Origin of the sequence: Pseudomonas alliivorans, assembly GCF_017826695.1 — a bacterium.
GTDB classification, from domain to species: domain Bacteria; phylum Pseudomonadota; class Gammaproteobacteria; order Pseudomonadales; family Pseudomonadaceae; genus Aquipseudomonas; species Aquipseudomonas alliivorans.
In genome coordinates this window covers 287,595-373,963 of the sequence record NZ_JAFFZW010000006.1, presented here as the reverse complement: position 1 = coordinate 373,963, position 86,369 = coordinate 287,595, and the positions used below count along the sequence as shown (strand labels likewise).

Here is an 86,369-nt window from a genome sequence, read left to right as displayed (position 1 = left end):
ATCAGCTGTCACCGGTAGAGTTTGAAAAACGTTACGCAATGAGCTTGCAAGGTGTCTAGAGAATCCGGGGCGATTCACGATATCGGTTACGACGAGGCTGCCGAGTTGGGTGCGGTGATTCGCGATTGCTGGGGCGCGAAGCTCAACCGGCAGTTTCCGGATTCGGGTTTTGAGGCGCGGCTTTTGCTTGATGATGAACTGGATGAGGTCTGGGTGAGATTGTGCAGCTTGTGATTTTTGATCTGGCGTATACGCGTATCGCTGACGTGTGAGGGATAATGACTGTCATACGAGGTTTACTGGCATCCCTCTCAACCATGACCCTCTGCATCCTGATCACACTATTCATCATGGGGCACTGCTGGCCCGAGATGCCTTACGAGCAAGCGCTGGGTTATCTGTCGGGCGCCGGGCTGGCGGGGATGGTGGCGGGAGCATTGATTTTTTCGACTGTTCGGAAGTCGAGGCTTCGGCGTTTTTGCTGAAGAGGCATCAGGAGGGCTTCGGTGTGCGACGGGCCCCTGATTCTCATCAGGCGCCCGGCACCACGACTGGTTTCACGCGTTGAAACGACGGACCAAAGCGCTGAGGTTGTCAGCCAGACGTGACAGTTCCAGACTGGCCGAGTGTGTCTGTTCTGCCCCGGCACGGATGACTTGAATGAAAATGTGACCCATATCCGCTGCCACCTCCACATTCCGGGTTTACCCGTACCGCTCGCCGTCACATAATCGCGCTGAATCCCTTCCAGGAGACGGCCTTGCCGAGCGCAGCCCCTTCATCGTCAGTTTTGCTGGTCCAGCTATCCGACAGTCATCTGTTTGCCGAGGCGGACGGCACGTTGCTGGGCATGAATACCCGTGACAGCCTGGAAAAGGTGGTCGAGCGGGTGCTGGCCGAGCAGTCGGATATCGATGCGGTGATTGCCAGTGGGGATATTTCCCAGGATGGCAGCGTGGAGTCGTATGAGGCGTTTCGTCGGCTCAGCGGACAGATTGCAGCACCTGCGCGCTGGTTTGCCGGCAATCATGATGAGCTGCCGCAAATGGAGCAGGTGGCGCAGGGCGTCGGGTTGCTGGAGCCGGTGCTGGATATCGGCCAATGGCGGGTGACGTTGCTGGATTCTGCGGTGCCAGGTTCTGTGCCGGGGTTTCTGGCTGAATCGCAATTGCGGTTGCTGGCGCAGTCCTTGAGCGAGGCGCCCGACCGGCATCATCTGGTTTGTCTGCATCATCATCCGGTGACCATCGGTTGTGAATGGATGGCGCCGATCGGTTTGCGCAACGCCGAGGCGTTTTTTGCGGTTTTGGATCGATTTCCGCAGGTTCGTGCCGTGCTCTGGGGGCATGTGCATCAGGAATTCGACCAGATGCGACAGAACGTGCGGTTGCTGGCCTCGCCTTCGACCTGTATCCAGTTCGCACCGGGCAGTGAGGACTTCAAGCTGGACACCCTCGCGCCAGGCTACCGATGGCTGCGTTTGCACGATGACGGACAGCTTGAAACGGGCGTTTCCCGCGTGGTCGGCATGGTGTTCGAGGCCGATTACGGCGGCACCGGCTACTGAATCGTCTTACGTAACTATTTCCAGTAAGGTTTTGTCGCGTTAGTCCCTGTAAACTGCGCGGCTTTGCTTTGCACCCAGGAGCGGCAGCGTGACCAGTGAAACCCCCTCATTGCTGTACATCCATGGCCTGAACAGCTCGGCTCTGTCGAAAAAGGCCTGCCAGTTGCTCGCGCTGATGAAGACGCTGGGTCTTGCCGAACAGCTTCAAGTCCCTGAACTGCATCATCATCCGCGTCAGGCCATGGTTCAGCTTGAGTCGGCCATTGCTGCGCTGGGTCGGCCTCTGCTGGTCGGCAGCTCGCTCGGCGGCTACTATGCGACTCATTTGGCGCAGCGCCACGGTCTAAAGGCCGTGCTGATCAACCCGGCTGTCAATCCGCATCAGTTGTTCGACGGGTTTCTCGGCACGCAGCAGAATCTGTACACCGGTGAGCAGTGGCAACTGACACAAGACCATATCGACGCGCTGGCGGAACTGGAAGTGCCCGCCCCTCAGGATCCGCAGCAGATTCAGGTCTGGCTGCAGACGGGTGATGAGACGCTGGATTACCGCCGCGCCCAGGCGTTCTATCGTGCCTGCGCATTGCGCATACAGCCCGGTGGCGATCACAGCTATCAGGGATTTGCCGAGCAACTGCCAGCGCTGCTGAGTTTTGCCGGGTTTGCCCCGAGCCTGTTGCAGGGGATTGATCTGTCAGCGCTGTAAATGACTGCCGGTCAAGGCATAAAAGAACTTTCAACTCCCGAAATTTAATGAACGATTGATAACGAGAACCCATGGCCAATCCCAGCGCTAGCTCTTATAACGCAGACGCCATCGAAGTCCTCTCGGGCCTCGATCCGGTTCGCAAACGTCCGGGCATGTACACCGACACCTCGCGGCCCAACCACTTGGCGCAGGAAGTCATCGACAACAGTGTCGACGAGGCCCTGGCCGGTCACGCGAAGTCGGTGCAGGTCATTCTGCATGCCGACAACTCCCTTGAAGTGTCCGATGATGGTCGCGGCATGCCGGTGGACATTCACCCGGAAGAGGGCGTGTCTGGCGTCGAGCTGATCCTTACCAAGCTCCATGCAGGCGGCAAGTTTTCCAACAAGAACTATCAATTTTCCGGCGGCTTGCACGGCGTAGGGATTTCGGTGGTCAACGCGCTTTCCACTCAGGTCCGGGTGCGGGTCAAGCGTGACGGCAACGAATACGAAATGACCTTTGCCGATGGCTTCAAGGCCACCGAGTTGGCGGTCATCGGTACGGTTGGCAAACGCAACACCGGCACCAGCGTGTATTTCGCGCCCGACCCCAAGTATTTCGACACGCCGAAGTTTTCCGTCAGCCGCCTCAAGCATGTGCTCAAGGCCAAGGCCGTTCTGTGCCCGGGCCTGCTGGTCAGCTTCGAAGACAAATCCACCGGCGAGAAAGTCGAGTGGCATTACGAAGACGGCCTGCGCTCCTACCTGCAGGATTCTGTCACCGAGTTCCTGCGCCTGCCGGATGAGCCGTTCTGCGGCAGTTTTGCGGGCAACAAGGAGGCCGTCGACTGGGCCTTGCTCTGGTTGCCGGAAGGCGGCGACAGCGTTCAGGAAAGCTACGTCAACCTGATCCCTACCGCGCAGGGCGGTACGCACGTCAACGGTCTGCGTCAGGGCCTGCTGGATGCGATGCGCGAGTTCTGCGAGTTCCGCAATCTGCTGCCGCGTGGCGTGAAGCTTGCGCCGGAAGATGTGTGGGAGCGCATCGCGTTCGTGCTGTCGATGAAAATGCAGGAACCGCAGTTCTCTGGTCAGACCAAAGAGCGCCTGTCGTCCCGCGAAGCGGCGGCGTTTGTCTCTGGCGTGGTCAAGGATGCGTTCAGCCTGTGGCTCAACACCCACTCCGAACTGGGCCTGCAACTGGCGGATCTGGCGATCAACAACGCCGGTCGCCGCCTGAAGGCCAGCAAGAAGGTCGAGCGCAAGCGCATCACGCAAGGTCCTGCCTTGCCCGGCAAGCTGGCCGATTGCGCTGGGCAGGATCCGGCGCGCTCGGAGCTGTTTCTGGTCGAGGGTGATTCTGCGGGAGGTTCGGCCAAGCAGGCACGCGACAAGGAATTTCAGGCGATCCTGCCGCTGCGCGGCAAGATTCTGAATACCTGGGAAGTGGATGGCGGCGAAGTGCTTGCCAGTCAGGAAGTGCACAACATTGCAGTCGCCATCGGTGTCGATCCGGGCGCAACGGACATCAGCCAATTGCGCTACGGCAAGATCTGCATCCTGGCCGACGCCGACTCGGACGGGCTGCACATCGCAACGCTGCTGTGTGCGCTGTTCGTTCAGCACTTCCGTCCATTGGTCGACGCAGGTCATGTATACGTGGCCATGCCACCGCTGTATCGCATCGACCTGGGCAAGGAAATCTACTACGCGCTCGACGAAAGCGAGCGCGACGGGATTCTTGATCGTCTGGTGGCCGAGAAGAAGCGCGGCAAGCCGCAGGTCACCCGATTCAAGGGGCTGGGCGAAATGAACCCGCCACAGCTGCGTGAAACCACCATGGACCCCAACACCAGGCGCCTGGTGCAGCTTACGCTGGATGATTACGCGGCAACCTCGGAAATAATGGACATGCTGCTGGCCAAGAAGCGCGCCGGTGATCGCAAAAGCTGGCTCGAATCGAAAGGCAACCTCGCCGAGGTCATGATTTGATACGAGCCTGGCTCGCCGCCCTGTCCCTTGTGGTCGCGCCGGTTTTTGCGGCCCCGCTCGAGGCCCTGAAACTGCAGTCCGAGCATCCGGTAGACGGCATGGTTGGCGGCAATCTGTCGGGTCTGGCCTCGTGTCACGGTCGGCTGTGGACGGTTTCCGACCGGGACGACAACCTGCTTTACAGTCTTGATGTGTCAGATCGCGTCTGGAAGGCCGAGCCTCATGCTATCGACATGCCGAAGCCTGAGAGCTATCTGCCGTTGAACCTGCGCTCGCTGGCGAACCTGTCATCGATAGTGCGCGGTGGCAGCATGGATTTCGAAGGCATCAGCTGCGATGCGGCGGGCAATCGTTATCTGGTCAGCGAGGCCTACGGCACGGTGCTGAAAGTGCCGTTGGAAGGTGCACCGGTCTGGCTGCCATTGCCTGCGGCGATGGTTGAACAGGCTCGGGCCAACGGCATGTTGCAGCACTTCAATGCGATCTTTGAAGGCATTGCGGTGAACGCCGCAGGCGACCGGATCTGGCTGGCGGCCGAACGCGAAAAGCGCGGGCTGCTGGTGGTGCAGCGTGACAAGGATCAGTGGACCTGTGGACAAAGCTGCGTACTGCTGGCCGAAGCAGGCAAAGATACGCTGCCGCCGCAGCAGAAGCGCAAAAAGGTCTCAACGGATTTTTCTGATATCTCGCTGTACAACGGCAAGCTGTTCACCCTGGAGCGCTCGGTGTATCGCATCTGTCGTCGGGAGCTTGAAACCGGGCAGATCGAGCGTTGCTGGTCATTTTCCAGGGAGGCCATGCTGCCTTCGCGTCGCTATGATCAGCCCTACGGCCTGACCGAGGCGCTGGTGGTGGATGATACCGGTGCCTGGATCGGCATCGACAACAATTCCGGTGCCCGCGCCGATGGCGAAGAACGCCCGATTGTGTGGCGCTTCGCTGCACCTGCCGCGGGCTGGAGTGACGGCCAATGAACCAGGTGGTTCCCGGCAGGCGCGCTGGCAAGGTCCTGATGATTCTGGCCTGGGCGGCCGGTATCTTTCTGGCTACGCGTTTTTTCGGCGACTGGGAAGACAAGCAGCAGAACCCCAATACCGTGGTCTCCTCGCAGCACGGCGATGGTTATATTGAAGTGCAGCTTGCGGGCAACCGTCAGGGGCATTTCGTCAGTACCGGCCAGATCAATGGCCGGACGGTAGAATTCATGATCGACACCGGGGCGACGGACGTTGCCATCCCCGGTGACATGGCCGACAGCCTGGGCCTGAAGCGCGGTCTGCCGGTAACCGTCAGCACGGCCAACGGCAACAGCCAGGGTTTCCGGACTTCGCTCGACCGGCTGCAACTGGGCGACATTGTCCTGACCAACGTGCGCGCCCTGGTCGCGCCGGGTCTGGAAGGCGATCAGGTGCTGCTGGGCATGAGCGCAATGAAACAACTCGAATTCACACAGCGCGGCGGCAACTTGCTGCTGCGCCAGTCAACACAATGATGAGGCCCGCATGAGCGACTCCCTTGACCTCAGCCTGGATGGCGTAGAACGCCGCTCGCTGGCTGACTTCACCGAACAGGCCTACCTCACCTATTCCATGTACGTGATCATGGACCGTGCCCTGCCGCATATCGGCGACGGCCTGAAGCCCGTACAGCGCCGTATCATCTACGCCATGAGCGAGCTGGGCCTGGGCGCGGATGCCAAGCACAAGAAATCGGCGCGTACCGTCGGTGACGTGCTCGGTAAATTCCACCCTCACGGCGATTCGGCCTGCTACGAGGCCATGGTGCTGATGGCCCAGCCGTTCAGCTATCGCTACACGCTGGTGGACGGCCAGGGAAACTGGGGTGCGCCGGACGATCCCAAGTCCTTCGCGGCCATGCGTTACACCGAGGCGCGCCTGTCACGCTATTCCGAGGTGCTGCTCAGCGAATTGGGTCAGGGCACGGCGGACTGGGTGCCGAACTTTGACGGCACGCTGGACGAACCGGCTGTCTTGCCTGCGCGTTTGCCGAACATCCTGCTCAACGGCACCACGGGTATTGCCGTGGGCATGGCGACCGACGTACCGCCGCATAACCTGCGCGAAGTCGCGAGTGCCTGCGTTCGCTTGCTGGACGAGCCGAAAGCGACCATTCAAGAGTTGTGCGAACACATTCTGGGGCCGGATTACCCGACTGAAGCGGAAATCATCACGCCTCGCGCCGACCTGCTGAAAATCTACGAAACCGGTCGCGGTTCGGTACGGATGCGTGCGGTGTATCGCATCGAAGACGGCGACATCGTGGTCACCTCGCTGCCGCATCAGGTCTCCGGTGCCAAGGTGCTGGAGCAGATCGCTGCCCAGATGCAGGCCAAGAAACTGCCGATGGTGGCCGACCTGCGTGACGAGTCGGACCACGAGAACCCGTGCCGCATCGTGATCATTCCGCGCTCCAACCGCGTCGAACTCGACGAGTTGATGCAGCATCTGTTCGCGACCACCGAGCTGGAATCCAGCTACCGGGTCAACATCAACATCATCGGTCTGGACGGCAAACCGCAGCTCAAGAACCTCAAGTCCCTGCTCAGCGAGTGGCTGACCTTCCGTATCGGAACGGTGCGCCGTCGTCTGCAGTTCCGTCTGGACAAGGTCGAGCATCGCCTGCACCTGTTGGATGGTTTGCTGACGGCTTACCTGAACCTGGATGAAGTGATTCACATCATCCGTACGGCCGAGCACCCGAAGGCCGAGCTGATCGCTCGCTTTGACCTGTCGGAAATCCAGGCCGATTACATCCTCGATACCCGTTTGCGCCAATTGGCGCGTCTGGAAGAGATGAAGCTGCGCAGCGAACAGGATGCACTGCGTAAGGAACAGGCCAAGCTTCAGGCGCTGCTGGGCAGCGAGTCCAAACTGCGCAAGCTGGTGCGTGCCGAGCTGATCGCCGATGCCGAAACCTACGGCGATGACCGTCGCTCGCCTATTGTGGCGCGTGCCGAAGCCAAGGCGCTGTCTGAAAACGAACTGATGCCGACCGAACCGGTCACCGTGGTGCTGTCCGAAAAAGGCTGGGTGCGCTGCGCCAAGGGGCATGACATCGACGCGACCGGGCTTTCCTATAAGGCAGGCGATGGCTTCAAGACGTCAGCCATCGGGCGCTCCAACCAGTTTGCGGTCTTCATCGACTCGACCGGGCGCAGCTATTCGGTTGCCGCGCATACCTTGCCGTCCGCGCGCGGGCAGGGCGAGCCGTTGACCGGCAAGCTGCAGCCTCCGCCGGGTGCGACGTTCGAATGCGTACTGCTGCCTGACGATGAGTCGCTGTATGTGATCGCCTCCGACGCCGGTTACGGGTTCGTCGTGAAGGGTGAAGATCTGCAGGCCAAGAACAAGGCGGGCAAAGCCTTGCTGAGTCTGCCGAATGGCGCGAAGGTCATCCTGCCGCGGCCGGTGACCGATCGCGAGCAGAACTGGCTGGCGGCAGTGACGACAGAAGGCCGTCTGCTGGTGTTCAAGATCAGCGACCTGCCACAACTGGGCAAGGGCAAGGGCAACAAGATCATCGGTATTCCCGGCGAGCGGGTTGCGAGTCGTGAGGAATACGTGACCGATCTTGCGGTCATCGCACAGGGCGCTACGCTGGTGCTTCAGGCAGGTAAACGCACGCTTTCGCTCAAGCCCGAGGATCTGGAACATTACAAGGGCGAACGCGGCCGTCGCGGCAATAAGCTCCCGCGTGGCTTCCAGCGAGTCGACGCCTTGTTGGTGGAAAATGGCTGAAAACATTGATCTGGCGCGGGTGTTCTTCGTTTTGCCATGAAGTACGATGCATAATCGCTGGAGTCATGGCGAATATTCACGGATGATATGAGGTCTTGGGGCGCAAGCGTGGCGCAGTGCCTGCATGGGTCTGGAAAGTATTTATACTGTGGCTTCCCTTGGGGCAGCCACCTGGATGGGATGATGAATTTTCTACGCCTTCCCTTTGTCCTGTTGATGACCGGCGTCCTGGGTCTGGCTGGCTGCAGCGTGCACCAGCCGACCGCGCTTTATCAACTCGACAGCGGTGAGCCTGGTCAGCCGAAACAGAGTAGTGGTCTGGCAGTCTTGCTGGGCCCTGTTTCGGTGGCCGACTACCTGCAACGCGAAACCCTTCTGCAACGACAGCCTGACGGCACCCTGACCGCTTCGCCCGATGGGCGCTGGGCGGGAAATCTGTCGTCGGATATCGATCAATTATTGCTGCGTCAACTGGCCTGGAAGCTTGATAGCCAACGGGTCGTGCTGGCGCCAGCGGTTGCCAACTTCTCGCCTGATGTCCAGGTGGTGTTGTCGATCACTCGCCTTGATTCCGGTGCAAAGCAGCCCGCTGTTCTGGATGCGCAATGGCGCTTGCTGGACCGCAAGGGGCACGTGCGCGACAGTCGACTGGTGCATCTCGAGCAGGTCCATGCGGGCAGCTCGGCCGATCAGGTCAAGGCCCAGGGCATGTTGCTGCAGCGCCTGGCCGATCAGGTCAGCACGGCCATCAAGCCTATCTCCTGGCAGCCACTTGAAGAGCCGAAGAAAGCCCCGGTGGCCCGCGCCAAAGAAGCCGACAAACCTCGAATTCCGATGGCTTCACCGATACGCACCGACCTTGAAGTGTTCCGCTTCTAAGGCTTGGAAAAACAAAAAGCCCGCAGCGATGCGGGCTTTTTATTGGGCGATATTCCGAGGGTGATCAGCGCCTGCAGGATGTGACGTGGAGCGTCGTGGGATGCCTGCCCACGCGAAGCATGGTGACGTCTTTCAAGACGGCCCGCGCCCAGTGTGACGCATGCGCGTCACGGGCGGAGGCGAGCGTTTGTCAGGCCTTGTGCGTTTCGTGCATTCGCGCCAGTTGGCGCTCCAGCATGGACGGGTAGGGCTCCATCAAGCGCTCCACACAACAGGCGCCTTCCGGGCTTGCAATGGGGCGGATTCGGGCACGTTGACGGATCAGAGGGTCGTCGTTGATCCTGCGCTCCACCAGCAGCAGGTTGCGGCTGTGTTGCGACAGCGCCAGTGCGTCCTGCGCGGTTTCGGTCAGCAACAGGTCGATCTGACTCAGGCCGCCGAGGCCTTCACCCAGCGTCAGACCCAGTTGCAGTTGCAAGGTAATGCCGCTGTCAGCGACCTCGATCTGCAAGGCATGGCTCAGCGCACGCAGGAGTTCGCCGCAGCAGATGGCGTTGGTCAGGTAGTCGTCGCCGCTTTCCTGACTGTGGAACAGCATCAGCGTGCTGCCATCGTTCAGAGTATGAAGCTCACTTTCGTACAGCGACGCAGCCTGATCGAGGCAGTCGCGGTAGCGCTGCAACAATTCGGTCAGGCGGGCACGGGGCAGGCGGCGCAGTTGGTCCTGTGCGCCCAGTTGTACTGCCAGAACGGCGCTGTGCCGAGGCTCGCTCGATACCACCGGAGCAGCAACCGGGCGGGCGGTGGGCGCCGGGCCGGCGCTGTCGGACGTGTCGCGCAACTCGGCAAATGGATCATCGCCGTCGTCCTCTTCATCTTCCTCGGCAACGATACGACGTTGAACCGGTGGCGCAGGCAGTCGAGGCTTGGCCAGCGATACAGGATCTCGCGCGGAAAATGACGGCGCCGGTTTTTCGTCCGGCTCAAGATAAGGGTCGTCGCCTTCGTCTTCTTCTTCGTACTCGGGTTCCGGCACGGGTTCAGGCTCTGGAACAGGCGGGGCGAAGGATGTACGCAACTGACGCGCCAGATCACCGATTTCATCCTGGCGATCGGTTGCCGGCGTGTAGGGGTCGATATCGCGCAGCCAGATGCGCATCTGCATCAATGGTGTCGAGATGTGGCGACCCAGACGCAGACTCAGGGCCAGCGCCAGCGCCAGCAGAATGCCCGCCAATATGCCCATGCTTTGCAGGCTGATGGTCATCGGCTGCTGGAATTGCGACATGTCGAGGCTGATGCGCAGATGACCCGCCATCACGTCCTGGAACGTTATCTTGATTTCGTACAAGCCCTGGGCTTCACCCAAAAGCCCGTTTTTCGGGCGCTGGCCGGCTTCGGCAAGGATGCGGTTGTCCACGCTGTAGATCGCGGCATGCGCCACCAGCGGGTTCTTGACCAGATTGCCCAGCAGCACGTTGAGGCTGAGGATGTCGTTGGACACCAACAGCTCGGTGGCCGAGGTGGCGGTCTGGGTCGTCAGGGCCTGCCCCAGTGCGTCAGCCTGTTCATGCATGGCCTGCTTGAACTGCAGGCCCATGACACCGGCGTAGATCACCAACGCCAACGCGACCAGGATCACGTTATGGCTGGCAATGCGCAAAGCGATCGGTACACGGCGATGACGCAGGGCACGAAAGATGAGCAGGAAGAAATTATCGGTTTTAACGGGCGTGTGCCGGTTCACAGAGCACGGCTCTTTCGGTGAAGTTGCCGGGCAGTATAACGATCGACCTTGTAGCGGCAAAGCGCTGCCTGTGCCCGGTGGTCACTGAAAGTGGTTAGAATGCGGTTTTTTTCCACTGCGGGGGTGCGCCTTGCGCGAAATCGTCCTGATTAACATCACCGGTGTAGACCGTCCCGGTCTCACTGCGGCCATCACCGGCGTCCTCGCCCAGGGTGGCGTGAACATTCTCGATATTGGTCAGGCGGTGATCCACGACACGCTGTCGTTCGGCATGCTGGTTGAAATTCCGGGAACCGAACAGGGTTCTTCCGTGCTCAAGGACATCCTGTTCACCGCCTACAAGCTGGATCAGCAAGTGCGCTTCACGGCGGTGTCCGAAGAGGATTATCAACACTGGGTCGAAGGTCAGGGCAAGGCGCGTCATATCGTGACACTGCTGACGCGCAAGGTGACTGCCGAGCAATTGCAGTGCGTGAGCTCCATCACGGCCAAATACGGGCTGAACATCGACCAGATCGATCGCCTGTCCGGCCGCATGCCGCTCGATACACCGGCCGACAAGGGCAAAGGCTGTATCGAGTTCTCCGTACGGGGCGAGCCCGGTGATATGAAAGCCATGCAGGCGGAGTTTCTCGCCGTCGCGCAGGACCTCAACGTCGATATCGCGTTCCAGCAGGATTCGCTGTTCCGTCGCAATCGTCGGCTGGCGGTGTTCGACATGGACTCGACGCTGATTGAAGCTGAAGTGATCGATGAGCTGGCCAAGGCGGCTGGCGTTGGCGAGCAGGTGTCCGAAATCACCGAGCGAGCCATGCGTGGCGAGCTGGATTTCAGTGCCAGTTTCAAGGAGCGACTGGCGTTGCTCAAAGGTCTGGACGTCAGCGTACTGGACGAAATCGGTGCTTCGCTGCGTCTCACCGAAGGTGCCGAAACGCTGTTCGCTGAACTCAAGCGTCTGGGTTACAAAACCGCGATTCTGTCGGGCGGCTTCACCTACTTTGCCAAGCAGCTCCAGGCGAAGCTGGGCATCGATTATGTGTTTGCCAACGAGCTGGCAGTAGAAGATGGCAAGGTCACGGGTGTGGCCGTCGAACCGATTGTCGACGCCAAACGCAAGGCTGACCTTCTGCGCGAGCTGGCTCACAAGGAAGGCCTGAGTCTTGAGCAGACCATCGCTGTGGGCGACGGTGCCAACGACCTGCCGATGCTGGCGATTGCCGGACTGGGCGTGGCTTTCCGCGCCAAGCCTCTGGTCAAGCAGTCAGCCAGACAGGCGATCTCGACACTGGGTCTGGACGGGGTTCTGTATCTGCTGGGTTTTCGCGACCGCGAAGCCAGTCGCTGAAAGTGCAGGGCAGGGCCGTGATCGCGTGAGTGATGGCGGCCTTTACAGCGAGCCCCACAGTGAATCGAATTCCTGCCCCGGCTTGGTTTTTTCGATCTCGGCAGCTTTGGGCGCGTCGTATATCCGGTATTCGAACTGGTTGTAACTGGCGCTGCTGATACGCCGATTGCCCAGTGTCGCGCGCCGCTCTTCGCCATTGACGTTGATCATGACTTTGCTGTCGTCCTGAAACGGCAGGCGAGGTGCGAGCACGGTCGCAGGTTTGTCCATCGCCCGTACTTCCGGCAGCATCAAGGTCCGAAGGTACTGGCTGTTCTGCGATTCGCGGATCAGTTGCATGCCGCACGGCTGGGCAAAGGGTGCGATCAGCTCGATGCCCATCTGCGTGCCGCCGCTGCGCACCTGCCGAACCCACCGCACAATGGCGATGCTCCAGCCTTGCCCGGAGTCATCCTGGATACCCACCAGCTCACCCGCCTGCAACTGCTGCGGCACGTCTTTGTGCCATGCAAGGCAATAACCGCCCGGGCTGTGGTTGACGATGTTCACGTCAAAGATCGGAAATGTGTGCTGCGCATTGGACGTGGAGTCGCCATCGGCGTCGGACTTCTGGTATTCGATTTCTTCGTAGGGCAGCAGAACCGAAGACGTATTGCCACGCTGCGTATCGAACGCGGACGACCAGGGATCGTCGTCGTTCTCGTTGACCACTTTGAGCGCGAAATCGGCAATGTGGCTGGTCGTGTTCAGTTGCAGCAGTTCGCTGAACGACTTCTGCCCGGCAACGTAGTAATGAACCGCGCTCATGCCAATGCAGAGCTTCAGCGTGCCCTGGCCCACCGTGCGCTGGAAAGTGCGTTCGGCAACATCTCCCCAGGCCGCCGCCAAGTGTTGCAGCAGGTCGGTGTTGACGCCGGTCGGGATGAGCAGCTTGGCAGGACCACGCTGATCGGCCGGCAAGGCGAGGTAATGGTTGATTGCATCCGCCAGTGCCAGTGGCTGGATCCCCAGCATCCTGGGCATTTGCTCGTCGGTGAACAGTGTCCGATACAGCGGTGGCTTGTCGGTGGCAGGGTCCAGCGCCAACAGGCTGTGTTCGTCGGCGGGTAGCTGCAGCGTCACCATCGCACTCCAGCTTTCAAGCGCATCTGCCAGCTTGCCGATGTTCAGCTGGCGCATCTGATTGCAGCGTGAGCACCCCATCAAAAGGGCAATCACGTAGGTCTGTTCGGCGCTGAGCGTGCGGGTGTGATGAGCCAGTGGTTCGTCTACCTGCGTGCGATGCAACTGGAACTGGCGGGCAATCTGATAAAGCTGATGAAGTTCGAGCCAGAGACCTTCCTGAACCGGGCAATACAGTTGATTGGCACGAATCAGCGGGCCATTCAGGCCATGCAGCGCCCGTTGCAATGCCGTGGTCAGCATCACGCTCTGGTCCTTGCTGTAACGCGGGGCGATCTGCTGAATAACCTGCTTGTAGCCGGTTGCCAGATGGTTCTGCAGTGCCTGGCAAAGATTGGCCACCTTGCGCGGGCGCTCGTCGAGCACAATGGCCTGATTGAGAAAGTGCCGCTCAAGGTGCTTGCAGACGAAATAGACTTCGGGGCGCAACAATTCCAGCATTTGCAGGCGATTGTCACTCGGGGTGATCAACTGGTTGAGTTCGCTGAGGCCCTGATACAGCTGACGGGCCATTTCACCGAGGTTTGCCTTGGGCAGTCGGGAGATCCAGCGTTTGAGGTCGCGGGGCGTGGGCTCACTGAATGACAGGCTCGACTGCGTTGGCGTGGGTGCACGCAACAGCAGAGGCAGGCTCAAATTACTCATGTGACAGGCGAACTCCAACGACTCTCTGGCCCGGACGGCGACTCCATGCTGGCAATGGGCCACATCCTTCGGTAGGAGGATGTGGACCCGGTGCCACTGAAAAAGTGCAACGTATCCTTACGCACCGATGCTTTCACTCTACCAGTATCGGTGCAAACACGCAGCTATTATGGCCTGAGGCCATCAAGCCTCGGCAATTGGCTTCGCAGCGCCGAGTGCCTGCCCCATCTGGACTTTGGAGAGCGCGCTTAACTGCTCGGCCCATTTAACCTGGTTAGGTCCGAACAGCACGATGGCCGTGGAACCCAGTTTGAAGCGACCCATCTCTGCGCCTTTCTCCAGATGGATTGGTGCGCGTGCGGCTTCGTCGTAGCTGAACGTCTTCAGTTCGCGCTTGGGGGGCGTGACCAGTCCGGCCCAGACCGTTTCGACCGAGGCCACGATCATCGCGCCCACCAGAACGACAGCCATCGGGCCCAGCTCGGTATCGAACAGGCAGACAACGCGCTCATTGCGGGCAAACAATTCCGGAACGTTTTCAGCCGTGGTCTGGTTGACCGAGAAAATACGGCCAGGCACATAGACCATTTCGCGCAGCGTGCCGGCCAGAGGCATGTGGACGCGATGGTAATCCTTCGGCGACAGATAAACAGTGGCGAACTCGCCGCCCATGAACGGTGCGGACAGTTTCGGATCGCCGCCCAGCAGTTCAAGCACGCTGAAGCTGTGACCCTTGGCCTGAAAGATGCGGCCGTGATCGATCGAACCCATCTGACTGATGGTGCCGTCGGCAGGTGAAAGCACGGCGCCCGGCGTGTTGTCCAGCGGGCGCGCATCGGCCTTCAGTGCGCGAGTGAAGAAGGCATTGAAGTGCTCGTAGGCGGTCAGGTCTTCGACCAGCGCCTGCGACATGTCGACCTGATAGCGGCGAACGAACCAGGCGGTGAAGGCGTTCTTGAACCAGGTGACGCGGCATTCGGCGACCAGGCCAGCGATACGGGACAGCAGGTGATGAGGCAACAGGTACTGACTGAGGATAAACAAACGATCTTTCATTGATATTCCTGAACTTGATAAGGAAACGGGCGGGACTCAAAAGGTTGAGCCCGGCCTTGGTCATTTTTCGACAGGCGTGTCCGGGTGATTGCCCCATTCGCCCCATGAGCCGGCATACGCCTTGACCCTGGGATAGCCCAGCGCCTTGGCCACCAGATAGGTGAAGCCGGAACGATGGTGGGTCTGACAATGGGTGATCACTTCCTTGTCGGCCGTGATGCCCAGGTCCTGCAGAATCTGTGGCATGTCATCGCGAATGCGCAGATGGCGTGCCTTGTCCATGCCGGCCGTCCATTCGAAGTTGACGGCGCCCGGTACGTGTCCCGCCTTGGCCGCCAGCACTTTCTCGCCCGAGTATTCGGTGGGTCCCCGGGCATCCCAAACAGCCAGGTCCGCAGCACCCAGTCGGCTTTGCAGGTATTCGCGAGTTGCCGTCGGCTCGTCGTGCAGCTTAAGAGTCACCGTACCGCCAGCGGCTGTCGGAGTATCACGGTTCAGCGGCAGTGACTGAGCTTCCCAGGCCAGCAGGCCGCCATCCACGTAGTGGTAGCGATGATGGCCGATCACGTCCAGCAACCAGATGAAACGCCCGGCCCACCCGCCACCTTCATCGTCATAGACGACATAGACAGCATCAGGGTTATGGCCCAGTTCGCCAAACAGCCTTTCAAGGTCGGAATGTGCAGGCAACAGGCCGGGCGCAGGTGGCTGGCCAAGTTGAGTGCGCTTGGGATCAACGAAGTGAGCGCCAGGAATGTGCCCGGCCTCGTAGCGAGCGCTGCTGGTCAGATCCACCAGAATCAGTTCCGGGGCCTCAAGGCGCTCAAGCAGATCGTTGGGCTCGATGACCAACGGTAAGCCAGCGAATACGGACATTTGCAGCCTCCGATGAAAAGAAAGATGCGAATTGTACGCCAGGCCTCAGGCTTTGCGATGACTAAAGACGCCGAGCGCGCGCTCAATGCATTGCGCGGTTTTTCCGAATGCCTGAACGGAAATTTCTGACAGTGTGCCGCCGCCCTGATCAGCGACCACCAGCATCATGACTTTGCCGTTGCTGCTCAGTGAGCGAATCAGCCAATGCTGACCGCTGAACAGCGCTTTGAGCGGTGCCGGCAACAGGGCGGAAAACTGGGCGATATTGGCAGGCGTCATGCGCAGCTGGGTTGGCTGGGTCAGAAGGCGTTGCAGGACTGTGCTTTCCTTTATAAACAACTGCATCGCTGCAGCCTCGGGCGGCAGTCCGGCAGACTGATGCACGCGCAGCGCCGTTCCAGTCTTGTCCATCATCAGCAGCATGACCCGCTGCATGCCACAGGCAACAAGCGCTTCTCGGGCAGAGGTGGTCAAGTGCATGGCATTGATGAACGGCGTCGGGTCCTGCAGCAGTTCGGCGCATTGCTTGCGCCAGAGCTGCAGAGCATCGGCCGAGGGCGGCGGCGCAGGTTCGTTATCGCGTCTTACGCGTCGTGCATCCCACGGCCAGATCAGGGATTCAGCCGGGTGCCATAGATCCTTTTCGCTGTGATGGCGTGCGCTGCTGGCGGCATTCTGGTGCGCCTGCTGCTGCACATCACCCAATGGCTGTTGCAGGTAAAGGCTGGTGAGTCGTTCCCAGCGCAGGCAGTGTGGGCTGTTCCAGGCATGCTGCGCTGCCAGCGCCAGTCCGTTACCCAGCAGCACGGTGTTGGCGGGCTGGTTGAGCCAGCGGCGCAGGTTGGGGGCGGCATCCATCATCTGCTGTTGCAGCAGCGGATCCTGGTCTTCGCGTGCGATGCGCAGCACCTTGACCAGATCACGCCGCTCGCTGAGCAGCAGTTTGTAACCGCGGGTTACCCAGACCGGCAGGCGCCAGAACTCGGCCAGTGCCAAGCCCAGTTCCAGCAGATTGACGCCGAACAGCTCCTTCTCGACGGCGATGCTGGAGTGGCCTTTATGAATGACGCGAAGTTCGAGTTCTTCGAGCAGCCTGGGATAAGCAAGCGCCATCGGCCAAAGCGGCGCCAGGAACAGCAGGCTGCCCAGATGAATGTCTTGCCACAGCCGCGCCAGACGGCTGGCGAACAGGCCGTTGGCCTGCTGCGTGGCGTGTTGGCTGATCAGGATCAACTGGCGGAAAGCGGCCGGAATCTCTTCAGGCGGCTTGGCGGGCAAACGCCCCAGCAGCACTTCCGTACGCGCCAGACCCAGCCGGTTGATCGCGATTTCCAGGCTTTCGGCCTGTTCGGTGATGCCATGCGTGTGGTGATTGGCTTCGCGCATTACGCTGAGCACCAGCGCAGGACTTTCCTGCATCATTTCCGCTATTTCACGCAGCGAGCGCCGACTGTCGTTGAGTGCCGCACGAACCCGGTCGTGGTTGGCCGCAGGCACTGGCAGCGCGACGCCATCGAGCAGTCTGACCCAGGATTCAAGCGTCTTTGGAACCGGCGGATGTGAAACATGCGTTGTCGACATTCGATGCCCTGTGCAGCTGATTTTCGAGCTGGGAGGCTGCCAGCGTTCTGGGGCGCAACAGCCATTTTGGGTCCCGCGATTCCGGGCCGAACTGGTTTTTTAGCAAGAACTGCCTATAGTCTGGCCCAGTTAGGCCGATAAGGAGAAGAAGAGTTTCAAGAACTTCCGGACTGTCCCTGAACCCGACTCAGTAAAGTATTTTCTCCTATGGCTAAAATTATCGGCATCATTGTCGTTTTCGCGAGTGTCCTCGGCGGATACGTCCTGTCTCACGGCAAGATCATGGCCCTGTTTCAGCCCTATGAGGTGTTGATCATCGGTGGCGCAGCGCTGGGTGCATTTTTGCAGGCCAACCCCGGCCACATGACCATGCACGTGTTCAAAAAGTCGCTGAAGATGTTCGGCACGCGCTTCACTCACGCCTATTACCTTGAAGTGCTGGGGCTGGTTTACGAGATCCTCAACAAGAGCCGTCGCGAAGGCATGATGGCGATTGAAGGCGATATCGAAGAGCCGGCCTCAAGCCCCATCTTCGCCAAATATCCGGGTGTATTGAAAGATGAACGCATGACGGCGTACATCTGTGATTACCTGCGCATCATGTCCTCGGGCAACATGGCTCCCCACGAGCTGGAAGGCCTGTTCGACATGGAGCTGCTGAGCATGAAGGAAGAGCTCGAGCATCCATCGCACGCCATCACCGGTATTGCCGACGGCATGCCCGGTTTCGGTATCGTCGCGGCGGTACTCGGTATCGTGGTGACCATGGCGTCCCTGGGGTCGGGCGACAAGGCGGCCATCGGCATGCACGTGGGTGCAGCACTGGTAGGTACCTTCTTCGGTATTCTCGCGGCCTACGGTTTCTTCGGTCCGCTGGCAACTTCCCTGGCTCACGATGCCAAGGAAGAAATGAACGTCTACGAATGCATCAAGGCTTCTCTGGTAGCCTCGGCCTCTGGCATGCCGCCTTCGCTGGCTGTCGAGTTCGGCCGCAAGGTTCTGTATCCGCTGCATCGCCCCAGCTTCAGTGAGCTGGAACAAGCGGTTCGCGGTCGCTAAGCCATGGAAAATAATCAGCCGATAATCATCAAGCGCGTCAAGCGCTTCGGTGGAGGGCACCACGGCGGCGCCTGGAAAATCGCCTTTGCCGACTTCGCGACGGCAATGATGGCGTTTTTCCTGGTGCTGTGGCTGATGTCGTCCGCCACGCCCGAGCAATTGATTGCCGTGGCCGGTTACTTCAAGGATCCGGTCGGGTTCTCCGACAGCGGTTCGCCCTATGTGATCGATCTGGGCGGCTCGCCTGAAATGTCGCCCAACCAGACGCTCAACCCGGAAGTGAAGACCACGCCTTCGCCGGATACAGTACCTATTGAGTCCGAGACTTCGGAATCCAAGGCTGAGGAAGTCGAGCAGGAGCGTCTCGAAATGCTTCTGCAGGAATTGCAGAACAAGGTCGAAGAGAATCCGCAGTTGCAGAAATTCAAGGACCAGATTCTGTTCGAGATCACGCAGGACGGTCTGCGCATCCAGATCATGGATGCCGACAACCGCCCGATGTTCGACTCCGGCAGTGCGCGCCTGAAACCTTACTTCGAGGACATTCTGCTGGCGATGGCCGACACCATCAAAAGCGTGCCCAACAAGATCAGCATCAGCGGGCATACCGATGCCACTCCGTTTGTAGGCAATGGTGGATTCGGCAACTGGGAACTGTCGGCCAACCGTGCCAACGCGGCACGTCGCGCGCTGGTTGCAGGCGGCTATCCAGAGTCGCAGGTAGCTCGCGTCGTCGGTCATGCTTCCTCGGCGTTGTACGACCCTCAGAATCCGACCAATCCGGTTAACCGGCGTATCGATATCGTCGTGCTGACCAAAAAGGCCCAGGCGCGTATCGAGGGTTCGCAGAACACGGGGGGCGCACCGCAAACGGCTCCGGCACCGACGGCGCCAGCCGCACCCGGAGCAGCGCCGGGCGCTTCGACAGCGCCTGCGCCGGTCGATCCCCAGGCGTACGCCCAGCCTCACGAAATTCGGCAGAAGCTGAATATCTTCGATCAGGGCACGCTGAAGGTCGAGCCGGCTCAGAACTGAGCCATGACGCCAAAGAAAATGCCGCGATGATCGCGGCATTTTCTTTGGCAGAAGCTCAGCTCAGGCAGGTATCAATAACTGTCTTCCGGCAGGCTGGCGATGATCGAGCGATAGCTGTTCATCCGCTGCTGTTGCACGCGTCCGTCTTCGAGCGCCTTGAGCAAGGCACAGCCCGGTTCACGGTCATGCTTGCAGTCGCGGAAACGGCACGTGCCGATCAGGTCGTTGAACTCGATGAAACCTGCTTCCACGTCAGCGCGGCTGACGTGCCCCAGGCCGAATTCGCGGATGCCGGGTGAGTCGATAAGGTCGCCGCCACGGGGAAAGTGGAACAGCCGCGCAGTGGTTGTGGTGTGCGTGCCCTGGCCGGACAGCTCCGACAGCGGGCCGACACGCGTGCCGACTTCAGGCAGCAGGCTGTTGACCAGCGAGGACTTGCCCACACCGGACTGACCCACGAACACGCTGATATGGCCATCCAGGCGCGCCTGCAACTGCTGCATGCCGTCGCCGTGGTGCGCAGACACTTCCAGCACCGGGTAGCCCAGTGTGCGGTAGACAGCCAGCAAGGCGTTGAGCGCGGGAGCGTTCTGCTCGTCGATCAGGTCGGCCTTGTTGAGCAGCAGCAGGGGGTGAATCCCGGCATGCTCGGCGGCAACCAGATACCGGTCGATCAGGTTGGCGTGCGGCTCGGGCATCGGTGCGAAGACAATGACGATCAGGTCGACGTTGGCTGCCACCGGCTTGAGCTGGCCGCGTGAATCCGGGCGGCACAGTTCGGTGGTGCGGGGCAGTTGGGCAACGATCACGCCGATGCCCTGATTGCCAGCGCGCCAGACCACGCGATCCCCTGTCACCAGGGCCGGCAGGTTGGCACGCAAGTGACAGCGGAACACCTGACCGGTCTGTTCGCCTTCCTGGGCCTCGACTTCGACCTGAACGCCGAAGTGGGCAATCACCAGTCCGGTCTGTTCCGGGCCGAGGTCACCGCCTTCGAGTGTTTCGAGCGCGACGGACTCGCGTTTCGCAGCGCGGGCAGCACGTTCGCCCTGAATCTTTTCGATGCGCCAGTTCTGACGACGATTGAGTTGGCGTTTGGCCATGGGTGTTCCGATGTGATGAAGCAGATGAATAGGCAGTACGTTGAATCGGGCGGCAGTCTAGCACGGCCAGGTAAGCTAAACTGCGCGCCTACGCTGAGGAGTCGTCACATGCAGAACAAGCAGAACCTTATCTGGATCGACCTGGAAATGACCGGTCTGGACCCTGACACCGATGTCATCATCGAAATGGCCACGATCATCACCGATAGTGAGCTGAACACCCTGGCCGAAGGCCCGGTGCTTGCGATTCACCAGAGCGATGAAACGCTGTCGCGCATGGACGAATGGAACACCCGTCAGCACGGCGGCTCGGGCCTGACCCAGCGCGTACGTGAAAGCACGGTGACGATGGCTGACGCCGAGGCGCAGACCCTGGCCTTCATCATGCAGTGGGTCCCTGAGCGCAGTTCGCCGATCTGCGGCAACAGCATCTGTCAGGATCGTCGCTTCCTGTATCGCCACATGCCGACTCTTGAGCACTATTTCCACTACCGCAATCTGGACGTCTCGACCCTCAAGGAACTGGCCGCCCGTTGGTCGCCGAACCTTAAGTTCCAGAAGGGCAGTACGCATCTGGCGCTGGACGACATTCGCGAATCCATTGCCGAACTGCGTTTTTACCGCGAGCACTTCATCAAGTGACACATCAGGCCTGTGCGGCGGATGCACCTTCGCTGCACTCTTTCAGTGCATAAGCCTTTCGGCGCACAACGGCGCTGGTTAAACTGCGCGCCCTTGTCGCCGAGTCGTCACCATGTTGCTGATGCTTTATCTGATCGCCATCACTGCCGAAGCCATGACCGGCGCACTGTCTGCCGGGCGACGCGGCATGGACTGGTTCGGCGTTGTGCTGATCGCCTGCGTCACGGCATTGGGCGGCGGTTCGGTGCGGGATGTGCTGATCGGTCATTACCCGCTGACCTGGGTCAAGCACCCGGAATACCTGGTGCTGACCAGTGTTGCGGCGCTGGTGACCATTTTCATCGCCCCGTTGATGCGGCACCTGCGCTCGCTGTTTCTGGTGCTCGATGCGCTCGGGTTGGTGGCCTTCACGCTGATTGGCTGCATGACCGCGCTGGAAGCCGGGCACGGCATGCTGATCGCGTCGGTGTGTGGGGTCATTACCGGGGTGTTCGGCGGTATCCTGCGTGACATCTTCTGCAATGACATCCCGCTGATCTTCCGCCGCGAGCTTTACGCCAGCGTCTCGTTTCTCGCTGCGTGGTGCTTTCTGCTATGCGGGTATCTGGAATTGCCGTCCGGGCAGAGCGTGCTGATCACCCTGTTCGGCGGCTTGCTGCTGCGCCTGCTGGCGATCCGTTTCCACTGGGAAATGCCCAAGTTCGTCTACAAGGATGAGCCTTGATCTGATTGGCTTGCAGGTGTCTGAAACGGTGGAGCGGGGTGAATACAGATACCGTGGAGGCGGCTTGCCGGCGATAGCGTCAGTGCAGTCACTGAAGCGTCTGCTGGAAAAATGAATCGCCGGCAAGCCGCCTCCCACAGGTTTTGTATCTGTCCAGTGAGACGCGCGTAGCGATAAGCGCAGAGCGTGAGGGCCGATCATTGCAAAGGCAGAAAGGTCTAGCGGCCATGCCTGTTCAACGCCCACTTCACATGTTCCCTGACCATCTCCGATGGATACTCGCGCCGGGCTTCCAGCGCTTCGATCACGGGAATGGTCGAAGGTGCGTTGCCCAGTCCGACCGCCAGATTTCTCAGCCAGCGTTCATACCCGGCACGCCGCAAAGGCGATCCCTCTGTGCTGCTCAGAAATGTATCTTCATCCCATAGAAACAGTTCGGCCAGCCCGGCGTTATCCAGATTGTGGCGGGGCTGGAAGTCGCTCTGATCGGTAGGGCGGGCGAAGCGGTTCCAGGGGCAGACGATCTGACAGTCATCGCAGCCGAACACCCGATTGCCGATCAAAGGGCGCAGTTCTTCGGGAATGGAGGTCTTCAGTTCGATGGTCAGGTAGGAAATGCAGCGTCGCGCATCCAGCACATAAGGCCCGACAAAGGCTGCCGTGGGGCAGATGTCGAGGCACGCCGTGCAGCGCCCGCAGTGTTCGGTGGCGTGTGGCGGATCGACCGGCAGCGGGAGGTCCACAAACAGCTCGCCGAGAAAGAAAAAACTGCCGGCCTTGCGATTGAGCACCAGTGTGTTCTTGCCGATCCAGCCCAGTCCGGCCTGTTCGGCGATGGCTTTCTCCAGCACCGGCGCGCTGTCCACGAAGGCCCTGAAACCGAATGGTCCGATGGCTTGCTGAATACGCTCGGCCAGTTGTTGCAGGCGTTTGCGAATCAGCTTGTGGTAGTCGCGGCCCAAGGCGTAACGCGACACGTAGGCTTTTTCAGGCTCGGTCAGGCGCTGAGCCATTTCTGTGTCGCCTGGCAGATAGTCCATACGCAGCGATACTACCCTCAGCGTTCCCGGCACCAGTTCTTCAGGGTGGGAACGTTTGCTGCCATGGGCTGCCATATAGTCCATTTCGCCGTGATAGCCCGCTTCGAGCCAGCGCTGCAGATGCTGCTCGTGGTCTGCCAGATCGAGCCCGGAGATGCCTGCTTCCTGAAAGCCGAGCTCACGGCCCCACGCCTTGATCGATTGCGCAAGGGTGACAAGGTCGTCAGCGGTGGGACGTTCAGCGGTAATAGCGGGCATGCGCAGAGAGAAACCAGAGACAAGGTGCGTATAATTCTGCCAGACATCGGAGCCTAGAGACGCATGTTAGACACGAAACCCGATTTACCCGACGCGCTGTACAGTGCTGCGCAGGTCCGTGACCTCGACGCCCGGCTGATTGCCGCAGGCACGCCAGGCTTCGAATTGATGCAGCGGGCCGCTCACGCAACCTGGCGGGCGATCCGCAGGCGTTGGCCGGAAGCGAGCGAACTGACGGTGCTGACCGGGCATGGCAACAATGCCGGAGACGGTTATCTGGTGGCCTCGCTGGCCCACAAGACCGGCTGGCAGGTTCGCGTGCTGGCCGTCGGTGACCCCGCTGCGTTGAAGGGCGATGCTGCACTGGCCTATGCCGCCGCATCGGGTGTCGATATCCAGCCCTGGGCCAGTCAGCCCATGGCTGGCATTGTTGTTGATGCGCTGCTGGGAACAGGTCTTCAGGGCGATGTGCGCGATCCTTATCGTTCAGCTATCGAGGCGATCAACGCCAGCGGCTTACCGGTGGCGGCGGTGGATATTCCGTCGGGGCTGTGTGCTGATACCGGGCATTGCCTGGGTGTCGCCGTTCGTGCGGACCTCACCGTGACATTCATCGGCCTGAAAATGGGCATGCTGACTGGCGATGCGCCCGATTTGATCGGGCAACTGATTTTTGATGATCTTCAGGCCGACAAGGCCATCGTCGCTCAGGCACCGGTGACTGCAAAGCGACTCGACAAAACCAGCCTGCCTTTCCTGGCGCCTCGACCGCGCACGGCCCATAAAGGTATGTACGGTCGTGTGCTGGTCATCGGTGGCGATCATGGTTTCGGCGGCGCGGCACTGTTGAGCGCCGAAAGCGCATTGCGCAGTGGCGCAGGCATGGTCACGCTGGCGACCCGTGTCGAGCATGTGCCTGCCGCGCTGACACGCATGCCGGAAATCATGAGTGCCGGCATCCATTCAGCCAATCAGCTCATGACGCTGATCGAGGCCGCCAGCGTGCTGGTCGTGGGGCCTGGTCTGGGTCAGGACAGTTGGGGGCGCAGTCTGCTGTCTGCCGCCGCCAACGCAGACAGGCCGCAGGTCTGGGATGCCGATGCACTCAACCAATTGGCGACCGGGCAGGTGGTCCTGCCGAAGAACAGCGTCATCACCCCGCATCCCGGTGAAGCGGCGCGCCTGCTGGGGATCAGTACCCAAGAGGTGCAGAGCGACCGCGCTGCTGCGGCCCATGCGCTGGCGCGTAAATTCAATACGGTCTGCGTGCTCAAAGGCTCTGGCAGCCTGATCGCCGATGTCGATGGGCGACTGGCGCTGTGTGATCGCGGCCACCCTGCAATGGCCACTGCCGGCCTTGGCGATGTGCTGGCCGGGCTGACCGGTGCGCTGATGGCCCAGCACCTGAGTGCGTTCGATGCGGCCTGTCTGGCGGTCTGGCTGCATGCCAGCGCCGGTCAGAAAATCGGTGCATCGGGGCGTGGTATGGCTGCCAGCGATAGTATTCCCGCCATTCGTCAGTTACTGGAGGAGCTGAAACCGTGTCTGATTTAACGCTGCATGTGATTGGCGAAGAGGCCATGATGGCTTTCGGCGCACGCCTCGCTCAGGTCACCGAGGGGGTGGGTGTCATTTTTCTGGACGGGGATCTGGGTGCGGGCAAGACCACGCTTTCGCGAGGCCTGATACGTGGATTCGGGCATGAAGGGGCGGTAAAGAGTCCGACCTTCACCCTCGTTGAGCCCTATGAAACAGGGGCGATCAAGGTTTTTCACTTCGACCTGTATCGACTGGTCGATCCAGAGGAATTGGAGTTCATGGGCGTGCGTGATTACTTCGACGGTGACTCACTTTGTCTCATCGAATGGCCCCAGCGTGGTGCAGGCTTTTTGCCAAAGCCTGACCTGACCATTACCATTAGCCCGCACGGAGAAGGTCGTTCCGTGATATTGAGCCCCACGGGTTCGCGTGGCGAACGCTGGTGTGCCACTTTGGCTTTGGAATTCAAATAGATATGGGGTTAGGTATGCGCATGCGCGCGCTGGTTACTGTAGTAGGTCTGCTGTTGATGGCCTTGGCTGTCGAAGCGCTGGCCGCTACGCAAGTACGAAGTGTCCGCTTATGGCGAGCGCCGGACAACACTCGCTTGGTATTCGACCTTTCAGGACCTGTCCAGCACAGCGTATTTACCCTGACTTCACCTGACCGTCTGGTGATCGATATCAACGGTGCGACATTGGGCGGGCCGCTTAATGTGTCGACCGCCAATACGCCGATCACCAGCATGCGGTCTGCCCAGCGGACTGCAACCGACTTGCGCGTGGTCATCGACCTCAAAAAAGCCGTGACGCCGAAGAGCTTCACACTTGCGCCGAATCAGCAGTACGGCAACCGCCTTGTCGTGGACCTGTTCGACAACGCTGCCGACGCCAACCCTACGCCTGTGCCCACCATTGCAGACACCCCTGCGAACACTGCACCGGCGGTGCCGATCAGCCCGTCCAAGCCTGAGGTCAAGCTGACGCCTGTGCCCAATGGCAAGCGCGATATCGTGGTGGTGATCGACGCCGGTCATGGCGGCGAAGACCCGGGCGCGTCCGGCAGGGGCGGCGAGAAAGAGAAGAATGTGGTGCTGTCGATTGCACGGGAGCTGCAACGCCAGATCAATGCCGAGAAGGGTTACCGCGCCGAGCTGACGCGAACCGGCGACTACTTTATCCCATTGCGCAAACGCACCGAGATCGCCCGTGCCAAAGGGGCTGACCTGTTCGTTTCCATTCATGCCGACGCGGCACCTTCGACGGCGGCCTTTGGTGCATCGGTCTTCGCGCTGTCTGATCGCGGCGCGACATCCGAAACCGCGCGCTGGCTGGCGGACAGTGAAAACCGGTCCGACCTGATCGGTGGTGCCGGTGCCGTGAGTCTCGATGACAAGGACCGCATGCTCGCAGGCGTACTGCTCGACCTGTCCATGACGGCATCGCTGTCGTCGAGCCTGAACGTTGGCCAGAAAGTCCTGAGCAACATCGGTCGGGTCACCTCGCTGCACAAGTCCCGTGTCGAGCAGGCTGGCTTCATGGTGCTCAAGTCGCCGGACATCCCGTCGATCCTGGTGGAAACCGGCTTTATTTCCAACGCCAACGAAGCCAACAAACTGTCGTCGGCCTCGCATCAACAGGCGCTGGCGCGCTCGATCAACTCCGGCGTGAAGCAGTTCTTCCAGCAGAACCCGCCACAGGGCACTTACATTGCCTGGCTGCGTGATAACGGGAAGCTGGCCCAGGGCCCGCGCAACCATGTTGTACGTTCCGGCGAAACGCTGGCCATGCTGGCCGCGCGTTACGACATGAACATCGCCACATTGCGCAGCGCCAATGGCTTGAAAACCGATGAGTTGAAAATCGGCCAGGACCTGCGAATTCCAAGCGCCGAGGTTGCAACACAGCCATGAATGATGAAGCCGCCAGCAGCGATCTTCTGCTCGAAGGCGTCGAGCCGCAAATCGAACAGGCCATCCTGAACGCCGCTCGCATCGAGCTGCTCAGCCCGCGACTGGCTAACCAGATCGCTGCGGGTGAGGTGGTCGAGCGGCCCGCGTCGGTGATCAAGGAACTGCTGGAGAACAGCCTCGATTCCGGTGCGCGGCGTATCGATGTCGATGTCGAGCAGGCCGGTATCAAGCTGCTGAAAGTGCGCGACGATGGCAGCGGTATTTCCTCGGATGATCTGCCCCTGGCGCTGGCGCGCCATGCAACGAGCAAGATTCGCGATCTGGAAGACCTTGAGCGCGTGATGAGCCTGGGCTTTCGCGGTGAGGCCCTGGCATCGATCAGTTCGGTGGCGCGTCTTACCCTGACGTCCCGCACCCGCGACGCCGATCAGGCCTGGCAGGTCGAGACCGAAGGCCGTGACATGGCGCCCCGGGTGCAGCCTGCTGCGCACCCGGTTGGTACATCCGTCGAAGTGCGTGATCTGTTCTTCAACACGCCTGCCCGGCGCAAGTTTCTCAAGGCCGAAAAGACTGAATTCGATCATCTGCAGGAAGTGATCAAGCGCATGGCGCTGGCACGTTTCGACGTGGCCTTCCATTTGCGTCATAACGGCAAGACCATTCTCAGCCTGCACGAGGCCCATGACGACACCGCCAGAGCGCGTCGCGTGTCGGCCATCTGCGGCCCGGGCTTTCTCGAGCAGGCGCTGCCCATCGAGATCGAGCGCAACGGTCTGCATCTGTGGGGCTGGGTCGGGTTGCCGACGTTCTCTCGCAGCCAGGCAGACCTGCAGTACTTCTTCGTCAACGGCCGTGCAGTACGCGACAAGCTGGTTGCCCACGCCGTACGTCAGGCGTATCGCGACGTGCTGTTCAATGGTCGCCACCCGACCTTCGTGTTGTTTTTCGAGGTCGATCCGGCCGCTGTAGACGTCAACGTTCACCCGACCAAGCACGAGGTGCGCTTCCGTGATGGCCGCACCGTGCACGATTTTCTGTACGGCACGCTGCACCGTGCACTGGGTGATGTTCGTCCCGAAGATCAGTTGTCCGGCAGTGCGCCTGTGACGGCGGTTGTGCGTCCGACCGGCCCGGAAGCGGGCGAGTTTGGGCCGCAGGGCGAGATGCGTCTGGCCAATAACGTGCTCGAACAGCCGCAGGGCGAACCCTATGCACGTCCCGCCGGGTCGGGCTCGGGTGGCGGTTATCAGTATCAATATTCGCCGCGGCCTGCCTCGCCGGGCGCACCGGTTGCCGAAGTGCAAAGCGCCTACCGCGAGTTTTTCGCGCCGCTGCCGGGTGCAACGCCGACTTCGTTGCCTGAGTCACCTGCTGATATTCCCCCGTTGGGTTATGCGCTCGCGCAGCTCAAGGGCATCTATATCCTGGCTGAAAACGCCCACGGGCTGGTGCTGGTGGACATGCACGCCGCTCATGAACGGATCATGTACGAGCGCCTTAAAATTGCGATGGCCAACGAAGGCCTGAGCGGACAGCCGCTGCTGGTGCCCGAGTCCATTGCGGTCAGTCAGCGCGAAGCGGATTGTGCCGAAGAGCATCTGGCGACCTTCCAGCGTCTGGGTTTCGAGTTGCAGCGCCTGGGTCCGGAGACACTGGCCATCCGGCAGATTCCAGCGTTGCTCAAGCAGGCCGAGGCCAATCGGTTGGTCAGTGATGTGCTTGCAGATCTGATGGAATATGGCACCAGTGACCGGGTGCAGGCGCACATGAACGAACTGCTGGGCACCATGGCCTGTCATGGCGCGATCCGGGCCAACCGCCGTCTGGCGATCCCGGAAATGAACGGCTTGCTGCGCGACATGGAAAACACCGAACGCAGCGGGCAATGCAACCACGGTCGTCCTACCTGGACCCAGATGGGGCTCAACGATCTGGATAAATTATTCCTGCGCGGACAATGAATGAATGCTTTACCTCCGGCCATCTTTCTCATGGGGCCAACCGCAGCGGGCAAGACCGATCTTGCAATCGAACTCACCAAAGTCCTGCCGTGTGAGCTGATCAGCGTCGACTCGGCGCTGGTCTATCGCGACATGGACATCGGCACGGCCAAGCCGTCGAAGGCGCAACTGGCCGAATTTCCACACCGCCTGATCGACATACGCGACCCGTCGCAGAGCTATTCGGCGGCCGATTTTCGTACCGACGCACTGGCCGCCATGGCTGAAATCACCGCCCGGGGAAATATTCCTTTGCTGGTGGGCGGCACTATGTTGTATTTCAAGGCTCTATTGGACGGACTGGCGGATATGCCGGCGGCGGATGCGCAGGTTCGGGCACAGCTCGAAGCCGATGCTTTGGCCCACGGCTGGCAGTGGTTGCATGATCAATTGGCGGTGGTCGACCCGGTGTCGGCAGCACGTATTCACCCCAATGATCCGCAGCGATTGATCCGTGCGCTGGAGGTTTATCGCGTCAGCGGAACGAGCATGACCGCACACCGCGAGCAACAAACTGTGCAAAGTACCGAAGCAGCCGCATCGGGGCGTCAGCAATTGCCCTATACTGTTGCGAATCTTGCGATAGCTCCGGCTGATCGCAAGGTACTGCATGACCGCATCGCACTACGTTTTTTGCACATGCTGGACCAGGGGTTTCTGGACGAGGTACTGGCATTGCGCTCACGAGGCGACCTGCATTCAGGTCTGCCATCGATACGAGCCGTCGGTTATCGCCAGGTCTGGGATCACCTGGATGGAAAGCTGACACGGGATGAAATGCAAAAGCGCGGCATCATTGCAACGCGTCAACTGGCCAAACGGCAATTCACCTGGCTACGCAGCTGGGAAAATTTGCACTGGTTGGACAGCCTGGCCAGCGACAATCTGCCACGCGCCTTGAAATACCTGGGATCGGTCTCCATATTGGGCTGAGTCCTTGCAATAGCCGTCTATCCTTGGGGGGTGGCCGGTAAGCCAATCGAATTCGATTTATTATTTATTGATCCTTAAAGGAGTGCGGCACATGTCAAAAGGGCATTCGCTACAAGACCCTTACTTGAATACCTTGCGTAAAGAGAAGGTCGGGGTATCGATCTACCTGGTCAACGGTATCAAGCTGCAGGGCACGATCGAGTCTTTCGACCAGTTCGTCATTTTGCTGAAAAACACTGTCAGCCAGATGGTCTACAAACACGCTATTTCAACCGTCGTACCGGTTCGTCCGATTCGTCTGCCCAGCGCTACCGACGCTGACGGCGCCGATGCCGAGCCAGGTAACGCCTGATAGGAGTCTGCCTTGTTCTTTGAGCGCCACAGCGGTGGTGAACGTGCGATTCTCGTTCATCTGGATGGTCAGGACCCTGAGGCGCGCGAAGATCCGCAGGAGTTTCAGGAGCTGGCCCTGTCGGCTGGTGCCGATACCGTCGCGTTTATCAACGTGCCGCGTCATCGGCCATCTGCCAAATACCTGATCGGCTCTGGCAAGGTCGAGGAGCTTCGCGACCAGGTCAAGGCCGAACAGGCCGACATCGTGATCTTCAATCACACCCTCACGCCCAGTCAGGAACGTAACCTCGAACGTGTTTTCGAGTGTCGCGTGCTTGATCGCACCGGTCTGATTCTGGACATCTTCGCCCAACGCGCACGTACCCATGAAGGCAAGCTGCAGGTCGAACTGGCCCAGCTTGAACACATGAGTACCCGTCTGGTGCGGGGCTGGACTCACCTTGAGCGTCAGAAAGGTGGTATCGGCTTGCGTGGGCCGGGTGAAACCCAGCTCGAAACGGACCGTCGTCTGCTTCGGGTTCGTCTGCGCCAGATCAAGGGCCGGCTCGAGAAGGTTCGCAGTCAGCGTGATCAGGCCCGTCGCGGCCGTCGTCGCGCCGACATCCCTTCGGTTTCGCTGGTGGGTTACACCAACGCTGGCAAATCCACGCTGTTCAACGCCGTGACCGATTCCGACGTGTTTGCAGCCGATCAGCTGTTCGCCACGCTGGACCCGACGTTGCGTCGTCTGCAACTCGACGACCTGGGCCCCATCGTGCTGGCCGATACCGTGGGCTTCATTCGCCACCTGCCGCACAAACTGGTTGAAGCCTTCCGCGCCACGCTCGAAGAATCGAGCAACTCCGATTTACTGCTGCATGTGATCGACTCCCATGAGCCGGATCGCATGTCGCAGATCGAGCAGGTCATAGCTGTGCTCGGCGAGATCGGTGCCGAGGGCTTGCCGATACTTGAGGTCTATAACAAACTCGATCTGCTTGAAGGTGTGGAGCCTCAGATACAGCGTGATGCCGATGGCAAGCCGCAACGTGTCTGGGTGTCTGCCCGTGATGGTCGAGGGCTGGACCTGCTGAAGCAGGCCGTGGCCGAACTGCTGGGTGACGATTTGTTCGTCGGCACCCTGTGTCTGCCTCAGCGTCTCGCCCGGCTGCGCGCGCAGTTCTTCGAACTGGGTGCCGTGCAGAGCGAGACGCATGACGAGGAAGGCTCAAGTCTTCTGGCAGTGCGTATACCGCGCGTTGAACTCAATCGTCTGGTGACTCGCGAAGGATTGCAGCCGCTGGAGTTCATCGAGCAACACACTTTGCAATAAAAGCACGAGAAAGCCGTTGTACGGCTTTCGCGGGCATTCTGTAGCATGGGGCGGCGCGCCGATGGTGCGTCTTTGCTTTATCAGATGGAGAGCGCTATGGCTTGGAATGAGCCGGGTGGCAACTCGAATAATCAAGATCCCTGGGGTGGTAAACGCCGTGGCGGCGACCGCAAGGGGCCACCTGATCTCGACGAGGCCTTCCGTAAGCTGCAGGAAAGCCTGAACGGGCTGTTCGGCGGCGGTAAGAAACGCAGTGGTGATGGCGGCAGTGGCGGCAGTTCGGGCAAGGGCGGCGGCTTCGGTCTGCTCGGCATCGGTCTGGTCGTGCTCGTCGCTTTCTGGCTTTACAGCGCGATCTACGTTGTCGACGAACAGGAACAGGCAGTTGTACTGCGTTTCGGCCAGTACCACGAAACCGTGGGGCCGGGTCTGAACATCTATTTCCCGCCGTTCGATCGCAAGTACATGGAAAACGTGACTCGCGAGCGTGCCTACAGCAAGCAGGGCCAGATGCTCACCGAAGACGAGAACATCGTCGAAGTGCCGCTCACCGTGCAGTACAAGATCAGCAACCTTCAGGATTTCGTCCTGAACGTCGATCAGCCTGAGATCAGCCTGCAGCACGCCACCGAAAGTGCGCTGCGCCATGTAGTGGGATCCACGGCGATGGATCAGGTGCTGACCGAAGGCCGTGAACTGATGGCGAGCGAGATCAAGGAACGCCTGCAGCGTTTCCTCGACACTTACCGCACCGGTATCACCGTGACTCAGGTGAACGTGCAGAGCGCGGCGGCGCCGCGTGAAGTACAGGAAGCGTTCGATGACGTGATCCGTGCTCGTGAAGATGAGCAGCGTGCGCGCAATCAGGCGGAAAGCTACGCCAACGGTGTGATCCCGGAAGCCCGTGGTCAGGCCCAGCGTATTCTTGAAGACGCCAACGGTTATCGCGACGAAGTGGTTTCCCGCGCCAAGGGTGAGGCTGACCGCTTTACCAAGCTGGTCGCCGAATACCGCAAGGCACCTGAGGTGACCCGTCAGCGTCTGTATCTGGACACCATGCAGGAAGTCTTCAGCAATACCAGCAAGGTGCTCGTGACCGGTGACAAAGGTCAGAACAATCTGCTGTATCTGCCGCTCGACAAGATGATGGAAAACAGTCGCAGCGGTACCGGTAACACCCCGAGTGCCGGTAGTTCATCCGCGACTGGAACTGATGTCGGCGTGCGAGCGGTCGATACTCAGCAGCGCGATGTACGTACCAGGGAGAGTCGCTGATGAGCAATAAATCGCTGATCACCCTAATTGTTGGTGTGGTACTGGCAGTCATTGCCTGGAACAGCTTCTACATCGTGTCGCAGACCGAACGTGCAGTCCTGCTGCAATTCGGTCGTGTGGTGCAGGCTGATGTGCAGCCGGGCCTTCATGTGAAGGTTCCTTATGTGAACCAGGTGCGCAAGTTCGACGGCCGTCTGCTGACCCTCGATGCTCCGACCCAGCGTTTTCTGACGCTGGAGAAGAAAGCCGTGATGGTCGACGCCTACGCCAAGTGGCGCGTGAAGGATGCCGAGCGTTTCTATACGGCGACTTCCGGCCTGAAGCAGATTGCCGACGAGCGTCTGTCGCGTCGTCTGGAATCCGGTCTGCGCGACCAGTTCGGCAAGCGCACCCTGCACGAAGTTGTGTCGGGTGAGCGTGATGCACTGATGGCGGACATCACAGGTTCCCTGAACCGCATGGCCGAGAAAGAACTGGGTATCGAAGTGGTCGACGTTCGCGTCAAGGCCATCGACCTGCCCAAGGAAGTGAACCGCAGTGTTTTCGAGCGCATGAGCACCGAGCGTGAACGTGAAGCCCGCGAGCACCGTGCCAAGGGTAACGAGCTGGCTGAAGGCATCCGTGCCGACGCCGATCGTCAGCGTCGTGTACTGCTGGCTGAAGCCTATCGCGAGTCTGAAGAGGCGCGTGGTGATGGTGATGCCCAGGCGGCTGCGATCTACTCCAAGGCTTACGGTCAGGACCAGGAGTTCTACGCGTTCTACCGCAGCCTGCGTGCCTACCGTGAAAGCTTCGCGAACAAGAGCGACATGCTGGTGCTTGATCCGAACAGCGAGTTCTTCCGCTATCTGGAAAAAGCCAAGCCGTAATATCCGGGTGTAATAAATCACCCGCCGGGCGGCAAAACCGTCCGGTGGGGTGATCGTTCGGTAAAACGTGTGTATCATGCGGCAGCCGGGAAATTCCCGGCTTTTTTGCGTCTGCACGATTGATTGGCCGAAGCCCGCGTGGCGATCGGCAAGATTTTTCGAGGAAAGTGGTCTGCAAGGCCTGTCTCGGGTGTTTGTCGTGCCCGTCATACAGCGCACCACTTTCTGCTTTACTCAAGGCCGGCCTCATGGCTGGCCGCCCGGATCACAGGGGAATGGCGTAATGGCAACGGTTGACCGCTGGCTGCTACCAGATGGCATCGAAGAAGTACTGCCACCGGAAGCGGCGCGCATTGAAGTAGCGCGTCGTCAGGTGTTGGATCTGTTTCAGAGCTGGGGCTATGAGTTCGTCGTCACCCCGCATATCGAGTATCTGGAGTCTCTGCTGACTGGCGCGGGCTCGGATCTGGATCTGCGCACCTTCAAGGTCATCGATCCGCAATCGGGTCGGCAGATGGGCTTCCGTGCCGACATCACGCCGCAGGTTGCGCGAATCGATGCACACACCCTCAAGCGTGAAGGTCCAAGCCGCCTGTGCTACGCAGGCAGTGTCCTGCATGCCCAGCCGCGTGCGCTGTCCTCCTCGCGCAGCCCGATTCAGCTCGGTGCCGAATTGTATGGTGATGCAAGCCCGAGCAGTGACGTTGAAGTCATCAGCCTGATGCTCGCCATGCTGCAACTGGCCGATGTGCCGGATGTGCACATGGACCTGGGGCATGTCGGTATCTACCGTGGGCTGGCACGTGCCGCCGGCCTGTCGGGTGAAGTCGAGCAACAGTTGTTCGATGCGCTGCAGCGCAAGGCCATCGATGAAGTGATCGCCCTGACGGCCAATCTGCCGCAGGAGCTGGCTTCGATGCTGCGCGCCCTGGTCGACCTGTGCGGTGGCCACGAAGTGCTGGCCGCGGCCCGTGATCGTCTGGCTGGCGCGCCTGCTCCGGTGCTGGCTGCACTGGACGATCTGGTAAGCATTGCCGATCGCCTTGCTGCGCGATTCCCGCAACTGCCACTGTATTTCGACCTCGGCGAGCTTCGCGGTTATCACTACCATACGGGTGTTGTGTTCGCGGTGTTCGTGCCGGGCGTAGGGCAGTCGATTGCTCAGGGCGGTCGTTATGACGACATTGGTGCCGACTTTGGTCGTGCCCGTCCGGCGACCGGCTTTTCCACTGACCTGAAAACCCTGGTCACTCTGGGTCAGGCAGAAATCGTATTACCGTCCGGTGGTATATGGGTGCCGGACAGTACGGATGCGGCACTCTGGCAGCAGGTATGCCAGTTGCGCAGCGAAGGTCAGCGTGTGGTTCAGGCCTTGCCTGGGCAGCAGGTGAGCGCCGCGCGTGAAGCCGACTGTGACCGGCAATTGATTCAGCATGGCGAGCACTGGCAGGTCATGCCGCTGGCTTATTGAGTATTCCTGCCGGCCGCTGCCGGCACCTAGTTTGCGTGAATGAGGACGAGTGTTATGGGTAAGAATGTCGTAGTCCTGGGCACCCAATGGGGTGATGAGGGCAAAGGCAAGATCGTTGATCTGCTGACCGAACATGCTACCGCCGTTGTTCGTTATCAGGGTGGCCACAACGCGGGTCACACCCTGGTGATCGACGGTGAGAAGACCGTATTGCACCTGATTCCGTCCGGTGTACTGCGCGAAGGCGTGCAGTGCCTGATCGGCAACGGTGTGGTGGTTGCTCCCGACGCACTGCTGCGTGAAATCATCAAGCTGGAAGAGAAAGGCATTCCGGTGCGCGAGCGTCTGCGCATCAGCCCTTCCTGCCCGCTGATCCTGTCGTATCACGTTGCCCTGGATCAGGCGCGTGAGAAGGCCCGTGGCGAATTCAAGATCGGTACGACCGGTCGCGGTATCGGCCCGGCTTACGAAGACAAGGTCGCACGTCGCGGTCTGCGCATCGGCGACCTGTTCCACCGTGAGCGTTTCGCATCCAAGCTGGGCGAGTTGCTGGATTACCACAACTTCGTGCTGGTCAATTACTACAAAGAGCCTGCGATCGACTTCCAGAAGACACTCGACGAGTGCATGGAATACGCCGACATGCTTGAACCGCTGATGCTCGACGTCACCGCCACGCTGCATGAGATGCGTCGCGACGGCAAGGACATCATGTTTGAAGGCGCTCAGGGTTCGCTGCTGGACATCGACCACGGCACCTACCCGTACGTCACCAGCTCCAACACCACCGCTGGCGGCATCGCCACCGGTTCGGGTTTCGGTCCGATGTACCTGGATTACATTCTGGGCATCACCAAGGCTTACACCACTCGCGTCGGTTCGGGTCCTTTCCCGACCGAACTGTTCGATGACGTTGGCGCGTTCCTGGCCAAGCGTGGCCACGAGTTCGGTGCGACCACCGGCCGTGCCCGTCGTTGCGGCTGGTTTGACGCCGTCATCCTGCGTCGCGCTATCGAAATCAACAGCATCTCGGGCCTGTGCCTGACCAAGCTGGACGTGCTCGACGGTCTTGAAACCATCAACATCTGTGTGGGTTACAAGAACGAAAACGGCGCCGTGATCGATGCACCGACCGATGCCGACAGCTATCTGGGTCTGGAGCCGGTCTATGAGCAGATGCCAGGCTGGAGCGAATCCACGCTGGGTGCTCAGACGCTGGAGCAGTTGCCAGCCAACGCGCGCGCTTACATCAAGCGTGTCGAAGAACTGGTAGGCGCGCCTATCGATATCATCTCGACGGGTCCTGACCGCAACGAAACCATCGTTCTGCGTCACCCGTTCGCGTGATGCCTCGCTAGCTGCAAAAAGAAGGGCCGCCATGTGCGGCCCTTTTTTGTCCGCTTCGTTCCAGAAGAGAGCCTGCGCGTCCGGTACTGCTTTGCAAACAAAATGTGAATTGCATCACGGCACGGCGCTTGCTATAGAAACGACAAATTAGTGCCACTATTTTAATGGCGCTCAAGGTGGAGGGATTCTCCTGTGTCGGCTGTGTTATCTCTGTTACGAAGTCGTTTGTTGCGCCCAGTCTTTATTGCGCTGGGCATTGCCCTTTTGGTGCAGGTGGTGGTTGCGGTTGCGCTCACCCGGAGCACGATCGCCGCGCTTGAAACGGATCTTGCCAATCGGCTTGGGGTAGATTCGCAACATGTATCGTCCGAGCTGGAACGCGCGAGTAGCGAGGTGACATCCAGTCTGGACGCACTCTCGGCCAGTACGCGTCAGAGGCTCAGTGGCGGCCTGTCCACACGGCTGAAACAAGAGCAGGCGCAACTGCGTACCACGCTGGAAAAAGACCTCAGGGAATCCGCTACCGACATGGCCGAACTGCTGGCCGCCGTCGCACCGCGTGCCATGTGGGATAACGATACGCCGACGCTGTCCGAGTTTGCCCGTCGTGCCCAACGTAATCCCAACGTGCTGTTCGTGGTGTACGACGATGCAGCGGGCGAGCACCTGACGCGGTACATGAATCGTGACAATCCCCTGGTCAAGGCGCTTCTCGCCAAAGGTGAGGGTGAGCGGGCCATGGACAAAATCCTCAACGCCGCGAAAAACGATCCATCGGTTTATTACGTCGAAGCCTCCATCAGTCCCAATGGTGTCGAAATCGGCAAGGTTCGCATGGGCGTTTCCACGGCATCGGTCGAAGAGAACCTGGCCGCGCTGGATAAGCGTTTCGCGACCTTGATCACCAGTGGTGAGCAGTTGGTCTCCGAGAGTCTGGCAGGCGCTTCCAAGGACAGTTCGGCAGCGTTGCGCACTCGCCTGGAGTCAGCGCAGTCGGCCGCGACGGCAATGGCCAGCAATACTCGCTCCGCCGTTCGGGAAGCGGCTGAGACACTGCGCTGGGATATCGGCCTGGGGCTGGCGCTGATCGGTCTGGCGGTGTTGCTGTTGCTGGGCGTTGTGCTTGGGCGTCGGGTGGTCAACAAATTGCACCTTCTGATCGCTGCGCTCAATGATCTGGCAGCGGGCGAAGGCGATCTGACGCGTCGCGTGAAGCTCGACAGCAATGACGAAATCGGCGACATGTCGGCCGCGGTCAACCGGTTCATCGACAAGCTTCAGCCCATCGTCCGCGAGGCGGGTGAGGTCGCTCAACTGACCGGTGTCGAGATTGGCGCAATGAGTCAGCGAAATGCCGGTGCGGACGCCGCAGCAGCCCTACAGCGTGACGAAGTGGCGGCCAGTCTGCAGGCGTTGGCGCAAATGGCCGATGAGGCTCAGGCCGAAAGCCAGGCCATGCAGGAGGCATTGCGTCAGGTCATCGATATCAAACAGGCAACCGACGAGAATACCCGCACTTCAAATCAGGTCGGCGGCTTGATCGAGGCATTGGCCGGCCAGGTCGAAACCGGTTCGCAAGTGATCGAGCGTCTGGCGCAGCAAAGTCAACAGATCGAGGTGGTGCTGGAAGTTATTCATGGCATTGCCGAACAAACCAATTTGCTGGCGTTGAACGCCGCCATTGAAGCGGCTCGCGCAGGTGAGACCGGCAGGGGCTTTGCCGTGGTGGCTGACGAGGTGCGTGCGCTGGCCAGCAAGACACAGAGCTCGACCGGCGATATCCAGGAGCACATCACCAAATTGCAGGCCGGTGCCAAAGAGGCTGTGGCGACTATCGGTCTGGCCGGGCGACAGGCGAAAGAGGGTCTGGCAGTTCTGCGTGACAGTGCGCGACTTCAGCAGACTGTGCAGACGTCGGTGGAGCAGGTTCATGCTGCTATCGGACTGGCCACGCGTGCCGCTGAGCACCAGGCGCAGGGCGCACAGGCGGTGAGAGGGCGTGTAGAAGTGATTCATGCTCAGGCCGAAAAAGCGGCTCAGGCTGTTGTCGAGACGACGGCGAGTGGCCGGACACTGGATACATTGTCGGCGCGATTGAAGGCGAGCCTTGGGCAGTTCCGGGCTTGATATCAGGTGGTGCTTGATGGTGTGCAGCCTGCCCTGTAGTGGTTGCACCTAGTGGTTCTGTTAGTAGAGCCTAAGTCGTTTATACAGGTTAATGCTCCCTAGGCGCCCTCAGGAAGAGACAGCGACCCTACGGAGATAGACATGACTACTAGAAGGCCGAGAAGAACGAAAGCGCCCTACACGCTTGCTCCTGTACCGTATATACCTTTTATCGGGGAGCCTCCGAATTATCATTTCGCAGGACGGATTAATTACATAGTTGACCTCCCACCGGGAGAAGCGCCTGCGGGGCTATCGCCTCAGACGCTAACGTATAACCTGGCTGGCGGGCCCTTGCCGGTCAGTGTTACCAACGGGCAATTGAATAATCACGTGTTCTTCAACTCCGGAGATATTGTCCGGGTTGAGCTGAGGGAAAGCGATACGTCGCAAGTGGTATGGCAGACCGAGTTCACGGCGAATTTCGTACGCAGACTTGGTATGGTTTACAACCAAAAGCCCAACTATCGGACATTCTATGTACCGCTCGATACGATCAAGTCCTGCGTAGGGAAGTCGATTTCTCTGGTCTGCACAGCGCAGTTGGGTCTTGGCAAGGTTCGGAGGTCTGTAGAGGCGCGAACGTTCGTAAAAGGCCTGCCTGCATCGGTTGATAACACGGCGGAAAAGGGCAATCAGAAAGATGTTGTCCTGCCCGATCCGATCGTCCTGGAAGCTATCGGTGATGTCATTGACCCTGACCATATCAGTGTCAGAGGCGAGTTGAAGTACATCACCGTGGCCATCGACTATCCGATGGAAGTGGGCGACGTCGTGAAATTGTCCATGACCGGCCGGGATGTGGATCAAAACGAGGTCGAGTTCGCCGACAAGGAGCGCCCGATCAGTGAGTCCAATCTCTCGCGACGTCCGTTGACCATCACGTTTTCCGACGCTCAGATCAAACCTCTGGTCAATGGCTTGATCCTGCTTTCTTACAAGGTCGGGAGAGGCGGTGTCTGGCAGAGCTCTGCCGTGCGAACAATCAGTGTCGGACCGAGTCTGTCAGGGCTGCCGCCGTTCATTAATGAGGTCAAGGATGGGCGGTTGAATCCGGACCTTATTCTGCAGTCGATTAATGTGCATATACCGTCTGCAGGGACGCGGGTGGGAGACAGGGTCGTAGTGTATTGGAACGACAGCTCGAGAAAGCGTCCTTTTACTGACAAGGCCACGGTGACCCAGCTCAATGTGGACGGTGACCTGTCGTTTGATATCTATGTCGATGAGGTGATCGATTTCAATCGAGGAAAGATGGTCTCGGTGTTCTACACCATCGAACGAGAGTCCGCGGAAGCGAAAGCGTCTTACCGGTCAGGCGACTACCGTTTTTTTGTGGGGAGCGAGCAGGAGCAGCGCGCAGCGAGTTCAGTGGTGCCAGCCTCTCCCAGGGTCCGCGGGATCAGTGACGGGGTCATGGCTTCGGCAGAGGCTGGTGCAAGTATCACGGTTCCCTTTTCCGGCACCAATGAGGGCGATAGTGTGACTGCGTTCTGGCAGTTGGAGGGTGAAGCTGCCGTGTCGATTGGAACCGTTCGGGTCGATGGCGCCAATGTGGACTCTGATCTCGAGTTTGCGGTGCCTGCTCAGGCTGCAAAGAGCGCGCTCAATAAGAACGTCACGGTGTACTACGTCATTACCCGCCAATGGCTTGAGGGCCGGGAGCAAAAGCTCAGGTCGAAGGAAGTGCTCTTTCGTGTGGGCGCTCCCATTCTTTCCGGGCCGCCTCCCGCGCCGGTCATCGCTCATCTGGAGGATGATTTCATTGACCCCATGGACGTGACGAGCGGAGAAACCGTGACTGTAAAGCCTTATCCATCAATCGCAGTGGGCGATCGGGTCAAGCTTTGCTGGATTGGCATGGCGGGCAGAGGTACACCGGACTTGCCGGAACAAACCGTTGTCGATGTGACGATTCCCCTGGTCTTCACTATTTCTGCCGATGTGATCGGCTGGAACATGGGGGCGGAAGTCTGGGTTTATTACCAGGTTGTGCGTCAAGGTGTGGCCAAGCCTGTGGAGTCCGACATCGCGGTCTTCGAAGTGGACGTCCTGGGTGAGGATCATTTGCCGGTGCCGTCGATTGATCAGGCCTCAGGTAACTTGCTCGATCTCTCTGCACTGAGCGAGGAAGTCAGAGTGTCGCTCAAAAAATGGCCTTTCATGCAGCCGCGTCAGAGGGTGTGGCTCCAGCTGGAAGGCATGACCAAAGACGACATGCCATGGTCGGTGCTGGTATGGGCGGGTCGGCTTGTGACCACTCGCGAAGCCTCTCAGGGAATGAGCGCAAGAGTGACTCGCTCAAGATTCGATAGCGTCAAGGACGGCAGTCTTATCAAGGTGCATGCCAAGGTGACCTACGATGGTGACTTCCGCGACAAGTATGCTGACTCGTTTCCGGTGCTGACATTGACTGTCAGGCAGCTTGCACCGGTGGCCTCTGTCGGTCTGGGTGTCTCTCCTGCTGAAGTGTATCTGGTTGCTTCTTACCTGCCGGAGAGCAATACCCCGGTTGGCGGAACGTTTGCCCTCAACCCGTTTGGGGGTGTCCGGCCTTATCGATTTGAGTCCGATGATGCAGGTGTGGCTGAAGTGAATGATCAGGGGGTCGTCAAGGCGGTCAGCAATGGAGAAGCCGCCGTCTCGGTCCATGACGCTGACGGCGCGCAGGTCTCGGTGACCTTTTATGTCGAAGGCTTTCCCGACGTGTATTTGCTGGAGTGTGACCGCTACGAAGTGTGCGAAACGAAGGCAAAAGAGGACGGGGAAGCGTTAGCGACGCTTAGCGAGCTTCGGCGTGTCTGCAAGGATCCGGAAAACCCGCTGGATTTCAGCGAAATGTCGCGTGTCGTTTTCTGGACCCGTGATACGGATGAGTCGGAAACGTATCGTACGCTCTATCTGCCGCTGGAAGACCTGGAGCGTAAGGTCCCCAGGGAGATCGCAAAATTCATGACGGCGTACGGGGCCATGATTGTGCTGCAGGCACAGTATGAGTACGGGGAGGAAGAGGAGGGCGGGGAAGAAGCATGACCGGTGAGGCTGAGAGGATGCAGGGGAATCTCGCATAAGCACGGAATCGATACCCTGAAAGTAAAAAACCGAGCCATTGGCTCGGTTTTTTGAATTGGTGCCCAGAAGAAGACTCGAACTTCCACGACCTTGCGGTCACCAGCACCTGAAGCTGGCGTGTCTACCAATTTCACCATCTGGGCAGTATCAGCGACGCTTGCGTTGCCGATGGGGCGAACTATACGGCTATCGTTTTATTCTGTAAACCCCTGTTTTGATTTAATAATCAAAACCCTGGAATGCAAAAACCCGCTTTCGCAGGTTCTTGTGAGGCATCAACCTGTTGTAGGCTATTGCCTTGAATTGGTGCCCAGAAGAAGACTCGAACTTCCACGACCTTGCGGTCACCAGCACCTGAAGCTGGCGTGTCTACCAATTTCACCATCTGGGCAGCATCTTGAGGCCTTGACCTGTCGATGGCGCGCACTATACGGAGCGTCTTTTGGGCTGTAAAGCCCATCGACGAAAAAAACTCCAAAAATTTCGTCAGCGGCGTGAATCGGGTCTTTCAGGGCGGTTTCAAGCGTTTTCAGTGAGGTGATTTAGCGTGAAATTTCCCGTTTCATAAGGTCTATGCCAAACTAACCCCTATATATACAAGGTGAAAACTATCTAATGGCCGATTGGCAGTCCCTCGATCCCGAGGCCGCTCGTGAAGCGGAAAAATACGAAAACCCTATTCCCAGCCGTGAGCTGATCCTTCAGCACCTTGCCGAGCGCGGCTCGCCAGCGAGTCGTGAGCAACTGGTCGAAGAATTCGGCCTGGTCACTGAGGATCAATTCGAGGCTCTGCGCCGTCGCCTTCGTGCGATGGAGCGCGACGCGCAACTGATCTACACACGTCGTGGCACCTATGCGCCAGTGGACAAGCTCGACTTGATCCTCGGCCGCATCTCTGGCCATCGCGACGGTTTCGGCTTTCTGGTCCCCGATGATGGTTCCGATGACCTGTTCATGAGCCCGGCGCAGATGCGTCTGGTGTTCGACGGCGACCGTGCGCTGGCACGCGTTTCCGGTCTGGACCGTCGCGGGCGTCGTGAAGGCGTGATCGTCGAAGTCATTTCCCGCGGTCACGAATCCATCGTGGGTCGTTACTTCGAAGAGAGCGGCATCGGTTTCGTGATTCCGGACAACCCGAAAATCCAGCAGGAAGTGCTGGTGACGCCGGGCCGCAACAACGGCGCGAAGATCGGCCAGTTCGTCGAGGTGAAAATCACCCACTGGCCGACGCCGCGCTTCCAGCCGCAAGGCGATGTGGTTGAAGTGGTCGGCAACTACATGGCGCCGGGCATGGAAATCGATGTCGCGCTGCGCACCTATGACATTCCTCACGTATGGCCTGAAGCCGTGCTTAAGGAAGCGGCGAAACTCAAGCCGGAAGTCGAGGACAAGGACAAGGAACACCGCGTCGACCTTCGTCATCTGCCGTTCGTGACCATCGACGGTGAAGACGCACGCGACTTCGACGATGCGGTCTATTGCGAAGCGAAACCTGGCAAGCTGCGTCTGTTCTCCGGCGGCTGGAAGCTCTACGTGGCGATTGCCGACGTATCGAGCTACGTGAAGATCGGCTCGGCGCTGGACGCCGAATCCCAGGTGCGCGGCAACTCGGTGTACTTCCCCGAGCGTGTTGTGCCGATGCTGCCTGAGCAGTTGTCCAACGGCCTGTGCTCGCTGAACCCGCATGTCGATCGTCTGGCCATGGTCTGCGAGATGACCATCTCCAAGACCGGCGAGATGACGGATTACGTGTTCTACGAAGCCGTCATCCATTCCCATGCGCGCCTGACCTACAACAAGGTCAGCACGATCCTCGAGCAGCCGAAAACGGCGGAGGCCAAGAGCCTGCGCGGTGAATACGGCGATGTGGTTCCGCATCTCAAGCAGCTTTATGCGCTGTACAAAGTGCTGCTGGGTGCGCGTCATGTGCGTGGTGCCATCGACTTCGAAACGCAGGAAACCCGGATCATCTTCGGTTCCGAGCGCAAGATTGCCGAGATCCGCCCGACCACGCGCAACGATGCTCACAAGCTGATCGAGGAGTGCATGCTGGCGGCCAACGTTGCCACGGCTGAATTCCTGAAGAAGCACGAAATTCCTGCGCTGTATCGCGTGCACGATGGCCCTCCGCCCGAGCGTCTGGAAAAGCTCCGTGCTTTTCTGGGTGAGCTGGGTCTGTCGTTGCACAAAGGCAAGGACGGTCCAACGCCAAAGGACTATCAAGCGCTGCTTGAAACCGTTCGTGATCGTCCGGACTACCACCTGATCCAGACCGTGATGCTGCGTTCGTTGAGTCAGGCTGTGTATAGCTCGGACAACAACGGCCACTTCGGTCTGAACTACGAAGCGTATACGCACTTCACCTCGCCGATCCGTCGTTATCCGGACCTGTTGACTCACCGTGCGATCCGCAGCGTGATCCGCTCCAAACAGGATACGCCGCACGTGCGTCGTGCCGGTGCTGCAACCATTCCGAAAGCGCGCATCTATCCATACGATGAAGCGTTGCTGGAGCAAATGGGCGAGCAGTGCTCGATGAGCGAACGCCGTGCCGATGAAGCTACCCGCGACGTGGTGAACTGGCTCAAGTGCGAGTACATGAAGGACCGCGTAGGCGAGTCGTTCCCGGGCGTTATCACTGCCGTTACCGGTTTTGGTCTGTTCGTCGAGCTGACCGATATCTATGTCGAAGGTCTGGTGCACGTCACCGCACTGCCGGGCGACTACTACCACTTCGATCCGCTGCATCACCGCCTTGCCGGCGAACGCACCGGGCGTAATTTCCGCCTGGGCGACACGGTTGAAGTGAAGGTCATGCGTGTCGATCTGGATGAACGCAAGATCGACTTCGAAATATCCGAGAAGTCTGCCGCGACCACTTCTTCGCCGGGCCGCAAGCGCCGAGGTCAGGAAGCCGCAACGCCTGCTGCTGCCGAAAAGGAAAAGGCTCCCGCCAAGTCCGGACGTCGTACAGCGGCTACCAAAGAGGCACCGGTCGAGGCTTATCGCCCGAGCGATGCGGCGGCGAAAAACGCAGAAGTGCGCAAAAGCCGTGAAATGAAAAAAGCCCTTCTGGCTGAAGCGAAGGGTGGTAGCAAGGCGTCGTCGGGAAAGTCTGAAAGGCCTGCGTCGGGCTCCGCGCCGGCTTCAGGCAAAACCAGTAAACATCGTAAAGGTGGCTCGTCGAAAACGGGCTCCGCGTCATCGTCCAAAAGCGGTAGCGTTCGTAAACCCAAGGCCAAGTCATGAGTCAGCTGGAAAAAATCTACGGCGTGCATGCCGTGGAAGCGTTGCTTCGTCATCACCCGAAGCGGGTCAAACACATCTGGCTCGCGGAGGGTCGCAGCGATCCTCGCGTTCAGGTGCTGGTCGAGCTGGCAGGTCAGAATCGCGTCACCATTGGCCAGGCCGAACGCCGTGAAATGGATGCCTGGGTTGAAGGCGTGCATCAGGGGGTTGTTGCCGATGTCAGTCCGAGCCAGGTCTGGGGCGAGGCGATGCTCGATGAGCTGCTGGACCGCACCGAAGGCCCGCCTTTGTTGCTCGTACTCGACGGCGTGACCGATCCGCACAACCTCGGTGCCTGCCTGCGTACCGCCGATGCAGCAGGTGCGCTTGCGGTTATCGTTCCCAAGGACAAGTCTGCAACGCTGACGCCGGCTGTACGAAAAGTGGCCTGTGGCGCAGCAGAAGTGATCCCGCTGGTGGCTGTGACCAATCTGGCGCGTACGCTGGAAAAACTGCAGCAACGCGGCCTGTGGGTTGTAGGTACGGCGGGGGAGGCTGAGCAGGAGTTGTATCAGCAGGACCTGACCGGCCCGACGATCATCATCATGGGTGCCGAAGGCAAGGGCATGCGTCGCCTGACCCGCGAGCATTGCGATTATCTGGTGCGCCTGCCCATGGCCGGTAGCGTCAGCAGTCTCAACGTCTCGGTTGCTACCGGCGTCTGCCTGTTCGAAGCGCTGCGCCAGCGCAGTGCGAAGGCGACTGGCAAGAAAGGCTGATCGTCAGCGTTCGATCGTCCCGCGCCTCGCGTGGGGCGATCATTCTTCAGTGTTGGTGTGTCTGCTCAAATAATCACCAATTGCCTTGCGCCCCTCACGACCCTTCTCTACAATTGCGCCCCTTGCTGTCATGGCGGGCGCGCATGTGCCTGTTCCTGAGCAAGACCAACAGTGTCATTCACTCCTTGTCTGACCGCTTTCGGCGGCAGGCTACAACCCGTAAGGAGCATTCATGCGTCATTACGAAATTATCTTTTTGGTCCACCCGGATCAAAGCGAGCAAGTCGGCGGCATGGTAGAGCGTTACACCAAGCTGATCGAAGAAGACGGCGGCAAAATCCACCGTCTGGAAGATTGGGGCCGTCGTCAACTGGCTTACGCAATCAACAATGTTCACAAGGCTCACTACGTGATGCTGAACGTTGAGTGCTCTGGCAAGGCTCTGGCCGAGCTGGAAGACAACTTCCGTTACAACGATGCTGTGATCCGTAACCTGGTCATCCGTCGCGACGAAGCCGTAACTGGCCAGTCCGAGATGCTCAAGGCTGAAGAAAACCGCAGTGAGCGCCGTGAGCGTCGTGACCGTCCTGAGCACTCCGACAGCGCCGATGGCGATGACGGCGACAACAGCGACGTTAGCGATAACGCTGACGAGTAATCCACGGACCTTTTGAGGAGCCAATTACATGGCACGTTTCTTCCGTCGTCGTAAATTCTGCCGCTTCACCGCTGAAGACGTCAAAGAGATCGATTACAAAGATCTCAACACTCTGAAAGCCTACGTATCCGAGACCGGCAAAATCGTTCCAAGCCGTATCACTGGTACCAAAGCACGTTATCAGCGTCAGCTGGCCACCGCTATCAAGCGCGCCCGCTTCCTGGCCCTGCTGGCCTACACCGACAGCCACGGCCGCTGAGACCAGGTAGTCGACAAAACGTAACAAGGGATAGAAAGCATGCGTGCCCTGGCTGAATTCATCATGCGCGGCCGTATGCAGGCCACTCTCGTAGTGGCTGGATGTGCGGCATTGCCGCTGTTTTTCTGGTTGAGTGCTGCCGCAGGTTGCCTTGTGCTTCTGCGGCGCGGGTTCAGTGATGCCGTTGGTGTCCTGTCCTGGGCTCTGCTGCCGGCTTTGGTCTGGTGGTATTTCGGCGAACCACGTGTAGCCATGGTGCTGGCTGGTTCGCTGAGCTTGGCAATGGTGTTGCGTGCCAGCGAGTCCTGGGTCCGCGTGCTGCTGGTCAGCGTAGCGTTGGGTGTGGTGTACGCAGTGGTACTGGGTGCGGTTTTTGGCGAACCCATTGAAGCGATGTCGCAGGAGTTGCAGAAACACCTGCCGGCGATGCTCTCTGGGCTCTACGAGCAAATGAACGTAGAAGAACGCGCGCGTCTGGGATCACTGATTGCCCCCGTCCTGATTGGCCTGATAGCGGCCTTGCTGCAAATCGTCAGTGTGCTGAGCCTGATTCTTGGGCGCTACTGGCAAGCGTTGTTGTACAACCCTGGTGGTTTCGGGCGTGAATTTCGCGCCGTGAGACTCCCGCTGATGCCGTCGTTGGTGCTGTTGGTGTGCATGCTGGTGGGGCCGAATTTTGGTCCGCAGATGGCAATGCTTACACCGCTCTGCAGCGTACCGCTGGTATTTGCAGGGCTGGCATTGATACACGGGCTGGTCGCTGAAAAGCGCCTGTCCAGGTTCTGGCTGGTGGGGATGTACATAACGCTGCTGGTATTCATGCAACTGATCTATCCGTTGCTCGTGGTAATTGCCATTGTCGACAGCCTGATTGATTTTCGCGGTCGCCGGGTATCGAAAGATTCCGGCAATGGTCCTGCGAACGGTGAAGGTTAAAAGTTAAGAGGATTTCCACATGCAACTGATCCTTCTGGAAAAAGTCGCCAACCTGGGCAACCTGGGCGACAAAGTAAATGTTAAGGCCGGTTACGGTCGTAACTACCTGCTGCCTTACGGCAAAGCCACCGCTGCAACCGCTGCCAACCTGGCTGCGTTTGAAGAGCGTCGTGCCGAGCTGGAAAAACTGGCCGCAGACAAGAAAGCATCTGCCGAAACTCGCGCTGCCCAACTGGCTGAGCTGGAAGTGACTATCACTGCCACCGCCGGCGACGAAGGCAAGCTGTTCGGTTCGATCGGCACCCACGACATCGCTGATGCACTGACCGCCTCTGGCGTTGAAGTTGCAAAAAGCGAAGTTCGTCTGCCGAACGGCACTATCCGCAACGTTGGCGAATTCGACGTAGCCGTGCACCTGCACAGCGACGTAGAAGCGACCGTACGCGTTGTCGTAGTGGCTGCTTAAGCAGTACGTAATCGTCTGGCGGCATTGCCGTCAGAGGATTAACATCGGGCACGATCCTGTTCACAGGTCGTGCCCTTTGTCTTTGTGGCATCCCTATTCTGTAAACCTCGAATTCAAGTGGCCATGAACGAAATCTCCAGCCCTGAGCAATACGATCTGCAAACCGCTGCCCTCAAGGTGCCGCCACATTCCATCGAGGCCGAACAGGCTGTGCTCGGTGGTCTGATGCTGGATAACAACGCCTGGGAGCGGGTGCTCGATCAAGTTTCGGATGGCGATTTCTATCGACATGATCACCGCCTGATCTTCCGGGCCATTGCGCGCCTGGCCGACCAGAACAGCCCGATCGACGTGGTGACGCTGGCCGAGCAACTGGACAAGGAAGGGCAGACCTCGCAGGTCGGCGGCCTTGGCTACCTCAGTGAGCTGGCAAAGAACACGCCATCGGTTGCCAACATCAAGGCTTATGCGCAAATCGTTCGTGCACGGGCGACCTTGCGGCAATTGATCGGCATCAGCACCGAAATTGCCGATAGCGCATTCAATCCCGAAGGCCGCACCGCCGAAGAGATTCTTGACGAGGCCGAACGGCAGATCTTCCAGATTGCCGAAGCGCGGCCCAAGACCGGCGGTCCGGTCAGCGTCAATGACCTGCTGACCAAGGCCATCGACCGTATCGATACGCTGTTCAACAGTGATAACGCGATTACCGGCCTGTCCACCGGTTATACCGATCTGGATGAAAAGACCAGCGGCTTGCAACCGGCCGACCTGATCATCGTCGCCGGTCGTCCGTCGATGGGTAAGACCACCTTTGCGATGAACCTCGTCGAAAACGCCGTGTTGCGCAGTGACAAGGTCGTACTGGTCTACTCCCTCGAGATGCCAGGCGAATCGCTTATCATGCGTATGCTGTCGTCGCTGGGCCGTATCGACCAGACCAAGGTGCGTGCCGGTCAACTGGATGACGATGACTGGCCGCGCCTGACGTCGGCCGTCAACCTGCTCAATGACCGCAAACTGTTCATCGATGACACGGCCGGCATCAGCCCGTCGGAAATGCGCGCCCGTACCCGCCGAGTGGTGCGTGAGCATGGCGACGTGGCCATGATCATGATCGACTACCTGCAGTTGATGCAGATTCCGGGTTCGAGCGGTGACAACCGTACCAACGAGATTTCCGAAATTTCCCGCTCGTTGAAAGCGCTGGCCAAGGAATTCAACTGTCCGGTCATTGCCCTGTCGCAGCTCAACCGGTCCCTGGAACAGCGCCCCAACAAGCGCCCGATCAACTCCGACCTCCGGGAATCCGGAGCGATCGAGCAGGACGCCGACGTCATCATGTTCGTGTACCGGGACGAGGTGTATCACCCGGAGACCGAGCACAAGGGCATCGCCGAGATCATCATCGGTAAGCAGCGTAACGGCCCCATCGGCACCACGCGTCTGGCGTTCATCGGCAAATACACCCGCTTCGAAAACCTTGCGCCGGGCAGTTACAACTTCGACGACGATTGATGGTTCGATCGTTCCGGTGCTTCTGCGTGATAACGCCGCCCGAGACGCGCCGCATCCCGATTCGCGAATATCATGGCGTTGCACCGCTCCACTCAATTCCGACCACCGCAGTCGGACTTGATCAAAAAATGTGCTATATTCCGCGCCCGCGATTTTTCCAACGTGCAAACGTAGGTCCTGAACATGCAAGCAGCCAAGCCGTTATTTGACTATCCCAAGTACTGGGCCGAATGTTTCGGACCAGCACCCTTCCTGCCCATGAGTCGGGAAGAGATGGATCTGCTTGGCTGGGATTCCTGCGACATCATCATCGTGACCGGTGATGCTTACGTGGATCACCCGTCGTTCGGCATGGCGATCATCGGCCGTCTGCTCGAGTCCCAAGGCTTTCGTGTGGGCATCATTGCCCAGCCCAACTGGCAGTCCAAAGACGACTTCATGAAGCTCGGCGAGCCGAACCTGTTCTTCGGTGTCGCTGCCGGCAACATGGACTCGATGATCAATCGTTACACCGCCGACAAGAAAATCCGCTCCGATGACGCTTACACCCCCGGTGGTATGGCGGGCAAGCGTCCGGACCGTGCGAGTCTGGTTTACAGCCAGCGCTGCAAGGAAGCCTACAAGCACGTGCCGATCGTCCTTGGCGGTATCGAGGCCTCGCTGCGCCGCATTGCGCACTATGACTACTGGCAGGACAAGGTTCGCAACTCGATCCTGATCGACGCCTGCGCCGACATCCTGCTGTACGGCAACGCCGAGCGTGCGATTGTCGAAGTCGCCCAGCGCCTGTCCTATGGTCAGAAGGTTGAAGACATCACGGATGTGCGCGGCACCGCGTTCATTCGTCGTGACACGCCGCAAGGCTGGTACGAAGTCGACTCGACGCGCATCGACCGTCCGGGCAAGATCGACAAGATCATCAACCCGTACGTCAACACGCAAGACACCGAAGCCTGCGCAATCGAGCAAGAAAAAGGCCCGGTTGAAGACCCGAATGAACCCAAGGTTGTGCAGATTCTCGCCAGCCCGCGCATGACCCGTGACAAGACCGTCATCCGTCTGCCGTCGGTGGAGAAGGTGCGTAATGACGCCGTTCTGTATGCTCACGCCAACCGCGTGCTGCACCTGGAAACCAACCCGGGCAACGCCCGTGCGCTGGTGCAGAAGCATGGCGATGTGGACGTATGGTTCAACCCGCCGCCCATTCCGATGACCACTGAAGAGATGGACTACGTGTTCGGCATGCCTTACGCACGTGTTCCGCACCCTGCGTACGGCAAGGAAAAGATTCCGGCCTACGACATGATCCGTTTCTCGGTGAACATCATGCGTGGCTGCTTCGGCGGCTGCACCTTCTGCTCCATTACCGAGCACGAAGGTCGCATCATTCAGAACCGTTCTGAAGAGTCGATCATTCGCGAAATCGAAGAGATCCGCGACAAGGTGCCTGGCTTCACCGGCGTCATTTCCGACCTCGGCGGGCCGACCGCGAACATGTACCGCATCGCCTGCAAGAGCCCGGAAATCGAATCTGCGTGTCGCAAGCCTTCCTGCGTGTTCCCTGGCATTTGCCCGAACCTGAACACCGACCATTCGTCGCTGATCCAGCTGTATCGCAGCGCTCGCGCCTTGCCGGGTGTGAAGAAGATCCTGATCGCGTCGGGTCTGCGTTACGACCTCGCTGTCGAGTCGCCGGAGTACGTCAAGGAGCTGGTGACGCACCACGTCGGTGGTTACCTGAAGATCGCCCCGGAACACACCGAGGAAGGTCCGCTCAATCAGATGATGAAACCGGGTATCGGCAGCTACGACAAGTTCAAGCGCATGTTCGAGAAGTACACCAAGGAAGCAGGCAAGGAGCAGTACCTGATTCCTTACTTCATCGCGGCGCACCCGGGCACCACCGATGAAGACATGATGAATCTGGCGCTGTGGCTCAAGGGCAACGGCTTCCGTGCCGATCAGGTGCAGGCGTTCTACCCGTCGCCAATGGCCACGGCCACGGCCATGTACCACTCGGGCAAGAACCCGCTGCGCAAGGTCACGTACAAGAGCGACGCCGTCACCATCGTCAAGAGCGAGGCGCAGCGTCGTCTGCACAAGGCATTCCTGCGCTACCACGACCCGAAAGGCTGGCCGATGCTGCGTGAAGCACTGGAACGCATGGGGCGCTCCGACCTGATCGGCTCGGGCAAGGATCAACTCATTCCGTTGCACCAGCCTGCAACCGACAGCTACCAGAGTGCGCGTCGCAAGAACTCGACACCTGCCGGCAGCCACAAGGTTGCCAAGGCGGCCAAGACCACGCTGATTCAGACCCAGCACACCGGCCTGCCGCCGCGCGGCAGTGACGGCAGCAAGCCGTGGGACAAGCGCGAAGAAGCCAAGGCTGCCGCCATGGCCCGCAACAAACAGGCTGCCAAGGAGCGTATGGAAGCCGCCAAGGGCGGGAAGGGCAAAGGCGGCAAGCCAGCCCGCAAGCCTGTGGTGCCGCGCTAGGTCACTGTAAGCGGACGCGAAGCGCGGGAGCGATCACCTCAGGCTGATCGTTCCCACGCCGTGATACTCCGACAGACGCGCAAAGCCGGGCCAAAACGAAAGTGTCTGACTGAATGCATACCTCCCACTGGCACTGATCACTCGGATCAAGCACCTCCCTCGCTTCACTCAGATACTTCACCTCCCGCCTCATCCCTCTGCCACACTGTCTGCCACATTATCGTGCGACCGTTGCACGCTCGACGTCGGCTGGCGCGATTTTGGTGCCTTGTCCGTTCAGGCGCAGAGTGCCAGCGTCGCAGGCGCAGGACTTCGGCCGGATGGCATAAGTCTTGCGCGGATCATTTACCGTTCAGGCTCGCAGGAGGCACGCCGTGTCGATTCATATTGCCTTGCACCACGTCACGCATTACCGCTACGAACGCGCCGTCGAACTGGGTCCGCAGATTGTTCGCCTGCGCCCGGCGGCCCATAGCCGCACGCGTGTGCTGTCTTACTCGCTGAAAGTGCAGCCTGAAAACCACTTCATCAACTGGCAGCAGGATCCGCAGGGCAACTACCTGGCACGTCTGGTCTTTCCCGAGAAAACCGACGAGTTTCGTGTCGAGGTCGATCTGGTCGCCGAGATGGCGGTGTTCAATCCGTTCGACTTCTTTCTCGAGCCCTACGCCGAAAACATCCCGTTCCTGTACGCCAGCGAAGAGCAGCGTGAGCTGGCGCCTTATCTGGAAAAGCTGCCGCTGACGCCCAGATTTCAGGCGTATCTGGACAGCATCAGCCGCGAACCGATACCGGCCATCGACTTTCTGGTCGGGCTCAATCAACGCCTGAGTCAGGACGTCGCGTACCTGATCCGCATGGAACCGGGCGTACAAACCCCTGAGTACACGCTGGAAAATGCCTCCGGTTCCTGCCGCGACTCGGCATGGTTGCTGGTGCAGTTGCTGCGTCACCTCGGCATGGCGGCGCGCTTTGTGTCGGGCTATCTGATTCAACTCAAGGCCGATGTTGCGGCACTGGACGGTCCGTCCGGCACCGACGTGGACTTCACTGACCTGCACGCCTGGTGCGAGGTTTATCTGCCGGGCGCAGGCTGGGTTGGTCTGGACGCCACCTCCGGTCTGTTCGCAGGTGAAGGGCATATTCCGCTGGCGTGCAGCCCGGAGCCTTCGTCTGCCGCGCCGATCAGCGGGCTGGTCGAACCCTGCGAAACGCAATTCAGCCATGAGATGTCGGTGGAACGGATCTGGGAGGCGCCACGCGTCACCAAGCCGTACACGGAAGAGCAATGGCAGGACATTCAGGCCCTCGGTCATCAGATCGACGCTGACCTGCAGCGCGACGATGTGCGCCTGACCATGGGCGGCGAGCCAACTTTCGTTTCCATTGATGATCGTGACGGCGCGGAATGGAACACTGCCGCGCTTGGCCCGAAAAAGCGTGAGCTGTCAGCCGAGCTGTTTCAGCGCATGCGCGCCCACTACGCGCCGCTGGGCATCGTGCATTTCGGACAGGGCAAATGGTATCCGGGCGAGCAGTTGCCGCGCTGGTCGCTGAATTGCTTCTGGCGCAAGGACGGTCAGCCGGTGTGGCACAACGACGCGTTGATCGCCAGCGAGACTGAAGACTATGGCGTCACCGGCGAATTGGCCGGGCGTTTTCTGGCCAGCGTGGCCGAACGCCTGAAATTGCCGACCCGCTTCGTGTTCCCAGCCTATGAAGACAATTACTACTACCTGTGGCGCGAAGGTGCTCTGCCGGTGAACGTCACTGCCGAGGACTCAAGGCTCGGCGACGAGATGGAGCGTGCCCGCCTGCGTAAGGTGTTCGCTCAGGGTCTGGATAAGGTCATCGGTCAGGTGCTGCCGCTGGCGCGCACGGCTGATGGCGGCAGTTGGCAGAGCGGGCGCTGGTACCTGCGTGATGATCATTGCCGTCTGGTACCGGGCGACTCGGCGCTGGGCTATCGTCTGCCGTTGGCTTCGCAGCCGTGGGTCAAGGCGGCCGAATACCCGTTCATTCATCCGACCGACCACAACCAGGCCTTTCCGGAACTGGAAGACAGCGAGTCGCTGATCGCGCAGCTCAGGTCCTCCGACACCGATGCCGAGCGTGCGCCCAAGCTTGACGAGTCTGCCGACTGGCTGACCCGCACGGCTTTGTGTGCCGAGGCGCGTGAAGGGCGCCTGTACCTGTTCATGCCGCCTTTGCAGAAGCTTGAGGAATACCTCGAGCTGGTCGCGGTGATCGAAGCGACGGCTGAAGAATTGAAGTGTCCGGTGTTACTGGAAGGCTACGAGCCACCGAGCGACCCGCGTCTGTGCAACTTTCGCATCACGCCTGATCCGGGCGTCATCGAGGTGAACGTGCAGCCGTCCGCCAGTTGGGATCAGCTTGTTGAGCGCACCGAGTTTCTCTACGAGCAGGCGCGCCTGACGCGCCTGACCACCGAGAAGTTCATGATCGACGGTCGACACACCGGTACCGGCGGCGGCAACCACTTCGTCATGGGTGGCGCAACACCTGCCGACTCGCCGTTTCTGCGCCGTCCTGACCTGCTGCGCAGCTTGATCAGCTATTGGCACAATCATCCGTCGCTGTCTTACCTGTTTTCCGGTCTGTTCATCGGCCCGACCTCGCAGGCGCCGCGCATCGACGAAGCGCGCAACGACTCGTTGTACGAGATGGAAATCGCCTTCTCGCAAATGCCCGAGCCCGGTGAAGAAGTGGCGCCGTGGGTCGTGGACCGGCTGCTGCGCAACCTGCTGATCGACGTGACCGGCAATACACACCGCGCCGAGTTCTGTATCGACAAGCTGTACTCGCCTGACGGTGCAACCGGGCGTCTGGGTCTGCTGGAGCTGCGCGCCTTCGAGATGCCGCCGCATGCGCGCATGAGCCTGGCCCAGCAGTTGCTGCTGCGCGCGCTCGTGGCGCGCTTCTGGCGTGAACCTTATGCGCCCGCCAAGCTGGCCCGCTGGGGTACGCAATTACATGACCGCTTCATGCTGCCGCACTTCATCGAGCAGGATTTCGCTGACGTCGTGGCTGACCTCAATAGCGCCGGTTACCCGGTGCGCGCCGACTGGTTCGCCGCGCATCTGGAATTCCGGTTCCCGAAAGTCGGTGACTACGCCGTCAACGGCATTCAGCTCGAGTTGCGTCAGGCGCTGGAACCCTGGCACGTGCTGGGTGAGGAAGGTTCGGGTGGCGGTGCGGTGCGTTATGTGGATTCGTCACTGGAACGCCTGCAAGTGCATCTCACCGGCCTGCCGCCGCAACGCTACCTGCTGACCTGCAATGGCATTCCCGTGCCGCTGCAGCCGACCGGGCAGGCGGGCGAGTTTGTCGCGGGCGTGCGTTATCGCGCCTGGCAGCCAGCCAACTGCCTGCAACCGACCATCGGTGTGCATGCACCGCTTGTATTCGACCTGCTCGACACCTGGATGCACCGCTCGCTGGGCGGCTGCGAGTATCATGTCGCCCATCCGGGTGGGCGCAACTACGAAACCCTGCCGGTCAATGCCAACGAAGCGGAAAGCCGCCGCATGTCGCGTTTCTTCCGCATTGGCCATACACCGGGCAAATTGGAGGTTCCGTCGCTCAACATTAACGACGAACTGCCGATGACGCTGGATATGCGCCTGCACTGAGTCTGCGTCAAAAGTGAGTCGGGTGCGCACGGACGTGACACCTGACCGCTTCATCTGAAGTCCTTTTTGCTGCCCTGCCGAGCCTTCCATGCCCGACTTGCTTGACCGATACCCGCTGTCCGAGGGTACCTACCACGAGATGCTCGATGCCGACGGGACGGTTCGTCCGCACTGGCGGCGTCTCTACGAGCACATGCGACGCAGTTCGCCGGCGCAGCTGACCCAGCGTCAGGCGTTGCTGACCCGGCAGATTCAGGAAAACGGCGTGACCTACAACGTCTACGCCGACCCCAAGGGCGCAGATCGTCCGTGGGAACTGGATCTGCTGCCGCACATCATTCCGGCTGACGAGTGGGCACATGTCGCGGCCGGTATCGCTCAGCGCGGGCGACTGCTCAATGCCGTGCTCGCCGACCTGTATGGCCCGCAGACGCTTATCGCACAAGGCCTGCTGCCTGCCGAGCTGGTCTTCGGGCATAACAACTTTCTGTGGCCGTGCCAGGGCGTCAAACCGCCCGAGGGTACGTTCCTGCACATGTACGCCGTGGACCTGGCGCGCACACCCGATGGCCGCTGGTGGGTCACCGCTGACCGGACCCAGGCGCCCTCCGGCGCAGGTTATGCGCTGGAAAACCGCCAGATCGTTGCCCGTGCCTTGCCGGAAACCTACCGCGATCTGCAGGTGCGGCACTTGTCCGGTTTCTTCGGTGCCTTGCAGCAGACGCTGGCGCGTCAGGCGCCCACCAGCAATGAAGCGCCGCTGATCGTGCTGCTGACGCCGGGGCGTTTCAACGAAAGCTATTTCGAACACTTGTATCTGGCGCGGCAACTGGGTTATCCGCTGGTCGAAGGCGGCGACCTGACGGTGCGTGACGCCACGGTTTTTCTGAAGACCCTCAGCGGCCTGCGTCGGGTGCACGCGATCATGCGTCGTCTGGACGATGATTTCTGCGACCCGCTGGAGCTTCGTACCGACTCGGCACTGGGTGTGCCGGGGCTGCTGGAGGTCGTACGTCAGGGCAATGTGCTGGTCGCCAATGCCTTGGGCAGTGGTGTGCTGGAATCGCCGGGGCTGCTGGGCTTCCTGCCGAAAATCTGCGAATACCTGTTCGGCGAAGAACTGATCCTGCCGTCCGTGGCGACCTGGTGGTGCGGCGAGCCGCCAGTGCTGGCGCAGGCCCTCGAAAAACTCCCTGAACTGTTGATCAAGCCTGCGTTTCCGTCGCAGCATTTTGTACCCGTATTCGGCCGCGACCTGAGCGAGGAGCAACGCAAGGCGCTGGCGGCACGCATGCAGGCCCGGCCTTATGCCTACGTCGCGCAGGAATTGGCGCAGTTGTCTCACGCACCGGTCTTGCAGGCCGATGGCGAAGCGTTGCAGCCGCGTGCCATTGGCATGCGGGTATACGCGGTCGCGGGCCTGGATGGTTATCGTGTTCTGCCGGGTGGCCTGACCCGTGTGGCGGCCGATGCCGATGCCGATGTGGTTTCGATGCAGCGGGGCGGAGCCAGCAAAGACACCTGGGTGCTGGGCGAGCGTTCCTACAGCGGCGTGCATGCCGGCGAGCCTTTGAAAGGTCAGCGCGCTTTGGGCGTCTATGACCTGATCCGGCGTGATCCCTACCTGCCGTCGCGGGTCGTGGAAAATCTGTTCTGGTTCGGGCGTTACTGTGAGCGTTGCGACGACAGCGCGCGCCTGCTGCGCATCATGTTCACCCGCTATGTCGACGATGACGATCCGCAGGCCTTGCAGGCTGCCGTGAAGCTGGCCGAAAGCCTGGGCGTACTGCCTGAGGCCGAAGAGGACGAAACGCTGCAGCATCGTCTGCTGACCGCCTTGCTGGGCGAGGAATGGCCGTTCAGCCTGCGCGCCAACCTGCAGCGTCTGCAGTGGGCGGCTTCGCAGGTGCGCGGCAAGCTGTCCAGAGAGAACTGGCAGGCGCTGGTCGAGTTGCAGCGCGAGGCCCTGAGCCTGGAATCCGAAGAGCCTGACTTTGGCGAACTGCTGGACTTCCTCAACCGTCTGGTGATGTCGCTGGCGGCGCTGTCCGGCTTTGCGCTGGATGACATGACCCGCGATGAGGGCTGGAGTTTTCTGATGATCGGGCGACGTATCGAGCGCCTGAAGTTTCTCAGCATGAGCCTGGCGGCGTTCCTGCGTGGCACCACCGTGTCGGATCAGGCCGGTCTGGAATGGTTGCTGGAACTGGGCAACAGCAGCATCACCTATCGCTCGCGCTACATGGCAGTGCCTCACCTGATTCCGGTACTGGACCTGCTGCTGCTCGATGACCAGAACCCACACGCCGTGCTGTTTCAGCTCAAGCTGGTACAGCGCTCGTTACGTCGCCTGAGCGACAACTTCGACGCGCCGCGTGACAACAGTCTGGCCGTGCTGGCGCAACGTCTTGCCGCTTTCGATCTCGGCAGTCTGGAGAACCCGCTGTTCGGTCAGAGCAGTATCGATGCGGTGCTGGATGGCCTCGCCGACCTGCTGCAAGGCATTGGCGAAAGCGCAGGTCAGGCGTCCGATCGTCTGGCGTTGCGTCACTTTGCCCACGTCGATGATGTCAGCCAACGCACGGTATCCGTCTGATGAGCGCCCTTTACCAGATTTTCCACGACACGCATTACAAGTACGACAGCCCGGTGTCGCTGGCCCAGCAATTGGCGCACCTGTGGCCGCGCAGCAGTCCCTGGCAGCGTTGCATCGAACAGAGCCTGGAGATTTTTCCGACGCCCACCACGCGCCGCGACGAGCTGGATGTATTCGGCAATCCGCTGACCCGGCTGGCCTTCGAGCGTCCGCACGACGAATTGCAGGTCAATGCACGTCTGCAGATCGAGGTGCTGGAACGGCCGTATCTGGACTTCAACCTGTCGCCGGAATGGGAAGTCACGCGCAGCGCATTGACCTACAGCGCCAAGCCGATGACCGCTGATGTGCTGGAAGCCTGTCGCTACCGCTTCGAATCACCCTACGTGCACTTGAAGCGCTCGTTCGTCGAGTTTTCGCAGGATTGCTTTCCACCGGCGCGGCCCTTGTTGCTGGGCGTGCAGGCGCTGATGGAAAAGATATTCGATGAGTTCACCTTCGACAGCGAAGCCACTCAGGTAGCGACGCCGTTGGTGGAAGTGCTGGAGCGGCGACGCGGCGTCTGTCAGGACTTCGCGCACCTGATGCTCGCCTGTCTGCGTTCCCGTGGGCTGGCGGCTCGTTATGTCAGCGGCTACCTGCTGACCCAGCCACCACCCGGACAGCCGCGCCTGATCGGCGCAGACGCTTCCCATGCCTGGGTGTCGGTGTTTTGTCCTGCGTCGGGCTGGGTCGATTTCGATCCGACCAACAACGTGCAGCCCGCGCTGGAACACATCAGCCTGGCATGGGGGCGCGACTTTTCCGATGTCTCTCCGCTGCGCGGCGTCATTCTGGGCGGCGGCGCCCATGACCCCGAAGTGCGGGTTACGGTCATGCCGGTCGCCTGAGCCGCGCTTAATTCCCGGTGTCCGCCAAACGTTTATCACTCGGCGGCATCGACCCTGTCAGACGCTATGCCGGGCCCGGTCGTACGCATCATGCGGACAACTGGCGCTTGCGCCACAGGCGTAGGCGGCGAGCAAACTGCGAAACAGGCTATTGAGCTGCATGAAAGTCTTTCCATGGGGAGGGCGATGTGCCGATGGTAGAGTGGCGCTCCGTGTCTGGCTGTTTGATTGTTTCGATGGCACCGATAGTTCGTGTGCCTTGCGGGCATCATTGGAACCCCGCTGCCGTTCGACGCTCTGTTTTCAATCGTCTCTTTTAAATCTGACGTACCTGCCCTGGAGATTCAAATGATCCGCAAGCTTGTAGCGATTTCCCTGTTGACGCTGGCCAGTGGTCAACTGCTGGCGGCCGAATGCTCAACCACCATCGACTCCACCGATCAGATGATGTACGACAAAAAAGCCATCGAGATCGACAAAAGCTGCAAGAGCTTTACCGTCAACCTGACGCATTCCGGCAGCCTGCCGAAGAATGTCATGGGGCATAACTGGGTCTTGAGCAAAAAGGCCGATGCGCAAGGCGTCACCACTGACGGCATGAGTGTTGGAATCGACAACGACTACATCAAGGAAGGCGACCCACGGGTGATCGCACACACCAAAATCATCGGTGCTGGAGAGAAAGACTCGGTGACATTCGATGTCTCGAAGCTCGACCCTGCCGAAAGCTATGAGTTTTTCTGCACCTTCCCCGGCCACATCGCGATGATGAAGGGAAGTGTGACGCTGAAGTAATTGATCGCCATATCCATGATCGTTCCCTCGCTCCTGCGTGGTAACGCCTTCCTGGACGCTCCGCGTCCGCCGCTCTCGAATGTGGCATAGAGCGTCACGGGATGCATGCCCACGCGCAGCGATGGGCATGATCGTCGTGGATGCCTGTCAAGGCGCGTAAGGCAGTTCGCGTTTGTGCTGGGTCTTGGCGTAGGTGTCGCAAATGATTTTGAACGCCTCTTCGCGTACCGGCTGGCCGTGCAGGAAGGCGTCGATCTCGGCGTAGGTCACGCCATGCGAGGCTTCGTCAGGTTTGCCGGGGGACAGGTCTTCCAGGTCTGCCGTCGGCACCTTCTCTACCAGTGATTCAGGTGCGCCGAAGTGGCGAGCGATGGCCCGTACCTGATTTTTTACCAGCCCGCTGAGCGGTGCCAGATCGCATGCGCCGTCGCCGAACTTGGTGAAGAAACCCATCACCGCTTCCGCTGCGTGGTCAGTCCCGATCACCAGACCCTGATAAGCGCCGGCGATGGTGTACTGAGCGACCATCCGCATGCGCGCCTTGGTGTTGCCCAGCACGAAATCCACAGCACTGGCAGGGTGGCCTTCGAACGCTTTCACTTCAGCCGCGAGCGCCTTGACGCTGGGGCCAATGTTGACGGTATGGCGCTCGTCCGGCTCGATGAAATCCACCGATGCCTGCGCTTCGTGTTCATCGGCCTGCACGATGTACGGCAGGCGCACGGCGACGAAACGATAACGCGTGTCGCCCGTGCTCTCACGCAGTTCCTTGACGGCGCGCTGGGCGAGCAGGCCGGCAGTCAGCGAGTCGACGCCGCCGCTGATGCCCAGCACCAGATTCTTGAGGCGGGCGTTCTGCAGGCACTGCTTGATGAAATCGACGCGGCGGGCGACTTCGGCTTCCAGGGCGTTCTGGTCCGCGAACGGTGGCTGGACCTTGAGCTGTTCAGCAATCTGGCGCTGTACGGCGTGCATGATTCACTCCTCGTAAGTAGTCAAACTCAAACAGGTTTATCAGAAAGCGGCAGGTCCGGCACCTTGAACACATGTCGCAGGTAGGCGACGAAGTTCGGATCCTTGCATTGCGCCTTGCCGGGCTCGTCGGAAATTTTTGCCACGGGCTGGCCAGCGCAGGCCGTCATTTTCAGCACCATGTTCATGGGCGCGATGCCGGGGATGTCTGCGGTCAGATTGGTGCCGATACCAAAACTGACATTGATGCGCCCGCGCAGTGCCCGGAAAATCTCCAGCGCCTTGGGCAGGTTCAGGCCGTCCGAAAACACCAGCGTCTTGCTCATCGGATCGATGCCCAGCTTCTGGTAATGCAGGATGCATTTTTCGGCCCACTTCACCGGGTCGCCCGAATCGTGCCGCAAGCCATCGAACAGTTTGGCGAAGTACAGATCGAAGTCGGTCAGAAAGGCGTCGGTGGTGATGCAGTCAGTCAGCGCAATGCCCAGCAGTCCGCGGTATTCGCGTACCCAGCAGTCGAGTGCGGCAATCTGACTGTCGATCAGGCGCGGCCCCAGTTGCTGGTGGGCCATGATCCATTCATGAGCCATGGTGCCCAGCGGTTTCAGGTCGAGTTGACGCGCCAGATGCACGTTGCTGGTGCCCACGAACTGCCCCGGAAAATCATTCTTGAGAACCCCCAGTACTTCTTCCTGGACACGATACGAAAAACGCCGACGCGTACCGAAATCCGCAACCTTGAGTTCGGCCAGCTCATCCGGCGTGGCGTTGGTGCTCAGCCAGTCGAACTTGTCGTAGAGCCGTTCGCGGGCCTGACTTAGCAGAATCTTCGGATAGCGATGCCGGTTGCGCACTTCGCTGACGATCGCCAGCAACGGCACTTCGAACATGATCACATGCAGCCATGGGCCGTGCAGGCGGATGCACAGTTCATCGTTTTCGATGCTGGTCTTCACGTAGCGGGTGTTGAAACGGAACAGGCCCAGGAAACGCAGAAAGTCGGGCTTCATGAACGTGATGCGTTCCATGAATGCCAAATGCTCCGGGCTCAGCGACAGCTCGCACAGCAGCTCGATCTGATGCCGTATCTCATCCAGATAGGGGCGAAGGTCTTCACCGTTGCGGCAGCGAAATTCCCATTCCACGTCGACGTTGGGGTAGTTGTGCAGGACGGCCTGCATCATGGTCAGCTTGTAGAAATCGGTGTCGAGCAGACTCTGCACGATGCGATTGGAGAAGGCGCTCTCGCTCATTGTTTCGGGTCTCCAGAGCAGCCGGAAAACAAGGGGCTCGCGACTTCCTGTCGTGTTGCCACGGAAAGCTCACGGCCTGCTGGGTGGGCATTGTCGCCCTTAACTGGCCGGTTGATCCAACTGTTCGAGCATCCATTGCAGGAAAACCCGTATTTTGGGCACGTCGGCGGTGTGCTCCGGATAGGACAGGTAATAGGCGCTGTTGGTGCTGGGCATTGCGAAATCCCATGCGATCACCAGCTTGCCCTCAGCCAGTTCTTCCTCCACCAGAAAGCGCGGCAGCAGCGCGACGCCGCAGCCGACCTGGGCTGCGCGGATGCACATATAGAATGTTTCAAAGCGCGGGCCGTGGTAACTGTGATCGGTCTGGTAGCCCTGACTTTCGAACCACTCATGCCAGGCCTGCGGGCGGAAAGCGTTCTGCAGGAGAACCAGATCGCTCAGTTGTCTTGGGTCGGTAAAAGGCGCATCGGGCAAGCTGTCGGGCGAGCAGACCGGAATCAATTCTTCACCGAACAGCTTCACACTTTCTGCGCCAGGTATCGCGGCCTGACCGAAGTAGAACGACACGTCGCAGCGGCCCTTGATCAGATCGTCAGACTCCTGCTCGTTGAGCAGGTCCAGATGGATATGCGGGTGACGCAGGCGCCAGCCTTTCAGGCGCGGCACCAGCCATCGTGCACCGAAAGTGGAGGGCGTGGAGACACGCAGCACCTCTGTTTCCCCGCCGTAGGAGCGCAGGAAGTGCGTGGACATCTCGACCTGATTGAGGATCTTGCGCACCTCCGCCAGATACAGCGAACCGGCTGGCGTCAGTTGCAGCCTGCGCCGCACGCGCCGGAACAACAGGTGCTGGACCAGTTCCTCAAGCTGCGCCACCTGCTTGCTCACCGCGCTTTGGGTCAGGTTGAGCTCTTCGGCGGCGCGGGTGAAGCTCAAGTGCCGGGTCACTGCCTCAAAACATTGCAGCGCAGCGATCGAGGGCAGATGACGTTTGTTGAGCATGAATGGGCTTCTCTCTGACAGGGCATGTGCATGAATAATCGGAATGATATCTCGCATAAAGGTCGTTTGTTGCCCGACGACAGGCCGGTTATTACTACGCGGCCGGCAACATCGCAGAAGAGCGCTGTGATTTGCCAGAGTGCAGCTGATGGATGACTGCATTTTTCACCAGATCCACTAGCCTCAAATGGTGCGTCTCGTAGCGCTTGCGCACCGGGCGTGTGCACTTCGGTGACGTCCGTTGTTACAGGCGGGTTGCACGTCGGTCCGTGTATGGGTTGCTGTGGGTAATGGTTTGGGTTGCTCTTTCATGTAGCGGGTTGCACCTTTCGTGGTTCGAACGGTTGTACAGCCTGCGGGCAATGAAATCAGGTCATTGAATGGCAAGCCAAACGTGACATTTTCCGGAATAAAAAAGTGATGGCACGTCCCTTGCTCACAGCAATGGCGTAGTCGCAGTGCCATTTAAAAAAAAATCAGGAGCACCACTCATGTCGCATACGTTTTACAGGAAAGGTTTTCTGACAATTGCAGTCGCTGCTGCATTGGGCGTGTCTTCGTTGGCGCAGGCTGACGTGAAGATCGGCGTGGCGGGGCCCATGACAGGGGCCAATGCCGCGTTCGGTGAGCAGTACATGAAGGGTGCGCAGGCCGCTGCCGACGCGATCAACGCTGCAGGCGGTGTGAATGGGGAAAAGATCGTTCTGGTCGCGGGCGACGATGCCTGTGAACCCAAGCAGGCCGTGGCTGTTGCCAATCGTCTTGTGGATCAGGACAAGGTTGTGGGCGTTGTGGGCCATTTCTGCTCGTCTTCGACCATTCCGGCTTCCGAGATCTACAGTGATGCAGGCGTCATTGCGATCACCCCTGGCTCCACCAACCCACAGGTTACCGAGCGCGGCCTGAAAGAGATGTTCCGCATGTGTGGTCGTGACGATCAGCAGGGCGTCGTGGCGGGTGATTACATCGTTGACGTCTTGAAAGGCAAGAAAATCGCCGTCATCCACGACAAGGACACGTATGGCCAGGGGCTGGCGGATGCCACACAGACCCAGCTGAAAAAGCGCGGCGTCACGCCGGTTCTGTATGAAGGTCTGACCCGTGGCGAAAAAGACTTCAGTGCATTGGTCACCAAAATCCGCTCGACAGGTGCCGACGTTGTCTACTTCGGCGGCCTGCACCCTGAAGCGGGTCCTCTGGTTCGTCAACTGCGTGAACAAGGTCTGAAAGACATCAAGTTCATGTCCGATGACGGCGTCGTGACCGACGAATTGGTGACCACCGCAGGCGGCAAGCAATATGTCGATGGTGTCTACATGACTTTCGGTGCCGACCCGCGCATGCTGCCTGACAGCAAGGCCGTGGTCGAACAGTTCCGTAAAGGCGGCACCGAGCCTGAAGGCTACACCCTGTACGCGTACGCTTCGATTCAGGCACTGGCTGCCGGCTTCAATGGCGCCAAAGTCAACAAGGGCGAGGATGCAGCCAAATGGCTCAAGGCCCACCCGGTCAAGACCGTCATGGGCGAGAAGGCCTGGGACAGCAAGGGTGACCTGAAAGTCTCCGACTACGTGGTTTACCAGTGGGACAAGGACGGTAAATACCACCAGCTTGAAAAACAGAAGTAAGCCGGACCCTCGCCAGCCGCGCTCGCCCAGGGTGAGTGCCGGCTGACAGGTGGATGGGCTCGCCCATGAGCGGGCGTGCATGATTCTGTTGCTTTCGGACCTGTTCGCCGTGCCTCACAAGGGCTCGGCGGGCGGAATGCTGAGCTGCCTTTCAAGTGTGTGAGCGTGCGTGATGGACGGTATCTTCCTGCAGCAAATGATCAACGGACTGACACTCGGGTCGGTCTACGGTCTTATAGCCATCGGCTACACGATGGTTTACGGCATCATCGGCATGATCAACTTCGCCCACGGCGACGTGTACATGATTTCCGCCTACCTGGCTGCAATTGGCCTGGCGGTACTGTCTTTCTTCGGGCTGGAATCCTTTCCATTCCTGATTCTCGGGACGCTGATCTTTACCATTGTGGTAACGGGCGTCTACGGTTTCGTCATCGAGCGTGTGGCCTATAAGCCGCTGCGCAACTCGACCCGACTGGCCCCGCTGATCAGCGCAATCGGCATTTCCCTGATCCTGCAGAACTACGCGCAGATCAGTCAGGGTGCGCGGCAGCAGGGCGTCCCGACGCTGCTTGAAGGCGCCTGGCGCTTCGAGATCGGCACCGGCTTCGTCCAGATCACCTACACCAAGATCTTCATCCTCATCGCCGCCTTCGTCGGCATGGGCGTGCTGACCTACATCATCAAATACACCAAGCTGGGCCGCATGTGTCGCGCCACTCAGCAGGACCGCAAGATGGCGTCGATCCTGGGGATCAACACCGACCGGGTCATTTCCTACGTGTTCATCATTGGCGCGGCCATGGCGGCACTGGCAGGTGTGCTGATCACCATGAACTACGGCACGTTCGACTTCTACGCAGGCTTCGTGATCGGCATCAAGGCATTCACTGCAGCCGTACTGGGCGGGATCGGCTCGCTGCCTGGCGCGATGCTCGGCGGTTTGATTCTGGGCGTTGCCGAGTCGCAGTTCGCCGGTCTGATCAATTCCGACTACAAAGACGTGTTCAGTTTCGGCCTGCTGGTGTTGATCCTGATCTTCCGTCCCCAAGGCCTGCTGGGTCGCCCACTCGTGGCGAAGGTATAAGTATGTCTGCTCCTATCGCTAAACCTGTTGATATCAAGAAAAGCCTGATCGACGCCGTGATCGCGGGATTGCTGGCGTTGATCGTGTTCGGCCCTATCGTCGGCATCGTGCTCGATGGCTATAGCTTCAACCTGCAGCCGACCCGTGTGGCCTGGCTGGTGGCAATTGTCATGCTCGGACGCTTTCTGATGAGTCTGTTTCTGCAGACGCCCAGAGGTGTACGCATTTCCCAGAGTTTCGAGAGTTCGGGGTCGGGTGTGCATGTGCTCAAGCCCGATCACAAGTCGAGCCTTTACTGGATCATTCCGGTGCTGATCGTGATCGCCATCGTGTTCCCGATCTTCGCCAACAAGTACCTCCTGACCGTGGTCATTCTAGGGCTGATCTATGTGCTGCTGGGGCTGGGCCTGAACATCGTGGTCGGTCTGGCCGGGTTGCTCGATCTGGGTTACGTGGCGTTCTATGCCATCGGCGCCTACGGTCTTGCGCTGGGCTATCAGTACCTCGGGCTGGGATTCTGGTCGGCGCTGCCGCTGGCGGCCATTGCGGCGGCGCTGGCTGGCTGCATCCTGGGCTTTCCGGTGCTGCGCATGCATGGCGACTATCTGGCCATCGTGACGCTCGGCTTCGGGGAGATCATTCGTCTGGTGCTTAACAACTGGCTGTCGTTCACTGGCGGCCCGAACGGTGTACCGGTGCCGTCGCCCACGTTTTTCGGTCTGGAATTCGGGCGGCGTGCAAGGGATGGCGGGGTTCCGATCCATGAGTATTTCGGCTTCGATTACAATCCGGACCTGAAATTCCTGTTCATTTATGCCGTGCTGTTCCTCGTGGTGCTGGCCGTGCTGTTCGTCAAGCATCGCCTGACCCGCATGCCGATCGGTCGTGCCTGGGAAGCGCTGCGAGAGGACGAAATCGCCTGCCGCTCGATGGGTCTCAATCATGTGCTGGTCAAGCTCTCGGCGTTCACCATCGGTGCATCGACAGCGGGTCTTGCGGGCGTTTTCTTCGCCAGCTATCAGGGCTTCGTCAATCCGACCTCATTCACCTTTTTCGAATCGGCGCTGATTCTGGCCATCGTCGTGCTCGGCGGCATGGGGTCGACAGTGGGTGTGGTGATTGCAGCCTTCGTGCTGACCGTTGCGCCCGAGCTGCTGCGCAGCTTCTCTGAGTACCGCGTGCTGCTTTTCGGGGTTCTGATGGTGTTGATGATGATCTGGCGACCTCGCGGCCTGATCCGCATCAGCCGCACCGGTGTGGTTCCGCGCAAGGGTGCGCTGGTCAAGGGAGGAGCCACGCAATGAGCAATGAAGTGATTCTTTCCGTCGAGCACCTGATGATGCATTTCGGCGGCATCAAGGCCCTCAGCGACGTGAGCCTCAAGGTGCGCCGCAATTCGATCTTCGCCCTGATCGGCCCCAACGGCGCGGGCAAGACCACCGTGTTCAACTGCCTGACCGGTTTCTACAAGGCCACAGGCGGCCGTATCGAACTGCATACCCGCGACAGGACCACCAACGTCATCAAGTTGCTGGGCGAGCCGTTCAAGGGCAGCGACTTCGTGTCGCCGAAAAGCTTCCTGAGCCGCGTGTACTACAAGATGTTCGGCGGCACTCACCTGGTCAACCGCGCAGGTCTGGCACGGACTTTCCAGAACATCCGCCTGTTCAAGGAAATGTCGGTGGTCGAAAACCTGCTGGTCGCCCAGCACATGTGGGTCAATCGCAGCCTGATCAGCGGGATCCTCAACACCCGTGGCTACCGCAAGGCCGAGGAAGACGCGCTCAACACTGCGTTTTACTGGCTGGAAGTCGTGGATCTGGTGGATTGCGCCAATCGCCTGGCCGGTGAGCTGTCCTACGGGCAGCAACGCCGCCTGGAAATCGCCAGGGCCATGTGCACGCGTCCGCAGGTGATCTGCCTTGATGAACCCGCCGCAGGCCTTAACCCGCAGGAAACCGAAGCCCTGAGCGGCATGATCCGCCTGCTGCGTGATGAGCATGACATGACCGTTGTGCTCATCGAGCACGACATGGGCATGGTGATGGGTATTTCCGATGACATTGTGGTGCTGGATCACGGCAACGTGATTGCCGCAGGCGGGCCGGAGCAGATCCGCAACGATCCGAAAGTGATCGCTGCGTATCTGGGCGCTGATGAAGAGGAATTGGTATGAGCAAGCCGATCCTCGAACTGAAAGAGATCGATGTGTTTTACGGCCCGATCCAGGCCCTCAAGAAGGTATCGCTGCACATCGACGAAGGCGAGACGGTCAGCCTGATCGGCTCCAATGGCGCGGGCAAGTCGACGCTGCTGATGTCGATCTTCGGCCAGCCGCGTGCGGCCAGCGGGCAGATCATCTATCAGGGCACCGACATCACCCAGAAGTCGTCGCACTACATTGCTTCCAACGGCATTGCACAGTCTCCGGAAGGACGGCGAGTGTTTCCCGACATGTCGGTCGAGGAAAACCTGATGATGGGCACCATCCCGATTGGCGACAAACACTCGGCTGAAGACATGCAGCGCATGTTCGACCTGTTTCCGCGCCTCAAGGAGCGTCGTAACCAGCGCGCCATGACCATGTCCGGTGGCGAGCAGCAGATGCTGGCCATTGCCCGTGCATTGATGAGCCGTCCCAAACTGCTGTTGCTCGACGAGCCGAGCCTGGGTCTGGCACCGATCATCGTGAAGCAGATCTTCGCCACCCTGCGTGAGCTGGCGGCGACCGGCATGACCATCTTCCTGGTCGAGCAGAACGCCAACCATGCACTGAAGCTGTCTGACCGTGCTTATGTGATGGTCAACGGCGAGATCCGCCTGTCCGGCACCGGCCAGGAGTTGCTGGTCAATGAGGAGGTCAGGAACGCTTACCTGGGCGGGCACTGACGGTCTGGCAATCTGTGCTGTTTCAACCGTGCGCCCCGGGTGTTTTTCACCCGGGGCGTCGTTTTTCAGAATTGTGGAAAACAATTTTAACGGACCTTCGAACTGCGACATAAAACCGCTGCAAACGGTTGTTTTGTCACGCTTTCGACTTGTTCAGGTTTACTGTGGATCCGACTGTTAATAACTTGGGAGTATTTAGCTGAAAGCCTTTATGCGTAAGGGTTACAGCGAGGTGTTCAAAATTCGTACAGTTGGTTTTCAGCGTTCGTTCCGGGAGTTTGTCAACTGCCTCGGGGCTGTTTGTTCATACAGGTTATTCGCCTGTTCAACCTGTGGATAACTCTGTGGGCAAGCATTGGAAAGAGTGGGGTAGGCGGCATGGGCGCTGGGCTGTAGGCCATCATGCATTCACAGCACTGTCATCCTTCATCTGCCCTGCGGATCAAAGTCAAGGAGAAAACTTTGCACGCATCGCTACAGGCCACGGTCTGCGGGTGATTCAGCGATTCAGAGTTGCCCCCCGATTTTGTGGGTCTGACTGTGGATAACGTGGGCAAAACTGGCTGCAGGCCTTACCGTGTATGGCTTTGCTTGGGTTGTATGTTTTTTGTACAGCTTGCTGGGTGCATGGCGTGATTTATCCCCAGGCTTGATCCAGGGCGTTCGTGAAGGGCATGCTTTCTTTTTTCGCTTTACTTATTAACAGGCTGCGCCGCTTTATCGAGCAACAGGCTGCGCCATGTCAGGAGAACGAGATGACTTCAACCGTATTTATTACAGGCGCTACTTCCGGGTTTGGTGAGGCATGCGCGCGTCGTTTCGCTGAAGCCGGCTGGTCACTGGTGCTGACCGGCCGCCGCAAGGACCGTCTGGACGCGCTGAGCGCCGAGCTGTCGAAGCAGACCAAGGTTCATACGCTGGTGCTGGATGTACGTGATCGTGCAGCCATGGAAAGCGCCATTGCCGAGCTGCCGGAAGAATTCGCCACGATTCAGGGCCTGATCAACAACGCAGGTCTGGCGCTGGGCATCGATCCGGCACCCAAGTGCGATCTGGACGATTGGGACACCATGATCGACACCAACGTCAAAGGTCTGGTCTACACCACACGCCTGCTGCTGCCGCGCCTGATCGCTCACGGGCGCGGTGCAAGCATCGTCAACCTGGGTTCGGTCGCTGGCAACTATCCGTATCCGGGCGGCAACGTGTACGGCGGCACCAAGGCGTTCGTCGGGCAGTTCTCGCTCAACCTGCGCAACGACCTGATCGGCACTGGCGTGCGGGTGACCAATCTGGAGCCTGGATTGTGCGAAAGCGAGTTCTCGCTGGTACGTTTCGGTGGTGATCAGGCCAAGTACGATGCGACCTACGCCGGTGCAGAGCCGATCCAGCCGCAGGACATCGCCGATACCATCTTCTGGATCATGAACACACCGGCTCACGTCAACATCAACAGCCTGGAACTGATGCCGGTCAGCCAGACCTGGGCAGGCTTTGCGATCGACCGTAATCGCGGCTGATCAGTCTTTATCGGGCGTGGGCGGCGGGAAAGCCGTGACAAAGCGGTTCTCCAGATAGTCCGCCAGCCCGATGTAGCAGGTAGCCAGATGGTAGGGCGTGGTCGACGGCATGTCGCTGCGACTTACCGTGCCATCGGTATCGACGCACTCGTTCCAGCCGCTCGCATGCAGGAAGCGTTGCTCGAAGTCGAGTAGTTGCTGGCTCAGTGCTGACTCGCATTCCGGCCGCAACGCCATCGCTCGCAGGTATTCAGCCTGCGCCCAGATCCGCTGGGTGCTGTCCTGCACTGTGCCATCCAGCGTCAAGGTCGCCGTAACAGCCCCGTTCTGCGGATCCACGCCTTGTGCCTGCGCATGGGCGAACGCGCGGGTCATGGAGTGATGCAGCGGCCTGCCGTGCATCTCGGGTGACGATTCCAGCAGGAAGAACCACTCGAACTGGTGGCCAGGCTCATACCAGTTATCCACAGCGCCCAGCGGCTTCTCCAGCATCACACCCGTGGTTTTATCCACAAAGCGCTGCTGCATGCCGACGGCCAGCGCGTCCATCGCCGCCTGTGTCATCGGGTCGGCGCGCACGGACAGGGTCGCCAGAAAGGCTTCTGCCAGGTGCATCAACGGGTTCTGCAACGGGCCGGTGCCGAGCGTGGACCAGTCTTCATCCAGTTGCGCTTCGTACAAGCCTTTGCCGTCGGCAAAGCGCTCGGCAACGACATTGAGCGCTGCGTTGAGCACCGATTCTGCGAGCGGGTCCTTCGACTTCGCCCAGTAGTGAGCGCAGGCAAAGATAATAAAAGCGTGGGTGTAGAGATCCTTGCGTCGATCCAGCGGTTTGCCCTGTGGATCGATGCTGTAGAACCAGCCGCCATGCTCGCCATCGTGGAAGTGCTGCTGCAGCGAGCGAAACAGTGCTCCGGCGCGCACGGCGGCGTCCGGTGTCTCGGGGTGATCGATCAGGCTGGAAAACAGAAACAGCTGCCGTGCACAGGCCATCGCTCGATAGCGCTTGGGTGGCAGCGGTTGATGGTGTGCGTCGAGCGCTTCATAGGGCAATGCCAGTTGTGCATTCCAGCCAGGGCCTTGCCAGAGCGGCACGATCACCTTCAGAAAGTGCGCCTGCAGGGCGGCGAAGACCGAGGTCATGTCAGGCGTGGGGGCAGAGCTGGAAGCATGGGGCATCGGCTGTCGTCGCGGCTGAATCGAGATGCGCGACATGTTAGCAGGATTGCCGGGCAAGTCTCGATGAGCCTTTTGATCGCCCGATACATCGCGCTCATGGTTATCCACAAGTGTTTCCGGGTAAACGCAAAGCATGTGGGAAGCGGCTTGCCGGCGATGCGTTTTTCAGTTGGCCCATCACTGCCAGGCCTGACGCTATCGCCGGCAATCCGCCTCCCACTGTTCGATGATCCTGAAACAGCACGATCTCGCAGCCGCTTACGGGATGTATGTTCAGCCTGCCAGCAACCAGACACCTGTCGCGGCAGACGCGGCACCGGCCAGGCGCACTAGCGGTGCTGCGGCTTGCGGCAGTACGCGTACAACCGCGTAGCCAGCGGCATGCAGCGCTGCGGTGGCGGCAACGAAACCGGCAGCGTAGGCCCATGGGCTGGACATGGCCGGCAGCTCAAGGCCATGTGCCACGCCGTGGAACAGTGCGAACATTGCGGTCGCGGCAACGGCCAGCGCCAATGGCGGACGAACGGCAAGCGCGACCGCCAGACCCAGCGCCAATACCGACGCCGCAATACCGCTTTCCAGCGCAGGCAGGTTCAAGCCTTCGAAACCGAGCACTCCGCCGATCAGCATGGTGCCTACAAAGGTGCAGGGCAGAGCCCAGCGCGCGGAACCTTGTTGCTGCGCGGCCCACAGACCGACAGCGAGCATCGCCAGCAAGTGATCAAGACCGCCAATCGGGTGGCTGATACCGGCGATCAGGCCGTTGTCGCCATGGCCGGGATGCGCCAGTGCCAGGGTCGGGACCAGCAGCAGGGCGAGGGCGCCGAGGACTTTTTTGTAGTTCATCGAGGGTTTCCTTTTCGTGGGATCAGGCGGCCGCGTTCAGCAGGCCCTGGCGTTCAATGAAGGCAATGATCTGTTCCAGACCCTGGCCGGTTTTCTGGTTGCTGAAGACGAACGGCTTTTCACCACGCATCCGGCGTGTGTCGCTGTCCATCATTTCCAGCGAGGCGCCTACCAGCGGCGCGAGGTCGATCTTGTTGATAACCAGCAGATCGGATTTGCAGATGCCCGGACCGCCCTTGCGTGGCAGCTTGTCGCCCGCGGAAACGTCAATCACGTAAAGGGTCAGGTCCGACAGCTCCGGGCTGAAGGTGGCGGACAGGTTGTCGCCACCGGATTCGACGATGATCAAATCCAGCCCTTCGAAGCGGCGGTTGAGCTGGTCAACGGCTTCCAGATTGATCGAGGCGTCCTCACGAATCGCGGTGTGCGGACAGCCGCCGGTTTCCACGCCGATGATGCGCTCGGGCGCCAGCGCTTCATTACGCACCAGAAAGTCTGCGTCTTCGCGGGTATAGATATCGTTGGTCACGACCGCCAGGTTATAGCGATCACGCAATGCCAGGCACAGCGCCAGAGTCAGGGCCGTCTTGCCGGAGCCGACCGGGCCACCAATGCCGACACGCAGGGGTTGGCTGTTCATTGAGTTCTCCAGAGGTACTTGTCAGGACCGGAACAACCGGCTGTATTGACGTTCGTGGGCCATGCTCGCCAGTGACAGACCGAAGGCCGCACTGCCGCAATGATGGATGTCTTGTTCGGTGGCGTTGGCCTGCGCCTGCTGCAACAGCGGCAACAGCTCACTGGTCAGACGCTGTGCAGCCTGCTGGCCCAGCGGCAGTGTCTTCATCAGCACCGCCAACTGATTTTCCAGCCAGCTCCAGAGCCAGGCGGCCAGCGCATCCTGCGGGTTGATCTGCCAAGCGCGGGCGGCCAGCGCCCAGCCGAGTGCCAGGTGCGGCTCGCAGGTCTGCTCCAGAAAGCGCCGGGCGTCACGGTCCAGCTCCGGCAGTCCGTTGAGCAGCTGTTGCAGGGAATAACCCATCTGCCGGCTTTCCAGGTGCAGCTCGCGGGTTTCCCGGCTGGCGCGATGTCGCTCACTGAGTTGCAGCAACTGCCCCCAGTTCTCGTCGGCTGCCGCCTGACAGTGCGCCAGCAGCAGCGGTGCTTCGAAACGTGCGAGGTTGAGCAGTAACTGATCGCCGATCCAGCGGGCAGCTGTCTGCGGATTGGTCACGATGGACTGTTCAACCGCCATCTCCAGCCCTTGCGAATAGCTGTAGCCGCCAATCGGCAGCTGCGGACTGGCCAGACGCAAAAGCGCCCAGGCGCTGTTCACGTGCGCACGCCGAACTGGTGCATGCGCGGTGGATAATTGAAATCCTCTTCGCCGGCGCGTGAGTGATGGTGTCCTCCGCCATAGGCACCATGTTCCGGCTGGAACGGCGCTTCGATGGTTTCGGTGGTGGCGCCCAGTTGATCGAGCATGGCCTTGAGTACGTAGTCGTCGAGCAGCCGCAGCCAGCCGTCGCCCACTTGCAGGGCCACGTGGCGATTGCCCAGGTGATACGCCGCGCGGGTCAGTTCGAAGGTGCTGCTGCAGGTCACGTGCATCAGTTTTTCGGGACGGGCGCAGACGCGCACGATGCGACCGTCTTCGGCCTGAAGAAACTCGCCATCGCGCAGAGGAGGTTGTCCGCGTTGCAGGAACAGTCCCACATCTTCGTTTTCTGCACTGAAGCAGCGCAGACGGCTCTTGCTGCGCGCCTCGAAATTCAAATGCAGTTCGGCGGCCCATTCGGCCTGGGGTTCGATTCGGTTGTGAATCACCAGCATCAGATAGCTTCCAGCCAATTGCGATGCCTCAAAGCAGAGCAAGGGGCTTGCCAACAGTGCAGGGCGTGGGAAAAGGCTGACGGAATGGGCTTATTGATTGCAGGTTGTGTGCTTTTTTGGTGCGCGGCGCCGGGGCCGCCTCAATGTGGGGCAATTCCAAGGGGCGGCAAATCTGACGGTATGTGTTGCGGCGCGCGCCGGGACGCGGAACGATCATCAGCGATCAGACGCTCATTGATCACTCATGACTGCCCAAACCACGCCAGTGCCGTGCGCCGATGAAGATGAAGCGCAGTTGCTGGGTAATCTTGGCTTGTGGCGTGAGGTGCGGGGCGAGCGAGGCGGGGGGCGGGTCGATCAGTTCGGGCAGCATGGCGAACACGCTTTTGACTACAAGGTCGGCAATGATCGACAGCGATTCAGCGTTCAAATGCTTCCATTTGGGCATTTTGGCCAGGTCAGCGGTCAGGTCGGCGCTGATGCCTTCGCGCAAGGCACCCAGTGCCTGACGCACCTTGAGCGAGCCGCCGTACTGTTCACGTGCCAGAAAAAGGAACTGCGAGCGATTGGCTGCCACACGCTCCAGAAAGATCTTCACCGACGCACGAATCAGCCCGCCCATGGCGAACTCGTTGTGCCGCACCAGGCGGATGGTTTCGCGAAAGGTCTGACCGACCTCGCTGACCAGCACCAGACCCAGTTGATCCATGTCCTCGAAGTGACGATAGAAGCCGGTCGGCACAATGCCTGCCGTGCGGGCGACTTCGCGCAGGCTGAGGCTGCCGAATCCGCGTCCGCTCTCCATCAACTGGTGGGCGGCGTCCAGCAAGGCTCTTCGGGTCTGTTGTTTCTGTTCGGCGCGGGGCAGCATGGCTCAAACGGTTCTGGATAAAGACTGCGTCGCACTTTAACAAATGCGCTTTGCCTGCGTCGAAAGGCTTTTTCAAATGGCTGACGTATCAGACTCGCTGATACTGCTGTACCAGACGATCAGGGCCGTTTTCAACCAGACGCTGCTCACGCTCCTGTGCCGAAGTGGCGTAGGCATTGGCGGCAAAGATGGACAGAAACAGGCTCAGTAAAAGATGGGGTTTCATGGCTGTGCTCCTCGAAAGAGCGGAAGATGGTGTAGGCGTGCACTATGACTCCGGGCCTGTATGTAAAGAAGTTCATAAAGGTGATGGTGGGAATCAACCAAAATGATTGAGTCGTACCAAGGGCTTTCACAGGCCGTTGGCTTATTTGCCCAAACGGATCAAACCCTCGGCGCTTTTGTCAGTCGAACGGGCATGTCGTATTCAGTGCACCAAGGCAGGGGCACTGTTTTCTGGAGAGTCATGCATGACGCGCAGCCGTAGGATTTTCGCGTGGACAGGTGCCACTTTGCTGGTGGTGCTGGCCGTGTTGGTCATTGTGATTGTCACTTTCGACTGGAACCGCATCAAACCCACCCTCAATGAAAAAGTCAGCGAAGCGCTGCACCGCCCGTTCGCCATCAATGGCAATCTGGACGTGCGCTGGTCGCGCGAGCCTGAATTGGGTGGATGGCGCGCATGGGTACCCTCACCGCATTTTGTGGCCGAAGACCTGACTCTGGGTAACCCCGAGTGGTCGAAACAGCCGCAAATGGTCACGCTCAAGCAGGTGGAGTTTCGCCTGTCGCTGCTGCCACTGCTGGCGCAGCACGTGGTCATTCCGCGCATCGACCTGACCGGGCCTGAAGCGAAGCTGGAACGTCTGGCCGATGGTCGTGCCAACTGGGTGTTCGATCTGCCCAAGTCCGACCCCAATGCCGAACCGACGAAATGGGAAGTGGACATCGGTGCCATCAAGTTCGACAAGGGGCTGGTGGGTTTCAACGATCAGACCCTGAACACCCAGCTGGACGTGGTGATCGACATGCTTGGCAAGCCGATCCCGTTTGGCGAAATCGTCGGCAGCAAGGAGGCGAAGAAGGCCCAGGATAAAGGCGCGGTGCCACAGGACTACGCGTTTGGTCTGGGCGTCAAAGGTCAGTACCACGGCCAGCAACTCAACGGCACCGGGAAGATCGGCGGCCTGTTGGCGTTGAAGGACGCCACCCAGCCATTTCCGGTGCAGGCCGATGTGACGGTGGGCGATACCCATGTGGTGATCGCCGGAACCGTGACCGACCCCCAGAACCTCGGCGCGCTGGACCTGCGCCTGAAACTGTCCGGTGCCAGCCTGAGCAACCTGTACCCGCTGACCGGCGTTACGCTGCCGGACTCGCCCGCCTATTCAACGGACGGTCGCCTGATCGCCAAGCTGCATGACCCTGCAGGTGCCAGTTTCAGTTACGAGAAATTCAACGGCAAGATTGGCAAAAGCGATATTCACGGTGATCTGGGCTATGTCGCCAGTCAGCCGCGGCCGAAGCTGACGGGTGTGCTGGTGTCCGATCAACTGCTGTTCAGCGATCTGGCGCCGCTCATCGGTGCCGACTCCAACGCGGCTCAGAAAAAACGTGGCGGCGAGAGCAAGCAGCCGTCCGGCAAGGTGCTGCCAGTCGAGGAATTTCAGACCGACCGCTGGCGAGCGATGGATGCAGATGTCGAGTTCACCGGCAAACGAATCGTCCAGAGCCCGGACCTGCCGTTCACCGACCTTTATACGCATCTGATTCTGAACGACGGTCAGCTCAGTCTGGAGCCACTGCGCTTTGGCGTGGCGGGCGGCAAACTGGACGCGGACATTCGTCTCGACGGACGTGACAAGCCTTTGCTGGGTAGAGCGAAGCTGTCGGCGCGCAACTTCAAGCTCAAACAGTTGTTCCCGACGTTCGAGCCGATGAAGACCAGCTTTGGTGAGCTGAACGGCGATGCGGATATCACAGGCCGCGGCAACTCGATTGCGGCGCTGCTGGGCACTGCCAATGGCGAAATGAAGATGCTGGTCAACGACGGTGCGATCAGCCGAGGCCTGATGGAAATCGCCGGGCTCAATGTGGGTAACTATGTGGTCGGCAAACTGTTCGGCGACAAGGACGTGAAGATCAACTGCGCCGCGTCCGACTTCGGCATCAAGGATGGCCTGGCGACCAGTCGCCTGTTTGTGTTCGATACCGAGAACGCGATCATCTATATCAGCGGCACGGCCAACATGAAGACCGAGCAACTGGACCTGCAGATTAACCCCGAGTCCAAAGGCTTCCGTGTGTTTTCGCTGCGTTCCCCGCTGTACGTCAACGGCCCGTTTGTCCGGCCCAATGCGGGCGTGCAGTCCGGTCCGCTGTTGCTGCGTGGCGCAGGGATGGTCCTGCTGGGCGCGACGATCGGGCCAGCGGCCGGGTTGCTGGCACTGGTTGCGACGGGCGACAGTGAGCAGAACCAGTGTGGTCCGTTGCTTGAGCAGATGCGTTCAGGCAAGGCGCCGAAGACCGTTAAATAAACACCTGCGTGTGGCCTGAGAGGTCCGACGCAGAGCGTCATGGGCTATATGCCCACGCGGAGCATGAGCACGATCAGTGATCGGCTCTCATGCTCCGCTGCGAACAAACCAACGCCCATAAAAAAGCCAGGATAACTCTCCTGGCTTTTGCTTTCAGTGCCGAGTCACAGGTCGTTCAGGATGTCCGCCATGTCGTCGGCGTGCTCTTCTTCCTGCGCGAGGATTTCTTCGAAAATGCGACGGGTAGTCGGGTCGCTGTCACCGATGTACTGAATGATTTCACGATAGCTGTCGACCGCAATGCGCTCGGCGACCAGGTCTTCGTAAACCATTTCCTTGAGGGTGTTGCCTGCCACGTACTGCGCGTGGGAGTTTTTAGACAGGGTGTCGGGGTTGAACTCCGGCTCGCCGCCCAGTTGCACGATACGCTCTGCCAGCTTGTCGGCGTGCTCGGCTTCCTGCTGTGCGTGCTCCAGAAACTCGGACGCCGCGACACTGGCCTTCAAGCCGGTCGCCATGTAGTAGTGACGCTTGTAGCGCAATACGCAGACCAGTTCGGTTGCCAGCGACTCATTGAGCAGACGCAGGACCGTCTCGCGATCGGCGTTGTAGCCTTCAGTGACCGCACCATTCTCAACGTTCTGGCGCGCACGCTGGCGCAGGCTGCTTACATCGGATAGCTGTGGTGCAGAAATCATGGGTTATCTCCAGGTTCATCAGGTTTTGTGTCTCGCTCTGTGTGTTGCGCGGCAAGATCATCAAGGGTTGTGAGTGATGAACAGCGAGAAAGTTTTATCGGATTTCGCACGTTTCATGGTTTGCCAGCGCTGTAAAAAATATAAGAAACGAGCGCGTCCCGGCGCGGTCCGAACCTTGAGACCTATTCAATCGTGGAGATTCACATGCTCAAGTTTCTGGGAAGCACCGTCGGCATCATTTTTCTGATCGGCCTGATCGTGGTGATTGCGTTGTTCAAGCTGGTGTTCTGACGTTTATACAAATAACGTCCATGAAAAAGCCCGATGCATCACGCATCGGGCTTTTTCGTTTCAGATCGGTATTACATCGCGCGTTCGTTCGCTTCGCGCTGTTCGCACGTCATGAAACCCTTGTTGGTCACGCGGCCGTCGCTGTTGAAGCTGACGTGGTAGACCTGTTTGTGACCGTCTTTGGCCATTACGTAGTTGTTGCACGTGCCGGTGTTGACCTTGCGGTCGATGGTCGACGAGGGCTCACCACCGATGGTCAGAACCTGTTGACGGGTCATGCCGTTCTCGACCTGCTTGACCAGTGGCTCGTTGCGGTAGGTGACGTAGTCCACCGGGTTCTGCACGGTTGTGTTGCTGCAGCCAGCCATTGCCGCCAGTACAAAGGATGCTGCGAGGATTTTGTTGTACATCTTTATTGCTCCACATGTCAGAGCCGGTCTTGGCCCGTTGCAGCTTGGAGCAAGGGAGGTGCGCAAGAGTTCGAAAAAAAGATGGCGATTAGGCAGTACCTCGGGTGGTCGTGTTGTTCTGCCTCCTCGAAAAACACCGCTAAGGTTGAAAAGGCTTAATCAACTCGTTTCAGCACAAGGAGATCAACATGGCGCAAGAACAGGCGACGCGTTATCCATTGTTGCTGGTACCAGGCTTGTTAGGGTTTGTGCGGTTACTGGTGTATCCCTACTGGTTCGGCATCGTGAAAGCGCTTGAACGCGGCGGAGCGACCGTCATACCGGTGATGGTGTCCGGGGTCAATTCGACCGAAATACGTGGCGAGCAGTTGCTCAAGGTCATCGAGCAGACTGTCCGGGAGACCGGCGTGGCCAAGGTCAACCTGATCGGCCATAGCCAGGGAGCGCTGACTGTACGTTACGTGGCGGCCAGGCGTCCCGATCTGGTCGCATCGGTCACCTCCGTGGCCGGCCCCAATTATGGTTCCGAGCTGGCGGATTATCTGGAGCGGCACTTTCCGCCGGGGACGCTGGGCGGGCGCGTTGTCAATGCGGTGATAGGCCTGCTGGCCTGGGCGATTGTCGCGTTCGAAACCGGCTACCGCGGGCCGAAGCTGCCGATGGACATCACCGCCTCGCACCAGTCTCTGACCACCACCGGGGTTGCGCTGTTCAACCGGCAGTATCCTCAGGGTTTGCCCGAAGTGTGGGGTGGAAGCGGTGCAGAACTGGTGGAGGGTGTGCGCTATTACTCCTGGTCCGGGATCCTCAAACCGGGCGTGACCAATCGCGGACGCAACCTGATTGATGGCACCAACGTGACCTGTCGAATATTCGCTCGCACGTTCAGGAAAGAGCGAGGTCAATCTGATGGCATGGTCGGGCGTTTCAGTTCGCACCTGGGCACGGTCATCGGGGATGACTTTCCGCTCGACCATTTTGACATCGTCAACCAGACCTTCGGGCTGGTGGGCAAAGGCGCAGATCCTGTACGCCTGTTCATGGAACACGCCGCGCGCCTCAAGGCAGCCGGCCTTTAACTCAATCAGGCAGTAATTCGTAATCAGCCGTTCGAACATGACGGCCAGGAAGTGATGCGATGGGCGATAAAGAACTGTATGAAATCGAGTACACCCTGCTGGGTGAGCACCATGTGGATGTCATCGAGAACCTGGACGTGCCGATCATTGAAATCGTGCATGAACTGGCGCTGAAACACGACGTAGAGCTGGATGACCTCCCCGAAGGCGGCATGCCCCACGCTGCCGGTATCACGGATGTGTCGATCCATAGTGTGGAGGGCGGTGAGGGCAGCGCGACGGCCTAGGCTCTGTACGAAAAGTGGCTGCGCTCGGTGATGCTGCGTTAAAAACAGGCTCGGAATGCTCATTTACAACACGTAGACTCCGCTTCCTCGCCTGTTTTTGCCTTGCCTGACCTTCGCTCGCCGACTTTTCGTACAAAACCTAGCCTTTCCTGAGCTGTAGCGGGGTTTTCCAGCGTTCCGCGAGGATCACGCCGCACAGGGTCAATGCGCCGCCGTACAGGTGATAAAGCGCCAGTTGTTCGCCAAGCGCAACGGCAGCAATCAATGCCGTGGCGATTGGCATCAGGTTGAAGAACAGCGTGGTGCGGCTCGGCCCCAGGCGCATGATCGAGATCATCCACAGCCAGGGCGCCAACATGGACGTAGGGATGGCGGCATATAGCACCAGTGGAATATTGCTCGCATTCAGGCCGGTTCGCGGCGACAGAATGAACAACGGAAACAGCACCACAATCGCCACCAGAATTTGCATGTACAGCAAGTGCAGCGGGGGCAGGCGCAACTGCCACTTTTTCAACAGCATGCTGTACAGCGCATAGGCCGCAGCAGCGAACAGCACGATGGCATCACCCCGGTTCATCCCTTGCTCGATGAGCCCTGTCAGGTTGCCTGCGGCGACCACCACTATTACGCCTGCGAAAGAGATCACGGCACCGAGCAACGCGCCCCAGGTCAGTCGCGTGCCCAGGCAGGCTATCGACAGCCCCAATGCCATTACCGGCACCAGTGACTGAATGATCCCCATGTTGGTGGCTGTGGTCATGCCCGCTGCGAAATACGCCAGGCTTTGATACACCGCCATGCCCAGCGCGCCCAGTACCGCAATCTTGCCCAGCAAGGGTCTGATCGCTGCGCGATTCCGCCAGACGGGCAGAAGCATAAAGGGCGTGAACAGCAGCCCTGCCAGCAGCCACCGGTAGAACCCGATTTCGGACGGGAAGATGACTTCAGACGCCGCCTTGGTGATGACGGTGTTGACGGACCAGATGAAGATGGTCAGAAGTGGAAACGCGTATTGCATGGGAAAGCCGACAGGTGAACGAGGCGCAACTATCCGCCTGTTTCAAATGAATGCCAATCGGTGCGCCTGATGATTGCTCATGTTTTGCAACATCTTGGCTACACTGACTTCAGTCTGCACCGATCGGTACAGCGGATCTGGAGAGTCGAACGATGAAGATACCTGGTATTGCTTTGTTGCTCGTTGGCCTGATGTTTTCCACCCAGGGTTTTGCCGCTACGGCGCAGCAGAACAAGATGACCACCTGCAACGCCGACGCCAGTGCCAAGTCACTCAAGGGTGATGAGCGCAAGGCGTTCATGAGCACGTGCCTGAAAGCCACGCCTGCTCCGGCGGCCACTCAGCAGGAAAAGATGAAAACCTGCAACGCGACGGCTTCCACTCAGGCGCTCAAGGGCGATGCTCGCAAGACTTTCATGAGCGATTGTCTCAAGAAGAAATAATTTTCCGGCCCCTTGCTTCGGCTGAGACTGGCAGCGCAAGTGCAGTAAACGCTGCACTTGCGCGTTGTTGTCGCCCCGGCCATCGACTAGATGCTCGCGCCGTGCTGTTTCCGGCTTGCGGATGACTGGTTCTCGGCTGCGAACGCTGGCAGACTGCCCACCTCTTCGTGCTGCCCTTTGAGGGTCTATGCCAACGTTTTCTGCGCGTCAGGTATTAATAGCCAGCTGGATTCTCGTGTTCGGCGGTCTGCTGTTGGTATTGCCTTTCAAACTGCTGCCGAGTCTGTTGGCCGGGTTGTTGGTCTTCGAGCTGGTCAACATGCTGACTCCCAAGCTGCAAACGCTGATCTCTGGCGAACGCGCCAGGTGGCTGGCCGTTGCACTGCTGGGGACCATTATCGTCAGCCTGCTGACCCTGATCTTCGCTGGTGCGATCAGCTTCGTTTTGCACGAGGCCGAAAATCCGGGTGCATCGCTGGACAAGTTCATGGTTCTGGTGGACCGCGCCCGTGGTCAGCTTCCGCCGTTCATTGATTCCTACCTGCCCGCCAGCGCTGCCGAGTTTCAGGTCTCGCTGTTCCAGTGGCTGCAGAAACATATCGGCGAGCTACAGCTGATCGGCAAGGGCGCCGCGCATATGTTCGTGACCATGCTGATTGGTATGGTTCTCGGCGCGATCATTGCTCTGCAGCGGATCTCCGACGTCCATACCCGAAAGCCTCTGGCCTCGGCATTGTTCGACCGGCTTTATCTGGTCAGCCGCGCGTTCCGCAACATTGTCTTCGCCCAGATCAAGATATCCCTGCTCAACACGGCGTTCACGTCGGTATTCCTCGCGATTGTCCTGCCGTTGTGCGGCATTCACCTGCCGCTGACCAAAACCCTGATCATCATGACCTTTCTGCTCGGGCTATTGCCGGTGGTGGGTAATCTGATGTCCAACACGCTGATCTTTATCGTCGGGATGTCGATCTCGATCTGGGTCGCACTGGCGGCGCTGGGTTACCTGATCGTGATTCACAAGGTCGAGTACTTCCTGAATGCGCGGATCGTGGGCGGACAGATCAACGCCAAGTCATGGGAACTGCTGCTGGCGATGCTGTTGTTCGAAGCCGCGTTCGGCCTGCCGGGCGTGGTGGCAGGACCGATTTACTACGCGTACCTGAAGAGTGAGTTGCAGAAGGAAGGGCTGGTTTAGCGCGGTGACGATCGGCGACCCGCCTCAGCCGTAACGCTTCTTCGCTTCAATCGCCAGCCCGCTGCCGATGCTGCCGAAGATGTTGCCTTCCACATGACGCGCATTCGGAAGCATCGCCGATACGCTGTTGCGCAGTGCCGGAATGCCACTTGAGCCGCCCGTGAAGAACACCGTATTGACCTGCTCGACGCCCACGCCTGCCTGACTCAGCAGTTGAGTCACGCTGTTGCGAACCCGCTCAAGCTGCGCATCGATCGCCGCCTCGAACATTGCCCGACCAAGGTCCACGCTCAAACCCGGTTCGATACGGTCCATCAGCAAGTGACGGTTATCGGTCTGTGTCAGCTGAATCTTGGTCTCTTCCACTTCCATGGCCAGCCAGTGCCCGGCGCGTTGTTCGATCAGCTTGAACAGTCGGTCGATGCCGCCAGTGTCTTCGATGTCGTAACGCATGCTGCCCAGTGCGAGCTGGGATTTCTGCGCGTACACGGCATTGATGGTGTGCCAGGTCGCCAGATTGATGTGGTGACTGGTGGGCATGTAGGCGCCGCTTTTCATGCGGCTGCCATAGCCGAACAACGGCATCACGCCTTGCAGGCTCAACTGTTTGTCGAAATCGGTACCACCAATGTGCACGCCGCCGGTGGCCAGGATGTCGTCCTGACGATCTTCATGCTCACGACGTTCGGGGGACAGGCGTACCAGCGAGAAGTCGGACGTACCGCCGCCGATGTCGACAATCAGTACCAGTTCTTCCTGAGTGATGGTGGACTCGTAGTCGAACGCCGCGGCAATCGGTTCGAACTGGAACGACACATCCTTGAAGCCGATCTTGCGTGCGACTTCGGCCAATGTGTCTTCGGCTTCCTGATCGGCCATGGCGTCGTCATCGACAAAATGCACCGGGCGACCCAGCACCACCTGTTCGAACTCGCGTCCGGCGGTCTTTTCCGCGCGCTTTTTCAGCTCGCCGATGAACAGCGCCAGCAAGTCCTTGAAGGGCATTGCCGTGCCGAGCACGCTGGTGTCGTGCTTGATCAGCTTGGAGCCCAGCAGGCTCTTGAGCGAGCGCATCAGGCGGCCTTCGTAGCCTTCCAGGTATTCGTGAAGCGCCAGGCGGCCGTAGACCGGGCGGCGCTCCTCCATGTTGAAGAACACCACCGAGGGCAGGGTGATCTTGTCGTCCTCCAGCGCGATCAACGATTCCACACCTGGCCGTTGCCAGCCGACAGTGGAATTGGACGTGCCGAAATCGATGCCGCAGGCACGGGCCGGGGATTGGTCATTCATGTCTTTTACGTTCCAGTCAAAAAACGGCCGCGCAGTTTATGTCAGTGCGGAGCAATTGCGTAGGGCGATGCGTCGCTTATTCCGGGTTATCGGTATTTGCGCCCAGGGCTTGAACTCGGGACCATTGCCCCCAATCTTGATGGGATTCCCGGCAGACGCGGTTGTCGAACACCTGACAGCCAGCAGGCAAGGTGTGTACCGGGCTGTTTTTTCGATGTGAAGTCTTTCAGGTGCCTCGAACACGAGGAGGCTGGGCGTGTTATACCAGCGCATCTGGCTGCGCTGGATAATTGGATGGGTGATTGTTAGATGGATTTCAAAGACTACTACAAGATACTGGATGTCGAGCCGACTGCAGACGACAAGGCTATCAAGACGGCCTATCGCAAGTTGGCGCGCAAGTATCACCCCGACGTCAGTAAAGAGGCGGGGGCTGAGGACAAGTTCAAGGAAGCGTCCGAAGCTTACGAAGTTCTCAGCAGCCCCGACAAGCGCGCCGAGTATGACGAGCTGCGCAAGTACGGACGTCAGGGGCGACCTTTTCAGACTCCGCCGGGCTGGCAGAGCCGTGCCGGTGCGGGCGGGTTTGGCGAAGAGACGGCGGACTTTTCCGAGTTCTTCAGCTCCATTTTCGGCGGGCGTGCCCAGCAGGGTGGTCGCAGCCGCAATCCGGGTCGCAAGGGGCAGGATGTTGAAATGGAGCTGGCCGTCTTTCTGGAAGAGACGTTGTCGGCCGAATCCAAGCAGGTGAGTTTCAAGGTGCCGCAGCACAGCCCCAACGGGCAGCGCATGAGCGACATCACCAAGACCCTGAACGTGAAGATTCCCGCAGGCGTCGTGGACGGCGAGCGCATTCGTCTCAAGGGGCAGGGCGCGCCGGGAATTGCCGGTGGCGCGAATGGTGACATGTACCTGATCATCCGCCTGGCACCGCACCCGATGTTTGAAGTGGAAGGTCATGATCTGGTCATTACCGTTCCACTGGCTCCCTGGGAAGCTGCGTTGGGTGCCAAGGTTGCCGTGCCTACGCTGACAGGCCGGATCAATCTGACGATCCGTCCTGACAGCCAGAACGGTCAACGCCTGCGTATCAAAGGCAATGGCCTGATGACCAAGGCTGGCGAGCGCGGCGACCTGTACGCTCAGATCAAGATCGTCATGCCCCGGCACACGGATGAAGCAACCCGTGCGCTATGGCAGAAACTGGCGGACAGCTCGTCGTTTGATCCAAGGGCACAGTGGGGTAATTGATTGCCTGTGAATGAACGATGCGGCTACGTCTGAATGGGCGTTGCCTCAAGCAAGTACGGGATCGTGGAAGGCGGCTTGCCGGCGATAGCGTCCGCTCAGTCACTGACGGAGCGCCGGATAAATCGAATCGCCGGCAAGCCGAGTTCCGTGTTTGCTGCCAGACAGCGTAGCCCCGAAAAGACGGCGGTATCTCCCACACAATGGCGTATGTCCGGTCTGAGTGTGCAGGCACGGTCTTCGCAACCATCAGTTCCTGGGCAGCACCACGGTAAAGGTGGTGCCGTCGCCGATGGTCGAGGTCACGGTAATGCTGCCGCTGTGGGCATTGACCACTTCCTTGACGATAAACAGGCCCAACCCCAGGCTGGTCGAGGTGGTGCGGCTTTCGCTGTTTTCTTCTGAACTGCGTACCAGCGGATCGAAAATCGTGCCGATGGCATCTTCGGCAATCGGCTTGCCTTCGTTATGAACCACCAGCTCCACTGTATCCGGGCCGCCGATGACGCGCACCGTGATTTCATGGCTCGCCGCGCCGTGCTGCAAGGCATTGCCGATCAGGTTCTGCAACATCTGACTGATCCGACCACTGTCCCAGTGCCCTTGCGTCTCGCCTTCAATCGTCAGGACCGGCGCTGAATTCGGGTGCCCGGCGCAGGCTTCTTCGATAGCCTCACGACAGGCGCCCGCCAGGTCCATGAACTTGCGTTCTACCGGCAGGCTGGCGCCCAGGCGGCTGCGAACGAATTCGAGCAGGTCGCCAACCATCGTGCCCATGTGCCGGGTACTGGTCTTGATACGCGAAATATAGCCCTGGGTCTTTTCGTCCATGACCAGCTTGCGGGCCAGCAGCTCGGTGGACATGCTGACCGCCTGAAGCGGTGCGCGCAGGTCATGGCCGAGGATTGCCAGAAAGATGTCCCGCGAGCGCGCCACACGTTCGGCATACGCTGCGGTGGATTCGGCCAGGGCTTCGTCGATGGCTTCGTTGAAGCGGATCACGTCGCGAAAATCCGCCAGTTGCGGGGTGGTCAGGCTGTCAACCCACAGGCGAATGACACTGGCGCGTAGATGCCGG

At 59.6% G+C, this 86,369-nt stretch carries 73 protein-coding genes and 2 tRNA genes (1 of these 75 only partly in view); 51 read left to right on the top strand and 24 right to left on the bottom strand.

Annotation, left to right across the window (positions count from 1 at the left end; translation table 11 throughout):
* Positions 1-51 precede the first annotated feature (51 nt).
* From JTJ32_RS18035 to JTJ32_RS18000, 8 genes are all read left to right on the top strand, one after another.
* Positions 52-234 carry a hypothetical protein gene (locus JTJ32_RS18035; RefSeq protein WP_210042850.1) on the top strand — a complete coding sequence of 61 codons (183 nt, stop codon included), beginning with the start codon at positions 52-54 and terminating at the stop codon, positions 232-234.
* 526 nt (positions 235-760) lie between these two features.
* Complete coding sequence (gene cpdA, locus JTJ32_RS18030) at positions 761-1,567, top strand: 3',5'-cyclic-AMP phosphodiesterase (protein ID WP_184321808.1); 807 nt, start codon at positions 761-763, stop codon at positions 1,565-1,567.
* Positions 1,568-1,655: 88 nt separating this feature from the next.
* A complete protein-coding gene (locus tag JTJ32_RS18025; protein WP_025993163.1) occupies positions 1,656-2,273 on the top strand; it encodes a YqiA/YcfP family alpha/beta fold hydrolase in 618 nt (205 codons plus the stop codon).
* A gap of 71 nt (positions 2,274-2,344) precedes the next feature.
* Complete coding sequence (gene parE / locus JTJ32_RS18020; protein WP_099229500.1) at positions 2,345-4,249, top strand: DNA topoisomerase IV subunit B; 1,905 nt, start codon at positions 2,345-2,347, stop codon at positions 4,247-4,249.
* Entirely contained in the window at positions 4,246-5,223 is a 978-nt protein-coding gene (locus JTJ32_RS18015) for an esterase-like activity of phytase family protein (protein ID WP_210042835.1), read from the top strand. Before parE ends, JTJ32_RS18015 begins: the two co-directional genes overlap by 4 nt.
* Positions 5,220-5,741, top strand: coding sequence for a retropepsin-like aspartic protease family protein (locus JTJ32_RS18010; protein WP_184321804.1), 522 nt, complete (start codon positions 5,220-5,222; stop codon positions 5,739-5,741). Before JTJ32_RS18015 ends, JTJ32_RS18010 begins: the two co-directional genes overlap by 4 nt.
* A 10-nt stretch (positions 5,742-5,751) precedes the next feature.
* Entirely contained in the window at positions 5,752-8,007 is a 2,256-nt protein-coding gene (gene parC / locus JTJ32_RS18005) for a DNA topoisomerase IV subunit A (protein WP_099229503.1), read from the top strand.
* A gap of 183 nt (positions 8,008-8,190) precedes the next feature.
* The gene (locus JTJ32_RS18000; protein WP_099229504.1) at positions 8,191-8,886 is read left to right on the top strand and encodes a PqiC family protein; all 696 of its coding nucleotides are present in this window, start codon (positions 8,191-8,193) and stop codon (positions 8,884-8,886) included.
* Positions 8,887-9,076: 190 nt separating this feature from the next.
* On the opposite strand, the gene JTJ32_RS17995 is transcribed toward JTJ32_RS18000, so the two are convergent.
* The gene (locus tag JTJ32_RS17995; protein WP_099229505.1) at positions 9,077-10,633 is read right to left on the bottom strand and encodes a HAMP domain-containing protein; all 1,557 of its coding nucleotides are present in this window, start codon (positions 10,631-10,633) and stop codon (positions 9,077-9,079) included.
* 130 nt (positions 10,634-10,763) lie between these two features.
* Here JTJ32_RS17995 and serB point away from each other — a divergent pair, with 130 nt between their 5' ends.
* Positions 10,764-11,978: a phosphoserine phosphatase SerB gene (gene serB / locus JTJ32_RS17990; RefSeq protein ID WP_099229506.1), complete on the top strand. Its 1,215-nt coding sequence runs from the start codon at positions 10,764-10,766 to the stop codon at positions 11,976-11,978.
* A gap of 42 nt (positions 11,979-12,020) precedes the next feature.
* Here the strand turns inward: serB and JTJ32_RS17985 are convergent, their stop codons facing one another.
* From JTJ32_RS17985 to JTJ32_RS17970, 4 genes are all read right to left on the bottom strand, one after another.
* Complete coding sequence (locus JTJ32_RS17985) at positions 12,021-13,805, bottom strand: cyclic-di-GMP receptor FimW-related protein (RefSeq protein WP_099229507.1); 1,785 nt, start codon at positions 13,803-13,805, stop codon at positions 12,021-12,023.
* Positions 13,806-13,988: 183 nt separating this feature from the next.
* Entirely contained in the window at positions 13,989-14,867 is an 879-nt protein-coding gene (gene asd, locus JTJ32_RS17980; RefSeq protein WP_184322146.1) for an archaetidylserine decarboxylase, read from the bottom strand.
* 54 nt (positions 14,868-14,921) lie between these two features.
* Positions 14,922-15,737, bottom strand: coding sequence for a thiosulfate sulfurtransferase (gene rhdA, locus JTJ32_RS17975; RefSeq protein ID WP_210042833.1), 816 nt, complete (start codon positions 15,735-15,737; stop codon positions 14,922-14,924).
* Positions 15,738-15,782: 45 nt separating this feature from the next.
* On the bottom strand, positions 15,783-17,318 hold the full coding sequence (locus JTJ32_RS17970) for an HDOD domain-containing protein (protein ID WP_210042832.1): 1,536 nt from the start codon (positions 17,316-17,318) through the stop codon (positions 15,783-15,785).
* Positions 17,319-17,525: 207 nt separating this feature from the next.
* Here JTJ32_RS17970 and motA point away from each other — a divergent pair, with 207 nt between their 5' ends.
* Both motA and motB read left to right on the top strand, forming a co-directional pair.
* Positions 17,526-18,377, top strand: coding sequence for a flagellar motor stator protein MotA (gene motA, locus JTJ32_RS17965; protein ID WP_083181002.1), 852 nt, complete (start codon positions 17,526-17,528; stop codon positions 18,375-18,377).
* A 3-nt stretch (positions 18,378-18,380) separates the two neighbouring features.
* Complete coding sequence (gene motB / locus JTJ32_RS17960; protein WP_184321796.1) at positions 18,381-19,412, top strand: flagellar motor protein MotB; 1,032 nt, start codon at positions 18,381-18,383, stop codon at positions 19,410-19,412.
* A gap of 71 nt (positions 19,413-19,483) precedes the next feature.
* Here the strand turns inward: motB and rsgA are convergent, their stop codons facing one another.
* Positions 19,484-20,515: a small ribosomal subunit biogenesis GTPase RsgA gene (rsgA, locus tag JTJ32_RS17955; RefSeq protein ID WP_099229510.1), complete on the bottom strand. Its 1,032-nt coding sequence runs from the start codon at positions 20,513-20,515 to the stop codon at positions 19,484-19,486.
* A gap of 108 nt (positions 20,516-20,623) precedes the next feature.
* On the opposite strand from rsgA, the gene orn reads away from it, so the two are divergent.
* Together orn and JTJ32_RS17945 are read left to right on the top strand one after the other, a co-directional pair.
* On the top strand, positions 20,624-21,157 hold the full coding sequence (gene orn / locus JTJ32_RS17950; protein WP_210042831.1) for an oligoribonuclease: 534 nt from the start codon (positions 20,624-20,626) through the stop codon (positions 21,155-21,157).
* A gap of 112 nt (positions 21,158-21,269) precedes the next feature.
* Complete coding sequence (locus JTJ32_RS17945; RefSeq protein ID WP_099229511.1) at positions 21,270-21,881, top strand: trimeric intracellular cation channel family protein; 612 nt, start codon at positions 21,270-21,272, stop codon at positions 21,879-21,881.
* A 218-nt stretch (positions 21,882-22,099) separates the two neighbouring features.
* On the opposite strand, the gene queG is transcribed toward JTJ32_RS17945, so the two are convergent.
* Positions 22,100-23,179, bottom strand: coding sequence for a tRNA epoxyqueuosine(34) reductase QueG (queG, locus tag JTJ32_RS17940; RefSeq protein WP_210042830.1), 1,080 nt, complete (start codon positions 23,177-23,179; stop codon positions 22,100-22,102).
* Between the two features lie 63 nt (positions 23,180-23,242).
* Between queG and JTJ32_RS17935 the strand changes: the two genes are divergently transcribed.
* The 13 genes from JTJ32_RS17935 (at position 23,243) to JTJ32_RS17875 (ending at position 41,390) form a co-directional block, all read left to right on the top strand.
* Positions 23,243-24,733: an NAD(P)H-hydrate dehydratase gene (locus tag JTJ32_RS17935; protein ID WP_099229513.1), complete on the top strand. Its 1,491-nt coding sequence runs from the start codon at positions 23,243-23,245 to the stop codon at positions 24,731-24,733.
* A complete protein-coding gene (gene tsaE, locus JTJ32_RS17930; protein WP_184321790.1) occupies positions 24,721-25,191 on the top strand; it encodes a tRNA (adenosine(37)-N6)-threonylcarbamoyltransferase complex ATPase subunit type 1 TsaE in 471 nt (156 codons plus the stop codon). The genes JTJ32_RS17935 and tsaE overlap by 13 nt, the downstream gene beginning before the upstream one ends.
* 14 nt (positions 25,192-25,205) lie before the next feature.
* On the top strand, positions 25,206-26,630 hold the full coding sequence (locus JTJ32_RS17925) for an N-acetylmuramoyl-L-alanine amidase (RefSeq protein ID WP_099229514.1): 1,425 nt from the start codon (positions 25,206-25,208) through the stop codon (positions 26,628-26,630).
* Between the two features lie 62 nt (positions 26,631-26,692).
* The gene (gene mutL, locus JTJ32_RS17920; protein ID WP_180274407.1) at positions 26,693-28,591 is read left to right on the top strand and encodes a DNA mismatch repair endonuclease MutL; all 1,899 of its coding nucleotides are present in this window, start codon (positions 26,693-26,695) and stop codon (positions 28,589-28,591) included.
* On the top strand, positions 28,592-29,563 hold the full coding sequence (gene miaA, locus JTJ32_RS17915; protein WP_210042828.1) for a tRNA (adenosine(37)-N6)-dimethylallyltransferase MiaA: 972 nt from the start codon (positions 28,592-28,594) through the stop codon (positions 29,561-29,563).
* 91 nt (positions 29,564-29,654) lie between these two features.
* A complete protein-coding gene (gene hfq / locus JTJ32_RS17910; RefSeq protein ID WP_002551819.1) occupies positions 29,655-29,915 on the top strand; it encodes an RNA chaperone Hfq in 261 nt (86 codons plus the stop codon).
* A gap of 12 nt (positions 29,916-29,927) precedes the next feature.
* Positions 29,928-31,229 carry a ribosome rescue GTPase HflX gene (gene hflX, locus JTJ32_RS17905; protein WP_099229516.1) on the top strand — a complete coding sequence of 434 codons (1,302 nt, stop codon included), beginning with the start codon at positions 29,928-29,930 and terminating at the stop codon, positions 31,227-31,229.
* A 96-nt stretch (positions 31,230-31,325) separates the two neighbouring features.
* Complete coding sequence (gene hflK, locus JTJ32_RS17900) at positions 31,326-32,504, top strand: FtsH protease activity modulator HflK (RefSeq protein ID WP_099229517.1); 1,179 nt, start codon at positions 31,326-31,328, stop codon at positions 32,502-32,504.
* The gene (gene hflC / locus JTJ32_RS17895) at positions 32,504-33,373 is read left to right on the top strand and encodes a protease modulator HflC (RefSeq protein WP_004883571.1); all 870 of its coding nucleotides are present in this window, start codon (positions 32,504-32,506) and stop codon (positions 33,371-33,373) included. The genes hflK and hflC overlap by 1 nt, the downstream gene beginning before the upstream one ends.
* 283 nt (positions 33,374-33,656) lie before the next feature.
* Complete coding sequence (locus tag JTJ32_RS17890) at positions 33,657-34,844, top strand: ATP phosphoribosyltransferase regulatory subunit (RefSeq protein WP_210042826.1); 1,188 nt, start codon at positions 33,657-33,659, stop codon at positions 34,842-34,844.
* Positions 34,845-34,898: 54 nt separating this feature from the next.
* The gene (locus JTJ32_RS17885; protein WP_025996901.1) at positions 34,899-36,191 is read left to right on the top strand and encodes an adenylosuccinate synthase; all 1,293 of its coding nucleotides are present in this window, start codon (positions 34,899-34,901) and stop codon (positions 36,189-36,191) included.
* Positions 36,192-36,383: 192 nt separating this feature from the next.
* The gene (locus JTJ32_RS17880) at positions 36,384-38,318 is read left to right on the top strand and encodes a methyl-accepting chemotaxis protein (protein WP_210042825.1); all 1,935 of its coding nucleotides are present in this window, start codon (positions 36,384-36,386) and stop codon (positions 38,316-38,318) included.
* A gap of 333 nt (positions 38,319-38,651) precedes the next feature.
* Complete coding sequence (locus JTJ32_RS17875; protein ID WP_210042824.1) at positions 38,652-41,390, top strand: hypothetical protein; 2,739 nt, start codon at positions 38,652-38,654, stop codon at positions 41,388-41,390.
* 95 nt (positions 41,391-41,485) lie between these two features.
* Here the strand turns inward: JTJ32_RS17875 and JTJ32_RS17870 are convergent.
* Both JTJ32_RS17870 and JTJ32_RS17865 read right to left on the bottom strand, forming a co-directional pair.
* A tRNA-Leu gene (locus JTJ32_RS17870) sits at positions 41,486-41,572 on the bottom strand.
* A gap of 161 nt (positions 41,573-41,733) precedes the next feature.
* A tRNA-Leu gene (locus JTJ32_RS17865) sits at positions 41,734-41,820 on the bottom strand.
* Between the two features lie 224 nt (positions 41,821-42,044).
* Between JTJ32_RS17865 and rnr the strand changes: the two genes are divergently transcribed.
* The 12 genes from rnr (at position 42,045) to azu (ending at position 59,706) form a co-directional block, all read left to right on the top strand.
* The gene (gene rnr, locus JTJ32_RS17860) at positions 42,045-44,678 is read left to right on the top strand and encodes a ribonuclease R (protein WP_210042823.1); all 2,634 of its coding nucleotides are present in this window, start codon (positions 42,045-42,047) and stop codon (positions 44,676-44,678) included.
* Positions 44,675-45,436 (top strand): 23S rRNA (guanosine(2251)-2'-O)-methyltransferase RlmB, encoded by a 762-nt coding sequence (gene rlmB, locus JTJ32_RS17855; RefSeq protein WP_004883581.1) that lies wholly within the window; start codon positions 44,675-44,677, stop codon positions 45,434-45,436. Before rnr ends, rlmB begins: the two co-directional genes overlap by 4 nt.
* 232 nt (positions 45,437-45,668) lie before the next feature.
* Positions 45,669-46,094 carry a 30S ribosomal protein S6 gene (gene rpsF, locus JTJ32_RS17850; protein WP_004883583.1) on the top strand — a complete coding sequence of 142 codons (426 nt, stop codon included), beginning with the start codon at positions 45,669-45,671 and terminating at the stop codon, positions 46,092-46,094.
* A gap of 28 nt (positions 46,095-46,122) precedes the next feature.
* Positions 46,123-46,353, top strand: coding sequence for a 30S ribosomal protein S18 (rpsR, locus tag JTJ32_RS17845; RefSeq protein ID WP_002551829.1), 231 nt, complete (start codon positions 46,123-46,125; stop codon positions 46,351-46,353).
* A 39-nt stretch (positions 46,354-46,392) separates the two neighbouring features.
* Positions 46,393-47,289: a YybS family protein gene (locus JTJ32_RS17840; RefSeq protein ID WP_210042822.1), complete on the top strand. Its 897-nt coding sequence runs from the start codon at positions 46,393-46,395 to the stop codon at positions 47,287-47,289.
* 19 nt (positions 47,290-47,308) lie between these two features.
* A complete protein-coding gene (gene rplI, locus JTJ32_RS17835; RefSeq protein ID WP_004883587.1) occupies positions 47,309-47,755 on the top strand; it encodes a 50S ribosomal protein L9 in 447 nt (148 codons plus the stop codon).
* A 123-nt stretch (positions 47,756-47,878) separates the two neighbouring features.
* Complete coding sequence (dnaB, locus tag JTJ32_RS17830; protein WP_024685845.1) at positions 47,879-49,273, top strand: replicative DNA helicase; 1,395 nt, start codon at positions 47,879-47,881, stop codon at positions 49,271-49,273.
* A gap of 183 nt (positions 49,274-49,456) precedes the next feature.
* On the top strand, positions 49,457-51,772 hold the full coding sequence (locus JTJ32_RS17825; RefSeq protein WP_025996905.1) for a YgiQ family radical SAM protein: 2,316 nt from the start codon (positions 49,457-49,459) through the stop codon (positions 51,770-51,772).
* A gap of 374 nt (positions 51,773-52,146) precedes the next feature.
* Entirely contained in the window at positions 52,147-55,425 is a 3,279-nt protein-coding gene (locus JTJ32_RS17820) for a transglutaminase family protein (protein ID WP_210042821.1), read from the top strand.
* 88 nt (positions 55,426-55,513) lie between these two features.
* Positions 55,514-58,021 (top strand): circularly permuted type 2 ATP-grasp protein, encoded by a 2,508-nt coding sequence (locus JTJ32_RS17815; protein WP_210042819.1) that lies wholly within the window; start codon positions 55,514-55,516, stop codon positions 58,019-58,021.
* Positions 58,021-58,911 carry a transglutaminase family protein gene (locus JTJ32_RS17810; protein WP_099229525.1) on the top strand — a complete coding sequence of 297 codons (891 nt, stop codon included), beginning with the start codon at positions 58,021-58,023 and terminating at the stop codon, positions 58,909-58,911. Before JTJ32_RS17815 ends, JTJ32_RS17810 begins: the two co-directional genes overlap by 1 nt.
* A 348-nt stretch (positions 58,912-59,259) precedes the next feature.
* The gene (gene azu / locus JTJ32_RS17805; RefSeq protein WP_099229526.1) at positions 59,260-59,706 is read left to right on the top strand and encodes an azurin; all 447 of its coding nucleotides are present in this window, start codon (positions 59,260-59,262) and stop codon (positions 59,704-59,706) included.
* A 147-nt stretch (positions 59,707-59,853) separates the two neighbouring features.
* Here azu and nadE read toward each other — a convergent pair whose 3' ends face one another.
* The 3 genes from nadE to JTJ32_RS17790 form a co-directional block, all read right to left on the bottom strand.
* Entirely contained in the window at positions 59,854-60,681 is an 828-nt protein-coding gene (gene nadE / locus JTJ32_RS17800) for an NAD(+) synthase (RefSeq protein ID WP_210042818.1), read from the bottom strand.
* A 26-nt stretch (positions 60,682-60,707) separates the two neighbouring features.
* Positions 60,708-61,931: a nicotinate phosphoribosyltransferase gene (gene pncB, locus JTJ32_RS17795; protein WP_099229528.1), complete on the bottom strand. Its 1,224-nt coding sequence runs from the start codon at positions 61,929-61,931 to the stop codon at positions 60,708-60,710.
* Positions 61,932-62,030: 99 nt separating this feature from the next.
* The gene (locus JTJ32_RS17790; protein ID WP_099229529.1) at positions 62,031-62,936 is read right to left on the bottom strand and encodes a LysR family transcriptional regulator; all 906 of its coding nucleotides are present in this window, start codon (positions 62,934-62,936) and stop codon (positions 62,031-62,033) included.
* A 491-nt stretch (positions 62,937-63,427) separates the two neighbouring features.
* On the opposite strand from JTJ32_RS17790, the gene JTJ32_RS17785 reads away from it, so the two are divergent.
* The 6 genes from JTJ32_RS17785 (at position 63,428) to JTJ32_RS17760 (ending at position 70,060) form a co-directional block, all read left to right on the top strand.
* Positions 63,428-64,564 carry a branched-chain amino acid ABC transporter substrate-binding protein gene (locus JTJ32_RS17785; RefSeq protein WP_099229530.1) on the top strand — a complete coding sequence of 379 codons (1,137 nt, stop codon included), beginning with the start codon at positions 63,428-63,430 and terminating at the stop codon, positions 64,562-64,564.
* Between the two features lie 172 nt (positions 64,565-64,736).
* Positions 64,737-65,651 carry an ABC transporter permease subunit gene (locus JTJ32_RS17780; protein ID WP_099229531.1) on the top strand — a complete coding sequence of 305 codons (915 nt, stop codon included), beginning with the start codon at positions 64,737-64,739 and terminating at the stop codon, positions 65,649-65,651.
* Positions 65,652-65,653: 2 nt separating this feature from the next.
* Entirely contained in the window at positions 65,654-66,955 is a 1,302-nt protein-coding gene (gene livM / locus JTJ32_RS17775) for a high-affinity branched-chain amino acid ABC transporter permease LivM (protein WP_099229532.1), read from the top strand.
* Positions 66,952-67,827, top strand: coding sequence for an ABC transporter ATP-binding protein (locus JTJ32_RS17770; protein WP_099229533.1), 876 nt, complete (start codon positions 66,952-66,954; stop codon positions 67,825-67,827). Before livM ends, JTJ32_RS17770 begins: the two co-directional genes overlap by 4 nt.
* Positions 67,824-68,540 carry an ABC transporter ATP-binding protein gene (locus JTJ32_RS17765; protein ID WP_004883620.1) on the top strand — a complete coding sequence of 239 codons (717 nt, stop codon included), beginning with the start codon at positions 67,824-67,826 and terminating at the stop codon, positions 68,538-68,540. The genes JTJ32_RS17770 and JTJ32_RS17765 overlap by 4 nt, the downstream gene beginning before the upstream one ends.
* Before the next feature lie 755 nt (positions 68,541-69,295).
* On the top strand, positions 69,296-70,060 hold the full coding sequence (locus JTJ32_RS17760) for an SDR family oxidoreductase (RefSeq protein WP_099229534.1): 765 nt from the start codon (positions 69,296-69,298) through the stop codon (positions 70,058-70,060).
* Here JTJ32_RS17760 and JTJ32_RS17755 read toward each other — a convergent pair whose 3' ends face one another.
* The 7 genes from JTJ32_RS17755 to JTJ32_RS17725 form a co-directional block, all read right to left on the bottom strand.
* Positions 70,061-71,275, bottom strand: coding sequence for an AGE family epimerase/isomerase (locus tag JTJ32_RS17755; RefSeq protein WP_210042848.1), 1,215 nt, complete (start codon positions 71,273-71,275; stop codon positions 70,061-70,063).
* Positions 71,276-71,512: 237 nt separating this feature from the next.
* Complete coding sequence (locus JTJ32_RS17750; RefSeq protein WP_184321766.1) at positions 71,513-72,085, bottom strand: HupE/UreJ family protein; 573 nt, start codon at positions 72,083-72,085, stop codon at positions 71,513-71,515.
* A 22-nt stretch (positions 72,086-72,107) separates the two neighbouring features.
* Positions 72,108-72,725, bottom strand: a complete 618-nt coding sequence (gene ureG, locus JTJ32_RS17745; RefSeq protein WP_099229536.1) for an urease accessory protein UreG — start codon at positions 72,723-72,725, stop codon at positions 72,108-72,110.
* 21 nt (positions 72,726-72,746) lie between these two features.
* Positions 72,747-73,421, bottom strand: coding sequence for an urease accessory protein UreF (locus tag JTJ32_RS17740; protein ID WP_210042817.1), 675 nt, complete (start codon positions 73,419-73,421; stop codon positions 72,747-72,749).
* The gene (gene ureE / locus JTJ32_RS17735) at positions 73,418-73,918 is read right to left on the bottom strand and encodes an urease accessory protein UreE (protein ID WP_099229538.1); all 501 of its coding nucleotides are present in this window, start codon (positions 73,916-73,918) and stop codon (positions 73,418-73,420) included. The genes JTJ32_RS17740 and ureE overlap by 4 nt, the downstream gene beginning before the upstream one ends.
* A gap of 238 nt (positions 73,919-74,156) precedes the next feature.
* On the bottom strand, positions 74,157-74,789 hold the full coding sequence (locus tag JTJ32_RS17730) for a TetR family transcriptional regulator (protein WP_004883632.1): 633 nt from the start codon (positions 74,787-74,789) through the stop codon (positions 74,157-74,159).
* A gap of 88 nt (positions 74,790-74,877) precedes the next feature.
* Positions 74,878-75,015, bottom strand: a complete 138-nt coding sequence (locus JTJ32_RS17725; protein WP_180274396.1) for a hypothetical protein — start codon at positions 75,013-75,015, stop codon at positions 74,878-74,880.
* Positions 75,016-75,259: 244 nt separating this feature from the next.
* Here JTJ32_RS17725 and JTJ32_RS17720 point away from each other — a divergent pair, with 244 nt between their 5' ends.
* Positions 75,260-77,326 carry an AsmA family protein gene (locus tag JTJ32_RS17720; protein WP_210042816.1) on the top strand — a complete coding sequence of 689 codons (2,067 nt, stop codon included), beginning with the start codon at positions 75,260-75,262 and terminating at the stop codon, positions 77,324-77,326.
* 164 nt (positions 77,327-77,490) lie between these two features.
* Here JTJ32_RS17720 and JTJ32_RS17715 read toward each other — a convergent pair whose 3' ends face one another.
* Positions 77,491-78,024, bottom strand: a complete 534-nt coding sequence (locus tag JTJ32_RS17715) for a ferritin-like domain-containing protein (protein ID WP_099229541.1) — start codon at positions 78,022-78,024, stop codon at positions 77,491-77,493.
* Between the two features lie 192 nt (positions 78,025-78,216).
* On the opposite strand from JTJ32_RS17715, the gene JTJ32_RS26950 reads away from it, so the two are divergent.
* Positions 78,217-78,315, top strand: a complete 99-nt coding sequence (locus JTJ32_RS26950) for a small membrane protein YohP (protein WP_442587048.1) — start codon at positions 78,217-78,219, stop codon at positions 78,313-78,315.
* A 71-nt stretch (positions 78,316-78,386) separates the two neighbouring features.
* Here the strand turns inward: JTJ32_RS26950 and osmE are convergent, their stop codons facing one another.
* Complete coding sequence (osmE, locus tag JTJ32_RS17710) at positions 78,387-78,725, bottom strand: osmotically-inducible lipoprotein OsmE (protein ID WP_099229542.1); 339 nt, start codon at positions 78,723-78,725, stop codon at positions 78,387-78,389.
* 188 nt (positions 78,726-78,913) lie between these two features.
* Here osmE and JTJ32_RS17705 point away from each other — a divergent pair, with 188 nt between their 5' ends.
* Positions 78,914-79,804: a lipase family alpha/beta hydrolase gene (locus tag JTJ32_RS17705; protein WP_099229543.1), complete on the top strand. Its 891-nt coding sequence runs from the start codon at positions 78,914-78,916 to the stop codon at positions 79,802-79,804.
* A 59-nt stretch (positions 79,805-79,863) separates the two neighbouring features.
* A complete protein-coding gene (locus JTJ32_RS17700; RefSeq protein ID WP_025994117.1) occupies positions 79,864-80,091 on the top strand; it encodes a hypothetical protein in 228 nt (75 codons plus the stop codon).
* Between the two features lie 139 nt (positions 80,092-80,230).
* On the opposite strand, the gene JTJ32_RS17695 is transcribed toward JTJ32_RS17700, so the two are convergent.
* A complete protein-coding gene (locus JTJ32_RS17695; protein WP_210042815.1) occupies positions 80,231-81,112 on the bottom strand; it encodes a DMT family transporter in 882 nt (293 codons plus the stop codon).
* A gap of 152 nt (positions 81,113-81,264) precedes the next feature.
* Here JTJ32_RS17695 and JTJ32_RS17690 point away from each other — a divergent pair, with 152 nt between their 5' ends.
* Positions 81,265-81,555, top strand: coding sequence for a PsiF family protein (locus tag JTJ32_RS17690; RefSeq protein ID WP_099229545.1), 291 nt, complete (start codon positions 81,265-81,267; stop codon positions 81,553-81,555).
* Between the two features lie 187 nt (positions 81,556-81,742).
* On the top strand, positions 81,743-82,753 hold the full coding sequence (locus JTJ32_RS17685) for an AI-2E family transporter (protein WP_099229546.1): 1,011 nt from the start codon (positions 81,743-81,745) through the stop codon (positions 82,751-82,753).
* 24 nt (positions 82,754-82,777) lie between these two features.
* Here JTJ32_RS17685 and JTJ32_RS17680 read toward each other — a convergent pair whose 3' ends face one another.
* Positions 82,778-84,043, bottom strand: coding sequence for an Hsp70 family protein (locus JTJ32_RS17680; protein WP_099229547.1), 1,266 nt, complete (start codon positions 84,041-84,043; stop codon positions 82,778-82,780).
* 309 nt (positions 84,044-84,352) lie between these two features.
* On the opposite strand from JTJ32_RS17680, the gene cbpA reads away from it, so the two are divergent.
* Positions 84,353-85,294, top strand: coding sequence for a curved DNA-binding protein (cbpA, locus tag JTJ32_RS17675; protein ID WP_099229548.1), 942 nt, complete (start codon positions 84,353-84,355; stop codon positions 85,292-85,294).
* A gap of 246 nt (positions 85,295-85,540) precedes the next feature.
* Here cbpA and JTJ32_RS17670 read toward each other — a convergent pair whose 3' ends face one another.
* Positions 85,541-86,369: the 3' portion of a sensor histidine kinase gene (locus JTJ32_RS17670; RefSeq protein ID WP_099229549.1), read on the bottom strand. It continues 302 nt past the right edge of the window; only the last 829 of its 1,131 coding nucleotides appear in the window; its start codon lies beyond the right edge, outside the window — the gene reads right to left on this strand; its stop codon occupies positions 85,541-85,543.

Bases quoted from the DNA above. Each gene is read 5' to 3' on its own strand.
- parE (WP_099229500.1), top strand. From the start codon at position 2,345: ATGGCCAATCCCAGCGCTAGCTCTTATAACGCAGACGCCATCGAAGTC.
- JTJ32_RS18010 (WP_184321804.1), top strand. From the start codon at position 5,220: ATGAACCAGGTGGTTCCCGGCAGGCGCGCTGGCAAGGTCCTGATGATT.
- parC (WP_099229503.1), top strand. From the start codon at position 5,752: ATGAGCGACTCCCTTGACCTCAGCCTGGATGGCGTAGAACGCCGCTCG.
- JTJ32_RS18000 (WP_099229504.1), top strand. From the start codon at position 8,191: ATGAATTTTCTACGCCTTCCCTTTGTCCTGTTGATGACCGGCGTCCTG.
- JTJ32_RS17985 (WP_099229507.1), bottom strand. From the start codon at position 13,805: ATGAGTAATTTGAGCCTGCCTCTGCTGTTGCGTGCACCCACGCCAACG.
- rhdA (WP_210042833.1), bottom strand. From the start codon at position 15,737: ATGTCCGTATTCGCTGGCTTACCGTTGGTCATCGAGCCCAACGATCTG.
- JTJ32_RS17970 (WP_210042832.1), bottom strand. From the start codon at position 17,318: ATGTCGACAACGCATGTTTCACATCCGCCGGTTCCAAAGACGCTTGAA.
- motA (WP_083181002.1), top strand. From the start codon at position 17,526: ATGGCTAAAATTATCGGCATCATTGTCGTTTTCGCGAGTGTCCTCGGC.
- motB (WP_184321796.1), top strand. From the start codon at position 18,381: ATGGAAAATAATCAGCCGATAATCATCAAGCGCGTCAAGCGCTTCGGT.
- rsgA (WP_099229510.1), bottom strand. From the start codon at position 20,515: ATGGCCAAACGCCAACTCAATCGTCGTCAGAACTGGCGCATCGAAAAG.
- orn (WP_210042831.1), top strand. From the start codon at position 20,624: ATGCAGAACAAGCAGAACCTTATCTGGATCGACCTGGAAATGACCGGT.
- JTJ32_RS17945 (WP_099229511.1), top strand. From the start codon at position 21,270: ATGTTGCTGATGCTTTATCTGATCGCCATCACTGCCGAAGCCATGACC.
- queG (WP_210042830.1), bottom strand. From the start codon at position 23,179: ATGCCCGCTATTACCGCTGAACGTCCCACCGCTGACGACCTTGTCACC.
- JTJ32_RS17935 (WP_099229513.1), top strand. From the start codon at position 23,243: ATGTTAGACACGAAACCCGATTTACCCGACGCGCTGTACAGTGCTGCG.
- JTJ32_RS17925 (WP_099229514.1), top strand. From the start codon at position 25,206: ATGCGCATGCGCGCGCTGGTTACTGTAGTAGGTCTGCTGTTGATGGCC.
- miaA (WP_210042828.1), top strand. From the start codon at position 28,592: ATGAATGCTTTACCTCCGGCCATCTTTCTCATGGGGCCAACCGCAGCG.
- hfq (WP_002551819.1), top strand. From the start codon at position 29,655: ATGTCAAAAGGGCATTCGCTACAAGACCCTTACTTGAATACCTTGCGT.
- hflK (WP_099229517.1), top strand. From the start codon at position 31,326: ATGGCTTGGAATGAGCCGGGTGGCAACTCGAATAATCAAGATCCCTGG.
- hflC (WP_004883571.1), top strand. From the start codon at position 32,504: ATGAGCAATAAATCGCTGATCACCCTAATTGTTGGTGTGGTACTGGCA.
- JTJ32_RS17890 (WP_210042826.1), top strand. From the start codon at position 33,657: ATGGCAACGGTTGACCGCTGGCTGCTACCAGATGGCATCGAAGAAGTA.
- JTJ32_RS17885 (WP_025996901.1), top strand. From the start codon at position 34,899: ATGGGTAAGAATGTCGTAGTCCTGGGCACCCAATGGGGTGATGAGGGC.
- rnr (WP_210042823.1), top strand. From the start codon at position 42,045: ATGGCCGATTGGCAGTCCCTCGATCCCGAGGCCGCTCGTGAAGCGGAA.
- rlmB (WP_004883581.1), top strand. From the start codon at position 44,675: ATGAGTCAGCTGGAAAAAATCTACGGCGTGCATGCCGTGGAAGCGTTG.
- rpsF (WP_004883583.1), top strand. From the start codon at position 45,669: ATGCGTCATTACGAAATTATCTTTTTGGTCCACCCGGATCAAAGCGAG.
- rpsR (WP_002551829.1), top strand. From the start codon at position 46,123: ATGGCACGTTTCTTCCGTCGTCGTAAATTCTGCCGCTTCACCGCTGAA.
- JTJ32_RS17840 (WP_210042822.1), top strand. From the start codon at position 46,393: ATGCGTGCCCTGGCTGAATTCATCATGCGCGGCCGTATGCAGGCCACT.
- rplI (WP_004883587.1), top strand. From the start codon at position 47,309: ATGCAACTGATCCTTCTGGAAAAAGTCGCCAACCTGGGCAACCTGGGC.
- dnaB (WP_024685845.1), top strand. From the start codon at position 47,879: ATGAACGAAATCTCCAGCCCTGAGCAATACGATCTGCAAACCGCTGCC.
- JTJ32_RS17825 (WP_025996905.1), top strand. From the start codon at position 49,457: ATGCAAGCAGCCAAGCCGTTATTTGACTATCCCAAGTACTGGGCCGAA.
- JTJ32_RS17815 (WP_210042819.1), top strand. From the start codon at position 55,514: ATGCCCGACTTGCTTGACCGATACCCGCTGTCCGAGGGTACCTACCAC.
- JTJ32_RS17810 (WP_099229525.1), top strand. From the start codon at position 58,021: ATGAGCGCCCTTTACCAGATTTTCCACGACACGCATTACAAGTACGAC.
- azu (WP_099229526.1), top strand. From the start codon at position 59,260: ATGATCCGCAAGCTTGTAGCGATTTCCCTGTTGACGCTGGCCAGTGGT.
- nadE (WP_210042818.1), bottom strand. From the start codon at position 60,681: ATGCACGCCGTACAGCGCCAGATTGCTGAACAGCTCAAGGTCCAGCCA.
- pncB (WP_099229528.1), bottom strand. From the start codon at position 61,931: ATGAGCGAGAGCGCCTTCTCCAATCGCATCGTGCAGAGTCTGCTCGAC.
- JTJ32_RS17790 (WP_099229529.1), bottom strand. From the start codon at position 62,936: ATGCTCAACAAACGTCATCTGCCCTCGATCGCTGCGCTGCAATGTTTT.
- JTJ32_RS17785 (WP_099229530.1), top strand. From the start codon at position 63,428: ATGTCGCATACGTTTTACAGGAAAGGTTTTCTGACAATTGCAGTCGCT.
- JTJ32_RS17780 (WP_099229531.1), top strand. From the start codon at position 64,737: ATGGACGGTATCTTCCTGCAGCAAATGATCAACGGACTGACACTCGGG.
- livM (WP_099229532.1), top strand. From the start codon at position 65,654: ATGTCTGCTCCTATCGCTAAACCTGTTGATATCAAGAAAAGCCTGATC.
- JTJ32_RS17770 (WP_099229533.1), top strand. From the start codon at position 66,952: ATGAGCAATGAAGTGATTCTTTCCGTCGAGCACCTGATGATGCATTTC.
- JTJ32_RS17765 (WP_004883620.1), top strand. From the start codon at position 67,824: ATGAGCAAGCCGATCCTCGAACTGAAAGAGATCGATGTGTTTTACGGC.
- JTJ32_RS17760 (WP_099229534.1), top strand. From the start codon at position 69,296: ATGACTTCAACCGTATTTATTACAGGCGCTACTTCCGGGTTTGGTGAG.
- JTJ32_RS17755 (WP_210042848.1), bottom strand. From the start codon at position 71,275: ATGTCGCGCATCTCGATTCAGCCGCGACGACAGCCGATGCCCCATGCT.
- JTJ32_RS17750 (WP_184321766.1), bottom strand. From the start codon at position 72,085: ATGAACTACAAAAAAGTCCTCGGCGCCCTCGCCCTGCTGCTGGTCCCG.
- ureG (WP_099229536.1), bottom strand. From the start codon at position 72,725: ATGAACAGCCAACCCCTGCGTGTCGGCATTGGTGGCCCGGTCGGCTCC.
- ureE (WP_099229538.1), bottom strand. From the start codon at position 73,918: ATGCTGGTGATTCACAACCGAATCGAACCCCAGGCCGAATGGGCCGCC.
- JTJ32_RS17730 (WP_004883632.1), bottom strand. From the start codon at position 74,789: ATGCTGCCCCGCGCCGAACAGAAACAACAGACCCGAAGAGCCTTGCTG.
- JTJ32_RS17725 (WP_180274396.1), bottom strand. From the start codon at position 75,015: ATGAAACCCCATCTTTTACTGAGCCTGTTTCTGTCCATCTTTGCCGCC.
- JTJ32_RS17720 (WP_210042816.1), top strand. From the start codon at position 75,260: ATGACGCGCAGCCGTAGGATTTTCGCGTGGACAGGTGCCACTTTGCTG.
- JTJ32_RS17715 (WP_099229541.1), bottom strand. From the start codon at position 78,024: ATGATTTCTGCACCACAGCTATCCGATGTAAGCAGCCTGCGCCAGCGT.
- osmE (WP_099229542.1), bottom strand. From the start codon at position 78,725: ATGTACAACAAAATCCTCGCAGCATCCTTTGTACTGGCGGCAATGGCT.
- JTJ32_RS17705 (WP_099229543.1), top strand. From the start codon at position 78,914: ATGGCGCAAGAACAGGCGACGCGTTATCCATTGTTGCTGGTACCAGGC.
- JTJ32_RS17700 (WP_025994117.1), top strand. From the start codon at position 79,864: ATGGGCGATAAAGAACTGTATGAAATCGAGTACACCCTGCTGGGTGAG.
- JTJ32_RS17695 (WP_210042815.1), bottom strand. From the start codon at position 81,112: ATGCAATACGCGTTTCCACTTCTGACCATCTTCATCTGGTCCGTCAAC.
- JTJ32_RS17690 (WP_099229545.1), top strand. From the start codon at position 81,265: ATGAAGATACCTGGTATTGCTTTGTTGCTCGTTGGCCTGATGTTTTCC.
- JTJ32_RS17685 (WP_099229546.1), top strand. From the start codon at position 81,743: ATGCCAACGTTTTCTGCGCGTCAGGTATTAATAGCCAGCTGGATTCTC.
- JTJ32_RS17680 (WP_099229547.1), bottom strand. From the start codon at position 84,043: ATGAATGACCAATCCCCGGCCCGTGCCTGCGGCATCGATTTCGGCACG.
- cbpA (WP_099229548.1), top strand. From the start codon at position 84,353: ATGGATTTCAAAGACTACTACAAGATACTGGATGTCGAGCCGACTGCA.